At 62.2% G+C, this 115,343-nt stretch carries 102 protein-coding genes and 2 pseudogenes (2 of these 104 running past the window's edge); 40 read left to right on the top strand and 64 right to left on the bottom strand.

Annotation, left to right across the window (positions count from 1 at the left end; all coding sequences use genetic code 11):
* Together AC0WRY_RS20030 and AC0WRY_RS20035 are read right to left on the bottom strand one after the other, a co-directional pair.
* Positions 1-50: the start of a glutathione S-transferase family protein gene (locus AC0WRY_RS20030; RefSeq protein WP_194402513.1), read on the bottom strand. The gene continues 655 nt to the left of window position 1, outside the view; only the first 50 of its 705 coding nucleotides appear in the window; its start codon is at positions 48-50; its stop codon lies off the left edge, out of view.
* A gap of 83 nt (positions 51-133) precedes the next feature.
* Entirely contained in the window at positions 134-334 is a 201-nt protein-coding gene (locus AC0WRY_RS20035; protein WP_194408505.1) for a hypothetical protein, read from the bottom strand.
* Between the two features lie 143 nt (positions 335-477).
* On the opposite strand from AC0WRY_RS20035, the gene AC0WRY_RS20040 reads away from it, so the two are divergent.
* On the top strand, positions 478-690 hold the full coding sequence (locus AC0WRY_RS20040) for a hypothetical protein (protein WP_194402514.1): 213 nt from the start codon (positions 478-480) through the stop codon (positions 688-690).
* 5 nt (positions 691-695) lie between these two features.
* Here the strand turns inward: AC0WRY_RS20040 and AC0WRY_RS20045 are convergent, their stop codons facing one another.
* The gene (locus AC0WRY_RS20045) at positions 696-1,361 is read right to left on the bottom strand and encodes a DUF429 domain-containing protein (RefSeq protein ID WP_194402515.1); all 666 of its coding nucleotides are present in this window, start codon (positions 1,359-1,361) and stop codon (positions 696-698) included.
* A gap of 1,211 nt (positions 1,362-2,572) precedes the next feature.
* Here AC0WRY_RS20045 and AC0WRY_RS20050 point away from each other — a divergent pair.
* Entirely contained in the window at positions 2,573-3,898 is a 1,326-nt protein-coding gene (locus AC0WRY_RS20050; RefSeq protein WP_194402516.1) for a TROVE domain-containing protein, read from the top strand.
* Positions 3,899-4,012: 114 nt separating this feature from the next.
* The gene (locus tag AC0WRY_RS20055) at positions 4,013-5,353 is read left to right on the top strand and encodes an RtcB family protein (protein ID WP_194402517.1); all 1,341 of its coding nucleotides are present in this window, start codon (positions 4,013-4,015) and stop codon (positions 5,351-5,353) included.
* Positions 5,354-5,395: 42 nt separating this feature from the next.
* On the opposite strand, the gene AC0WRY_RS20060 is transcribed toward AC0WRY_RS20055, so the two are convergent.
* The 8 genes from AC0WRY_RS20060 to AC0WRY_RS20095 all read right to left on the bottom strand — a co-directional run bounded on the left by AC0WRY_RS20060 (position 5,396) and on the right by AC0WRY_RS20095 (position 11,836).
* Positions 5,396-5,740, bottom strand: coding sequence for a carboxymuconolactone decarboxylase family protein (locus AC0WRY_RS20060; protein ID WP_194402518.1), 345 nt, complete (start codon positions 5,738-5,740; stop codon positions 5,396-5,398).
* A gap of 3 nt (positions 5,741-5,743) precedes the next feature.
* Positions 5,744-6,265 (bottom strand): RNA polymerase sigma factor, encoded by a 522-nt coding sequence (locus tag AC0WRY_RS20065; RefSeq protein WP_491120609.1) that lies wholly within the window; start codon positions 6,263-6,265, stop codon positions 5,744-5,746.
* Entirely contained in the window at positions 6,262-6,471 is a 210-nt protein-coding gene (locus AC0WRY_RS20070; protein WP_194402520.1) for a YgaP family membrane protein, read from the bottom strand. The genes AC0WRY_RS20065 and AC0WRY_RS20070 overlap by 4 nt, the downstream gene beginning before the upstream one ends.
* Positions 6,472-6,567: 96 nt before the next feature.
* On the bottom strand, positions 6,568-7,752 hold the full coding sequence (locus tag AC0WRY_RS20075; protein WP_491120613.1) for a serine hydrolase domain-containing protein: 1,185 nt from the start codon (positions 7,750-7,752) through the stop codon (positions 6,568-6,570).
* A 72-nt stretch (positions 7,753-7,824) separates the two neighbouring features.
* Entirely contained in the window at positions 7,825-8,517 is a 693-nt protein-coding gene (locus tag AC0WRY_RS20080; protein ID WP_491120615.1) for a GNAT family N-acetyltransferase, read from the bottom strand.
* Between the two features lie 4 nt (positions 8,518-8,521).
* Complete coding sequence (locus tag AC0WRY_RS20085; protein ID WP_018646107.1) at positions 8,522-8,869, bottom strand: Lin0512 family protein; 348 nt, start codon at positions 8,867-8,869, stop codon at positions 8,522-8,524.
* Positions 8,870-8,974: 105 nt separating this feature from the next.
* Positions 8,975-10,639, bottom strand: coding sequence for an acetolactate synthase large subunit (locus AC0WRY_RS20090; RefSeq protein WP_194402523.1), 1,665 nt, complete (start codon positions 10,637-10,639; stop codon positions 8,975-8,977).
* Positions 10,640-10,939: 300 nt separating this feature from the next.
* Complete coding sequence (locus AC0WRY_RS20095; protein WP_491120618.1) at positions 10,940-11,836, bottom strand: LysR family transcriptional regulator; 897 nt, start codon at positions 11,834-11,836, stop codon at positions 10,940-10,942.
* Positions 11,837-11,942: 106 nt separating this feature from the next.
* On the opposite strand from AC0WRY_RS20095, the gene AC0WRY_RS20100 reads away from it, so the two are divergent.
* From AC0WRY_RS20100 to AC0WRY_RS20145, 10 genes are read left to right on the top strand one after another with little or no spacing between them, the layout of a single operon-like run.
* Positions 11,943-12,683, top strand: coding sequence for an SDR family oxidoreductase (locus AC0WRY_RS20100; RefSeq protein WP_194402525.1), 741 nt, complete (start codon positions 11,943-11,945; stop codon positions 12,681-12,683).
* A gap of 31 nt (positions 12,684-12,714) precedes the next feature.
* The gene (locus AC0WRY_RS20105) at positions 12,715-12,951 is read left to right on the top strand and encodes a tautomerase family protein (RefSeq protein ID WP_194402526.1); all 237 of its coding nucleotides are present in this window, start codon (positions 12,715-12,717) and stop codon (positions 12,949-12,951) included.
* A gap of 59 nt (positions 12,952-13,010) precedes the next feature.
* Complete coding sequence (locus AC0WRY_RS20110; RefSeq protein ID WP_194402527.1) at positions 13,011-13,427, top strand: MmcQ/YjbR family DNA-binding protein; 417 nt, start codon at positions 13,011-13,013, stop codon at positions 13,425-13,427.
* A 55-nt stretch (positions 13,428-13,482) separates the two neighbouring features.
* Entirely contained in the window at positions 13,483-14,871 is a 1,389-nt protein-coding gene (locus AC0WRY_RS20115) for an SWIM zinc finger family protein (protein ID WP_194402528.1), read from the top strand.
* On the top strand, positions 14,864-16,294 hold the full coding sequence (locus AC0WRY_RS20120) for a DUF5691 domain-containing protein (RefSeq protein WP_491120621.1): 1,431 nt from the start codon (positions 14,864-14,866) through the stop codon (positions 16,292-16,294). Before AC0WRY_RS20115 ends, AC0WRY_RS20120 begins: the two co-directional genes overlap by 8 nt.
* Positions 16,291-17,367 carry an ATP-binding protein gene (locus AC0WRY_RS20125; protein ID WP_194402530.1) on the top strand — a complete coding sequence of 359 codons (1,077 nt, stop codon included), beginning with the start codon at positions 16,291-16,293 and terminating at the stop codon, positions 17,365-17,367. Before AC0WRY_RS20120 ends, AC0WRY_RS20125 begins: the two co-directional genes overlap by 4 nt.
* A gap of 14 nt (positions 17,368-17,381) precedes the next feature.
* Positions 17,382-19,607, top strand: coding sequence for a DUF5682 family protein (locus tag AC0WRY_RS20130; protein WP_491120623.1), 2,226 nt, complete (start codon positions 17,382-17,384; stop codon positions 19,605-19,607).
* Positions 19,604-20,785 carry a VWA domain-containing protein gene (locus tag AC0WRY_RS20135; RefSeq protein WP_194402532.1) on the top strand — a complete coding sequence of 394 codons (1,182 nt, stop codon included), beginning with the start codon at positions 19,604-19,606 and terminating at the stop codon, positions 20,783-20,785. Before AC0WRY_RS20130 ends, AC0WRY_RS20135 begins: the two co-directional genes overlap by 4 nt.
* 56 nt (positions 20,786-20,841) lie before the next feature.
* Positions 20,842-21,714 (top strand): bifunctional helix-turn-helix transcriptional regulator/GNAT family N-acetyltransferase, encoded by an 873-nt coding sequence (locus AC0WRY_RS20140; RefSeq protein WP_194402533.1) that lies wholly within the window; start codon positions 20,842-20,844, stop codon positions 21,712-21,714.
* Positions 21,715-21,772: 58 nt separating this feature from the next.
* Complete coding sequence (locus AC0WRY_RS20145; protein WP_194402534.1) at positions 21,773-22,159, top strand: ester cyclase; 387 nt, start codon at positions 21,773-21,775, stop codon at positions 22,157-22,159.
* A 22-nt stretch (positions 22,160-22,181) separates the two neighbouring features.
* Here the strand turns inward: AC0WRY_RS20145 and AC0WRY_RS20150 are convergent, their stop codons facing one another.
* Both AC0WRY_RS20150 and AC0WRY_RS20155 read right to left on the bottom strand, forming a co-directional pair.
* A complete protein-coding gene (locus tag AC0WRY_RS20150; RefSeq protein WP_194402535.1) occupies positions 22,182-23,402 on the bottom strand; it encodes an MFS transporter in 1,221 nt (406 codons plus the stop codon).
* 96 nt (positions 23,403-23,498) lie between these two features.
* Positions 23,499-24,854, bottom strand: a complete 1,356-nt coding sequence (locus AC0WRY_RS20155) for a hypothetical protein (RefSeq protein WP_194402536.1) — start codon at positions 24,852-24,854, stop codon at positions 23,499-23,501.
* Between the two features lie 319 nt (positions 24,855-25,173).
* On the opposite strand from AC0WRY_RS20155, the gene AC0WRY_RS20160 reads away from it, so the two are divergent.
* Positions 25,174-25,635 (top strand): cupin domain-containing protein, encoded by a 462-nt coding sequence (locus tag AC0WRY_RS20160; RefSeq protein ID WP_194402537.1) that lies wholly within the window; start codon positions 25,174-25,176, stop codon positions 25,633-25,635.
* 17 nt (positions 25,636-25,652) lie between these two features.
* Here the strand turns inward: AC0WRY_RS20160 and AC0WRY_RS20165 are convergent, their stop codons facing one another.
* Positions 25,653-26,231: a DUF308 domain-containing protein gene (locus AC0WRY_RS20165; RefSeq protein WP_491120627.1), complete on the bottom strand. Its 579-nt coding sequence runs from the start codon at positions 26,229-26,231 to the stop codon at positions 25,653-25,655.
* Positions 26,232-26,317: 86 nt separating this feature from the next.
* Positions 26,318-26,902 carry a TetR/AcrR family transcriptional regulator gene (locus AC0WRY_RS20170; protein WP_491120629.1) on the bottom strand — a complete coding sequence of 195 codons (585 nt, stop codon included), beginning with the start codon at positions 26,900-26,902 and terminating at the stop codon, positions 26,318-26,320.
* A 76-nt stretch (positions 26,903-26,978) separates the two neighbouring features.
* Between AC0WRY_RS20170 and AC0WRY_RS20175 the strand changes: the two genes are divergently transcribed.
* Positions 26,979-27,476: a peptide deformylase gene (locus AC0WRY_RS20175; RefSeq protein WP_491120631.1), complete on the top strand. Its 498-nt coding sequence runs from the start codon at positions 26,979-26,981 to the stop codon at positions 27,474-27,476.
* A gap of 71 nt (positions 27,477-27,547) precedes the next feature.
* On the opposite strand, the gene AC0WRY_RS20180 is transcribed toward AC0WRY_RS20175, so the two are convergent.
* Together AC0WRY_RS20180 and AC0WRY_RS20185 are read right to left on the bottom strand one after the other, a co-directional pair.
* Positions 27,548-27,910, bottom strand: a complete 363-nt coding sequence (locus tag AC0WRY_RS20180; RefSeq protein ID WP_491120633.1) for an ArsR/SmtB family transcription factor — start codon at positions 27,908-27,910, stop codon at positions 27,548-27,550.
* Complete coding sequence (locus AC0WRY_RS20185; RefSeq protein ID WP_194402542.1) at positions 27,910-28,572, bottom strand: SRPBCC family protein; 663 nt, start codon at positions 28,570-28,572, stop codon at positions 27,910-27,912. Before AC0WRY_RS20185 ends, AC0WRY_RS20180 begins: the two co-directional genes overlap by 1 nt.
* A gap of 178 nt (positions 28,573-28,750) precedes the next feature.
* Between AC0WRY_RS20185 and AC0WRY_RS20190 the strand changes: the two are divergent.
* Positions 28,751-29,092 (top strand): annotated as a pseudogene (locus AC0WRY_RS20190) (cupin domain-containing protein); the annotation flags it as partial.
* A gap of 28 nt (positions 29,093-29,120) precedes the next feature.
* Here AC0WRY_RS20190 and AC0WRY_RS20195 read toward each other — a convergent pair.
* The 8 genes from AC0WRY_RS20195 to AC0WRY_RS20230 form a co-directional block, all read right to left on the bottom strand.
* Positions 29,121-30,374: a serine hydrolase domain-containing protein gene (locus tag AC0WRY_RS20195; RefSeq protein WP_491120635.1), complete on the bottom strand. Its 1,254-nt coding sequence runs from the start codon at positions 30,372-30,374 to the stop codon at positions 29,121-29,123.
* A 90-nt stretch (positions 30,375-30,464) separates the two neighbouring features.
* On the bottom strand, positions 30,465-30,803 hold the full coding sequence (locus AC0WRY_RS20200) for a PIN domain-containing protein (RefSeq protein WP_491123491.1): 339 nt from the start codon (positions 30,801-30,803) through the stop codon (positions 30,465-30,467).
* A 37-nt stretch (positions 30,804-30,840) separates the two neighbouring features.
* Positions 30,841-31,218, bottom strand: a complete 378-nt coding sequence (locus AC0WRY_RS20205) for an NUDIX hydrolase (RefSeq protein WP_194402545.1) — start codon at positions 31,216-31,218, stop codon at positions 30,841-30,843.
* 3 nt (positions 31,219-31,221) lie between these two features.
* Positions 31,222-32,061, bottom strand: coding sequence for an endonuclease/exonuclease/phosphatase family protein (locus AC0WRY_RS20210; RefSeq protein WP_491120637.1), 840 nt, complete (start codon positions 32,059-32,061; stop codon positions 31,222-31,224).
* Positions 32,061-32,870, bottom strand: a complete 810-nt coding sequence (locus AC0WRY_RS20215) for a carbohydrate ABC transporter permease (protein ID WP_285806650.1) — start codon at positions 32,868-32,870, stop codon at positions 32,061-32,063. The genes AC0WRY_RS20210 and AC0WRY_RS20215 overlap by 1 nt, the downstream gene beginning before the upstream one ends.
* Positions 32,867-33,787, bottom strand: a complete 921-nt coding sequence (locus tag AC0WRY_RS20220; RefSeq protein ID WP_210347018.1) for a carbohydrate ABC transporter permease — start codon at positions 33,785-33,787, stop codon at positions 32,867-32,869. Before AC0WRY_RS20220 ends, AC0WRY_RS20215 begins: the two co-directional genes overlap by 4 nt.
* Before the next feature lie 57 nt (positions 33,788-33,844).
* Positions 33,845-35,098, bottom strand: coding sequence for an ABC transporter substrate-binding protein (locus tag AC0WRY_RS20225; protein WP_194408332.1), 1,254 nt, complete (start codon positions 35,096-35,098; stop codon positions 33,845-33,847).
* A gap of 63 nt (positions 35,099-35,161) precedes the next feature.
* Entirely contained in the window at positions 35,162-36,181 is a 1,020-nt protein-coding gene (locus tag AC0WRY_RS20230) for an ABC transporter ATP-binding protein (protein ID WP_491123492.1), read from the bottom strand.
* 222 nt (positions 36,182-36,403) lie between these two features.
* Here AC0WRY_RS20230 and AC0WRY_RS20235 point away from each other — a divergent pair, with 222 nt between their 5' ends.
* The 9 genes from AC0WRY_RS20235 (at position 36,404) to AC0WRY_RS20275 (ending at position 46,834) form a co-directional block, all read left to right on the top strand.
* On the top strand, positions 36,404-37,207 hold the full coding sequence (locus AC0WRY_RS20235) for a DeoR/GlpR family DNA-binding transcription regulator (RefSeq protein WP_211417453.1): 804 nt from the start codon (positions 36,404-36,406) through the stop codon (positions 37,205-37,207).
* Positions 37,208-37,391: 184 nt separating this feature from the next.
* The gene (locus AC0WRY_RS20240; RefSeq protein ID WP_491120640.1) at positions 37,392-38,786 is read left to right on the top strand and encodes an ABC transporter substrate-binding protein; all 1,395 of its coding nucleotides are present in this window, start codon (positions 37,392-37,394) and stop codon (positions 38,784-38,786) included.
* A 3-nt stretch (positions 38,787-38,789) separates the two neighbouring features.
* On the top strand, positions 38,790-39,725 hold the full coding sequence (locus AC0WRY_RS20245; protein WP_491120642.1) for a carbohydrate ABC transporter permease: 936 nt from the start codon (positions 38,790-38,792) through the stop codon (positions 39,723-39,725).
* A complete protein-coding gene (locus AC0WRY_RS20250) occupies positions 39,722-40,561 on the top strand; it encodes a carbohydrate ABC transporter permease (protein WP_491120644.1) in 840 nt (279 codons plus the stop codon). The genes AC0WRY_RS20245 and AC0WRY_RS20250 overlap by 4 nt, the downstream gene beginning before the upstream one ends.
* Positions 40,558-41,610, top strand: a complete 1,053-nt coding sequence (locus AC0WRY_RS20255; protein WP_210346974.1) for an ABC transporter ATP-binding protein — start codon at positions 40,558-40,560, stop codon at positions 41,608-41,610. The genes AC0WRY_RS20250 and AC0WRY_RS20255 overlap by 4 nt, the downstream gene beginning before the upstream one ends.
* Positions 41,611-41,614: 4 nt before the next feature.
* Positions 41,615-42,388, top strand: a complete 774-nt coding sequence (locus tag AC0WRY_RS20260) for a GntR family transcriptional regulator (RefSeq protein ID WP_491120646.1) — start codon at positions 41,615-41,617, stop codon at positions 42,386-42,388.
* A gap of 32 nt (positions 42,389-42,420) precedes the next feature.
* The gene (locus tag AC0WRY_RS20265; protein WP_491120648.1) at positions 42,421-44,064 is read left to right on the top strand and encodes an arylsulfatase; all 1,644 of its coding nucleotides are present in this window, start codon (positions 42,421-42,423) and stop codon (positions 44,062-44,064) included.
* A 147-nt stretch (positions 44,065-44,211) separates the two neighbouring features.
* A complete protein-coding gene (locus tag AC0WRY_RS20270) occupies positions 44,212-45,042 on the top strand; it encodes a formylglycine-generating enzyme family protein (protein WP_491120650.1) in 831 nt (276 codons plus the stop codon).
* A gap of 1 nt (position 45,043) precedes the next feature.
* Positions 45,044-46,834 (top strand): chloride channel protein, encoded by a 1,791-nt coding sequence (locus AC0WRY_RS20275; protein ID WP_491120652.1) that lies wholly within the window; start codon positions 45,044-45,046, stop codon positions 46,832-46,834.
* A gap of 5 nt (positions 46,835-46,839) precedes the next feature.
* On the opposite strand, the gene AC0WRY_RS20280 is transcribed toward AC0WRY_RS20275, so the two are convergent.
* From AC0WRY_RS20280 to AC0WRY_RS20290, 3 genes are read right to left on the bottom strand one after another with little or no spacing between them, the layout of a single operon-like run.
* A complete protein-coding gene (locus AC0WRY_RS20280; protein ID WP_491120654.1) occupies positions 46,840-47,562 on the bottom strand; it encodes a GntR family transcriptional regulator in 723 nt (240 codons plus the stop codon).
* Between the two features lie 28 nt (positions 47,563-47,590).
* Entirely contained in the window at positions 47,591-49,186 is a 1,596-nt protein-coding gene (locus tag AC0WRY_RS20285) for a GMC family oxidoreductase (protein ID WP_491120656.1), read from the bottom strand.
* A complete protein-coding gene (locus tag AC0WRY_RS20290) occupies positions 49,186-50,313 on the bottom strand; it encodes a mandelate racemase/muconate lactonizing enzyme family protein (protein WP_491120658.1) in 1,128 nt (375 codons plus the stop codon). The genes AC0WRY_RS20285 and AC0WRY_RS20290 overlap by 1 nt, the downstream gene beginning before the upstream one ends.
* A gap of 106 nt (positions 50,314-50,419) precedes the next feature.
* Between AC0WRY_RS20290 and AC0WRY_RS20295 the strand changes: the two genes are divergently transcribed.
* The 3 genes from AC0WRY_RS20295 to AC0WRY_RS20305 are packed head-to-tail and all read left to right on the top strand — an operon-like array spanning position 50,420 to position 53,012.
* A complete protein-coding gene (locus tag AC0WRY_RS20295) occupies positions 50,420-51,190 on the top strand; it encodes an ABC transporter permease (RefSeq protein WP_194402558.1) in 771 nt (256 codons plus the stop codon).
* The gene (locus tag AC0WRY_RS20300) at positions 51,187-51,996 is read left to right on the top strand and encodes an ABC transporter ATP-binding protein (RefSeq protein WP_194402559.1); all 810 of its coding nucleotides are present in this window, start codon (positions 51,187-51,189) and stop codon (positions 51,994-51,996) included. The genes AC0WRY_RS20295 and AC0WRY_RS20300 overlap by 4 nt, the downstream gene beginning before the upstream one ends.
* Positions 51,997-52,016: 20 nt before the next feature.
* A complete protein-coding gene (locus tag AC0WRY_RS20305) occupies positions 52,017-53,012 on the top strand; it encodes an ABC transporter substrate-binding protein (RefSeq protein ID WP_211417466.1) in 996 nt (331 codons plus the stop codon).
* A gap of 1,004 nt (positions 53,013-54,016) precedes the next feature.
* Here AC0WRY_RS20305 and AC0WRY_RS20310 read toward each other — a convergent pair.
* A pseudogene (locus tag AC0WRY_RS20310) lies at positions 54,017-54,328 on the bottom strand (hypothetical protein); the annotation flags it as partial.
* 256 nt (positions 54,329-54,584) lie between these two features.
* Here AC0WRY_RS20310 and AC0WRY_RS20315 point away from each other — a divergent pair.
* Entirely contained in the window at positions 54,585-54,836 is a 252-nt protein-coding gene (locus AC0WRY_RS20315; protein WP_491120661.1) for a hypothetical protein, read from the top strand.
* Between the two features lie 28 nt (positions 54,837-54,864).
* Here the strand turns inward: AC0WRY_RS20315 and AC0WRY_RS20320 are convergent, their stop codons facing one another.
* The gene (locus tag AC0WRY_RS20320) at positions 54,865-55,551 is read right to left on the bottom strand and encodes a LuxR C-terminal-related transcriptional regulator (protein WP_491120663.1); all 687 of its coding nucleotides are present in this window, start codon (positions 55,549-55,551) and stop codon (positions 54,865-54,867) included.
* Positions 55,552-56,410: 859 nt separating this feature from the next.
* On the opposite strand from AC0WRY_RS20320, the gene AC0WRY_RS20325 reads away from it, so the two are divergent.
* The gene (locus AC0WRY_RS20325) at positions 56,411-56,755 is read left to right on the top strand and encodes an H-NS histone family protein (protein ID WP_194402563.1); all 345 of its coding nucleotides are present in this window, start codon (positions 56,411-56,413) and stop codon (positions 56,753-56,755) included.
* A 56-nt stretch (positions 56,756-56,811) separates the two neighbouring features.
* Here AC0WRY_RS20325 and AC0WRY_RS20330 read toward each other — a convergent pair whose 3' ends face one another.
* Positions 56,812-57,033, bottom strand: coding sequence for a hypothetical protein (locus AC0WRY_RS20330; protein ID WP_211417470.1), 222 nt, complete (start codon positions 57,031-57,033; stop codon positions 56,812-56,814).
* 277 nt (positions 57,034-57,310) lie between these two features.
* On the opposite strand from AC0WRY_RS20330, the gene AC0WRY_RS20335 reads away from it, so the two are divergent.
* Genes AC0WRY_RS20335 through AC0WRY_RS20345 form a run of 3 tightly spaced genes read left to right on the top strand, consistent with a single transcriptional unit; the run spans position 57,311 to position 60,255 of the window.
* On the top strand, positions 57,311-58,150 hold the full coding sequence (locus AC0WRY_RS20335; RefSeq protein WP_246776274.1) for a 2OG-Fe(II) oxygenase: 840 nt from the start codon (positions 57,311-57,313) through the stop codon (positions 58,148-58,150).
* 55 nt (positions 58,151-58,205) lie between these two features.
* Positions 58,206-59,252 (top strand): hypothetical protein, encoded by a 1,047-nt coding sequence (locus tag AC0WRY_RS20340; RefSeq protein ID WP_246776275.1) that lies wholly within the window; start codon positions 58,206-58,208, stop codon positions 59,250-59,252.
* A gap of 1 nt (position 59,253) precedes the next feature.
* Positions 59,254-60,255, top strand: a complete 1,002-nt coding sequence (locus tag AC0WRY_RS20345; RefSeq protein ID WP_194402565.1) for a methionyl-tRNA formyltransferase — start codon at positions 59,254-59,256, stop codon at positions 60,253-60,255.
* A 48-nt stretch (positions 60,256-60,303) separates the two neighbouring features.
* Here the strand turns inward: AC0WRY_RS20345 and AC0WRY_RS20350 are convergent, their stop codons facing one another.
* From AC0WRY_RS20350 to AC0WRY_RS20395, 10 genes are all read right to left on the bottom strand, one after another.
* Positions 60,304-60,918: a transglutaminase-like cysteine peptidase gene (locus AC0WRY_RS20350; RefSeq protein WP_194402566.1), complete on the bottom strand. Its 615-nt coding sequence runs from the start codon at positions 60,916-60,918 to the stop codon at positions 60,304-60,306.
* Positions 60,919-61,735: 817 nt separating this feature from the next.
* Positions 61,736-63,049: an HlyD family type I secretion periplasmic adaptor subunit gene (locus AC0WRY_RS20355; RefSeq protein WP_194402567.1), complete on the bottom strand. Its 1,314-nt coding sequence runs from the start codon at positions 63,047-63,049 to the stop codon at positions 61,736-61,738.
* Positions 63,046-64,749 (bottom strand): type I secretion system permease/ATPase, encoded by a 1,704-nt coding sequence (locus AC0WRY_RS20360; RefSeq protein WP_194402568.1) that lies wholly within the window; start codon positions 64,747-64,749, stop codon positions 63,046-63,048. Before AC0WRY_RS20360 ends, AC0WRY_RS20355 begins: the two co-directional genes overlap by 4 nt.
* A 326-nt stretch (positions 64,750-65,075) precedes the next feature.
* Positions 65,076-67,529 carry an Ig-like domain-containing protein gene (locus AC0WRY_RS20365; RefSeq protein ID WP_491120670.1) on the bottom strand — a complete coding sequence of 818 codons (2,454 nt, stop codon included), beginning with the start codon at positions 67,527-67,529 and terminating at the stop codon, positions 65,076-65,078.
* A gap of 754 nt (positions 67,530-68,283) precedes the next feature.
* Positions 68,284-69,051 (bottom strand): class I SAM-dependent methyltransferase, encoded by a 768-nt coding sequence (locus AC0WRY_RS20370; RefSeq protein WP_491120672.1) that lies wholly within the window; start codon positions 69,049-69,051, stop codon positions 68,284-68,286.
* Positions 69,044-70,333, bottom strand: a complete 1,290-nt coding sequence (locus tag AC0WRY_RS20375) for an O-antigen ligase family protein (protein ID WP_491120674.1) — start codon at positions 70,331-70,333, stop codon at positions 69,044-69,046. The genes AC0WRY_RS20370 and AC0WRY_RS20375 overlap by 8 nt, the downstream gene beginning before the upstream one ends.
* A gap of 79 nt (positions 70,334-70,412) precedes the next feature.
* Positions 70,413-71,372, bottom strand: coding sequence for a right-handed parallel beta-helix repeat-containing protein (locus tag AC0WRY_RS20380; protein ID WP_491120676.1), 960 nt, complete (start codon positions 71,370-71,372; stop codon positions 70,413-70,415).
* 31 nt (positions 71,373-71,403) lie between these two features.
* Positions 71,404-72,408, bottom strand: coding sequence for a glycosyltransferase family 2 protein (locus AC0WRY_RS20385; RefSeq protein WP_211419298.1), 1,005 nt, complete (start codon positions 72,406-72,408; stop codon positions 71,404-71,406).
* A gap of 68 nt (positions 72,409-72,476) precedes the next feature.
* The gene (locus AC0WRY_RS20390; RefSeq protein ID WP_491120678.1) at positions 72,477-73,646 is read right to left on the bottom strand and encodes an acyltransferase family protein; all 1,170 of its coding nucleotides are present in this window, start codon (positions 73,644-73,646) and stop codon (positions 72,477-72,479) included.
* Positions 73,647-73,705: 59 nt separating this feature from the next.
* On the bottom strand, positions 73,706-75,265 hold the full coding sequence (locus AC0WRY_RS20395; RefSeq protein WP_491120680.1) for a class I SAM-dependent methyltransferase: 1,560 nt from the start codon (positions 75,263-75,265) through the stop codon (positions 73,706-73,708).
* A 139-nt stretch (positions 75,266-75,404) separates the two neighbouring features.
* Between AC0WRY_RS20395 and AC0WRY_RS20400 the strand changes: the two genes are divergently transcribed.
* Entirely contained in the window at positions 75,405-76,724 is a 1,320-nt protein-coding gene (locus tag AC0WRY_RS20400) for a glycosyltransferase family 4 protein (RefSeq protein WP_491120682.1), read from the top strand.
* A 20-nt stretch (positions 76,725-76,744) separates the two neighbouring features.
* Here AC0WRY_RS20400 and AC0WRY_RS20405 read toward each other — a convergent pair whose 3' ends face one another.
* From AC0WRY_RS20405 to AC0WRY_RS20445, 9 genes are all read right to left on the bottom strand, one after another.
* Positions 76,745-77,941 carry a DegT/DnrJ/EryC1/StrS family aminotransferase gene (locus AC0WRY_RS20405; RefSeq protein ID WP_491120684.1) on the bottom strand — a complete coding sequence of 399 codons (1,197 nt, stop codon included), beginning with the start codon at positions 77,939-77,941 and terminating at the stop codon, positions 76,745-76,747.
* A complete protein-coding gene (locus AC0WRY_RS20410) occupies positions 77,881-78,882 on the bottom strand; it encodes an NAD-dependent epimerase/dehydratase family protein (RefSeq protein ID WP_194402577.1) in 1,002 nt (333 codons plus the stop codon). The genes AC0WRY_RS20405 and AC0WRY_RS20410 overlap by 61 nt, the downstream gene beginning before the upstream one ends.
* The gene (locus AC0WRY_RS20415) at positions 78,879-80,057 is read right to left on the bottom strand and encodes a DegT/DnrJ/EryC1/StrS family aminotransferase (protein WP_194408338.1); all 1,179 of its coding nucleotides are present in this window, start codon (positions 80,055-80,057) and stop codon (positions 78,879-78,881) included. Before AC0WRY_RS20415 ends, AC0WRY_RS20410 begins: the two co-directional genes overlap by 4 nt.
* 90 nt (positions 80,058-80,147) lie before the next feature.
* Positions 80,148-80,672 carry an acyltransferase gene (locus tag AC0WRY_RS20420; protein ID WP_194402578.1) on the bottom strand — a complete coding sequence of 175 codons (525 nt, stop codon included), beginning with the start codon at positions 80,670-80,672 and terminating at the stop codon, positions 80,148-80,150.
* A gap of 31 nt (positions 80,673-80,703) precedes the next feature.
* A complete protein-coding gene (locus AC0WRY_RS20425) occupies positions 80,704-82,170 on the bottom strand; it encodes an oligosaccharide flippase family protein (protein WP_491120686.1) in 1,467 nt (488 codons plus the stop codon).
* A gap of 55 nt (positions 82,171-82,225) precedes the next feature.
* Positions 82,226-83,287, bottom strand: coding sequence for a Gfo/Idh/MocA family protein (locus AC0WRY_RS20430; RefSeq protein WP_194402580.1), 1,062 nt, complete (start codon positions 83,285-83,287; stop codon positions 82,226-82,228).
* A gap of 69 nt (positions 83,288-83,356) precedes the next feature.
* Positions 83,357-84,619, bottom strand: coding sequence for a UDP-N-acetyl-D-mannosamine dehydrogenase (gene wecC / locus AC0WRY_RS20435; protein ID WP_194402581.1), 1,263 nt, complete (start codon positions 84,617-84,619; stop codon positions 83,357-83,359).
* Entirely contained in the window at positions 84,612-85,736 is a 1,125-nt protein-coding gene (gene wecB, locus AC0WRY_RS20440; protein WP_194402582.1) for a non-hydrolyzing UDP-N-acetylglucosamine 2-epimerase, read from the bottom strand. Before wecB ends, wecC begins: the two co-directional genes overlap by 8 nt.
* A gap of 3 nt (positions 85,737-85,739) precedes the next feature.
* Complete coding sequence (locus AC0WRY_RS20445) at positions 85,740-86,531, bottom strand: WecB/TagA/CpsF family glycosyltransferase (RefSeq protein ID WP_194402583.1); 792 nt, start codon at positions 86,529-86,531, stop codon at positions 85,740-85,742.
* Positions 86,532-86,707: 176 nt separating this feature from the next.
* On the opposite strand from AC0WRY_RS20445, the gene AC0WRY_RS20450 reads away from it, so the two are divergent.
* Positions 86,708-87,595, top strand: coding sequence for a glycosyltransferase family 2 protein (locus tag AC0WRY_RS20450; RefSeq protein ID WP_491120689.1), 888 nt, complete (start codon positions 86,708-86,710; stop codon positions 87,593-87,595).
* 20 nt (positions 87,596-87,615) lie between these two features.
* On the opposite strand, the gene AC0WRY_RS20455 is transcribed toward AC0WRY_RS20450, so the two are convergent.
* The 10 genes from AC0WRY_RS20455 to rfbC form a co-directional block, all read right to left on the bottom strand.
* On the bottom strand, positions 87,616-88,812 hold the full coding sequence (locus AC0WRY_RS20455) for a hypothetical protein (protein ID WP_246776278.1): 1,197 nt from the start codon (positions 88,810-88,812) through the stop codon (positions 87,616-87,618).
* 25 nt (positions 88,813-88,837) lie between these two features.
* Positions 88,838-90,265, bottom strand: a complete 1,428-nt coding sequence (locus AC0WRY_RS20460) for an HlyD family type I secretion periplasmic adaptor subunit (protein ID WP_194402585.1) — start codon at positions 90,263-90,265, stop codon at positions 88,838-88,840.
* Positions 90,262-92,466, bottom strand: coding sequence for a peptidase domain-containing ABC transporter (locus AC0WRY_RS20465; protein WP_491120692.1), 2,205 nt, complete (start codon positions 92,464-92,466; stop codon positions 90,262-90,264). The genes AC0WRY_RS20460 and AC0WRY_RS20465 overlap by 4 nt, the downstream gene beginning before the upstream one ends.
* Positions 92,444-92,779 carry a hypothetical protein gene (locus tag AC0WRY_RS20470; RefSeq protein WP_194402587.1) on the bottom strand — a complete coding sequence of 112 codons (336 nt, stop codon included), beginning with the start codon at positions 92,777-92,779 and terminating at the stop codon, positions 92,444-92,446. Before AC0WRY_RS20470 ends, AC0WRY_RS20465 begins: the two co-directional genes overlap by 23 nt.
* A 12-nt stretch (positions 92,780-92,791) precedes the next feature.
* Positions 92,792-93,640 (bottom strand): class I SAM-dependent methyltransferase, encoded by an 849-nt coding sequence (locus AC0WRY_RS20475; RefSeq protein ID WP_194402588.1) that lies wholly within the window; start codon positions 93,638-93,640, stop codon positions 92,792-92,794.
* A 92-nt stretch (positions 93,641-93,732) separates the two neighbouring features.
* Positions 93,733-100,083: a DUF4082 domain-containing protein gene (locus AC0WRY_RS20480; protein ID WP_491120695.1), complete on the bottom strand. Its 6,351-nt coding sequence runs from the start codon at positions 100,081-100,083 to the stop codon at positions 93,733-93,735.
* A gap of 339 nt (positions 100,084-100,422) precedes the next feature.
* Positions 100,423-101,325 (bottom strand): glucose-1-phosphate thymidylyltransferase RfbA, encoded by a 903-nt coding sequence (gene rfbA / locus AC0WRY_RS20485; RefSeq protein ID WP_491120697.1) that lies wholly within the window; start codon positions 101,323-101,325, stop codon positions 100,423-100,425.
* The gene (gene rfbD, locus AC0WRY_RS20490) at positions 101,234-102,223 is read right to left on the bottom strand and encodes a dTDP-4-dehydrorhamnose reductase (RefSeq protein ID WP_491120699.1); all 990 of its coding nucleotides are present in this window, start codon (positions 102,221-102,223) and stop codon (positions 101,234-101,236) included. Before rfbD ends, rfbA begins: the two co-directional genes overlap by 92 nt.
* Before the next feature lie 8 nt (positions 102,224-102,231).
* Complete coding sequence (gene rfbB / locus AC0WRY_RS20495) at positions 102,232-103,290, bottom strand: dTDP-glucose 4,6-dehydratase (RefSeq protein WP_491120701.1); 1,059 nt, start codon at positions 103,288-103,290, stop codon at positions 102,232-102,234.
* A gap of 10 nt (positions 103,291-103,300) precedes the next feature.
* Positions 103,301-103,858, bottom strand: coding sequence for a dTDP-4-dehydrorhamnose 3,5-epimerase (rfbC, locus tag AC0WRY_RS20500; protein ID WP_194402593.1), 558 nt, complete (start codon positions 103,856-103,858; stop codon positions 103,301-103,303).
* A gap of 296 nt (positions 103,859-104,154) precedes the next feature.
* On the opposite strand from rfbC, the gene AC0WRY_RS20505 reads away from it, so the two are divergent.
* The 3 genes from AC0WRY_RS20505 (at position 104,155) to AC0WRY_RS20515 (ending at position 110,251) form a co-directional block, all read left to right on the top strand.
* A complete protein-coding gene (locus AC0WRY_RS20505; RefSeq protein WP_491120703.1) occupies positions 104,155-106,488 on the top strand; it encodes a Wzz/FepE/Etk N-terminal domain-containing protein in 2,334 nt (777 codons plus the stop codon).
* 69 nt (positions 106,489-106,557) lie between these two features.
* Entirely contained in the window at positions 106,558-108,645 is a 2,088-nt protein-coding gene (locus tag AC0WRY_RS20510) for a hypothetical protein (protein WP_491120705.1), read from the top strand.
* A gap of 139 nt (positions 108,646-108,784) precedes the next feature.
* Positions 108,785-110,251: an exopolysaccharide biosynthesis polyprenyl glycosylphosphotransferase gene (locus tag AC0WRY_RS20515; protein ID WP_194402596.1), complete on the top strand. Its 1,467-nt coding sequence runs from the start codon at positions 108,785-108,787 to the stop codon at positions 110,249-110,251.
* 49 nt (positions 110,252-110,300) lie between these two features.
* Here AC0WRY_RS20515 and AC0WRY_RS20520 read toward each other — a convergent pair whose 3' ends face one another.
* Positions 110,301-110,669, bottom strand: coding sequence for an H-NS histone family protein (locus AC0WRY_RS20520; RefSeq protein ID WP_194402597.1), 369 nt, complete (start codon positions 110,667-110,669; stop codon positions 110,301-110,303).
* 708 nt (positions 110,670-111,377) lie between these two features.
* Between AC0WRY_RS20520 and AC0WRY_RS20525 the strand changes: the two genes are divergently transcribed.
* Entirely contained in the window at positions 111,378-111,761 is a 384-nt protein-coding gene (locus AC0WRY_RS20525; RefSeq protein ID WP_194402598.1) for an H-NS histone family protein, read from the top strand.
* A gap of 91 nt (positions 111,762-111,852) precedes the next feature.
* Here AC0WRY_RS20525 and AC0WRY_RS20530 read toward each other — a convergent pair whose 3' ends face one another.
* The 3 genes from AC0WRY_RS20530 to AC0WRY_RS20540 all read right to left on the bottom strand — a co-directional run bounded on the left by AC0WRY_RS20530 (position 111,853) and on the right by AC0WRY_RS20540 (position 114,452).
* Positions 111,853-112,878, bottom strand: coding sequence for a nucleotidyltransferase family protein (locus AC0WRY_RS20530; protein WP_491120708.1), 1,026 nt, complete (start codon positions 112,876-112,878; stop codon positions 111,853-111,855).
* A 37-nt stretch (positions 112,879-112,915) separates the two neighbouring features.
* Complete coding sequence (locus tag AC0WRY_RS20535; protein WP_491120710.1) at positions 112,916-114,031, bottom strand: serine/threonine protein kinase; 1,116 nt, start codon at positions 114,029-114,031, stop codon at positions 112,916-112,918.
* A 178-nt stretch (positions 114,032-114,209) separates the two neighbouring features.
* Complete coding sequence (locus AC0WRY_RS20540; protein ID WP_194402601.1) at positions 114,210-114,452, bottom strand: hypothetical protein; 243 nt, start codon at positions 114,450-114,452, stop codon at positions 114,210-114,212.
* A 676-nt stretch (positions 114,453-115,128) separates the two neighbouring features.
* Here AC0WRY_RS20540 and AC0WRY_RS20545 point away from each other — a divergent pair.
* On the top strand, positions 115,129-115,343 hold the 5' portion of the coding sequence (locus AC0WRY_RS20545; RefSeq protein WP_194402602.1) for a hypothetical protein. The gene runs 1 nt beyond the window's last position; 215 of the gene's 216 nt are visible here — the first part of the coding sequence; the start codon lies at positions 115,129-115,131; the stop codon is cut by the window's right edge — 2 of its three bases fall inside, at positions 115,342-115,343.

Consider the following 115,343-nt stretch of genomic DNA (forward strand, 5'->3'; position numbering starts at 1 on the left):
TGCTTGGCCGGCCAGCGCTTGGTGATGGGAAAGGCGGACAGATCAGACATCGGCACTCCGGCTGCGTTCGTGAGATGCCGCCTAATCTAGGCGGGCCGGCGAACGACGCAAGGCCGACACATCGACTGGACAATCAGTCAGAAAGATTGCGTGGAAGGACGTTGGACCACAAGGGCCTTGAGGCGGCTGGAGGCGTCAGCGTTGCGATCTTGACGACCGGGGTGATGGTTTCGTGCTGCAATCGGTACTGGATGAACCATTGACCGGTGATCAGCAGCGCGGCCGTGAAGACAACCGCGAGCGTCGCGGTCGCCCATTGACAGACGTCGTACATAGCCTTTGTCCCTCAACTCCTTTTGCCTAAACGCCCGCTCACGGGGCCGTGTTCCCAACTTGCATGAATATTTTGCCGGTTTTTCCCGACCCCGCCAGAACCTTAATTCAGAGACCATCGAGCACTTGGCGCGTTGTAACGGGATGAACATCGAAAAGCGCGCCTTGCTCGACCACGCCCAACGCTGTCGCCGCGTCGCGGACGATCTCGCCCACCGCGAAGCCGCAGGACGGCTGCGCGCGATGGCCGAGGCGTATGAAGCGAGAGCGGCAAGACTGGACGACGGGGATGAGTACTCGAAGCCGGACCATCGCGGTCATGGCCATCTTGCCGGTGCAGGCGATCGGCAGAATTGAGCGATTCAATAGTTGATCTCCATCCGCAGTCCGCGCGGATCGATCTCCTCGCCGCCGACACGCTGCGTGCTGTCGCGCGCTGCGACCGCACAGCCACAGGCGTCGATGAGATCGTCACGGCCGATGCCGGTGCTGTGACGAAGCGTCAGCCATCTCTCGATCTTGGTGAAGCCGCGGTCTTCCAGCAGCGCATTGCGCTGCTGGCGGCCCCGCGGCGAGGTCTTCGGTTCAAGCCGCACTCGCCCCGCCAGATTCCAGAAGATCAATTCCGGATGCGCTTCGCCGATCGTTGCCTGCCGCGCCGGCGTCATGATGTCGTCGACCTCCCTGATCTTGTCCCGGATATTCCAGAGCTGCGCCGACACGCCTCTGCCCTTGCCCTCGTGCGTCCAATAGTGGCGATTGGCCGCGGCCATGTCGGGGAATGTCCAGAGGTCGCGGCGCGCACCGAGAAACACCGCTGAACCAATCAGTTCGCGGGCGCGCAGATCGCAAGCGCGATAGCCGCTCGGATTCAATCCGATCGGCATGTCGATCATCGCACGCGCATGCGGCAGCGCGAGCAGGCGCGTCAGGCCCGGCGAATAATCGAAGCCATGATCGCCGCGCTCGTCGATCCAGGCTGCGACCCAGCCGAAGCGAAATCCGTCGAGGCCGAGATAGTTCGGCACGTCATGCGTCCGTCATTTTCAATTTCACCGCGCGCGTCGCTTGACATCCGCAAGTTGCGGGCGTATGTCCCGCGCCCTCGCAAGCACTTCCGTTTGCGACAGACACCATGAACCGAGCGATGCTGAACCGCTACGAAAGAATTGTCCGCATGCCGAATAGCCCAAAGCTGTTCGACCTCGCATGCCCGGCTCATGGGAGCGAACTTGCCTGACCGCAAGATCGACAGTCCACTTCTGGACCCTCCCGAGCCTGCCGCTCCGGAGGGTTTTTTGTTGCCCGCCGCGCGGCCCGATCGAACATCCCGGCAATCGCCGGAACGAGAGACCCGGATCTCGGGGCTAGCGCTGAGAACGCGCGTGCCCAAGCGCGCGGGGCCTGCCGGAGGGAACGAGGCGATGAGCCGGACACCGATGGCAGAGCGAACCCGTAGGGTTCGCAACATGCGGCGCGTCGACAGCGCCGCGATAGAATTTTCTTAAGATTGGTTTGCCGCTGTCATCGCGGCTCAAACGACGCTGGTGGTGAAGATGTCGGATACTTCTTCCACACGGCACAGCGGGCATGCCTCCCGCCTTTGACGCACGCACCGGGATGCGGCCTCGGAAAAGGTTCGCACGCGGCCCGGCGCAGGATCCGTCCGTAAGGACGGCGACTGTGTTGTCGTCACTGAAAGCCGATATCGCCCGTTCCCCAGCGTACCCATCAACGACCGATGCGACAGCATCGGCCTGGCGGTGGTGAAGATGCCTGTTACTTCGTGGTAAAGGCGCGAAAGCGCCGAGCAGGTTCGAGCCCTGCACGCCGAAAGGCGGTTCGCCCGGAAGGGCAGCAACAGCATCGATCGTTCCCCGCCAACCCCATCACGATCCGTGGTGAAGATGTCTGTTACTTCGCCTGCCACGCGAGAGGTCGCGGGTTCGAATCCCGCCCGGTGTTCCATGCACCGGTAGCTCAGAGGATAGAGCGCTTTCCGGCAAGCTCACGCTTGCCGGGTCACAGCATCGCCCGTTCCCGGATCGTGTCCTCTCAACCACCGCCGGTGGTGAAGGGCGCTGTTACTTCGTGAATCACACTGTCGAAGGTTCGACTCCTTCCGGACGAAAGTCCGTAGCTCAGCGGTAGAGCATGTGGAGCCCCTCGCGGGCAGGACAGCCTCGCTTGTTCCCCGGCACCCGCTTCCATGTCCCCATCAACCCAAGAGGAGGCCGTCATGGTCAGGCTCAACAAGATCGTTCGCGCCTTCACGCGGGAGGGCGCACGCGCAATCCGCTTCACGCCCGAGATGGAGCTGAAGCGCGCGCTGATGAACTGCCTCCTGTGGGAGGACCAGTTCTACGAGGACGGCGTCGCGATCGCCGACCGCATCAAGACCCTGGTGCCCAAGGTCGCGCCTGCGCGCGTCGCCCAGCTCGCGATCGAGGCGCGCGAGGTGATGAAGCTGCGGCATGCGCCGCTGCTCGTCATCCGCGAGATGGCGCGCAGCGAAAAGCACCGTGCTCTCGTGGCCGACACGCTCGCTCAGGTGATCCAGCGGCCCGACGAGATGACGGAGCTGCTCGCGATCTACTGGGCGGACGCGCTTGGGCCGATGCAGCAGCGCAAGCGTCAGCCGGTCTCCGCACAGGTCAAGAAGGGTCTTGCCCGCGCGCTGACCAAGTTCGACGCCTACCAGCTCGCCAAGTGGGACCGCGACGGCGCGGTGCGGATCAGGGACGTGCTGTTCCTGGTGCACGCCAAGCCGAAGGACGCCGAGCAGGCAAAGGTCTGGAAGCAGCTCGTCGACGGCGAGCTCGCCTCCCCCGACACCTGGGAGGTCTCGCTCTCGGCTGGCAAGAGCAAGCGCGAGACCTTCGAGCGGCTGATCGACGAGCGAAAGCTCGGCGGCCTGGCGCTGCTGCGCAATCTGCGGCTGATGCAGACTGCGCAGGTCCCGCGCGAGACCATCGCAGGCGCGATCGAGGCGATGCGGACGGATCGTATCCTTCCCTATCGCTTCATCACGGCGGCGCGCTATGCGCCGGACTTCGAGCCCGAGCTCGAGGCTGCGATGCTCAAGTCGGTCAAGGACCATGTGCGGCTGCCCGGCCGGACGCGGCTCCTGATCGACGTGTCGGGCTCGATGTTCGCGACCCTCTCCGCGCAGTCGGAAATGACGCGCGCGGAGGCGGCGTGCGGTCTTGCGATCCTCGCCCGCGAGATCTGCGACGAGGTCGAGATCTTCACCTTCAGCAATGATGTCGTGAAGGTCCCGCCCCGCCGCGGCTTCGCGCTGCGGGACGCGATCATCAACTCGCAGTCCCACGGCGGGACCTATCTCGGCAAGGCCGTGACGGAGATCGACCGCAAGGGCGATCGCCTCATCGTCTTCACCGACGAGCAGAGTCACGACCGGGTGCCGGAGCCCAAGGCGCGCGGCACCATCGTGAACGTGGCCTCGTATCAGCACGGTGTCGGTCACGGCGCCTGGACGCGCGTCAACGGCTTCTCCGAGGCCGTGGTCGCGTGGATCGCAGCGTCGGAGACGGCGTTGCACTGATGCGCGACGACAACGACCCCGGACGCAGGATGCTGCGCCCGGTGTCGGCAAATTCTCTGAAATGATCTGCCCGCACCTTCTATAGTGCGCGCGGAATGACAAGGACCTATGACCATGCGACGACCCGATCCCTACATGGAACGCGCCCGCGAGCTCTGCCTCGCCGCCGGTGTCGATCCCGACTCGCGCGTCGGCGAAGGACGCGGCCAGCCGGCCTGGTGCCTGTACAAGGATGCCGCGCGCAAGGAACATCTGGCCCGCGAGGCCAATGCGACCGCGAGCTCGATCGCCGAGTTCCGGATGCAGGACGCCCGCTTCCAGAATGCGCCGCTGAAGGTGTTCGGCCCGCACGAGGACGCGACGATCGCGCAGATGCGCAACTGCATGGCGGTCGGCAACGTCGTGTCCGGCGTGATCTGCGCCGACGGCCATCTCGGTTACGCCCAGCCGGTCGGCGGGGTCATCGCCTATGAGAAGCAGATCAGCATCTCCGGCGTCGGCTTCGACATCGGCTGCGGCAACATGGCGGCAAAGCTCGACACGCGCTTCGACGACATCGCGGGCCGCGTCCCCACGATCATCCGCGACGTCGCCAAGACGATCTCGTTCGGCGTCGGCCGGGCCAATGCCGAGCGGGCCGAGCACGACCTGTTCGACGACGGCGATGCCTGGCGCGAGAGCGACATGGAGGACTACCGCAAGAAAGCGGTGAGCCAGCTCGGCACGGTCGGATCGGGCAACCATTATGTCGACCTCATGCGCGACGAGGAGGGCTTCGTCTGGATCGGCGTCCACTTCGGAAGCCGCGGTCTCGGGCACACTTCCGCGACGCGCTACCTCAAGGCCGCCGGCGGCAAGGACGGCATGAACGTTCCGCCCGCCGTGGTCGACGAGGACTCAGAGCTCGGCCGCCGCTACATTGCGGCGATGCAGCTCGCCGGGCGTTATGCCTATGCGGGCCGCGAGTGGGTCGTCGAGCGCGTCCGCCAGATCATCGGCGGCTGCGTGACCGAGAGCGTGCACAACCACCACAATTACGCCTGGCGTGAGACCCACGACGGGCGCGATCTGTGGGTGGTGCGCAAGGGCGCGACGCCGGCGTTTCCCGGCCAGAAGGGATTCGTTGGCGGCTCGATGGGCGACGACGCCGTCATCCTCGAAGGCGTCGACAGCCCGGACGCCAAGGCCTCGCTCTATTCGACCGTGCATGGCGCCGGCCGCCTGTTCGGACGACGGGAGGCGAAGCGGCGCTTCTCGCGCGAGCAGATGGGCCAGTGGCTCAACGAGCGCGGCGTGACCTTGATCGGCGCCGACCTCGACGAAAGCCCGATGGCCTATCGCCGCCTGCCGGACGTGCTGGCGCAGCACGCCGGCACCGTGCGCGTGCTGCACACGCTGCGGCCGTTCGCCGTCGCCATGGCCGGTGAAGGTGAGTTCGATCCGTGGAAGGACTGACACAAACAGGGAGTGGGAGGCACCGCCCCCCGCTCCCAAGATCTATTCCGCCTCGTCGCGATGGCGCTCGAATAGACGCTGCGCCAGCAGCGCATGGCCGAGCGTGCCGCCGGCACGGACCGCCGCCGCGATCAGGGCAGCTTCCGCGACCTCCTCCCGCGAGGCGCCGGCCCTCGCCGCCTGCGCTGTATGCACGTCGAGGCAATAGGCGCATTGCGTCGTGAGGGCGACCGCGAGCGAGATCAGCTCGCGGTATTTCGGCGGGATCAATCCGTCCTTGCGCTCGACCGCATGGTTGAACGCCAGGAACGCGTTGGCCTCGACCGGGGCCAGCGCCACGAAGGCCGGAACAGATTTCAGATCGTCAGGGCTTTGATAATTGCTCATGTCTCATCTCGTCAGATATTCGCGCATCAGGGCGCGGGCGCGATGCAGGCGGGCCTTCACGGTCTGCCTGGTCGCACCGAGCGCGGCGGCAATGTCGTCGATCGTCATTTCCTTGACGTCGCGCATCAGCGCAACATCGCGATAATGCGGCGGCAGCGCCTCAAACGCCGCAGCCACGTCGAGTCGCAGATCGGCCTCGGGGCGCGACAGCAGCAGCGCCTCCGCCTCGCTCTCATCGACCGCGAGCACGAGGCCCGCCTTGCGGGCCAATCGAAGACATTCGCGGCGGACCACGCTGAACAGCCAGGCCGAAAACGCCAGCAGCGAGCGGATCGTGCCGACATGCCGGAACAGGATCCACAGCGCCTCCTGCGCCGCGTCCTCGGCATCGGCCGAGCTGCGGCAGGTCGCGCGGGCATAGCGGCGGATGTCCGGCTGCGCCGTCTCGAGCAGGCGCGCGATCGCATCGGGATCGCCGAGCCGAGCGGCCTCGAACAGTTTCGGCGAGATCGCAGCCGCGCTCACGACACGCCCCCTCGCCCGATCCCGGCCATCGCGCACATCGGGCAATAGCCGACGAGCCCCGTCAGTGCGAAGCCGGCGCCGGCCAGCGCAACCAGCCACGCCGTCGCACCCGCCAGATAAATGAATGCCGCGACCGCCACCGCGACGCCCAGGGCGATCCGCACCGCCTGATGCAGGCCGCCGATGTTCTTCCTGTAAAATGCCATTGCGTCCTCCGAGATGAGCCGAGGCTGACTGCCTCGACTACCAAGAGGGCGCGCGCGCCAAAAAGGATTCGCGGCGGGCGACAATTTTTCCGGAGGTCAGCCTCCGGCGGCCTGATAGGCCAGGCGCTTGAATTCGAAGAAGAACGGATTCCAGAACCCCATGTAGCGCTGGGCCATCAGCACGCCTGCGGTATTGGCCTTCGGGCAGATCCACCAATGGGTGCCGGCGAGACCGCCCCACTGGAATTCGCCGGTCGAATTCTCGGGATCGAACGGCGTCGGCGCGAAGGTGACGGCGCCGCCGAGGCCAAAGCCCTTGCCGGGGATCGGGCCGAGATTGGCAAAGCGGATGGTCTGACCTGCCGGCAGCTGGTTCGTCATCATCTGCCGCAACGTCTCCGGCTTCAACAGCGCGTCCGACCCCGGCAGCAGCGCGCGGACCAGCGCGAGCATGTCAGGCAAGGTCGAGACCAGACCGCCGCCGCCCGAGAGCCGCGGGAACGGCCGCCGATAGGCTTGCGGAAACGGCAGATTGTCGGCGCGGGTCAGGCCCGGCTTCATGGGATCGAGCACGTCGGCGCCATTGTAGAGGGCGACCAGCCTGCCCTGCTGCGCTTCCGGAACGTAGAAGCCGGTGTCGGTCATGCCGAGGGGATCGAAGATGCGCGCCTTGAGGAAGGCATCGAGGGATTTGCCCGAGACAACCTCCACGACGCGGCCGAGCACGTCGGTGGCAACAGAATATTCCCAGCCCTCGCCGGGATGATAGGACAGCGGCAGATTGGCGAGGCTGTCGATCATGTCGGAGAGTGGCGTCAGCGGATTGAGCACGCGCGCTTCGTTGTAGCCTTTGAACAGCACCGTGCCGGGATCGAAGATGCCGTAGCTGAGGCCCGCGGTATGGGTCAGGAGGTGGCGGATCGTGATCGGGCTCTTTGCCGGCTCGACATCGGCAAGGCTCGCAGCGCCCTGCTTCAGCACCTTGCGATTGCCGAGCTGCGGCAGGAGTGTCTCGATCGCGTCATCGAGGCCGATGCGCCCTTCCTCGACCAGCAGCATGATCGCGCAAGTCACGAAGATCTTGGTGTTGGAAAACGCGCGGAAGATATGATCGGGCCGAAGCGCGGCGTTCGCCTCGCGGTCGGCAAAGCCGACGCATTGCTGGTCGACCACCTCCCGCCCGCGCAGCACGGCCCAGGATGCGCCCGGAATGATCTCCTGATCGACGTAGCGCTGCATCGCCGTCCGTACGGCGGAAAAATCGGTCGTTCTGGCGTCCATGCGTTTCCCCAATCTTGGTTGGGTTGGATATAGCGGAAATTCGCAGGAAATGAAGGGCGCCCCGTGGAGCGCCTATCCTTCCCGCATAAACGCCGTCACGTAGAGCCGACGCCGGATCCGCATGCCCTGCCGCTGATACAGCGCGATCGCGGAGGTGTTGTTGGAAAACACGTGCAGGAACGGGATTTCGCCGCGCGCCTCGATCCGCCGCGCGACCGCCGCCAGCAGCGCCTGGGCATAGCCGCGCCCACGATAGTCCGGGTGCACGCAGACGGCCGTCATCTCGACGAACTTTCCCGGCTTCATCCGCTCGCCCGTCATTGCGACCAGCTCGCCGCCGGCGCGGATGCCGAGGAACGTCCCGAGCTCATGGGTGCGCAGCGCGAACGGACCCGGCTTCGTCCGCTCCACCAACACCATCATCGCGGGCACGTCGGCCACTCCCAGCGTGACGATCTCGGCATCGCGCAACGGGCTGTCGGCGGGTGAGCCGATCATCTGCTCGCCGGTCTCGGCCAGCACGACCTTGAAGCCGGCGGGCGTATCGACCGGCTCCGGCGTGAACAGCACGGCGACCTGCGTGCCCGACAAGAGATCGCGGAGCCCGGCAAAGCTCGCCGCGGACATATCGACCATGTCGGCAAACGGCGTCATGTCGATGGGATAGCGCAGCGCCCGCGGGCCACCTTCGGCCAGATGCTTCTGGCTCGTCGTCAGCGCGCTCCAGATCGGACGATCCAGCAACGCCTCATCGCTGTCGGACACCGGCCTAATCCTTGTCGAAGCTGACGATGACGGCAGCATTGGCGATGAGGATGGGATCGTTGGCGACCTCCGTGGCTGAGGGGATCTCCAGCCCGCCCTTGACCGCGGTCACGGTCACCGTGCCGTACGGCAGCTCCTTTGCAACCGCTTCCTTGTCGACGGCTTCAGGATTCGGCACGCCGATCGTGACGTCCACGAACATGTCGTTCGCGGTCTTGCCGATCATCCGGAAGAATCCGAGGCTCGAATGCCTGATGGCATCGGACACCGCGCGCTTCGCCGCCTTGGTGGCGTCCCTGCCGTGGACGTCGACGCCCATGCCCATCTCGGTGACACAACGAACGCGGGTCATTTCATATTCCTGTGGTTGGTTGGTGACTGGCAGTTTCGACGATCGGGGAGTCCGTGACAAGTTGTTGCTCTGTATCCCAGACGCCGGGGCACGAGAGCGTCGTCTTCAAGCCTTCGCCTTCTCATGCGCCCGCAACTCGTCCACGAGCACCCGCACGTTCTCCGAATAGTCGATCGGGATGACGACGAGGTGCACGCCGCCCTCCCTGAACGCGGCATCGAGCGTCGGACCAAAACCGTCGATGCTCTCGATCCGATGGCCCTTCGCGCCATAGGCCTGCGCGTACTGGACGAAGTCCGGATTGCCAAAGGTCATGCCGTAATCGGCAAAATGATCGACGGCCTGCTTCCAGCGGATCATGCCGTAGGCGTTGTCCTCCAGCACCAGCACGACCAGATTGAGCTTGAGGCGGACAGCGGTCTCCATCTCCTGGCTGTTCATCATGAAGCCGCCGTCGCCGGCGACCGCGAGCACACGCCGGTCGGGATAAAGCATCGCGGCCATCATCGCCGAGGGCAGGCCGGCGCCCATGGTCGCCAGCGCATTGTCGAGCAGCAGCGTGTTGGCGACGCGGGTGCGGTAGTTGCGCGCGAACCAGATCTTGTACATGCCGTTGTCAAGCGCAACGATGCCGTTTTCCGGGATCACCTGCCTGATGTCGTGCACGATGCGTTGCGGCGTCGGCGGCCAGCGCGCCTCGGTGGCGCGGTCGGCGATGTGCCCCAGGATTTCTTCCCGCAGCGGCAGCAGCGCCGCAGCCTGCGGCAGTTTGCCTTCCAGCCGGTCGGCGAGCAGCTCCAGGCTCGGACCGACGTCGCCGACCACCTCGGCATCGGGGAAATAGACCTGCTCGACGCTGGCCGAGGTGTAGCTGACGTGAATGACCTTCGGCCCCGAGGGGCCCATGATGAAGGGCGGCTTCTCGATCGGATCGTGCCCGATGGCAACGATCAGGTCGGCGGCGTCGATGGCATCGTGGACATAATCGCGCTCGGACAGCGCGGCTGTGCCCATGTAGAGATTGGTGCCGCCGGGCACCGTGCCCTTGCCCATTTGCGTCGTGAAGAACGGAATGCCGGTGCGCCGCACGAAGCTCGCGATGCCGTGGGTCGATCGCGGCCGGCTGGTCGCCGCGCCCATCATCACCAGCGGATGCTTTGCGGCCAGGATCATCTCGGCCGCACGGTCGAGCGCGCCGCGATGGGCGACGGGAATCTCGATCGGATGGACTGGGATCACGGGGACGGCGGGCACTTCGTCGCCGGCGATGTCTTCGGGCAGCTCGAGATGCACCGGCCCGGGCCGCTCCTCCATCGCGACGCGAAACGCATCGCGCACCACGGTCGGAATGCTGGAAGCGCTGACGATCTGCCGCGACAGCTTCGTCAACGGTTTCATGGTCGCGACCACATCCACGATCTGGAAGCGCGCCTGCCGGCTGCTCATGATCGGCTTCTGGCCGGTGATCAGGATCATCGGCATCGCGCCGAGATGCGCATAGGCCGCGCCGGTCGACAGGTTGAGCGCACCGGGGCCGAGCGTCGACAGGCAAACACCGGGCTTGCCGGTCAGCCGCCCATGGGTGGCGGCCATGAAGGCGGCGGCCTGCTCGTGGCGCGTCAGGACCAGCTCGATCCTGGACGTGCGCAGCGATTCCACCACATCGAGATTCTCCTCGCCGGGGACGCCGAAGATGCGATCGACGCCCTCATTCTCCAGCGCCGCGACAAACAGGTCCGACCCTTTGACTTTCCGTTCCTGCCCGCTCATGTCGCCTCCGCTTGCTGCTGGTCCCTGTGGTGAGGGAGCGGAGGCATCGTAGCGGTCTCGAACGGAGTCACAACTCACAAAGAGGCGCGATCGAGGCGCAAATGTTTGTTCCGTCATCTCAGGTGCGAAGCTTGCGATGCCAAGCATCGCAAGCGGAGCCTCGAAGGATGGACGGGCCGAGATGCAGCCGGGCCGTCGCCCTTCGAGGCCTCCGCTTCGCTCCGGCACCGCAGGGTGACGGTCATAGATTGGCGGCAATGCAAGCTCTCGTAGCCCGGACCGCGCTACGCTCGGTCAGGGCTACGAAAGCCTCGCCTCGGCAAAGATGCCTGAGATCCAGTCGAGGAAGATGCGCAGGCGCAGCGCGAGCTGGCGGTTCTGCGGGTAGATCGCCGAGAGCGGCGTGGGCGATGGCGGATGGTCGGCCAGCACCTCGACCAGCGCGCCGCTGGCGAGATCCTCCGCAAACCGATAGCGAGGCGCCTGCGCCAAGCCGAAGCCAAGCCGCGCCAGATCGGCCATGGTGTCGGAATTGTTGACGCGCACCCGGCTCGGCAGCACGATGTGGCGAAGCGCGCCGGCGACGGAAAATTCCAGCGGCAGCACATCGCCAGTGCGCGAGGAGACGAACGCGACCATCTGGTGACCGTCGAGCGCATCAGGCGTTGTGGGCACGCCGTGGCGGGAAAGATATTCCGGGCTCGCCACCGTGATCTCGGCGATGGTGCCGAGCCGGCGCTGGATCATGCCGCTGTCGCCGGGCTCGCCCGACCGGATCACGCAATCGACGCCCTCCCGAACGAGATCGACCAGCCGGTCGCCCTGCCCGATCTGCAATTCGAGCTGCGGATAGCGGGCAAGGAATTCCGGCAGATGCGGCAGAATGAAGGTGCGGGTCAGCAAAGGATGCGCATCGATACGAAGCAGACCGCGCGGCCGCGCATCACGCATCGCGCTTTCGGCGTCCTCGACCTCGGTGAGGATGGCGACGCAGCGGCGATAACAATCCTCGCCGTCGAGCGTTGGAGTGACATGTCGCGTCGTACGTTCCAGCAGGCGTGCGCCGAGGCGCGCTTCGAGGCCGCGCAAGACTTCGCTCGCCGTGGAGCGTGGAAGGCCAAGGTCCGCAGCCGCAGCCGTAAAGCTCCGCCGTTCGACGAGGCGGACGAACAGGCGCATGGCGTCAAATCGGTCCATGGGCGATTGTTCACCATATCCGACAAGTGATGGCAAGTCGGGGCTGATTATCCGGCCAAAGCGATCAGCTATGTCTCGGGTCGAAAGACATCGAGGGAGACCTGCCATGACCCATCAACATCAGCGTGCCGCCATCGTCACGGGCGGCTCCCGCGGCATCGGCGCGGCGATCGTCCGCCGGCTGGTCCGGGACGGAATTGCGGTTGCGATCAACTACGCCAGCGGCCGCAGTGCCGCCGATGCGCTCGTGGCCGAGATCGAGTCCGCGGGCGGACGCGCCATCGCCGTGCAGGCCGATCTTGCCGATCCGGCAACGCCGGCCCGGCTGTTCGATGCCGCCGAGCGCGCCTTCGGCGGCGTCGATGTCCTCGTCAACAATGCCGGTGTGATGGAGCTCGGGCCGCTCGCTGAAATGACCGACGAAGCATTCTCGCGGCAAATGTCGGTCAACCTCGACAGCGTTTTCCGCTCGATGCGCGAAGCGGCGCGGCGGTTGCGCCACGGCGGCCGCATCGTCAGCTTCTCCTCCAGCGTCGTCGGCCTCTATCAGCCCGGTTATGGCGTCTACGCCGCGACCAAGGCGGCGGTCGAAGCCATGACGCATGTCCTCGCCAAGGAGCTCGGCGGCCGGCGCATCACCGTCAATGCCGTCGCGCCCGGACCGGTCGAGACCCGGCTCTTCCTCGAGGGCAAGAGCGAGCAGCAGGTGCGCGCGATCGCCGCCATGAACCCGTTCGGCCGCCTCGGCCAGCCCGACGACATCGCAGGGCTCGTCGCCTTCCTTGCCGCAAGCGACAGCGGATGGGTCAACGGCCAGGTCATCCGCGCCAATGGCGGCGTGATCTGACGCGACACGAATTCAAACCGGAGAGATCATCATGCCTTTCGCCAACATCAAGATTCCCCAAGCAGCGCTGTCGCGGGCCCAGAAGACGGAGATCGTGCATCGGCTCACCGCGCTGTTCGTCGAATATTTCGGCGAAGCGGCCCGACCGCATACGATGGTGCTGATCGAGGAAGTCCCGGACGGCGGCTACGGCCGCGCCGACGAAGTGTTCGTCGTTCCCGAGGCCTGGCGGGCCAGCGACGCCGGCGTCACACCGCCTTCAGGCTGAGGTCCTCTTTCGTTAGCACGCACGTTGCAAGCCGCGCGCGGCGTGCTATCGCTCCTGCAATGACACCCAGGACCTTCGAGACCCGTTGCCTGCGCCTGCCCGCCGTCACCAAGGTGGTGCAGTGGGAGGGCACCTCCGTGTTCAAGGTCGGCGGCAAGATGTTCGCGCTCGGCGGCGGCTTTGCCGCGCGCTCCGGCGGCTACATGTTCAAGACCTCGAACATGGCCTATGCCATGCTGATCGAGCACGGCCTGGCGCGGCCCGCGCCGTATCTGGCGCGCGCCAAATGGGTGCAGCTCGCCAGCAACAACGCCCTGCCCGACGCCGAGCTCTCAACTTATCTGGTGCAGGCCCATGCATTGATCGCGGCGAAGCTGACGCGGAATATCCGCAAGGAACTCGGGCTCGACTCGCCGGACGCCCATCGGCATGACGATCACCGCGTGCAGCACATGGATCGCTCGCGGCGACATTGAGCTTTCATCCGTCCTCGATATACTGCCACTCCTGGATTCGATTTGGGACTGCGACGTGGCGATTGATCTGAAAGCGGTCGAGCAACTCGCCACCGATCAATCCTCGCTCAAGGCCGCCGCCGGCCTTGCCAAGCCCGGCAAATGGTCCGGCGTCGGCGCAAGTGGCGACGGCGCGCTGATCTGGGGTGAGTGCGCGGGCTCCGGCGCCAATCCCTATCGCGTCATGGCCGACCTGCGCGACCTCGGCAACAAGTGCACCTGCCCGTCGCGCAAATTCCCCTGCAAGCACGTGCTCGGCCTGTTGTGGCTGAATGCGGAACAGGTCCTGCCGTTCCCGCCCGCCGACACGCCGGCCTGGGTCAGCGATTGGCTGGGACGCCGGCGCGGCACGCCCGCGGCAAAACCGGCAAACAATGCGCCACAAGGCGGCGAGAAGGATCTGCGTGCCGCGCGCGCCGGCGGACCTGACGTCGCCGAGGACCCGAAGGATGTCGCGCGACGCGAGGCCCAGGCGGCAAAACGCACTGAGGAGACCGAACGCGCCATCCTCGATGCGCTGGACGCGCTCGAGCAATGGATCGGCGATCAGCTCCGCATGGGATTGGCAGGCTTCATCGACGATGCCACAGCCCGCTGCCGGCGGATCGCGGCGCGGCTGGTCGACGGCAAGGCCGCGGTGCTCGCCGGCCGAATCGACGAGCTGCCGTCCCGCCTCCTCGCATTGCCCGCAGGCGATCGGCCGCGCGGCGCCGTCGTCGAGCTCGGCAAGCTGGTCCTGCTCGCGCGCGCCTTCCGTGCCGCGCCGCGCGATGCCGAGACGAGGCGCGCCGTCGCTGCGTCCGAAACGCGCGAGACGGTGCTGGCCGACCCGCGAGCGCCGCGGGTCGATGCGCACTGGGAGGTGCTGGCCGAGCAGGTGCAGACGCGCCGCGACGGTCTTGTGTCGCAGACGGCCTGGCTGCTCAATCTGTCTGCCGCAGGTCCGCGCTTCGCAATGCTGCTCGACTTCTTCCCGGCGAGCGCCGGACGGCGCGGCTCGGTGTTCACGCCCGGCGAGCGTTTTCACGGCGAGCTCGTGTTCTATCCGTCGCAACAGCCGCTTCGTGCTCTGCTCGTCCGGCGCGATGCCGGGGGGGAGCTGCCGCCCTCGGAATGGCCCCTGGCGGATGCAACAATATCCGACGCGTTGACGCGCCCGCTGCTGGCCGAGCCGTGGGCGATCGAGATTCCGTTGCTGCTGCCGCAGGGCCGGATCGCGCGCGACGATGCCGGACATAATTGGTGGCGATCGACCGATGGCATGGCGACACTGCCGATCGCCTCGGAGGTCAGTAGCCTGCTTTGCGGCACTGACCTCACGCGTACCGCTGCGATATGGTCGGGCAACCGGCTCGCGATCCTCGCCGCGCAGACCCCTTGGGGACGGATCGGCGGTCATGACTGAAGTCATCGAGGCCGAGACGATGCTTGATGCCATGGGCGCGGTGCTGACGCGCTGGACGATGGGATCGGCGGCCGCGCCCGCGGCGTCCTTCTGGCGCGCCGAGCTCGGCGACGATCCCACTGAGGCCGAGTTGCGACTGCTCGCTCTGTCAGGCCAGTTTCTCGGCGCCGCGGTGACGATGGAGCCGGGCGCGACACTGCGCGTCCTGCCCGATGTTCCCGCGTTGACCTTGCCGACCCTGCCGGAGCCCCTGCGCCCGCTGGCGCGCCGAATCCTCGCGGCGAAGAAACAGGCGCAGTCCGGGACCGAACTCGTGCACTTTCTCGCAGCGCGCGGCTGGACCATGCATCCCGCCGACTGGATGCCCGCGGCCGCCGACGACGATGCGCCGGATGTCTACGCAACCTGGCGCGACTGGGCCGCGATCGCAGCGGCCGACGGCGCCGCGCGGCGGCAGACGAATGACCGCCTCACCGCCGACAATTGGGAAGACTTCTGGCCGGCCGCGCGCAAGGCGGCTCTGGCCGGCCTCAGGCGCGACGACCCGTCCGCGGCACGCGGGGTGCTCGAGGCAAGGCTCGCCGGCGAGACTGCGGACACGCGTTTGCGCCTGCTGTCGCTGCTGTCGGAGCGGCTGTCCGATGATGACGTCACCTTCCTCGAAGGCATCGCAGCGAACGATCGTGCGCCCAAGGTCAAGGCGCTTGCGACCTCACTGCTCGGGCGGCTCGGCCACGGCCCTGCGAGCGGCGAGGACATCGCCGAGCTTGCGGGCTTTTTCTCGGTGAGAACCAAGGGGCTGCTGCGCCGCTCGCGCGTGGTCCAGGCCGAACCGCCCAAGACGCCGGCGCAATGGCAACGACGCAAGGCACTGTTCGAGGGCGCCGATCTCGCCGCCTTTTCCGGCGCGCTCGGTCTTGCGCCGCAGGAGCTGATCGCCGCTTGGGATTGGAACGTGGACCACGCCGCCGATATGGCCCTGATCAATGTGATCGTCTCGACCGGGACCGATGCGCATGTCACGCAGGCAGCGGACGCCATCAGCCAAGGCGACGCGACCGGCCTCATTGCTGCGCTGGCGCCACGGCTCTCCCCCGCCGAGCGCGCAAGGCATGCCGAAACTGCGCTGCACAGTCACGGCATCAGCTTTGAACTGGCGCAACAGGTCGCAGGTCCGGCGGCACGCCTGGATGATCCGCTCTCCGCACCAGCGGGCAAGACGCTGCTTGCCGCGCTTCAGCGCGACGATGCGAAGCCCTCCGACCAATTCGCAGAGCTCCACGCTCTGGGCCTGATCGCCTCGCGCGATGGCGCGCAACGATCATTGCAACGACTGACCGGCGCAGGCCTGCTGCAGGGCGACCCGCGTCTCGACATGCTGCGGCTCAACGCCGCGTTGGACGACAACGGAGCGAATCCATGAGCGAGAAACTGCGCTTGCCGGCCGAGGACAGCTACGCCGCGGAGCTGAAGGCGCTGGCCGCGGGCGACGGACATCGGCCGCCAGGCTGGACGCTCTCGCCGCGGCAGGTCGTGACCTATCTCATGGGCGGCAAGGCGGCCGACGGAACCGTGATCACGCCGAAATATGTCGGCGACAAGCGGCTGATCGAGACCGCCGTTGCGACGCTCGCGACCGATCGCGCGCTGTTGCTGCTGGGCGTGCCCGGCACGGCCAAGTCCTGGGTGTCCGAGCATCTCGCCGCCGGCATCACCGGCAATTCGACGCTGGTGATCCAGTGCACGGCGGGCACCGACGAGAACCAGATCCGTTACGGCTGGAACTATGCCCAATTGCTCGCGCACGGGCCGAGCCGCGAGGCGCTGGTGCCGACCCCGCTGATGCGTGCGATGGAGAGCGGCAAGCTCTGTCGTTTCGAGGAGCTGACGCGAATGGGCAGCGACGTGCAGGACACGCTGATCACCGTGCTGTCCGAAAAGATGATGCCGATCCCCGAGCTCAACACCGCCATCTATGCCCAGCGCGGCTTCAACATCATCGCGACCGCCAACAACCGCGACAAGGGCGTCAACGAACTGTCCTCCGCGCTCAAGCGCCGCTTCAACGTCGTCGTGCTGCCCCTGCCCGACAGCGCCGAGGAGGAAGTCGCGATCATCGTCAAGCGCGTCGGCGAGATGGCGCATAACCTCGATCTGCCGGCGCCGAAGAACGTCGCCGACGAGGTGGCACGGGTCGTCTCGATCTTCCGCGAGCTGCGCTCGGGCTCGACGGAGGACGGCAAGGTCGCGCTGAAATCGCCCTCGGGCGGACTGTCGACGGCCGAGGCGATCGCGGTGATGATCGGCGGGATCAGCCAGGCGACCTTCTTCAACGACGGCAAGCTGACGCCGGAAACGCTCGCCAGCAACATGATCGGCGCGGTCGTGAAGGATCCGGTGCAGGACACCGCCGTGCTCGGCGAATATCTCGAGACCGTGCTGAAAAAGCGGCGCGGGTTCGAGGGCTACTACGCTTCGCTGACCGATCTGATCTGACGGCACGGCGCGCGATGGCAGGCGAAGTCTCCCTCTTCGGCATCCGGCATCACGGCCCCGGCTCGGCACGGCGGCTCGTGGAAGCGCTCGATGCGCTGAGGCCGGTGGCGGTGCTGATCGAGGGCCCGGCGGATGCCTCCGAGCTGCTACCGATGCTCGCCGATCCCGACATGGTGACGCCGGTGGCCCTGCTCACCTACGCCGAAGACAATCCGGCTAACGCCAGCTTCTTTCCCTTTGCCGACTATTCGCCGGAATACCAGGCCGCGCGTTGGGCGGTGCGTCACGGCGCGGTCCTGCGGTTCATCGATCTGCCGGCATCGGATCGGCTGGGTGCGACCGCCGGCGACATCGCGGAGGAGATCGCGGCAAGGGCCGAGGCCGACCCGGTCAGCCGCGATCCGATCGGCGCGCTCGCGAGCGCCGCCGGCTATGACGACGGCGAGTCCTGGTGGTCCGACGTCATCGAGGAAAATCCCGCGGCAGGACCGATCTTCGCGGCCGTCGCCGACGCGATGACGGCGCTGCGCGCGGACGAGAAATCGCTGCCGGCCCGCGAGGCCGCGCGCGAGGCGCATATGCGCATCGAGATCGCGAAGGCCGCAAAGGACCATGACGGCGCCATCGCAGTCGTCTGCGGCGCCTGGCACGTGCCGGCGCTCGCCGAGCGCCGCAGCCTTGCTGCAGATCGCGAATTGCTGAAGGGCCGGCCGAAGACGAAAATCAAGGCGACCTGGGCGCCCTGGACCGCGCCGCGCCTGGCGCGCGAGAGCGGCTATGGCGCGGGCGTGGTGGCACCGGGGTGGTGCGCTCACGTCTGGGACACACGCGAGCGCGATCGCGCCGCCGAGTGGCTCACCAAGGTGACGCGCGTGCTGCGCGATCGCGGCCACTTCGTCTCGACCGCCTCGGTCATCGAGGCACAGCGTCTGGGCACTGCGCTCGCCGCGCTGCGCGGCCGCCCTGGACCGGGTTTCGCGGAGCTGCGCGAGGCGGCGATCGCCTGCCTCTGCAATGGCGAGCGCGCCATGTGGGACGACATTTCCGCCGAGCTCCTGATCGGCGCCGGCGTCGGCGCGATCCCGGCGGCAACCCCGCTCGCGCCCCTGCTCGAAGATCTTCAGCGCCAGCAGAAGGCGACGCGACTGAAGCCGGAGGCGCTGGAGCGGCCGCTGACGCTCGATCTGCGCAGCGACAGCGGCTTGATGCGCTCGACGCTGCTGCACCGGCTGAACGCGCTCGATGTGCCCTGGGGACGGTTGACGGACGCAGGCCGCAGCCGCGGTACATTCCGCGAGAACTGGCAGTTGCGCTGGGAGCCCGAATTCGCGGTCACACTCGTGGAAAATCTGCTCTACGGCTCGACCATCGCGGAAGCCGCCGGCGGACGACTGAGCGAAGCAATGGGCAAGGAAGCCGAGCTTGGCCCGCTGGCAAAGCTGGTGCGCAACGCCATGATCGCCGACCTGCCGCGCGCCACTGAATTCGGCATCGCCGCACTGGAGACCAAGGCGGCGCTCACGAGCGACGGACAATCGCTGCTGGACGCGCTGCCGCCGATGGCCGACATCCTGCGCTACGGCGAGGCGCGTGCCGGAACGGTCGAGCATCTGGCGGCGCTGATGCCGCGCATCGTGGTGCAGGCCGCGCTCGCTCTGCCCTATGCAGCGCGCAATCTGGACACGGCTGCGGCGGCCAGGCTGCGCGGCGCGCTGCTCGCCGCCGACGCCGCGATCCAGCTCGCCCAGATCGAGACAAGCGTGGTGGCCGGCTGGCGCGATGCGCTGGCCGCGCTGCTCAACGACAACCAGGCCACCCGGCTGATCGCCGGCACGGCGGCGCGGCTGCTCTACGAGGCCGAGCTTTTGACCGCCGATCACGCGGCGGACCTGCTGACGCGGATGCTCTCGCCCGGCACGCCGGTCGCGGAAGCCGCCGGCTTCTTCGAGGGTTTTTTCGAAGGCGCCGGCCAGCGGCTGATCCACGACGCGACGCTTCGTGGCGCGGTCGATGCCTGGTTGATGACGCTGGACGAGGAGGCCTTCACTGCGAGCCTGCCGCTGTTCCGCCGCGTGTTCTCGGCGCTGGACCGTAGCGAACGCAGGCGATTGATGGACGCGCTGTTCGCGCGCCGCGCCGATACCGCCAGGGGGTATCGGCTGCTCGCCGGTGCAAACGAGATCTGGCCCGCACATCAGGCGCGCGTGCTCGAACTCCTCACACAGAGAGCTGCCCGATGAGCGAGGCCGATGAGCGCAGCCGCCGCTGGACACTGGCCCTCGGCGTCGACACCGAGGGCGCCGAGAACGGCCCTGCTCTGTCCGCAAGTGATCGCCGCATGTCGGAAGCGCTGACGGCGCTCTACGGCGACGGCGACGAGGCGCCGAAAAAGGGGCGCGGCGGCCTCGGAGGCTCGGCACCACGCGTCGCCAAATGGCTCGGCGACATCAGGGAGTTCTTCCCTGCCCCTGTGGTGCAGGTGATCCAGAAAGATGCCTTCGAGCGCAAGGGTCTGCGCCAGATGCTGCTCGAGCCTGAATTCCTTGCTACCGTCGAAGCGGATGTGAGCCTGATCGCCGATCTGGTCGCGCTGCGGGGCGTGATGCCGGAGAAGACCAAGGACACCGCCCGTGTCGTGATCGCCAAGGTGGTGGCCGAGCTGATGGAGCGGCTCGAGCGGCGCACCGCGGACGCGGTCCGCGGCGCCTTGAACCGATCGCTTCGTACCAATCGCCCGCGCTTTGCCGACATCGATTGGCCGCGCACCATCAAGGCCAATCTGCGCCATTACCAGGCCGAGCACCGGACCGTGGTGCCCGAACGCCTCATCGGCTTCCTACGCCAGCAGCGTCGTATCGTCGATCTCGACGAGGTGATCCTGTGCGTCGACCAGTCGGGATCGATGGCAACCTCGGTGGTCTATGCCTCAATCTTCGCGGCGGTGATGGCGTCGCTTCCGGTGGTCGCGACCAAGCTCGTCTGTTTCGACACCGCCATCGTCGACCTAACCGAAGAACTTGCCGATCCCGTCGAGGTGCTGTTCGGCGTCCAGCTCGGCGGCGGCACCGACATCAACCGCGCCGTCGCCTATTGCGAGGAGCGCATCGAACGGCCGGCGAAAGCGCATCTGATCCTGATCACCGACCTTTACGAAGGCGGCAACGCGAACGAGCTGGTCGACCGGCTGGCGCGACTGGCAACGCGCGGGATCAACGTGATCGTGCTGCTGGCGCTGACCGACACCGGTCACCCCTCCTACGATCCCGTGCTGTCGGCGAAGGTCGCCAATCTCGGCATTCCCGTCTTCGCCTGCACGCCGGACCAGTTCCCGGATCTGATGGCAACCGCGCTGAAACGCGAGGACGTCGCCGGTTGGGCCGCCGACCAGGATATCAAGCTGATCCGGCCGGAATCCTAGAGGCGAACAGCCGGCGGAATTGACGTTGACACGATCTCTGACTAAAGTCAGATATCATGTTGGACCAGATTTCTCGCGTTCGCCGCTTCAACCGCGCCGTGACTTCCGCGGTCGGCGCGCTCGACACCTCCTTTCTGGGCCGCGGCCGGCCGCTCGGCGCGGCACGCGTGCTCAATGCGATCGGACATGGACGCTCGGACGTCGCCGAAATCCGCGACTATCTCGGTCTCGATTCCGGATTGATGAGCCGCCTCTTGCGCAGCCTGGAGGACGAGGGGCTGATCGAGACCGAAGCGCATCAGGACGATGCGCGCCGGCGCGTCGCGACATTGACGCGTTCAGGCCGGCGCGAGTTCGCGGCTTATGAGGCGCTGTCGAACGCGCAGGCCGAAGGCTTCCTCGCGCAGCATTCGCAACGCGAGGCGCTGCTGGAGGCGATGGATTTGATCGCCTCCACCCTGACGCGCGAGCGGATCGCGCTGGACGAGATGGATCCGCAAAGCGACGAAGCGCGCTACTGCCTCGGCGAGTACTATGCCGAGCTCGGCCGCCGCTTCAGCCAGGGTTTTGACGTTTCTCTTTCGAGAGATCCTGATGCCAAGGACATGCGCCGCCCGCGCGGCAGCTTCATCGTCGCGATGTCGGACACACTGCCGATCGGCTGCGTCGGCTTGAAGGGAACCGATCACGGCTATGCCGAGATCAAGCGTCTGTGGGTCGCCCCCGCCGCGCGCGGCTTGCGGCTCGGCCGGCGGATGATGGATGCGATCGAGAGTGCCGCACGCGAGCTCGGCATCACGCTGCTGCGGCTCGACACCAACAGCGCCCTGCCCGAGGCCGGCCAACTCTACCGCACGACGGGCTGGCGCGAGATCCCCCGGTTCAACGACGATCCCTATCCCGACCTGTTCTTCGAAAAGCGCCTCTGAGCGGGACCAGTTCGCGATGTCTGCGCGTTAGGGTCAAAGCCGCAAGGAGAGCTTCGACATGACAAAAGACGACCTCGCCGAGACCTACCGCGCTTATATCGCCTGCCTGAACCGGCAGGATTGGCCGGCCCTCAGCCGGTTCGTGCATGACGATGTCGTCCACAACGCCCGGCCGCTCGGCCTGTCCGGCTATCGCGCGATGCTGGAGCGGGACTTTCGCGAGATCCCGGATCTGCATTTCGACATCGAACTGCTGGCATCCGATCCGCCCACCATCGCCGCGCGACTGAAGTTCGATTGCCGGCCGGTCGGGACGTTCATGGGGCTTGCCGTGAACGGCAAGCGCGTGACCTTCTGCGAGAATGTGTTCTACGAATTCGAGAGCGGCAAGATCCGGCAAGTCGGGTCGGTGATCGACAAGGCCGCGATCGAGGCGCAGCTCTGATGCTGCGCCTCGATGGCCGTCCTCACGCCGCGGCCGGCGCCGCCTGCCCTTGCGGCTTCGCGAACGGCCTGAATGTCATTGCCATCAGGAAGGCACCCAAGCCCATCGCCCAGGAGGCGATGTAGAGCCAGGCATAGCTGGAGAAGGCGTCGTAGATCAGGCCGCCGGCGAGCGGTCCGGTGGCCATGCCGAGGCTGCCGGCCATCGCGGTGCCGCCGATCACCGTGCCCATCATCCGAAGCGGAAAGTTCTCGCGGATGATCACCGCGTAGAGCGGCATGGTGCCGGCATAGATGAAGCCGAACACCGCGCCGACCGCGTAGAAGGTCGCAAGCTGGTGCGCGAAGACGTAGGCCAGCGCGCCGAACGCCTGCAGCAACAAGCCGGACACCAGCACGCGCTTGGCGCCGAACCGGTCGCCCATCAGGCCGAAGGCGATGCGGCCGCCGAGGCCGGCAAAGCCCTCGATGCTGTAGATCGTCACCGCCGCGATCAACGGGATGCCGCAGCTCACGGCATAGCTGACGGTGTGGATGATCGGGCCGGAATGCGTGGCACAACAGAAGAAATTGGTCGCGAGCAGGACCAGGAATTGCGGCGAGCGCAGCGCCTCGCTGGTCGACATCTCAGCTTGCCCGGCGCCCTCGCTTGTCGGTGCGGCCACGGCCTGCGCGAGCGCGGGCGGACGGCGCACCAGGAACGAGACCGGGATCATGATGGCGCCGACCACCAGCGCCACGATCTGCATCGAGGTCCGCCAATCGTGGCCGGAGACGAGCCAGGCCGCGAACGGCGCCATCGTCATTGGCGCCATGCCCATGCCGGCCGACACCAGCGACACCGCGAGGCTGCGATGGGTCTCGAACCAGCCGGTAACGGTCGCCATCATCGGCGCGAAGATCGCCGCACACGATGCGCCGGTTAGAAGGCCGAACACGAACTGGAACGCCAGCAGCGAGGTCGCATGGCTCGCGGCGAACAGGCTGAGCGTCAGCACGGTCGATCCCGTCAGCACCACCGGCAGCGGTCCGAAGCGGTCCGACAGCGTGCCCCAGGCCATGCTGGTGAACGCCATCGCCAGAAAGCCGATCGTCATCGCGCTGGAGATGCCTGTCACCGACCAGCCGGTGTCCTTGGCGATCGGCTGCAGGAACACCGGCAGCGAAAACATGCCGCCGATCGCGACGCAGCCGAGCAAGCCGCCGGCGGCGACGATCACCCAGCGATAGGGGGATTGGGTCATCTTTCTTGTCTCCCGTGAGATCTGTCTTTCGTGGAAGACGAACGGGAACCACCACGACCGACAGGCGCCGTCACCCAGGAGAAAGATTTTTTACTGTCACCCCGCCCCCTGGTTCTTCGCAACAAGATCGATCAGCGCCTTCAGGCTGGCAAAGACCGGCGACGTCAACGCCGGCGCCAGGATGGCGAGGATGCTGCCAACTGTTGCCGACGTTGCGAACTGGAGTTTATCCGTCTCCTTGGAACCGGCAACCGGCGCGTTCGCAGGATCACCCCGATAGCGCTGCACGTCCCAATACCAGCCGGCCAAAGCGGGAACTGCCGCCGCGAGCAAGGCGATTGTCCCGGTTATGCCCAGATGGCCGGTCAGCGCATCTGCCAGCGGCTTCAAAGCCTCAGCTTGCGACTTGACGAGCAATGCGAGCGGCCCGTCCATCACCAGCTTGCTCGCCACGGTCGCCACCACGAGGATCGCAGAGCTGAGCACGATCATCCACTGCAGATCTGTTTTCCGCTCTTGCAAGGACTCAATTGTGGGCTTGTCCTCGGGGCTCGACGACACCGCGAACGCCAGCAGAGCGATGCCCACCGCCCAAAGTCCAACGAATGTGTTGGCGTCGATGATGCATTTAAGGGCCGAGCTGATCTGGAACGGCTTGGCACTCACGTAGTACGCATCGACCAGCGTCTTGAAGATCTCATTTTTCGCGTCGGCTTTGTCCAGCAGAAATTCGAGGAACGTCCGCCCTGCGTTGGCGTAAGCGGTGGGCCAAAAGGTGCCAAACATTGCCAGAGCACCAAAGCCGACAAGACCGGCGACCAGCAGCGTGCGGCTGCGGCGCGCGATGATGATACTGCCCAGCAACAATGTCGCCGCGCTCACGAGGTAGAGCACTCCGCTGACCGCGGCATAGTTGTACCGAGCCGTCAAAGCATCGGCGATCTGTTTTGACTGGGCAATTGTCCGGTCGGAGACCTGGCCTTGCGCCGCCCTCTTAACCTCGTCTGCGGCAATCTTTTCTTGCATATCTGCTGTCGCGACGTCATCGCTCGCCTTGTCGATCGCATCTGGGGGGCTGCCCGGCGTGGCCTTCAGTCGCTGCAAGGTGGCTTGCTTGCGGGCAAGCGCTGATTGCTTTTCCTTAAGGGTGTCGTTCTTCTTGATTGTCGTGTCCGTGTCGGCATTGAGATCCGGGAGCACGAAATCGACGATCGGCTTTTTATCCACGGGCATCAGACGGTCGGCAACCATGTTTGGGGCACCGTAACCCAGCAACAACGGTCCGACCACACAGCAGGCCGCCAGGGCGTAGGCAGCTGGAGAGCTCTTGATCCGCTTCAATAATTCCGAAATCCCTGTCCCGACCTTCTCCTTGGTCTCCCAGGTGCCGCTCTCCTCCTTGGGCCGGGACCCTCCAGACGTGGCCGTGCCAGCAGACCTAGTGTCGCTCATGCTGCCCCCAAAATGATTTGCGATCACAAATGAAAGAAATCGACAGCGTTAGATCAGCACAACCAGAGGTTATGTCAAGCAAGGTCGAATGCTTGCGACGAACTGGCTCAGGGGAACGCGCTCGATCGCACCGGCTGCATCGACCTAGGACAAGAAGCGCGACTTGCGCGGCCAAGGCGCGGTTTGACACGTCGGGCACGACACCGGCATGATGTCATCATCCCGCCAATCGGACCGCATCTGCCCGGACGTCCGCCGAGTATGACGTAGACCGCCGCGTCCGTGCGTCTTCCACCGCTGGCTTTCGAACGGAACGCTCATGCCAAAGATCGACATCGCAGCCGTGCCGGCCCGCAAGGGCTCCGGCTATCCGGCCCCCTTCAACGCGCCCTGCGCCGAACGCATCCGCAAGCGGCTCGGCGATGCCGGCGGTCTCGAGGATTTCGGCGTCAACCTGATGCGCCTTCCGCCGGGCGGCTGGTCGAGCCAGCGGCACTGGCATTCGCTCGAGGACGAGTTCGTCTACATCCTCGAAGGTGAAGTGACGCTGATCGAGGATGGCGGCGAAACCCTGCTGCGCACGGGCGATTGCGCCGCTTTCCCGAAAGGCAGCGGCAACGGCCATCACATGATCAACCGGTCGGACGCCACTGCGGTCTATCTCGAAGTCGGCTCGCGTTCGCAGGACGACCTCATCACCTGCTCCGACATCGACATGATGAGCCCGGCCTCCGACGGCCGGTTCCTGCACAAGGACGGCACGCCGTATCCGGACCCATGAACGTCCGCGGCCACACCTCACGCGGCCGCGTCACGCCGCCACGTGCTGACCGTGAGCCAGACGGCCGAGACCAGGAAGTAGAGCGCCCCGACCGCGGCATAGCCCGCGACGTTCGCGATCGACGGAGCCGCAGGCATCGTGGCCTGAAAGATGAAGAAGCCGCCTGCCAGGGCCGATTGGCCGCCGCTGAGCGCCATGGCCCATTGCGCGCCGAAACGCTTCCAGCGCCGCACGGCCGTGCCGAGCTGAAGCAGTCCGGACAGGATCGCCCAGGCCCCGAAGATCCCGAGCACCCAGTTCATGCTGACCCGCAAGGCCAACACGACCGCGATGGTGGTCGCAAGGCTGACCAACACGTTCAGGGCCTGCGTGCGATTCTGGTTCAAGCCGCCGCTGCAGAGCGCGTCGAGATAATTGGCCGCGGCGTCCCATGCCGGATACGCGACCAGCAGCGTTGCAGCGATCACCGCCGACGGCGGTGCGATCGTGAAGGCCGCTATGACCCAGGCGAGGGAGAACGCGGCGCGAAGGAAATAGTACTGCTTCAGCCATTGCGCATGGTCGGCGACGTCGGGAGTCATCTGGCGATCTTTCATCGTTCTTTCTTTACCTACTAGTTGGTAGATTAGGTACCAGGGGGTTGGCACGGAGTAGCCGCGCGCGCCGTGCCACGTCTTGTCCGTCAATGCTCGGTGGACAGCCGGTCCAGCAGCGGCCGTGTGATGGTCCCGAACGTCCTGGGGTCGTCATAGGCGCGCGCCGACAGCATCGCACCGTGAACAGTGGCCATGAATCCTTCAGCCTCGACCTTCGCAGAGCTGGACAGATGCAGCCGTCCCTTTCGCTTGCCCCGCTCCAGCACCGATGTCAGCCACGACGCCAGCACACGGAAATGCGCACGGACTTCCAGCGCGACCTCTTCTGGGAGGATCGGAAGCTCGCTGGCAAGCAGCGCACAGACGCAGAAGGGCGCGGTCGAATCCGTGATGCAGGCCTCCCAATAGGCGACATAGTTTTCGAGCTGGTCGCGAGGGTCCTGGATGTTGCGCTCGATTGCCGCCAATCCGGCTTGGGCCTCCTGGCGATAGCGCGACACCAGGGTGCGGACCAGATCGACCTTGCTGGCGAAATGATGATGGATGCTCGGCTTGCGGATGCCGACCACGTCAGCGATGTCGGCATAGCTGAAGCCATTGTAGCCGCCCGCGATGATCAGCGAGCGTGCGCAGGCCAGGATGTCGTCAGCGGTCGTGGAGACGTGGCTCATGCAATTTAGCTACCTTCCAGTTGGTAGGGCGTCAAGGAGGGATGCTTCACCGATGCGTGAGTGGTAGGAGCCTCCCATGACCATCCGCCCCATTATCCGCTACCCCGACCGCCGGCTCGCGATGCCGGCTCGCCCCGTCACCGCGTTCGACGACAGCTTGCGCGAACTTGCCGCCGACCTGGTGGAGACCATGCGCGCCGCGCCCGGCATCGGCATCACCGCGCCGCATATCGGGGTGCCCTTGCGTGTCGTCGTACTCGAGCTCGACGCCGGCGAAGGTCCCCTCACCTACGTCAATCCCGTCATTGAATGGGCCTCGCCCGAGATGATCATCCACCGCGAGGGCAGCGTCTCGATGCCTGGCATCAACGACGAGGTGCAGCGCCACGCGCGCGTGCGGATCGGCTACCAGGATCTCGACGGCACCATGCAAAGCGAGGAGTCGGAGGGCTTGCGCGCCGTGTGTCATCAGCACGAGATCGACCAGCTCGACGGCATGTTCTGGATCCAGCGGCTGTCGCGGCTGAAGCGGGAGCGGCTGGTGAAGAAATTCGAGAAGCTGATGCGATCGTAGGGCGGATTAGCGAAACGTAATTCGCCATTCTTGGCAGGTCGTAGCAGGAGAATGCACCCTCCGCATCGCACTCACGCCCGCTTTCCGCCCCGCTTGGTGACCGGCGCGTTGCGGCGCTCGCGTTTGCCGCGCGCGATCTCGGTCGCCAGCGCGTCCAGCTTGGGCTCCCAGAAATTCCGGAACTGGCCGATCCAGTCGTCCACCGCGCGAAGTCCCGCGACGTCGACCGAATAGAGGCGCCTTTGCGCTTCTGCCCGGACGATGGCAAAGCCGCTCTCGCGCAGCACCTTGAGGTGCTGCGAGACGGCCGCCTGACTGATGCCGAACTCGGCCCCGATGATGTCGACGACCTCGCCGGACGCCATTTCATCCCGCGCCAGCAGCTCGAGGATGCGGCGGCGCACGGGATCGGCGAGGACCTCGAAGATGTGCATCAGCTTCCTGTGCCGGGATGTGCGATGTCGGGCGGCATCTCGCCGCGATAGAACGCGATGGTGCGGTCCGAGCGCTGCTTCGCCTCGTCGGGAGCGACCCCGCTTGCGACGTGCGCCGCCCGCCAGAATTCGCCGCTGGTCGTCATGAAGTCCTTGCCCTCCGGCGAGCCCATCCACGCCTCGGCCGTCGCATGGTCGACCGTTGCCCCGCTCGCAAGATATCGCTCGAGCCCCGCGAGCGCGAGATCCCAGCCGATCCCCACTGCACCCGGGCCGAACTGATTCCAATGATCCTCGATGATCGCGGTGTGCTCGAGCGTCAAACGCGCCTGGTGTCGCTCCGCCGCCAGCCTGACGTCGATCCAGCTGATCGCGCCGCCGAATTCCCACGTCGCCGCAAAATGGGTCGGCGGCGCGCACCCCGTGATGGTGCCGCCCGCATTGCCCTTGAGCTGGTAGCGTCCGCCGAGCTGGAGCTCGCCCTCCACCGGCAGGAACCAGCGCGGAATGCGCTCTTTGCTGGTCACGGCGTCCCAGAGATCGTCGACGCTGGTGTCGTAGAGACGCGTCAGCGTCACGGCACTCGCGGGTTTGCCGTCCTTCTCGAAGCTGCGCACCGAGCGCGTGACAAGGCCCAGAACTCTGGCGACGTCGATCTCCATGGCATGCCTCCCTATCGTTTCCTTCAAGGAGGAATATCGAGCTACACTAATATAAGTCAATACTTATATTAAGACGCTGCGCTGCGTCAAACCGTCTCGCGCGGCGATGCGAACCAAGTACGGGCTGAAACGTCTATCCGTCTCACCCCGCCATCGCTGGACCAGACGGAAGGCTTTCATGAAAGTTCGCAAATTCGCCATCACCGACGCTTCGTTCGAACGCTCGCCGCGGCAGGACGGCGACATCTTCGCCGGCAATGTGATCGACCAGCGCCACGGCGGCCCGATCACCATCGGCTTCGGCCGCTACGCGCCGAACCAGAGCCTGGAGGAAAAGCTTGCCGTCGACGACGTCATGCTGGTCCTGGAAGGCAAGCTCTCGGTCGCGAGTAGCGGCAGCACCGTCACCGCGGGTCCCGGCGAGATCGTCTACATGCCGAAAGGCGAGACGGTCACGATCCGCTCGCACGAGCAAGGCGCCGTCACCGCTTACGTCACCTATCCGCATTGGCAGGAGGCGTGTCGGCTGGCGTGGCCGCTGACAGCCGCTACCCGCCCGCCATCAGCGCCTTGGCCAGCGCCATGTAGGCTGGCAGCGTCACGGGATCGTTGGCGGCGTTGCCCGCGACGGGGTGCGAGGCGTAGCGCGCAATCACCATCTCCGCCTTGGGATCGACATAGATGCCCTGTCCGTAGACGCCCCGCGCCATGTAGGCGCCGTGCGCGTTGTGCGTAACCCACCATTGATTGCGGTAGGAGGCGCCGGGCAGCGTGGTGTAGCCGGCCGGCTTGAATTTTTCGGGGTCGCCGCCGCGCGCGATGTCCTCGACCACTTGCGACGGCACGATCTGGCGGCCGTTGAAGCGGCCGTGGTTGCGCATGGTCTCGCCGAACCGGGCAAGATCGCGCAGCGTCGTGGAAAGACCGCCGCCGCCGCTCTCGGTGCCGATGCGGTCGACGTGATAATGCGCGTCCTCCTCCGCACCCATCGGCTGCCAGATCCGCTCGGACAACAGGTCCGCCAGCGTCAGGCCGCTGACTCGGCGGCAGATCCAGGCCAGCACGTCGGTGTTGACGGTCTTGTAGGCAAACGCCTTGCCGTGCTCGCCCTGCTTTGTCTGCGCGATGAGGAAATCGAAAATGTTGGTCGGCCCATCATAGCCCGGCGGGATCGGCGCCATGCCGTTGGCGCGGCGGAGCGCCCACACGTCCGAATTCTTGTCGGTATAGACCTCGGTGTAGGCGAGCCCCGTGGTCATATCCATGACCTCGTGCACCCGCGCATCGCCAAACGCGCTGGCCTTCAGCTCCGGCACATAGTCCGTGACCGGCACCTGCGGATCGATCCTGCCCTCCGCGACCAGCATGCCGGCGAGCACGCCGGTGAACGACTTCGTCACGGACATCGCGATATGCGGCTTGTGCGGCTTCAACGCGCCGAAATAGCGCTCATAGATCAACCTGCCCCGATGCAGCACCGCGATGCCGTCGGTGTAGGTCTCCTCCAGCATCTGCGCGAAGGTCATCGGACGGCCGTCCATCGTGGTGGAAGCGACCGCGCCGATGCCCTGCTCCGCGCGCGGTAGAGGTGATGCAGGCGCTGCGCCGCGCCAGACATTCACGGTGGGCACGAGTTGGCGGATGTTGCTCCAAGCCCAGCGCAGTTCGGGGAAATCGCGGAACGAGCCGTCCTGGAAGGTGATGAGGCGGTCGGGCGCCGGCGGGAAGCCGCGCATATAGCCGAGGGTTTCGGGGTCGGTGGCGGTGGAGGTGGCGGAAGGCTGGGTGGGCGCGGCGGACATCAAGCTGGACTCCGGAAGAGCGATGCCGACGTCCTATCACGAGCGCGCGGCCCGCACATCCGATGGAAGCGCCGAGCACCTGCGCAACAATCAGGAGGGCGGTAACTTACTGAAGGGATCGAGCGCCGGCACCCCTAGTGGTCGAAAATGCCTCATATTGCGGGAGAGGATCGCAAGGGAATGCCGCCATGCCGTCGCAGCGATGATGATATCGGCAAACCCCGGCGTATGTCCTTGCCCGCGAGCCCGGTCCGATAGCTGCCCGGCGAGCCGCGCGACCGCTGTGTCGAACGCCAAGATTCGGTCGCCATAGAGATGCACGACGGCATCCAGCCATAGGGCCAAGTCTTTGCTTCTGCGCGTAGCCTTCTCGCGCCGAAGCTTTGGTACTCCGTCTTCGATCTCTGCAATCGTCACGGCGATGCCCACCAACGGCTGTTTCTGACCCAAGGGAGACCTATGAGAACTATTTCGGAAACAGCTTGTCGCGAATGTAGCGCGAGGTTGGAGTCAATTTCAGCCCGCGCGGCTTGCGCCATTCCGCCCGGTCGAGCTCCTTCTTGTCGCCGATCTTCAGGGGACCCGAGGCCTTTTTGCTCAGGAAGATCGCATCGCTCATCCTTCGGCCGGACCTGCGGTTCTTGCCGTTGACTTCCTTCCACAGCTTCAACTCACCAAGTCTGAGCTGGGGCAGCTCCTCCATGATCTCGCGATGGAGGCACTTTCTCTCGCTCTCGCCGGCCCGCCTGCGGCCGCCCGGAAACATCCAGCGCTTGTCGCGCCGCCGCCTGACCAGGAGCACCCTGCCCTTCCTCGCGACCACAAGCTTTGATGATTTCGCCATGCTCTAGTCCGCCAGCTCGATCCCGAGAGGTTGGTGGTCCGAAGCTTCTGTTTCCGCGTTGGCCTCGATGCTGCGCACGCGACTGACCAGATCCTCCGTGACGAAGATGAAGTCGCGACAGTCCGGCCCGTCGGCCCATTGCGCCCGATCAAAGATCCCGCATGTCGGCGCCCGCGGGCGACCCGGACGATTGGCGGTCCACGCATCCCGATAATTCAAGCCGGGCCTGCTGGCGCGGTCGATCAGGGCGTGCTGGGGATCGGCGACGTCGAAATTGAAATCGCCGCACATCAGGCTCGACGCCGCGACGGTCTGGCTCCCATATGGCTCATCGTGCCGGGAGCTGGCCTGCCTGGGACTCCCCGACGCGTCTTGTTGCAGATCCAGCAGCCGCGTGATCTGCGCGTGACGCTGATCGGCCGAATGAAACTCGAGATGCGTGTTGACGATGCGAACCGCGCCAAACGAGGCCTGAACCGTCACCTCCAGGGCGTGGCGGCGCATGCTGCGCACACCACCTGCGCCCGGAAATGGCAGGAGGTGATTGGCGATCTGCAACACCGGCAATCGCGACAGCGTCATGTTGCCAAATCGGTGGAGGCTGCCCGCGCGATCCATCGTCTCGATCGCCGGCCGGAAGATCGCGGAGTAGCCGGGCAGCAAGGCTGCGAGCTGGGCGCTCTGATCCGCGCCATCGCCAAATCTCGAAAAATTGGCGCTCACTTCCTGGAAGCAGAACACGTCCGCATCGAGCGTCTGCCTGGCGACGGCGACGATTCTCGCCAGATCGGTGACGCCGTCGCACCCCTTGCCGCACTGTATGTTCCAGGTGAGAAGCCGCATTAACGGATACCTGCACGCATGAATGACTGAACAAACTGGCGCTGGAACAACAGGAATGCAATCAGCAACGGCGCCATCGTCATGACGGTCGCGGCTGTGATCACCGACCAGTCCACGCCAGTTTCAGGCGCGCCGAACACGGCGAGACCCACCGTGAGCGGCCGCGCTTCCACCGAATTCGTCACGATCAGCGGCCACAGGAAGTTGTTCCAGTGATAGCTGACGGAGACGAGGCCGAAGGCGACATAAGTGGGGCGTGCCAACGGCACATAGACCCGCCAAAGGATCACCAGCGGGCCTGCTCCCTCGACCCGGGCGGCTTCGACCAGCTCCTGAGGCACGCTCTTGAAAGTCTGCCGCAACAGGAAGATACCAAAGGCGCTCGCCAGATAGGGCAGCGCGATGGCAGGGATCGTATCGAGCAATCCCAGCCTGGCGATCGCGCGGTAGTTCTCGACGATGAGGACGTCGGGCATGATCATGAGTTGGAGCAGCACGAGCGCGAACGCAATGCCGCTTCCCTTGAACTTGAAGCGCGCAAAGGCATAGGCGGCCAGCGTCGACAGGATCAGCTGGCCGACCAGGACGAACGTCACCAGCACGATCGTGTTCAGATAGTACCGGGCGAACGGCGCCTGCTTCCAGGCCCGTGCGAAATTCTCCAGCGTCCAGGGCGCGGACAGGCTGAACGAGGTGGCGTAGGCCGCCGGATGCAGCGCGCTCCAGAAGGCATAGGCCAGCGGGGCGAGCCAGATCAAAGCCAGGAGCCATGCCGCGACGGCCTCTACGGGGTGTGTCCGGCCTCTCATTGGTAGTGGATCCTGCGATCGAGATAGCCAAACTTGAGCAGAGCAATCCCGCTCAGGAGCATCAGAAGCACGACCGTCAGCGTTGCCGCGTAGGAAGAATCCTGGAACGTGAAGGCGACCTCATAGATGTAATAGAGCAGCAGCGTGCTGGCATTGTTCGGACCGCCCTTGGTCATGATGACCAGATGGTCCACCAGCTTGAACGAGTTGATGACGGCATTGATGGCCACGAACAGCGTGGTCGGCATCAACAGCGGGAACGTGATGCGGCGGAACGTGTACCACCGGCTCGCGCCCTCGATGGAGGCGGCTTCTTCGAGGTCCGGCGAGAGCTGTTGCAGCGCCGCCAGATAGAAGATCATGAAGAAGCCGGCTTCCTTCCAGATCACCATCACGATCAGGCAGCCCATCACCGTCGAGGGATCGCCGAGCCAGTTCCAGCCGCCGAGGCCGAACAGCCCGCGCAGCTGATCGAGCGCGCCGTAATCCGGCGTGTAGAAGAACAGCCAGATGTTGGCGACTGCGATCATCGGCAGCACCGTCGGTGTGAAGTACGCCAGCCGAAGAAAGCCGCGGCCGCGCATGTTGCGATTGACCCAGACTGCCATGATCAGGGCGAGCGCGATCGACGTCGGGATCGTGCCGAGCGCGAACCAGAAATTGTTGACCAGCGCCTTCCAGAAGATCGGATCGGCCGCCATGGCCCGGTAGCTGTCCGTCCCGACGAAGACCTCGCTGCCGTTCCGCTTGGTGATGAATAGCGAATGCCGGATCGTCGCCAGGATCGGCCAGTGCGTGAAGGCAACCAGCAGCACCGCCGCCGGCAACAGCAGCAGCCACGCATTCACGGCATTCCACCACGCCTGCGACCGGGCGCGGCGTTCGGGGATTGGCGATGAGGCGGCGAGATCGGTCATAATGGAGCCGGCGGGATGGCGGCGAACCGCAACCCCACCACGTCCCTTGCTTTGCGACTACTTGGCGGCGCGCAGCACGCGGTCGGACTGCGCCTGCGCGGCGGCCAGCGCTTCCTGCGGCTTCTGCGAGCCCGTGACCGCGGCCTGCACGGCATCATTCACGAACTTGTAGATGCGACCGTTTTCGTGGACTGACAGCTCCGGCACGGCATGCTCGAGCTGATCGCGCGCGACGGTCGCCTGCGGGAAGCCCTTGGCGTAGTCTTCCATCGCCTTGGTCTTGTAGGCGGCCGGCGACACCGCGACGTAGCCGGTCTTCATGCTCCATTCCGCCGCACGCTCGGGCGCCGTCATCCACTGGATGAACTTGACGGCGGCCTTCTGCTGCTCGGCCGAAGCGTTCTTGAAGATGTAGAAGCTGCCGCCACCGGTCGGCGATCCCCGCCGCTCCTTGGCGGGCAGCATGGCTACGCCGAACTGGAATTTTGCGGCGTCCTTGACGGCCGTGAGGTTACCCGTCGTGTGCCACATCATTGCCGTCTTGCCTTCGAGGAAGTCGGTGCGGAGCGTCGCCCAGTCGATGCTGCCGGTCGGCATGACGTTGTGCTTGCGCGACAGGTCGACCCAGTAGTCGAGCGCGCCGACCGTCTTCGGCGCGGTGAGGTACACCTCGGTGCCGGCCTCGTTCATCATCTTCTGGCCGTTCTCGATGGCGAGCGCCTGCAGCATCCAGTAACCGTAGCCGGTCGTCGGGATCTCGACGCCCCAGCGCGTCGTGTTGGCGCCCTCCTTCTTGACTAGCTTCTTCGACATCTCGACCATTTCGTCCCAGGACGCCGGCGCCTTCTCGGGATCGAGGCCGGCTTCCTTGAAGGCGTCCTTGTTCCAGTACAGCACGATGGTCGAACGCTGGAACGGGATGCTCCAGGTCTTGCCGTCCACCTGGCCGTTGGCCATGAACGCGGGATAAAATTCCTTGAACCAGGCCTTGTCGCCGACGAGGTCGTCAAACGGCACGATCGCGTTCTCGTCCATCAACGTGAACACGTCGGTCGACAACAGCACCGACAGTTGCGGCGGCTGCCCGCCCTTCATGGCGGTCATCGCCTTGGTCATCGTGTCCGTGTAGTTGCCGGCATAGACTGCCGTCACCTTGACGTCCGGATTGTCCTTCTCGAAGCGCGAGACCATGTCGTCGATGATCTTGGTGACGGGGCCGCCGACCGCGACCGGATAATACATGGTCAGATCCACCGCGGCAGCGGGACGTGCCCCCATCGAGAGCACGGCAAGTGCGGCTGCCATTAACATCGTTCGTCGCGCAAACATCTCTCTCTCCCTCTGTAATCCGCCGAGCGCCTGAAGCCACCGCTGCTATCCAGCAGAGGTCGCCAGCCGGCCCTCCCTGGCAGAAGTTTCCAATCGGCATTCCGTAGCCAGATCGAACCGATGCTCGTGACCGGCCTCCCAGGCCAGCCGGACATCCTCGCCGGGCTGAACCTTGCTGAACCCGTCGAGCCGCACCGAGATCGGCTGACCGTCGATGTCGCACAGCACGATGCTGTCGGCTCCGAGATGCTCGACGGCCTTGACCCGAGCGGCATGATCGCCACCGGGCACGATGCGAATGTGCTCCGGCCGGATGCCGATCAGATGATCGCCCTGACGCACCAGGTTCATCGGCGGGGTGCCGATGAAACGCGCCGTAAACGCCGTCGCCGGCCTGTTGTAGAGCTCTTCCGGCGAGCCGTTCTGCTCGATCCGGCCATCGCGCATCAGGACGACGCGGTCCGCCATCGTCATGGCTTCGGTCTGATCGTGGGTCACGTAGACCATCGTCATGCCAAGGCGCTGCTGCAACGCGCGGATTTCCGTTCGCATCTCGTGCCGCAGCTTGGCGTCCAGGTTGGACAGCGGCTCGTCCATGAGACAGACCCGCGCCTCGGCGATGATGGCGCGTCCCAGCGCGACGCGCTGGCGCTGCCCTCCCGACAATTGCGACGGCTTGCGATCAAGCAGATGCGCGAGACCAACGATGTCGGCGACGCGACGAAGCCGGGCGTCGCGTTCGGCGCGCGACACCCGCCGCACGCGCAGGCCGAAAATGATGTTCTCGGCCACGCTCAAATGCGGGAACAGCGCATAGGACTGGAAGACCATGGAGATCTTCCGGTCCGCCGGCGAGAGGCGGGTCACGTCCACGCCGCCGATGGCGATCGTGCCGGCATCGGCCTCCTCGAGCCCGGCGATCAGCCGCAACGTGGTCGACTTGCCGCAGCCGGACGGCCCCAGCAGCACCAGCAGCGAGCCCTCGTCCGCCGTCAGACTGATGTCATCGACGGCGCGCATCGCGCCCCACGACTTGGAGACATGATTCAGCGTAATCGCCGACATGGCCGGTTTGCTCTCAGCATGATGCAGCGACGCTGATGGCGGCTCGCTCCAACGGAGCAGCACAGTGCCGGTCAAAGACCAGTACATGCGTCCTCCCTCGAGCCACGCGCATTCATCGGCGTAGCAACTATTATGTTCATATGAACATAGTGTGACACCATATGAAACAGAAAATTGCGTCTTGGCCGTTCGAATGATACTTTTGTCGCGAACGGAGGGCTCATGGCCAGGAGCGCCACGACACGTCAGGTCCACATACTGGAGATCGTGCGCGAGCAAGGCTTCGCTTCCATCGAGCAGCTTGCGGCGCGTTTCGAGGTGACCCAGCAGACCATCCGCCGCCTTGTGAATGCGCTCTGCGACCAGGGATTGCTTCGGCGCGTGCATGGTGGGGTCAGCCTCCCCGTCCAGAATCAGAACCTCGCCTACAGCAGCAGACACAGGCTGAACGCCGAAGCCAAGCGGCGGATCGCGCATGCGACCGCCAAACTCATTCCCGACGGGACCTCGCTGATGATCGGGCTCGGCACGACGCCCGAATATGTCGCGCAGGCACTTTCCCGTCGACGGGATCTGCGGGTGATCACCAACAGCCTGAACGTGGCCGCAGCCTTCTCGCATAATCCGGACGTGGAGATCACTATCGCCGGCGGCACGCTGAGGCCGCTCGACCGCGACATCATTGGCGAGGCCGCCGTGCATTTCTTCTCGGGATTTCGCGCCGACTTCGGAATCTTCGGCGTCGGCGGCGTCGATGCGGACGGCTCGCTGCTCGACTTCCATGTCGATGAAGTCAAGGCACGCCAATCCATCGCCGCCAATTCACGAACGTCCGTGCTCGTGGCCGACATCACCAAATTCGGGCGCAATGCAACGGTTCGCGGCGGCCACCTCGACGATTGCCACCATCTCGTTATCGACGACCGATTGCCGGCAGCGTTCGAACTGAGCGCACAGCGATATAGCGGCCAGATCCATACGGCCGGCGACGCTCGCGCAGATTTCGAACTCCTCGGCGACATCTAGCCGGCAACTGCATCTCATCGCTGCTCGGCCCGATCGCGCCTCCAGGAGGCGAGGTCCGCAGTCGTTCCACGCTTCGAGCCAAACGGCCGGAGGACACCCAATTTGTCGCGGTTGACTTGTTATAACATTTGGGCAAATGTCCTAACTAACCGGAAATATAAATCCGGATTTTCGGGAGGACCGCATGCCGCCATTCACGCCGACGCGACGAACGCTACTCAAGACCGGAACCGCAGCCGCCGCTTTCGCGACGCTTGGTCCGGCCTTTCTCCGGCAAGCTGCCGCACAGGACGCCGACCTTGCGCCTTACAAATCCGCCCAGATCGACTGGCAGCAGGTGTCCGGCGAGACCATCACGGTCGCCGTGATCCCGGCGAGCTATTTCGAAAACCTCATTGCACTGGCGCCGCAGTTCAAGGCGCTCACCGGCATCGACGTTCGCTTCGAGAAGATTCCGCCGGCGCAGATCCGACAGAAGAGCGTCATCGACCTGACCTCCAAGACCGGCACCTACGCGACCCACGCCGCCGATCCCATGTATTACGCGCTCTATGCCGCGAACAAATGGGTCGAGCCGCTCGACACTTATCTCGCCGACAAATCGCTGACCGACCCGGCCTGGTTCAAGCTCGACGACATCATTCCGGCCTGGCGCAGCGCCAACGGCATCGACGGCAAGCTCTATGGCGTGCCCTATGACGGCGAAGTCACCATTCAGGTCTATCGCAAGGACCTCTATGACGCGAAGGGCCTGAAGCCGGCCGACACGCTAGAGGCCTACACGTCCAATGCCGCGGCGTTGAACACACCGAACGATCGCGTCTGGGGCGCAGCGTTGCGCGGCGTCGCCGGTGCTGGCCAGAACATGTACATCTATCCGTCGATCTTCCGCGAGTTCGGCGGCGACTGGATGAAGGGCGGCAAGCTCACCGTCAATGGCCCCGAGGCCGAGGCGGCGCTCGCCTGGTACGTCGACATCATGAAGAAGTACGCGCCGACCGCGGCGGCGAACTGGAACTGGCCCGATATCGCCGACGCCTTCTCGCAAGGCACCGTCGCCAGCTACATCGACGCACACTCATCGGCTTCGGTCATCAACAATCCCGAAAAATCCAAGGTGATTGGCAAGGTCGCCTATGCGCGCTGGCCCAAGGGCCCCTCGGGCAAGCGCACAACGTCGATCTGGAACTGGGGCTTCCCGATCAATTCCGCACTGCCGGAGAAGAAGCGCAAGGCGACCTGGCTGTTCATCCAATGGGCCGCGAGCGCTGAGACCCAGGCGCGCACCGCGCACAAGTTCGCCGGTCCCACCAAACGCTCGGGCGTCAACCGCACCTCGGTGTGGAAGGATCCCGACTACATCAAGCTGATGAACGGCTTTGGCGAGAACTTCGTCGAGGCTACGATGGGGGCCCTGCAGGACGACACCGACGTCGACTGGCGTCCGCGCGTGCCGCAATGGCCGGCGATCGGTGACACCATGGCGACCGCGATCCAGTCGGCCCTCTCCGGCCAGGTCACGATCAAGGCCGCGCTGGACGATGCGCAGCGCCGCATCGAACCGATGATGCGCGGCTGAGCCATGGCGACGACAGCGGTGACATCGGCCGGGATCGCGAGCGAGGCGCCTCGCAGCGATTTCGGCCACGTCCTGGCGCAGCGCGAGCGCCGGTTCGCAGCAGCCCTGCTCGCACCGGCGTTTCTTGCGCTGCTCGCCACGACGACGTTTCCGCTGCTCTTCCTGGTCTATACCAGTGCGTTCCGGATGGATCTGGCGATGCCGTTCACCAACGGCTTCGTCGGATTCGAGAACTACCAGATGCTGCTCTCCGACGAGCGCTTCTGGACCTCGCTGCTGGTGAGCCTCGTCTATACCGGCTCGACCGTCGCGCTGCAGGTCATCATTGGCCTCGCGCTCGCCTTGCTGGTCATGGACATGAAGCGTGGCCAGGGCTGGTTCAGGGTCATCGCCATCCTTCCCGTGGTGCTGTCGCCGGCCGTGGTCGGAATGATCTGGCGCACCTTCATGCTGGCGCCGGAATTCGGCATCGTGGACTTCCTCGCCATCAATGCCGGTCTCGGCAGCAAGAACTGGCTCGGCGATCCCACGCTCGCGATGGTCTCGGTGATCGCGATCCACACCTGGCAGTGGACGCCGTTCGCGTTCATGGTGCTGCTGGCATCGCTCGCCTCGCTGCCCGAAGACATCTACGAGGCGGCGCAGCTCGACCGCGCCTCCGCCTGGCAACGTTTTCGCCGCATCACCCTGCCATTGCTGCGCCCGGCGATCGTCATGGTCATCATCATGCGGACCATGGTGGCGCTGACCGCGTTCGCGGCGATCTTCACCGTCACCGCCGGCGGCCCCGGCACGGCGACCGAGATCCTCAATCTCTATGCCTACCGGAAATCCTTCACCGAGCTGTCGATCGGTTACGGCTCGGCGCTCGCGGTCGCGCTCCTGGTCGTGACCATCATCATCTCCGGCATCCTGTTCGCGATGCGGAGGGCGAAATGACCGCCAAGCGCCTCCGCATCATAGCCCTGCTCGCGATCTCCACGGTCTTCCTGCTCGCCTGGGCGTTTCCGATCGTCTGGAGCGTGCTGAACTCGCTCAAGACCGATTCCGACGTACTGGCCTATCCGCCCAAGCTGGTGTTCGCGCCGACGCTGGACGCCTATCGCGACGTGCTGTTCGGCTCGGGATCGATCCTGCCGAACCTGCTCTCCAGCGTCATCATCTCGGTCGGCACCACCGTGGTCACCATGCTGATGGCCGTGCCCGCGGCCTATGCGCTGGCGCGCCTGCGCTTTCGCGGCAAGAAGTTCGCGGGCTTCTACGTGCTGGCCACGCAGATGCTGCCGCCGGTCGGCATCATCATCCCCTACTTCCTGGTGCTGCGGAACATCGGCTGGATCGACACCTATCAGGGCATCATCCTGATCTATCTGTCGTTCTCCCTGCCCTTCGCGATCTGGCTGCTGGTCTCCTATTTCGAAGACATTCCTTTCGAGATGGAGGAAGCTGCCTATCTCGACGGCGCCAGCCGATTGAAGACGCTGTGGCGGATCATCATTCCGCAGGTCCGGGGCGGCATCGCCGTGACGATCGTGTTCGTGTTCCTCAATGCGTGGAACGAATTCCTGTTCGCCGTCGTGCTCAGCGGCAACACGGTGCGTCCGGTCACGGTCGCCATGTTCAATTTCGTCTCCGTCGAGCAGACGCTGTGGGCCAAACTCGCCGCGGTCTCGGTTCTCGCCATGCTGCCTGTCGTCGTCCTCGGCGTGGTCGCGCAGAAGCATATCGTGAAGGGCCTGACGGTCGGTGCAGTCAAGGGCGGAGGACGCCGATGAGCGGCCAGGGTCAGGTCAGTTTTCGCAACATCGTCAAGATGCACGGCGAGTTCGCCGCTCTGAAGGGCGTCAATTTCGACATCAAGCCGGGCGAGTTCTTCGCGCTGCTCGGCCCGTCCGGCTCGGGCAAGAGCACGACGCTGCGCATCCTCGCAGGTCTGGATGCACCGACCGCCGGCCGCGTGCTGATCGACGACAAGGACGTCACCTCGACCGATGCGCGGGACCGCGACATCGCCATGGTATTCCAGAGCTACGCGCTCTACCCGCACATGACGGTGGCCGAGAACATCGCCTTCCCGCTGGAGATGGCCAAGCTGCCGAAGGCCGAGATCACGCCCGCAGTGAAGGACGCGGCGCGCAAGGTGAAGATCGACCATTTGCTCGACCGCAAGCCGGGCCAGCTCTCGGGCGGCCAGCAGCAGCGTTGCGCGCTGGCCCGCGCTATCGTGCGCAAGGCTCGCCTGTTCCTGCTGGACGAACCGCTCTCGAACCTCGATGCAAAGCTGCGGCTGGAAACCCGCGCCGAGTTGAAGAAGTTGCAGCGCTCGCTCGGCGTCACCGCGGTCTACGTCACCCACGATCAGGAAGAGGCCATGACCCTTGCGGACCGGATGGCGGTGTTCATGTCGGGCGAAATCCAGCAGGTCGGCACGCCCGCGGAGGTGTTCGCCCGCCCGAACTCGATCGACATTGCCGGCTTCATCGGCAATCCCCCGATGAACCTCGTCCCTGCCCTCTACGTGGATGGCGACGTCATCATCGCAGGCCATCGTCTCAAGACGACGGCCACGACCGCGGGTGAGCGCGACGTGGTGGTCGGACTTCGGCCCGGCGCCCTCCGCATGACGGAGGGGGGCCTCGGCGCGCGCGTCGACCTGATCGAGGATCTCGGCGATACCGCCGTGCTCGACCTCGACTGCGCCGGCACCATGATCCGCATGCGCGTCGCCGACGGCAACATTCCCGGCGAGGGCGACACGATCTCGATCACGGCCCGACCGCAAGACATTCATCTGTTCGATCCAGCAACGCGCATGCGGCTCTGACACCATGGCTATTCAAACACGCAAGAAGAAGGCCGCGCCGCTCGGCAGCGATGTCGTTGCGGAAGGCTCAATGCCCCTGCATATCCAGATCCGTGAATCCATTCGCAGCCAGGTGCGCGACGGCAAGTTGATCGACGAGACCGGCCGCCTGATGACCGAGGCCGAACTCGGCCGCCATTTCGGCGTCAGCCGCATCACCATCCGCAACGCCATAGCCCCCCTCGTGAACGAAGGCATGTTCGACCGCTCGCGCGGCCGCGGCACCTTCCTGCGCTCGAACCAGCCCGAGAACTGGGTCGGCCACCTCATGGGCTTTTCGGAAACCATCCGCGATGCCGGCTACCAGGCCGGCGCCACGATCCTGCAGCAGGGCATGACCAACCGGCACGACGCCGCCGTTCGCGAGCAGCTGCGCGAGCGCGCCGTCTGGCAGCTCCGGCGCTTGCGGCTCGCGGACGACACGCCGATTGCCATCGAGCACGCCTTCTATCCCCCGGATATCGGTCTCGAGCTCGAGAAGCGCGATCTGGTCTCGATCATCATGTACCGCGTCTTCGAGGACGAGCTTGGCCTCGCCATCAAGGACGCCCAGCAGACCATCAGCGCCGACCTCGCCGACGCCGGCAGCGCCAAGCTGCTGGGGGTCAAGGTCGGCTCGCCCCTGCTCTCCATCGAGCGCGTCACCTTCGGCAAGGACGGACGGGCGCTCGAGCTGCTGCGCGCCGTGTACTTGCCGAAATATTTCCGCCTCAGCATCAGCCTGACGCGCCGCCACTAGCAACGACACACGTCGAGAACGAGGACACAAACATGCCGAATGGCGCAAAGACCCCCGATAGCCCCAACATCCTGCTCATCCTCAACGACGACATGGGCTTTTCGGACATCGGCTGTTACGGCGGCGAAATCCAGACGCCGAACCTCGACCGCCTCGCGGCGAATGGCTTGCGCTATTCGCAGTTCTACAACACCGCACGCTGCAGCCCGTCGCGCGCCTCGCTGCTCACCGGCCTGCATCCGCACCAGACCGGCATCGGCATCCTCACCTACAGCAACGGCCCGGAAGGCTATGCCGGCAATCTGAACAAGAGCTGCGTGACAATCGCCGAAGCCCTGAAGAGCAGAAACTACACGTCCTACCTCAGCGGCAAATGGCACATCGCCAGCAGTCTGACGGAGCCGACCGACGCATGGCCTATGCAGCGCGGCTTCGACCACTTCTACGGCACCATCATCGGCGCCGGATCGTTTTACCATCCCAACACGCTCACCCGCGGCAACGACAATATCGAGCACGAGGCGGTGAAGGATCCCTCGTTCTTCTACACCGATGCGATCAGCGATCAGGCTGCCGCCTTCATCCGCCAGCACAAGGTGCAGAGGCCCGACGCGCCATTCTTCCAGTACGTCGCCTATACGGCGCCGCATTGGCCGCTTCATGCCCATGACGAGGACATCGCCAAGTACAAGGGCCGCTTCGATGCGGGCTGGGACAGGCTGCGCGAGGAGCGCCTCAAGCGCCTGGTCGACGACGGCATTATCCATCCGAACTGGCGCCTGACCGATCGCGATCCGACCCAACCGCCGTGGACCGACGCGGAGCAGCGCGAATGGACGCTGCGCTGCATGGAGGTCTACGCGGCCCAGATTGACCGCATGGACCAGGGCATCGGCCGCATCCTGAAGGCGCTGGACGAGACCGGCCAGATGGACAACACGCTGATCATCTTCCTCTCCGACAACGGCGCCTGCGCCGAGGACATTCCGGAAGGCGTCACGGCAAAGGAGCTGGTCGACCAGCTCATGATCGCGCAGGCGAAGACGCGCGACGGCAGACCGGTGCGCTTCGGCAATGACCCGACCCTGATGCCCGGCGCCGAGGACACCTACCAGAGCTACGGCACCGCCTGGGCCAACCTCTCCAACACGCCGTTCCGTCTCTACAAGCACTGGATCCACGAAGGCGGCATCGCAACCCCGTTCATCGTGCACTGGCCGCGCGGCATTTCCGAGAAAGGCGGCCTGCGGCACAATCCGAGCCAGCTCACCGACGTGATGGCGACCATCCTCGACGTCACCGGCGCCACCTATCCCAAGGAGTATAACGGCAACGCCATCCTGCCCTGCGAAGGCGAGAGCCTAGTGCCGTCATTCGCCTCGGCATATGGCAACCGGGGCCCGCTGTTCTGGGAGCACGAGGGCAACGCCGCCGTTCGCGTCGGCAAGTGGAAGCTGGTGCGGAAGTATCCCGGCCCCTGGGAGCTCTACGACATGGAGACGGACCGCACCGAGATGAACGATCTCGCCGCGCAGCATCCGGATCGCGTCCGCGAGATGACGGCGCAGTATCAGCAATGGGCCAATCGCTGCGGCGTGATCCCGCGCGAGAAGATTCTGGAGTTGATGAAGGCGGAAGGCGGCACAGCCTTCTGGGAGGAAGAGAAGCAGAAATAGGGCATGACCGGGGATCGCTCACACTGTTGCACTCGGCGCGCCGCCGGCAGCGGGCCGGCGACGGGCGAGGATGCGCAAGCGGCGATCACTCCCAGTTCAACTCCGATCCTGCGCCGCTGGAGCTCACTGATCGGCGGAACCTTCCACATGGGATCCGCCGGCATCGGCTTCGTCGAGGACGGCGAAGGCCCGGTACGGCTGGTGACGTTGTCGCCGTTTGCCATTGCCTGCCACGCCGTGAGCAATCTGCAATTCGGCGACTTCGTCCGGGCCACGGGCTACACGACGGATGCCGAACGCTACGGCTGGAGCTTTGTCTTCGACGGGCTGTTGCCGGAAGAGACACGTGCGGCCCGCACGACGCGCGTTCAGGAAACGCCATGGTGGGTCCCGGTGACGCGCGCCTATTGGGCGCAGCCGGAAGGACCTGCGAGCAGCATTCTGGACAGGCTCGATCATCCCGTCGTCCACGTCTCCTGGAACGACGCACAGGCCTATTGCCGATGGTCCGGCACGCGCATGCCGACCGAGGCGGAATGGGAGATGGCCGCGCGCGGCGGGCTGGACCGGGCCACCTACCCCTGGGGCGACGAGCTGAAGCCCGGCGGCGAGCATCGCTGCAATATCTGGCAGGGCAACTTTCCCGACCGCAACACCCTGGATGATGGCTATTTCGGTACGGCGCCGGTTCACAGTTTCGTGCCCAACGGATATGGCCTGCACAATGTCGCCGGAAACGTCTGGGAATGGTGCGAAGACTATTTTTCGCCGAACTATCACCGCCTCACGCCATCGCGAGATCCCTTGAACCGCGAGCCTGCTCCCAACCGGTCGATGCGCGGCGGATCCTTCCTCTGCCACGAATCCTACTGCAATCGCTACCGCGTCGCGGCGCGAAGTTCCAACACGCCCGACTCCGCGTCCAGCAATATCGGCTTCCGCGTCGTGCGCACCGAACCGCTGCGGGATCCGGCCTAGGATGGCGCCGGCATCACATCCTGCGAAGCCGGCCGCGGCTCCCGGCATCCGCCTGCTGCCGTTGTTCCTGCGCAACTTCGTGCGCAATCGCGAGACCGGCCTTGTGCTGGTCGCGATCGTCGTCGGACTGCTCAGTGGCGTGCTGGTGGCTGCGATCTCGAGCCTCAGCCAGGTTTCTCACGCCCTGCTGTTCGACATTCCTTTCGATGCACATCTCAGCGCCACCGGCGTGATCTCCTGGCAGCGCACGCTCCTGGTCCCGATGCTGGGCGGCCTGGTGCTCGCGCTGATCGGACTGTATTTTGCCCGGCGCGTGAAGGGACAGCAGCTCGCCGACGCAATCGAGGCCAATGCGCTCTATGGTGGCCGGGTGTCCTTTCGCGGCAGCCTGCTGATCTCGATCCAGACGCTGCTGTCCAACGGGTTCGGCGGATCGGTCGGTCTGGAGGCCGGCTATACCCAGATTTGCTCGATGTTCGGCTCCCATGTCGGCCAGCGCCTGGCTGCCCGTCGCAACGACATGCGGCTGCTGGTGGCCTGCGGCGCCGCGGGGGCGATCAGCGCCGCATTTTCCGCACCGCTCGCGGGCGCCTTCTACGCCTTCGAGGTCGTGCTCGGCGCCTATACGTCCGCCGGTCTCGTGCCGGTCATCGCCAGCGCCGTCACCGCATGGCTCGTCGCGCGGCAATTGACGCACCAGTCCTTCCTGATGGTGCCTGGATTTCCTTCGCCGGTTTCCGTCGAAATGATCGGGCAGACGGTGCTGATCGGCACCATCTGCGCTTTCGTCAGCATCCTCGTGATGCTCGCCGTCGCATTCTCCGAACGCTGCTTTCAGCGCATCACGGTGTTCAAGGGCTTCCTGCGCCCAATTCTCGGCGGCCTCCTCCTCGGCGGCCTCGCCTTGCTGACGCCCACTGTGCTCGGCGCCGGTCACGGCGCGATGCAGATCCTGCTGGTCAGCAATCCGACCTGGCTTCTGCTCACGACCACAATCTTGTTCAAGATCCTCGCCTCCGCCATCTCGCTCGGCTCCGGCTTCCGCGGCGGCCTGTTCTTCGCCTCGCTGTTCCTGGGCGCGCTGATCGGGCAGCTCTACAGCATCGTGCTGACCGGCCCTCTTCCCACGCTGGCGCTTCAACCCGGCACGGCCGCCATCGCGGCGCTCGCCGCACTCGGGACGGGCGTCCTTGGCGCGCCGTTCAGCATGGTGTGTCTTGCGCTTGAGATCACCGGCGATTTCTCCGTCACCGTTGGAGCGGTGGTCGCGTCGTCGGTCTGCGCGCTGATCGTGCGCGAGCTATTCGGGTACAGCTTCGCCACATGGCGCTTCCATCTGCGCGGCGAGGTGATCCGCGGCCCGCAGGACATCGGCTGGGTACGGCAGATGAGCGCGGCTTCGCTGATGCGCACCGACTTCGAGAACGCGCTGACGACAATGCCGATCGGCGAGGCGCAAAAGCTGTTCTCGCCGGCACAGGTTCGCCAGATCGTGCTCCGCGATCCCAGCGGCATCTATGCGGGCATCGTGCCCGCCGCGACGCTTCATTCCGTCGCCAACCAGGACGACGAGCAGCTGGGGTCACTGGCCCAGCAACAGGATGAGTGCCTGCTCCCGACGACGCCGGTGCGCGAGATCCTGAAGGCCTTTGAACGCAGCGAGGCCGATGTGCTCGCGGTCGTCGATCGCACCGATCATCGCGCGACGATCGGCACCTTAAGCGAATCCCACGTCCTGCGCACCTACGGCGAGGAGCTTGAGCGCCGAAACCAGGAATTGTTCTCGCGTTGAGAGGGCTAGGGCCGCAGATCCATGTCGATCCGCACGAAGTCGCCGCGATAGGTGACTTCGCCGAGATAGATCACGGTGCGGTCCGCGGTCGTGAAGATTCGGCGGACTTCTGCCACCGGCGAATTCAGCGGCACGCGCAGCAGCCGCGCCGCTTCGATGTCCGCGGCACCTATCGTCAGCGTCTGGCGCGCGCTGGCGATGGCGGGATCCCTGAGATCGTTCAGGATCGGAATCACGGTCTCGTTGCGAAAACGCTTCGGTGACCTGCGGAAGATCTTCTCGTCGAGATAGATGGAAATGACGCAATACGGCTGCTTCTCCCGCGAATGCAGCCGACGCATGAAGACATATTTTTCGGCCGGCTTGCCGTCTCCGGGAAGCAGCGGCGCATTGGTGCGGCTTTCCGAGATATTGATGATCTCGGGCGAAGTGTCGCGATACATGTCGGCGAGATCGGACAGCGTGGTCTCGACCTTGAGCCAGCGATCCTGCCGCACAGTCCCCGTGACGAAGGTGCCGCGGCCCTGCTGCGCCTCGATTACGCCGTCGCGCGCGAGGAGCTCCACCGCCTGCCTGATCGTAACGCGCGACACGCCGAACTCGGCCGCGAGCTCCTCATTGGCCGGCAGGCGAAAGCCCTGAGTCCAGACGCCGCGCGCGATGCGCTGCCGGCAGATGTCGGCGATCTGTGCGTATTTGGGGACGTGGCTGTCGGAACTCAATTCCATCTCGTCCTCCGGAATTCCGGTCGCGCGATCAAGCCATGACCATCGCTGCACCGCGTTCGCCAATCATGAGGCTCGTCGCATTCGTATTGGCCGAGGTAATTTGCGGCATCACCGAGGCATCGATCACCCGCAGCCGCTCGACGCCGCGCACACGCAGCTGCGGATCAAGCACGGCCTGCGCGTCGCGGCCCATGCGACAGGTCCCGACACAGTGAAATACCGTGCCTCCCGTGTTGCGCGCAAAGTCCCACAGCCCGGCATCATCCCTGGCCGCCTCGCCCGGCACCACCTCGACATCCCAGAGCGGGCGAAACGCCTTCTGCCGATAGATCTCGCGCAGAATCTTCAGGCCCGCAACAATGGTCTTGCGGTCGATCTCCTCGGCGAAATAGTTCGGCACGATGCGCGGCTGCTCGAACGGATCGGTCGAACTGACCGCAAGCCGTCCGCGCGACTTTCCGTGGCACTGCCAGACCGAGGCGGTGAAGCCGGAATAACTGTGCAGAGGCTCGCCGGGCTTGTCGACCGAGAGCGGCATCACGTTGAACTGCACGTCCGGCCGTCCGCCGACGGAATATTCGGTGCAAGCTGCGCCGCCGACCTGCCCCGCCCCTACCGTCAATGGACCGCTGCCCGCCAGCATCCATTGCAGCCCCATCTTCGTTAGCTCGACGGGATTGCGGACTTGATCGTTGAGCGAAATTTGCTCTTTCAGGCGAACGATCAGCCGGGCCTGATAATGATCCTGAAGATTGGCGCCGACGTCAGGGGAATCGGCGACGACGGAAATGCCGAGCTTGCGCAGCAGGTCGGCCGGACCAACGCCGGACAACTGGAGGATCTGCGGCGACTGCAGTGCGCCGCCCGACAGGATGATCTCTCGATCAGCCGCTGCGCTGTGGACCTGCCCTTTGCTGATCCACTCGACGCCGGTCGCGACGCGACCGTTGAAAATGACCCTGCTGACCTGCGCCTGGGTAATGATGGTGAGGTTCGGACGACCGGCGACGGGACGCAGAAACGCAGAGGCCGAACTGGTCCGCCAGTGCCGCCCGATGCCGAGCTGGTAGGTGCCAACGCCGAGCGTCGTAGCGCCGTTGAAGTCGGGATTGCGCGGCAAGCCGAACTGCACGCCGGCCTCGACCCAGGCCTTCGATGCCGGATTATCGTTGCGGAGATCGGAGACTTCGAACTCGCCGAGCCCCCCGTGAAACTGGCTCTCGCCGCCTCGGTAGCGTTCGTAGCGCCGAAAATACGGCAGGAGCTCGCGATAGCTCCAGCCGTCGGCACCGAGGCGTTCCCAATCGTCAAAATCCTCATGCTGGCCCCGAATGAAGATCAGACCGTTGATCGACGAGGAACCACCCAGCACGCGGCCGCGCGGCCAGACGATGGCGCGACCGCCACTCCCTTCCGAAGGCTCGGTCCTGAACAGGCGCGAGAACCGCTCGTTGTAGATGGTCCGGTAGTAGCCGACCGGAAGCTTCAGCCAGAAATTCCGATCCGATCCGCCGGCCTCCAGCAGCAGCACGCGGCAGGCCGGATCCGCAGACAATCGGTTCGCGACCACGCAGCCGGCCGAGCCCGCGCCGACGATGATGTAGTCATAACCGCGTGCTGGCATCAGATCGTCCGGTAATTTTCGATTGAGGCAAGATCGGGCGTGATGCCGAGGCCCGCTTCGTCGCCGAGCTCGATCATGCCGTCGCGGACATCGAGCACCGGACCGCAGAACCGGTCACGTAGCGGGTTTTCATTGCAGTCGACTTCGAGCAATCCGTCGCCGCCGACGCCGGCGAGAAGATGCGCAGATGCCAGAAGACCGATGCCGGCGCCGAGATAATGCGGGCAGAACATCTTTCCCGACTTGAGGATATCGCGCGCGATGCCCGCGCAAGCCGACAGCCCGCCCCATTTGGCGAGGTCCGGCTGGACGACACCGAGCACCGGCTCACGCAGCACCTCGGCAAAGCCGGCATGGCTCGCGATGTTCTCGCCGGCCGCGAGCGGAAAGCGGATGGCCTCGCGCAATTGCGCCCATTCCTGGCGGTGGCGATCGGCGCGAAGCGGTTCCTCGAGCCAGGCGAGCGCGAAGTGCTCGAGTTGCGGTGCAAGCTCCAGCGCCTGCGCCAGGCTCCAGCCCTGATTGACGTCGGCAGCGAGCAGACCTTCACCCACGAGGCGGCGCAACGCGGCGAGATTGGCGCGGTCGCCTGCCGGATCGAAGCCGATCTTCAGCTTCAGCGCGCGGTATCCGCGGGCCAGAGCCGCTTCCGCCGTCCGCTCGGACCCGACCGGATTGATGCCGCTGGCGTAGACCCTGATCGTACGCCTCGTCCCGCCGAGCAGCTTCCACAGCGCGACGTTCCGGCGGCGCGCGTAGAGATCCCAGACGGCCAGATCGATGCCGGCGATCGATTGCGCAAACGGCCCGGCCTCTCCTGATTGCAGCGCGAGCACCGACGTTCCCTGCGTCAGGTGTTCGAACGCGTCGGACGGCTCACGCGCGTTGAACCCGACGAGGGCCGGTGCCAGCACCTCGTTGACGAGCCGCACACGATGTTCGGCCCCCGGTGCTGGAAAATTGCACCACACTTCACCCCAACCGATATTGCCATCGCCGTCCTCGACGCGGACGAACACGGCGGGCCGATCTTTCATCCGCCCGAAGGACGTGATGACCGGCATGGTCAGCGGGTAGCGATAGCCAAAGGCCTGGACGCTTCGGAGGGTGAAAGGCGGCGATGTCATGCGGGAATGCCTGCAACGCCTACGACCAAAGGCGCCACTTGTATGGTCATCCTATTTATAATATGACCTCTGAAAACATCAACCGCAATCTGGGTGGACGCGTCGAATGAACGGAGCCGGCCTGAGACGCCTCGGTCTCGGATTGATACCGTGGATCGGTGCAATCCTGCTCTGGTACGCCGTGCGCTGGAGTGGCTTCGTCAACGTCTCGCTGATCCCCGCGCCGCACCAGGTCGCCGCCAAATTCTTCGAGCTTCTGACCAAGGAAGGTCTGTTGATCGACATCTTTGCTTCGACTCGGCGCGTCTTTCTCGGCGTCGCGCTCGGCATCCTCGTGGCCGTGCCGGTCGGATTTCTGCTGGGCTGGTATCGCCCCGCCCGCACCTTCGCAGACCCCATGATCAACTTCTTTCGCGCACTGCCGCCGATCGCGCTGATCCCGCTGGTGATCGTCTATTTTGGCGTCGACGAGCTCGCAAAGCTCGTCATCCTGTTCTACGCCTCCTTCTTCTCCGGCGTGATCGTGATGTATGAGGGCGTGTCGCAGATCACCCCGCTCTACATCCGCGTGGCGCAGACGCTCGGAGCCAACCAGGCGGAGATCTTTCGCAAGGTCATCATTCCCCTCACCGTCCCGCACATTCTCACGGCGCTGCGCGTGGCATTGGGCGTGGCCTGGGCGACGCTGGTCGCATCCGAGCTGATCGCGGCGCAGCGCGGGCTCGGCGCCATGATCCAGAATGCCTCGACCTACTTCCTGCTCGACGTCATCTATGTCGGCATCATCTGCATCGGCCTGATCGCGCTGATCATGGATTTGATCCTGCGCAAGATCACCGCGCGGCTGTTGGTCTGGCAGGATCGGGCCATCGCATGAAAAAGCGCGCGCAGTTCGACAAGGTGTCGCTGTCCTTCGAGACGCCGAAGGGCCGCCTCTTAGTCGTCGAGGACGTCAGCTACGACATCAACGACGGCGACTTCATCGCGGTGATCGGGCCGTCCGGCTGCGGCAAGACCACGATGATGAGCATGCTCGCCGGCTTCCAGAAGCCGACGACCGGCAAGGTCCTGTTCGACGGCCGCCCCGTCGCCGGTCCCGGCCCCGAGCGCGGCGTCATCTTTCAGGAATATGGCGTCTTCCCCTGGTTGACGGTGAAGCAGAACATCGCTTTCGGCCTGACGCTCAAAGCCAACCATGTCGCGACCGCCGAGCGCGACGCGATCTGCGATCACTATCTCGGCCTGATGGGCCTGTCTGACTTCGCCAATTCCTATCCGAAACATCTGTCCGGCGGTATGCGGCAGCGGCTGGCGATCGCGCGGGCCTATGCCGTGAAACCGCAATTTCTGCTGATGGACGAACCATTCGGGGCGCTCGACGCCCAAACCCGATCCAACATGCAGAACCTGCTGCTCAAGGTGCTGGAGACCGAAGGCAAGACCGTCATGCTGATTACCCATTCTGTTGAGGAAGCGATCTACCTCGCTTCCCGCATCGTGGTGGTGACGGCGCGGCCGGCGCGGATCAAGGAGATCATCGACGTTCCCTTCGCTTACCCGCGCGATGAATCGATCCAGGAACGTCCGGAATTCGCTGAGCTACGCAGTCATATCAGGCAGCTGGTCATGGACGAATATCGCGCCCAGCAGGCGCAGATGCGTCCGGTCTCATTCTCGGAATAACAAGTAACGGAGGACACATCATGGATCGGCGGCAATTTCTGACCACGACGGCAGGCCTGGCACTCGGCACGTTCACGGCAGCAGCCCCCGCAATCGCCCAGGCAAAAACTAAGGTTCGCGTTGGCTATCTCCACACCGTCGCCGTCGACGGCCAGATCTGGACCGGCATGGACCGCGGCTCCTTCGAAAAGCAGGGCCTCGATCTCGAACTGCGACAGTTCAACACCGGCCTCGAAATCTTCCAGGCGCTGATTGGTGGCAGCCTCGACGTGCTGGCAACTGGCGCTGTCCTCTCGAACTTCCCGGCCCGCGGCCAAGGCAAGGTATTTCTGATCAACGACATCGAGGTGGCGACGGCGCAGCTCTGGGTTCGCGGCGATCAGGGCATCAAGTCGTTCGCGGATTTGAAGGGCAAGCGCATCGCAACCGCGACCGGCACGACGGCGCACGTGTTCCTCGACACCGCGCTCCGGGCCAACAAGGTCGATCCAAAGGAGGTCGAGCTCGTCAACCAGACGATGCCGGCGGCCGTTACTGCCTTCATCTCCGGCGCCGTGCCTGCCGTGGCGCTCTGGGTACCGTTCAACGTCACGGTCCGCGACAAGGTCCCGGGCGCGACCATGCTTGCCGATGCGTCAGCCTATTATCCCAAGGCGGCTATTATCGGCGGCTGGGCTGCGGCGAACGACTATTACGAACCCAACAAGGAGACCCTCGCCAAGCTGATCCGCGGCTGGGCGGATGCCAACGACTACATCGTCGCGAACAGCAACGAGGCGATGGAGAAGCTGCAGAAGGGTCATTACAGCCAGACGCCATTGTCAGATATCAACGAGTCCTTCAAGGCCCAGAAGATGTTTACGTCCAAGGACTGGAAGCGGATGTACTCGGACGGGACCGTCACCAACTGGCTGCAGCAGTCGACGGACTTCTTCATGGCCAATGCGGGCATCAAGGACTTCACGCCGGCGAGCAAATACTTCGATCCGAGCCTGTATTTGAAGACGATCGCCTAGATACCAAGGCACCGAGAGACTCGGAGTTCGCGCCGGACACGTCACCTGTGCGGCGCGCTCCAGTTGTCTTCACTCGGCCGATGATTTGCTGACGTACCAAGCATGTGTTGAGCACCGAAGGGAACACCCGTCCCTTCCGCACGCTCGACTACGCTGCTGCACTCCCCTGTTCAGATCGGCGTAGATTGCCGCTCCAAACAGGCTAAGCTGGTCTCATGGGTCAACTGGTCGCAGTCTTTTGGAGGGCGAGACGTTCCCAAGGCTACGCCAAGCTCCGCGATAGCTGGCATCAAGCCCCTCATTCATTCGCCTTGCGGCGCTCGTTACAACAACCGGACTTATTGAGACCAAGTAGCACAGGCACGAGCTTTGCCTCTGCGAAGCTACGACGACCGCTCGCAGTCCGGGCTGGACTACGCGACCTGCCCGCCTTCCGCAGCTCGCGCTGGCGATTTTCCTCCCGACTCACCCATTCTCTGAGCTCCTCAAGCTCCGCGAGTTCGGTGACAAGCGCTTCGAGACGATGTCGAAGCAGAGCCCGGGGATCGCCGGCTTGAACGGGGCTATTCATGACGCGCCTCCTGATCGAGCTCTTAGAACTCGACCACTTTAGGGAGTCGGGAAAAATATGCAATCCTATTCGCACTAACAGTTGGCATGTTGCGCTCGTAAAAACTGCGGCGGTGCATCAAGAGGCCGCTTTGCTGTCGGGTACGCTTGCGGCCAACGTCCGGCGCGCCGGCGCCAAGGGCCCAGCATTGCCTCGCCGCCCAGCCGCCCACCGGTGGTGCGCATCGTCGACAAGGCTCCTACCGGCCCGATTGGGTTACACTGGAAATCCGAGTACTGGCTCCGGGGCAGTCCGCCTTGCGCCTTTCCTCATTCTCTTCGTCGGCGCAATCGACCCCACCATCAGCGGCTGGAATTCCGGAGCTGCCGCCAGTTGCGAAAGGTCCTTTGCCTCCACCACCGGATCCGCCGCCACCACCGGATCCGCCACCATTGCGAGATATCCCTCCGGCGCGAGACGATCCAGTAGAGGGACCGCCCGGCGCTCCGCCACCACCTCCCGATGACCCGCCGCTGGAACTCCCCGGCCCCGCCGCGGATGGCCGACCATTATCGAAGACCGACGGCCCCCGGTCGTTCTGCGTCACTCCACGCAATCCGCCCGAACTTGCAATGGCTCTGGAAGTCAGAGATGTGGATAGAAGCAGGGTCATCACTGGGGGTGTCACGGCCGCAAATTTTCCGCAGGTCCTCAAAAACGCCCGCCGGTCGTCGTTTTCGTTGCCGTCCCGGGTCACGCTACGCACTCCTCGATTTAAATATTTCAACCCACGTTATTATAAATTAAATACCTTTTCAACCAGGATTTTCTTTACCCGAATGGCGCTGCCGAACGTGCGCCGCCGTAGGATCGCCGGCAATTTTCGGGCTCGCCGCCTCCACTTTCCGACGCACCCTGTCGCTCCCTCGCGATTTTGAGCTACCCTCGCGATTTAATATCGCCATGATCATTTTAATGCGATTAAACACAGATGCGATATTTGACTATGTTGGATCATTGCGATGCCACTGCACTTCCATCGGTCCCTGGGCGACATGGAGATCTGGAGCGCGAGCAGCGACGGCTTCTCGTTCGTCATCAGCTTCGGAAGCCCCGGAGGTCCCGGCTTTCACGGCCGCACCGGCTATTTGGGGAGCTGGCGCCCGCTCTACGAGAACCAAGCCGCAATCAAGATTGGCGGCTCGCCGTTGCGAACGCTAGCCGAGGCCGAAGGGGCCTGCCGCACCGCAATTGGGCATCTGGCACCGCGATAAGCCCGCCGCTTTACGCAGGGCGCTCCCCTTAGTCCTCGACCGGATTCTGCTGCAACAGAGCACGAGGATTGAGCTCACCCGACGGTGCGTGCGGCCCGCTCCGCGAAATCGCCAATGCCGCGAGCAGTGTACGGTTGCTCACATCCAGCTTCTGGAAAATGTGATGGAGGTGGACCTTGATCGTCCCGTCGACAAGATTCAGCCGACGCCCAATCGCTTTATTCGATAGACCCTCCGACACGAGCCGCACGATCTGACGCTCCCGACTCGTGAGTAGCGTCAGAGCCTGATCACCGGCGCGGGGCTCCTCGCTGGCCCGCTCGGCGCTCGGCGCGACAGCCGCTTGGTTCTGCGTAGCCTCCCGCAGGGTCGCGACCAGCATCTCCGGATCCGCGTCCTTCGGAAGGACGATGCAGGCGCCGTCCAGGGCAAGCCTTTGTAAGTCACGATCGCTCGTGGTAGCGGCGAAGAAGATGATCGGCAGGCCCGGGCTCAAAGCGCTTGCGGGAGCGAGGATCTGCTGCGGACTGACGTCGGGCAGTGCAGCGTCGACAAGCGCGATGTCCGGCAGAAGAAATCGGATGGCCTCGATGCAGCTCGCACCATCGCTGCAAGACGCGACAACCGTGAAATCACGGTGCATCGCAAGAACGCTCTTGATGCCTTGCAAGACGATCGGATGTCGATCCGCAATGACAATTCTGATGCGGCGCATGTTGCCCCTGCCTATTGCTGATAACCCCCCGTGCAGACGTTTATTCCAACGCTCTGTTCGCGAGGATAGCCAGTCCGCTCGACCGTAACGCCGCGCCGTCAGGTCTCGGCCTGCCCGGCAACATCTATGGCGCCACAGTAACTTGCGCAGCGAATGCGTGCAGCACCGTAAGAATGCGGTGCTTTCTGCAAAACTTCAGCCCGTAAATCCCGCACGTAAGGACCGCGCCTTAGACAACTTGGGGCAGAATGGACCAGGAAATTCTCTCAGAACATGTCGTCCGTGCGCCAGTTGGTCGCCTGGCATTATTGTCAACATTCAATTAACTTCGTTGGCGTCGTTATTACGAATGATATATTGGGGCCTTCACGATTCAAATCTAACATTCGACGAAGTTTTAGCGAAAGCGAGGCCTTCGAAGGCCCCGCTTCTGAAAGGGAGAAAAGTAATACTATTCATCAAAGCAAAGCTGGGCAAGTAATTGCGAAAATGGCCGCTGCGTCTTTTCACGGCTCGTCGGTCGCAGGGGCATCGTCAGCAATGAGTAGGTGTTCACATGTATTCTTCGGCTATTTTGCGTCAAACTCATCAAGCCCTGATCATTCGATTCACTGAATTGCAGAACCTACGTAGTCGCGTGTCGATGGCCGAGCAGCGGTTGCTCGCGCCCAGGCGGCGCCCCCAGGTGCGGGCGCTTGGAAGGCGATTGCGCATTCGACGGCACGGGCCCGGCCGGTAACTCCAACCGCCCAAGTTGAAATCGGCACAGGCGCGCGCGAGTGGATCGCGCTTGCCGGACCCCCGCTGGACCTGATAATCCCCCTCTGTTTCGGTTCGGGGGCATTGGGGGACGGCTTCCATGGAGAACGACGACTGGGCGTCCATGACCACAGCCGAGCTGTGGCGACTTTACGACGAGGTCACGACTGTTCTTGGCCGCAGGATGACCGCGGAGAAAGCCAAACTCGAAGAACGGCTTCGCAGGATTGAGGGGACGGCCGCTGCGGCCCAGAACGAGGAACGTTCTCGCCGCCCCTACCCCCCAGTGTTGCCGAAATACCAGAACCCGAAAGATCCCTCGGAAACTTGGTCGGGTCGCGGTAAGCAGCCCCGATGGCTGAAGGCTCAGCTTCGAGCCGGTAAGAAGCTGCATGATCTCCTGATCGATCGGTCGTCCGCACAAAGGCGCCGCCGGACCGGTTGAGCCCGGCCGCGCTGCGGCAGCCTACGCACCCACGGCTGCCCGTTGCACCGCAGAATCTACCGGTCGTGATCTTCTTTCCCGTTGGGGCTGCCGTCACCGCCGCCATTGCCGAAGCCATTGTTGCCCCGCACAATGCGACCGCCTGAACTGGCTATCGCAGCCGAGGTCAGCGAGGTGGAGAGCAACAGCGTGACGGCTGGCGGGGTCACGGCGGCAAACTTGCCGCAGCTCTTCAGGAATTCACGACGATCGTCGCCTTCTGCATCGAGATGGGTCATAAGCTCGTCCTACTCCAATCCCAGCCCCATTCAAGATAAACCGCGGCTCACCAGCGGGCAAATTAAATATGCAAATTTTTGATGATTTAATTTCGGCCAATCCCATTTGCGCCGGGATCCAACGGCAACTCGGATGACACCCCTGTTGCGCCTGAACTCAGACTCCGATGTATTTACTTTTGACATTTAATTTTTGATGATTTAATATTACATTTAATCTGGGAGGGGGCGACAGCCCGGGGGATAGCGTCCCCAGGCACAGTGGGAGTCTGCGGAATTGCATGTTGATTTCCAGCTTCACTCGCTGAGCGGCCTCTTTGCCCGCGTCGATTCTCTGCGCGACGAATATGTAGTCGCCAAACCTTGGCCCCACATAGTCGTCAACGACGCCTTTCCCGAGAGGCTGTTGGACATGGTCGCGGCCGAATGCACCGCCCTCCAAGAGGCGCGTCTGATTACCACGAATACTGATTGCTTGGTGAAGCAGGAGATATCGGATGGATTGGGGCCGGCCACCCAGCATCTGCTGAACCTGGTGGACAGTCCCCGCTTCCGAGAATTGATTTCGGCGGTCACGGGCGTTCGCGATCTTCTTTGCGATCCGACACACAAATTTGCGGGAGTACATCGAACGCCTCCGGGAGGCTTTACGAAGATTCACCGCGATTTCGAAGTTCACCCGACGACCGGGCTGTTCCACCGGGTCAATTTGCTCGTCTATCTCAATCGGGATTGGCCCGAAGCTTACGGCGGTAGCCTCGAATTGTGGCCTGCGGATATGTCCGCGCTTGGATGCCGCATCTTCCCGCGGTTCAACACCATGATCCTCTGGGAGACGCACGGCGCCACCCTCCACGGCCTTCCGGATCCGGTCACCTGCCCGCCTGGTCGAATGCGCCTTTCAGTCGCATCCTATTACTACACGACGACGCGCCGCGTCGCCGCGTCGGGCGAACGCCGCGTCCGGTATTGGGCCGCGCGACCAGGTGAGGATCAAGTGATCGAGCGAATGTGTTGGCAGGATCACCTTCGTACGCTCATACCCGACCCACTCTACAACGTGCTCCGGGCAGCGCGCGATCGGATATCCGGAGTGCGCCGGTCGAAAGAACCATGAAGCTGGCCTCTTTCAGCGGCAACAGCAGGATCGATCAATGACCGGGAATCGAACAATGGCCGTGCAGTTGCGACCTGGCGATGCGGAAACGGGGGTTCTTCGCAGGCCGGGCTTCTCGCCTGTTCGACTGCGAACGCTGATGAAGCTCGCCCTCGCCGACACCGGGCTGGATATGTCGGGAATGACTGTGCTGACCGAAGCCGCGACCGGCGCGTATGCCGTGACCCCGGTGCTTGCTGCAATGGCCGGAGCCAAGCACGTCTACGCGTTCACGAAATCTGGCCGCCATGGGACCGTGTCCGACGCCAAGCGGGAGACTTTGGAGCTCGCAGCCCCACTGGGCGTCGCTGATCGCATCGAGATTCTGGGCACGATAAGTCCTGAGGTACTCCACAGCGTCGACATCTTAACCAACAGTGGCCACCTTCGTCCTCTTACAGCCGAGTTGATCGCACAACTGCGGGATGACGCCGTGATTGCCTTGATGTTCGAGGCTTGGGAATTTCGTCATGAGGACCTCGATATCGAAGCGTGCGCACGGCGCAAGATCCCGGTGGTCGGCGTCAACGAGCGGCACCCCGCTGTCGATGTCTTCTCGTTCCTGGGCCCGCTCGCCGTGAAGCAGTTGCACGACTGTGGTCTGGCGGTCCTCGGCAACAGAATCGGCCTGCTCTGCGACAATGACTTCCTTGCCCCGGTGCAGAACGGGCTTCAACGCCTCGGCGCGAACGTCGAGGCGTTCAACAGCGTTGCGGCGGTCCATCCCGGCGCGTGGGACGCCTTCGTAGTCGCGTTGCGGCCCGCGGACTCGCCGCGCGTCGGCCAGGGAGAGGCTGCGCATCTGGCTGCATGCGCACCTGCCGGCGCGATTGTGGTGCAGTTCTGGGGCGACATCGATCGAGCGGCGCTGCAAGCCAATGGTCTCGCGGTCTGGCCCACGCAATCTGTCGGACAGGGCCACATGGGCATTCTTCTGTCCGAGATCGGTCCCGAGCCGATCGTACGATTGCAAACGGGCGGCTTGCGCGCGGCCGAATGGGTTCGCCGCGGCGGTGCCTTGACGCGAGATGGATTCGCCCAGCTCGTACCATGGCAGGGGTGACATGACAGAGCGGCTCCAGCCCGACGTCGTACTCCTCGCGGACGGACCGACCGGCTTCACGGCGCTTCGCTCATTGGCGGCGCGGTGCCGCGTAGTGCAGATCTTCCGAAAACCGAACCAGCCCGAGGCGGGCGCGCTAAGGTCATTTGCGAACAATCGCGACATCCCGATCGCGGAGCTGCAGGAACTGGCACAACTTCGGAAAGTGATCGCGGACGCGCGCCCGGCGGCCGTTGTGATTTCTTCGTTCGATAGGATCATCCCGCCGCACATTCTCGCATTGTGCCGCTTCGTCAACGTCCACTATTCACTTTTGCCGCACTATCGCGGTCGCGCCAACGTCAACTGGGCGATCATCAATGGCGAGACGACTGCCGGCATCAGCATTCATCTCGTCTTCCCGGAGCTCGACGGCGGCAATCTGCTGTTTCAGCAGGCTATCCCGATCGGTCCGGATGACACGGTCACCGCGCTCTACGAGCGCCTCAACGCGATTCAGGAACGTGAACTCGGCGGAGTCGTGGTACGAGCGATCACCGGTTACCAGGGCACGTCTCAAAATACCGACCATGCCTCCTATGGCTGCGCCCGTGTTCCGGAAGATGGAGAGATAGACTGGCGGCAACCTACCGATACCATCGACCGGCTGATCCGCGGCTTAACGCCGCCATTTCCTGGTGCCTTCACCCATCTTGGCGGCCATCGGCTCATTATTGCCAACGCTTCACCTCGGGTTGACGCGCCCTGCTATATCGGCCGCGTACCAGGCCGGATCGTCGGGCGGTCGCCTACCGATGGCTGGGTGGATGTGTTGACTGGCGACGGCGTGCTGCGCCTGTTCAGCGTCCTTTCTCCCAATTCCGAGCGGCCGTGTGCTGCCGCTTCCGTCATCGGATCGACGCGAGCGACCCTCGGGCTGTCACGTCTAGACCTTCTCCACCGGATCGTCGCGCTTGAAGATAGGCTCGCTTCGCTGGAGCAGCTCAAATGCGCTCCCGAGTAAGCACAACCGTTCGGGCCAGGGAAGGCTCAGAGCATTAGCGCTCCGGTCTCATACCCCTTCCCGTCCAACGGTGGCCCACAGCCCGTCACGGCCCGGGCTCTGCACGCGAACCCAGCGATAGGACGTCCGCGACCACGGCTTGATCTGTGACGTGAGATTGTCGAGGACGAGATCGCCGCTTCTGGTGCGCACGAGAAGCACCAGATGATGTTCACCGGAACCGACGACGACTTCGCCTAATAGGAGGACGCGCGAGGGCCAGCCGCGCCGAAGCAATTCGTGGCGCTTGCTCACCGCGTAATCGTTGCAATCGCCACGCGCGGGGTGGATAGTCCATGCCTCGCCCGAAAGACCAAGCTCGTTGCGGACCGGTTCTATCGCCAGATTGACGGTACGATTGATCTCCCGCAGGTCTGCCCATCGCTTCTCGGTCAACCGGATCGGGCCGCCTCGAAAGGAGCGTCGCGGGCGACATTCGGCCTGATAGCGCAGGCAAAACACCGTGTAAGTAAGGGGCGGCAGAGCCGGGCGCCCCAGCTCGATGTGCGCAGAATCCGTCTGGGGAACTCCTGGCATAACCAGCAAAGCCGCTCGCGACCACTGAACGCCTCCGATGACGATTGCTATGGCCGCTGCGATGACCGGGCCCGAGGTTCGCTGCATCTGCCGATCCCCCTCCGTGCGTCAAACCGTGTCGGTCCAGCCAGCGCAAACGACCGACCCACACAATTTCCATTTAATACATTATATTCCATTATATTTAAATCGCAATAAATATTAAATTCGCCTCTCATACGACACGCAACTGTGGCGCCGCTTCAACTGACACGCGGAAAAAGGGGAACGACACCGCTTCGATCGGGGCTGTATATTCGGTTGCATAGTGTTGAAGCGGCGCGCGGCAAAGGGCTCGCCCCGCACAGCGGCGCAATAATTGTTAGCCACCAATTTAATTTAATCGTTGATTTGAATAATTACCGGGGTCAAACCATCAAACGGGCGATCTCGGGCGGGACCAGTCACATGCCGGTCGAACTACTCGTCATTCTTGGAGCTGAAGCTTCGCTACTGGGCTTCGTAGCCACAATGAGGCTGCATGCCAGGCGAATGGACGTCCTGAGCGGACGATCATTCGAGCGCCCCATCGTCTCGCGGGGAGAGAAACGACATCCAGCGCGGTCGCTCCGTCGAAAGATCCGCGATTTACCGCGGTTCACTGGGAGGCAGACGATCTCATTACGCTCGTTCCACCGGATTTTCTACAGCGCGCCGATAGCCAAAATGCTGCTACGGCTCCTTCAAACCAGAGTGCCATCGCCGGTCCGGTTTCAGACGCGCGCGCGTCGGGCCGGCGCGCCCGTCCTCGGTGCTTGCGACCGCCCGGCCGCGCCTTCTTCGGCTGGTCGCAACACCGACGCGCAGGGAAAACACGCCGGTCCCCGATCCATGCAGTCGAGCGCTACTGCCATCTTGCACCAACTCAGCGCTCCTTGAACGCCCTCCCGGCCTGATCCTGCAGCGGCTTCAGCAGGTATGAAAGCGCGGTCCGGCCTGCCGTCTTGATGAAGACCTCGACTGGCATGCCGGGCAGCAACTTTGCGGCCCCGAGCTCCGCGAGCGCTTCCGGCTTCAGCAGGACGCGGCCTGTGTAGTAACTCGTGCCGGCACGCTGATCCTGCGTGATGTCTGCCGAGACCATGCTGACCTCGCCATCAATTTCGGGCGTGGTCTTCTGGTTGAAGGCTGCGAAGCGCATTGTCGCAGTCTGCCCCACATAGACCTGGTCGATATCCTTCGGTGCGATCTTGACCTCGACCGCAAGCGAGTCCGCATCGGGGACGATCAGCATGATTTGCTCGCCAGGAGATATCACCCCTCCGACCGTATGGACGCTGAGCTCATGGACGCGGCCGGATTGCGGCGCCCTGATATCGACGCGATTCAACTGGTCGACCGCCGCTGTCTTGCGCTCGCCCAGCTCGGAGAGTTTCGAGCGCGTTTCGATCAGGTCCTTGCCGACCTCCGTTCGGAGGTCTTGGTCGATCTGAATGATCTGGAGTCCGATTTCGGAGATCTTGCCCTTCGACTGAGCGATCATTCCTGCGAGCTGGCTGCGCTCGCCTTCGATGCGGGCGGAGTCGCGCTCGAGGGAATTGAGCCGCGTGATCGGCACCAGATTCTTCTGCCAGAGGCTGCGCACACCCTCAAGCTCCTGGCGGATGAATTCGACTTCCTTCTGCTTGGCCTCGGTCTGACCCGTATAGCCCTTGATTTCGTTTTCCAGCTGCGCGCCTTTCTCCTGCAGTTGCGCTTTTTGGCCGCTCCTCGCCTGACGGCGAAGGTCGAACAGCTTCCGCTCCGCGGTGATCGCACGGCTCGCCTCGGAGTTGCTCTCCCTGGCCCGATCGAGCAGCAATTTTGGAAACACGACCTGCTCGGCACCATCGCGCTCGGCCTCGAGGCGCGCCTGCCGCGCCAGCAGCTCATCGATGCTATTGGTGACGATCGTCGCATTTGCGAGCGTCTGCGTCTCGTCGAGACGGATCAAAATGTCGCCCGCCTTGACCCGATCGCCCTGGCGCACGCGCAACTCTCCCACGATTCCGCCGGTGGCGTGCTGAACCTTCTTGACGCTCGAATCCACCACGACGACGCCTTGAGCGATCACCGCGCCCGCCAATTGGCTTGTGGTTGCCCAACCGCCGATCCCAAAAGTGACCAGACCCAACATGATCATACCGACGATCATGTAACGCTGGATCGATTGCATCGCCGGCGCCACCATGCCGCTCATCGGCTGCCTCCTTGAGCTTCCGCCACCACCTTGAGCGGCACGGGATTCCGCAAGACCTTCTTAAGGACCTCCTCTCTCTTTCCGAAGGACTGAACCCTGCCCTCCCCAAGGCACAAGACATGGTCTACGGCTTCAAGCGCCTTTGGTCGATGGGCGACAACGACGACTATCCCGCCGCGGCGGCGCACCTTTAGGATCGCCTCGGTCAGCGCCTCTTCGCCCTCGGCATCGAGATTTGACGAGGGCTCATCGAGCACGACCAGGAACGGCTCGCCGTAGAAGGCACGTGCGAGCCCGATACGCTGCCGCTGCCCAGCCGACAGCGCCAATCCCCCCTCGCCGATTTTCGTGCCGTACCCATCCGGAAGCGAAAGGATCAGATCGTGCGCACCCGCGGCATGCGCGGCCTCCAGCACTGCGGCGGCCGTGGCCTGCGGATCGAACCGCGCAATGTTCATCGCAATGCTGCCGTCGAACAATTCGACATCCTGGGGAAGGTAACCAATGTGCTTGCCGAGGGCGTCCGAAGACCAGTGCTCCAGTGCGGCGTTGTCCAGCCGTATCCGGCCTCGAATGCACGGCCATACACCCACCAGCGCTCGGACGAGTGTCGATTTTCCGGATCCGCTCGGTCCAATGATTCCGACAGCCTGCCCGCTCCGCAGTTGGAACGACACTTCATTGACGGTGGGCCTCTCCGAGTTCGGCGCGCCAATAGAGAGATGCTCGACGGTGAGAGCTTGAACAGGAGGAGGCAGTGCCAGCCGTTCTTCCTCGGTAGGCAGAAGCTTCAGCAAAGCATCGAGCCGTTGTCCCGACTGCCGCGCGGCGACGAACCCTTTCCAGTTCGCAATGGCCAGTTCGACGGGCGCCAAGGCCCGCGCGCTGAGGATCGACCCGGCAATGATGATGCCGGCCGTCGATTCCTGGTTGATGACAAGGACTGCGCCAACGGCAAGAACCAGCGATTGCAGGATCGCCCGGAAGATCTTGGAGGCGCCTCCGAGGCTGTTTGCGACATCGCTGGCGCGCTCATGGGCTGCGAGATACTTCGCGTTGACATCCCGCCACCGCAGCGCCGCCTGCTGCCGCATGCCCATGGCTTGCAGAACTTCGGCATTTCGTCGGCCCTCGAGCGCCAATGCCGTTCGCGAAACTGCGAGACGCGAGGATGCTCTTGCCGGCCCCCGCGTCCGAGTCTCCGTGAGCATCGTGATGCCGACGAGCACCAGCGCGCCGGTCAACGCGGTGACGCCGATCCAAAAGTGAAAAAGAAAGCAAACGCCGAGATAGATCGGCATCCAGGGCAGATCGAAGAGCGCCGTCGGCCCGCCGCTCGACAGGAAGCTGCGGACCTGATCAAGATCCCGCACCGGCTGCAAGCCGTCGCCATCGGCCCTGGTCTTCAAAGGCAGGCGAACAAGCGCATCGAATATGCGAATGCCGAGCCGTTCATCAAAATACCGGCCGACCCGCGCGCTGATCCTGCTCCTGACGAAGTCCAGCCCACCCTGAAACAGGTAAAGGACCGTAGCCAGAACCATCAAGGCGACCAAAGTCGGTATGCTGCGCCCGGGCAGCACGCGATCATAGACTTGCAGCATGAAGAACGAGCCGGTGAGCATGAGGAGATTGCTCATGCCGCTGAAGGCCGCGAGCGCCCAGAATATCCTGCGGCAAGACCGCAGGAATGCGGACATCTCTGACTGCGGCTCCTCATAGCTCTCCATCGGCCGGAAACGACCGACGAATATCCGTTTCCGAAGGGCTTCAACGAAGCGCCTTGCCCAGCCGACGAGCCGCGACGTCGGGGGTTCGGCCTCATTCGCCAGCCGGCGCCCGGCCGACCACAGTCCTGACAAATGCATAATTGGGATTCGATAAAGATTCGCGGGCGGGGGAATTATCCCCCGCCGTCCAGTATCAGTCATGACACCTGCCCTTTAGTCATGCCTATGCGGGGGATCCCCTGAGAGATCCCCCAAGGCAATTGTTGAGTACCAATTTTTGTCTGACGAGCCGTCCCCTACGCGAAGTGGAAGTCGTGGCTGTTCAGCTTGTCGAGCTGCGTGTTCTTCAGCGTGAGGGTGTCGCTCCCCGTCGCGATGACGACGTCGTGGCCTGACTGGGCCGCGTGGGAGAGAACGCTCGCAAAGCTGTCGAACACGCTTTTGCTGAACTCGATCGTGTCGTGAGCAGGTCCGCGGGCAGCGAAGTCCTTGATGACGTCCTGGCCGAAGTTCGACGCAAACTGGAACGTATCCGCTCCCGCTTTGCCAACCATGACATCGTTGCCGGTGGTGCCAGTCAGCGTGTCGCTGCGGCCCGAGCCGATCATCGCCGCGCCCGAGCTGGTTCCGACCACGTGGTCTGTGGTGTCGACCTGCTCCGCGGTAAAGGCGTGGGACTTACCCGACAGGTCGGAGGTCTGGAAGCTCCACTTGCCGTCGGCGTCCGTCGTGGACGAACCGACCGAGGTCGTGCCGTCATACAGCTTGATCTCGCTGTTGGGATCGGCCGTGCCCTTGATCGTCGCGGTGTGATCCGAGTGCTGGCGTACATTGGTGACTTCCACCGTCGGGGTGCCGCCACCGCTGTGCGAGCCGATCGGCGGATCGATCGGCTGCGACAAGGCGCTGGTGTTGCCGGCTGCGTCGGTCGCTGTCGCGGTGAAGGTGTGTGACCCGTGCTTGAGATTCGGTGTCGTCACGCTCCAGTCACCGTCACTTGCAACGGTCGTCGTGCCAAGCAGGGTCGCGCCCTCGTAGAGCTTGATCAAGCTGCCGGCTTCCGCCGTCCCGGAAACCGTGGCGCGGTTATGCGTGGTCGGATCGCTCAACAGCACCGGGGCATCGGGGGCAGCGGTATCCACCGTCACGTCCAGCGCAGTCGATGCCTTGCTGGTGACGCCAGAGACCGTGTCGGTCGCAGTGAAGCTGTGCTTGCCGTCCGGCAGCGCGGCGGTGGTGTAGTGCCACGCTCCATTCGCATCCGCCGTGGCCGTGCCGAGCTGGGTGGCGCCGTCGAGCACCTTGACCGTGCTGTTGGCAACCGCAGTCCCGGCCAGGGTCAGCGTCTTGTCGCTCGTGATGTGATCACCGGCAGTGCCGGTATCGTTTGAGAACGAGGCGATTTTCGGCGCGGCGGGCGCTGTGGTGCCCGTGCCCGATGTGCCCGAGCCGGTGGAGCCCGTCGTCCCAGAACCAATGACCGCATCCACGGCCGTCGACGCAGCACTGACGTTGCCGGCAACGTCGGTCGCTTTCGCCGTCAGGGCGTGCGAACCGGCCGACAACGCAGACGTCGTGACGCTCCACGCACCGCTCGAGTTGGTTGTCGCCGTCCCGATCTGGGTCGTTCCGTCAAACACCTTGATCGCGCTGTTCGCTTCGGCAGCCCCCGACAGAACGACTTGGTTGGCAGCGTTGACGGTGTCGCTCGCGATCGTCGGTGCAGCTGGCGCCTTGGTGTCGACGGTGACCGCCACCGCAGCCGATGCCGCGCTGGTTTGACCCGACGAATTGGTCGCGGTCGCCGTCAGCGTGTGCTTAGCATCGGTCAAGACCTTGGTGATATAGTCCCAGCTTCCGGCCGAAGTCGCGGTCGCCGTACCGATCTGCGTCGAACCGTCATAGACTTTCACGGTGCTGCCAGCCGCGGCGGTGCCGTGCAGAGTGATCTGATTGGCGTCCGTGATGCCGTCGCCAGTCTTGCCCGTATCGGGTGACCAGGATGCGATGCCCGGCGCTGCCGGGACTTCGGGCGTTGCGGGGGGCATTGTCGGTGAGGTCGTTGTACCGCTATTTGCCGACGTATTGAGCGTCGACGCCAGCTGCGCGCCGTCCGTGTAATTCCCGGTGAACACCGAATTGTTCCCGCGGATCAACGCGTCGCCGTACTGCGCGCCACCAACGTGATTGTTGGTGAACGACACACCGGTGATCGAGGCGGTGCCCAGATTGGAGTCCGCGTATACAGTGTAGGCGCCACCAGTTAGCAGATTGTTGGTGACTGTGACATTCGAGACCGGCCCGAAGCCGTTGTCGATCATGACCGCCGAGGTCCACCCCCACTGGTTGATGATCGAATTGCCGGTGATCTGAATGTTGGAGAGGCCTCCATCGATCTGGATGCCGTCATAGTGAGGCGACCCGCCTGCCTGGAGATCGTGGATGTAGTTGCCCTGGATGACGGAGTTGCTCCCGGGAACGATGCCATTCTCCACGTTGAAGATGTTATTTCCGATGAACGTGCCGCTCCCCATGATGCCCTGATTGCCCGTGCCATCCGGTGCCCGGCCGGTACCATCGATGGTGCAATTCTGGACGACTGCGCCCGTGACTCCGGAATCGATGGTCACCCCGGCCCATCCGCCCGACGTGATCTTGCAGTTCTCAAGCGTCACGTTGTCTGCCTTGATGTAGACGCTTCCGGTGATGTTGAGTCCCGAAACCACCGCTCCTGCCTGCGTAATCACCACGTCTCCCGAAGGAGTGAGCGTTACCCCCGCAGGCACGCCGGTGTTCGTTGCGTCAGGCCATGCATTCGTTGTGGTAGCCAAAATTGCCTCTCCGTCTTTTGTGTATTATTCCCCGTTAATCGCCGTCAGCATTTATTGCGGATCTACACTCGCGATTTAATCGCGATCGAAATACGCCGACGACGTGCTTGCGCGGCGTTAATGGTCGTCAGCAGAAGGCCTTTTTTTGACAAGACCACGGCTCCGCCAAGGTCATTTCGCCGCAAACACCGCCAGATTCTTGTTTTCGGAAATGCGGTGCAAAAATCTACGCCACGGGAATCAAAAGCGATTTCGTTTTAGCGGCGATCAGATTGGCGTAAAATACCCCCGTCGTGCACTTCACAGAAAAATCGCTCCAGCTAGCGACCGAGACGACGAGCACGATTGACGAGCAGGCGCGAAGACCAATTTCATCGACCGCCGCGCATTAAATAAACCAACGATGTAAATAAACGTGTTAGCGCATTATTAAATGGAGCGCGCGAATCGTCGATGCAGCACGATACTCCGCACATGGTCGTCGTGATTGGCGACGCCCAAGATGACGCAGTGAATGAACTTCAATGATGGGGTGTGATCGCTTCGACTTCGCTCGAGCGCAGAACAGGAGAAGGAGTCGCCTCAAATAACGGCTCGGACGAGAGTCGGCGGCAAGAGCTGCCGCCCAACCCCGGATTGTTTTCGCCGGCGACCATCAAAGGGCTACCGGCGTCTAAGCCCTCCGGCACAGAAATACTTTCTCACCCCGGATAAGCCCATATTGCGCAACTTGCGGCTCGACCGCGGTATATTCATCAACGACGAAGCCCGCGCGTTCCAGGCGGCGCCGGAAATCACGACCGAAGAAGCGGACGTGATCATGCTGATTGAAGTACAAGATCCGATCCTCAACTGTTCTCTGCCTCGACCGATCCTCAAACGTCTCCTGCCAACCTTCAATGAGCGGGATCATCGCGACCAAGGTGCCCCCCTTGCGCAGGATCCGGAATAGCTCGGGGATGGCCAGGCGATCGTTCACGTGCTCCAGGATGTGGCAGCAGATGATCAGATCGAACCTGTTATCCTCGAGATCGATCTTTTCGATGTTGATGTCGAGATCAGCGCCCCTACCGCCGAATTCACAGGTGAGATAGCTGCGCGGCTTCCTCGCCTCTATATACCTCGTCACTCCCGTTTCAGGCGCGAAGTGAAGAATATCCTTTCCCTTAAACAAGTTCTGCTCGGCGTCGCAGAGCGCCAACAACCGGTGCCGCTCGTGTGACAGACAGTTCGGACAGAGCGAATCGAAGTTGATCCCCAATGCCAGCGGATTTGCGTATGCAAAGAAGCGGCCGCGATACCCGCATACCGGACAAGATCTCTCAAATCGTCCGAACAGGAAGCGGATCGTCCGTAGCCCGCTGCGCAATGACCAGACATAGGGGCGCAACCGTCCCTTGATGCTCCCGGTCGACGATGGCGCCACGTCAAAATTACTCATCTTGAACTCCCAACATCTGCCATTCCCTGAGCGAAGCACGCACTCCGATACAGACGCCCCAGAACGTCCACATGTAGTTCCAGAAATGCACCGTCAAACCTGTGAACAGGAAGACCATGCAGGCGATTGTAAAGCCCCTTTGAATCTCGGTCGAACGAAGTCCGGGCACAGGCAGCATCGCGGCGAGATTTAGGACGATAAGGAGGATGGTGACCGGTACGCCGTAATGCAGACTCGTGACGAGCCACACGCTGTCGACGGTTCGATCGAGCAGATAATACCCGAACGTCACGAACCCCGCTCCGGTCAAGGGCGACTGCCACACCTGCGCAGAGACTGCGTCCCAGATCATGAGGCGATAGAATCCAGTCTGAGGCTCCAGGGTTGCGTGGGACAGCAGCCAGCTGAGAGGGTTGTTTGTCACAGAAGTGACGGCAACCAGGAACATGCCCGCCCCGGCCCAAAGGAGATGCCATCGCCAGGGGATGCGACACAACAGCCGATCGTAGGCGTAGCTCGACGTGACGAGCACCATTCCCATGACGGCGGCCGAAGATAGCGACAGCACTCCGCCGAAGAAGCATAGACACGCCCACGACAGACGCTTGATGGGGCTCGTCGTCGAGAACAGCACGATGGCCGCAGCCAGCGAACAGAACACGCCATAGAGAATTGGATGGTCGAATGTCGCTATTGCGCGCCGCAGACCCGCTCGCACTCCATCTACACTCGACGTGCCGTCGTCCACGATGGCATCAGGCTGCGGCATGAGTGTCGCCACCATCTCGCGAACGACCCAATGCCCCGTCAACACGTCCGCTACTGCAACGCATATCGCAATCGCCGTGAATGCCTTGACCAGACGAATGAACTGCTGGACCGCCGGCGGCTCCAGAACGAAGGCTCGCGCGACAAAATAAGCCCCGACAAAGTCGAGGGCCTCTGCAACAGCGGAAAACGCCGATTGAGGTCCGGCGGCATAGGCGGCCGCTCCCACCATGGCGAGCGCAAGCGTCCCCGCCAACCCGTCCGACAGCAGGAGCCGCCGAGTGGGCTGCAATAACTGCGCAAGCGCCGGCATCAGCAGGAGTATGAGGGCTATCCTGGTCGGCGTTAGCTTTGCGCCCGCAATCAGCACCTGCAGCCCCGATGGCAAGACGATGCCCATGAGAAGGAGTGGGACGGCCCAACTGATGTGTTGGGGAAAGGTCGACCGGACCCCCGCCCCCGTCGCGCGCATTCGCGCGTGCCCCGCAAGGAAGGCATCGCTGGGATAGCTCATGAGGCGATCTCCCCGAAGGGGCTGACGCAGCCCATCAGGTCCGGCAGGCCCTGCGGTTGGCCAGCCACATGCGGGCGCTTCATCTGATCGCCTCCTGCCCCGCGACTTTGCCAACGTTCAGATTGCGGACCAGGTGCCAGCCGTCAGTCGCATTCCGGAGATAGGTGGGGCGATTTCTGCGAAACAAGGTTGGCCCATACTGTCCGGACCCGATGTGATTGTCAGTGATCGAAACACTCGATATCGGATTGTCGTTGAACTTCCCGTCCGAATAGATCGTATAGCTGCCGCCGGCGAGTAGATTGCCTTCGATCACAATATTGGAGACCGGGCCAAACTCATTGTCGATCATGATGGCGCCAGCCGCGCCATGCGAATTGATGATCGTGTTGTGCCGGATGACCGTGTCCGAGATGCCGCCATCGATCTGGATACCGTCGTAGTGTGGTGCCCCGCCGGCATTGAGATCGTGAATGAAATTGCCTTCGATCAGATTGTCCTTTCCGGTCAGCACGATTCCATTCTCAACATTGAAGATATTGTTACGTTGGAACGTGCCCTGTCCCATGATGCCCTGGTTTCCATTGCCATCGGGACCGGCACCTAGACCGTCGATCGAGCAATCCCTGACGACAATTCCTGTCCGATGCGGATCGATCTTGATGACGGCCCACGCTTTGGCCGAGATGCGGGACGTCTCGATCGTCACGTTGTCGGCGTTGACCGTTACGCCACCCTGAATGTCCAGTCCCGAAATTGTCGTGCCGGCCACCGCAATCGTGAGCGGACCCGATGGCTTCAGCTTGAGATCACGAGGCGGCCCCGTGTTGCTTGCGTCCGGCCATTCTGAGGCGAATGCCGGCTTTGACGGGTTATTCGGTTCAGCTACCACACCGGCCGGGATTTGGAGCGCTGCGACCGCAGCGGCTACACGGGCAGCGTAGAGCGCAATTTCGCTCCTAGCACGCTTGCGTCCAAACGCATGCTCTCCGGCTCCTCGCCAGCTCCGCCAAGGTCCCGCTACGCTATTGAATCTCATCGTTCTTCTCACCTGCCGCAGTCCCACGCCCTCATGCCGGTTCGGCTCTCTGTACCTCGTAACCGCCAACCCACTCTCGCCGACGCCTCCAGACGGCTTCCCAGTACACCGCATTCTCCTGCCATTCCGCATTGCGCGCCAACGCGGCTGCCATGCTGTAGCCGTACCAGCGTGTGAGCGGCACGATCAGGTGCAACGCCTGCCCAATCGTCCGCGCGGGCCAGCCAAAGTGGCGGTTGATCAGGGTAATTCTCCCCTTGAACACCTTCACTCTCTTGTCGACGGGCACGACGTCCGATGCTCCGCCATAGTGGACAATGGTCGCCTCAGGCGTGATCGCAGGCCGCGCACCGAGCGATCGTGCGCGATGGCAAAGGTCCGCTTCCTCTCCATACATGAAAAAGGTGGGGTCGAACCCGCCTAGCCTCTCCCACAGCGGCCGGTCGATCAGCAGAAAACACCCCGTAACGATGTCGACATGCCGCGAGGTATCTCGGTCCCAACCGCCATAGGCCTCGGAATTGAGAATCGGATTGCGACGACCGAAGTAGGTAAGCCCCAGCGCGAAGCACAACAAATTCCACAGACTGATTCTTCGAAAGCACGAGGTGCGATTGAGGCTGCCATCCGGAAAGACAGTGCGGCCGCCCCAGACGTGAAAGGAAGCGTTCGCGTCGGCGAACTCCAAAAGACGATCGATCGCGCAATCGAGAATGATGGTGTCAGGATTGAGGAGGAGCAATCGTCGGCCCCGCGCCTGTTTTGCAGCCAGATTGTTGGCGCGCGCAAAGCCGACATTACTGTCTAGTGCAATGAGCTTGACCTCTGGAAATTGGCGGGCAATTGCGGCGGCCGACTGGTCGGAAGAGTTGTTGTCGACGACGATCACCTCATAGCTCACCGTCACCGTCTCCGCGGCGATCGATGCCAAACAGTCGAGCGTCATCTCGCGGGTATTATAGCTCACGACAATGATGGAAAGATCCAGCTGCCGATCCAACCCCTGACGTTCGTCATCATGGTATGCGTTGCACATAGCAGCTTCGCTCCTCTCGCCGCTCGTCGCGCTATCGCCTCGACCTGAGATCCGGTGCTGGTGTCATTTCACTCCGCTGCGCCGGCCCCGATTGTTCCTGTCAGACTGTTACTCTGCTCATGACGGCCCGCGGCTGGCTCACTCTCAACGCCTCGTCCGCTGCCTGTGCGTGCAATGTGCGATGACACCCAACGCGAAACCGACGCCTTTTGCTTCAGCGCCGGCGCTTCGACAAATCGCCAGGAGGCATACGCCAGAATGAGAGTTACCGATCCCGCTAGCAAGGCCAGCGGCCAGCCGGCTGCGAGATCAAATACCGTCAGGAATGCCAATATGACCGGTGAATGGATCAGGTATACCCCGTAGGACAAATCGTGCTTTAGTGGCACCCGGCTGGTGACCTCGGAGAGCCCGAGATAGACTACGACGTACGGTACACACAGCGGCAGCGCCACCGCACCCATCCCGCTCGCAAGACCAATCAACGCGAATCCCGAGGCGACTGCGGCTCCGATTCCGGAGAGCGGGATAGTCTGACGGTAGAGGTAGAGGTTCGTACCAGCGATAAAGTAGACGAAGAGGCCGATGAAATCCAAGAGCCGTTGCGGACAGGCGGCACGCAGCGATGGCGAGAGCGCCAGCCCAACATAGGCGAGATAGACCAGAGCGAAACTGATCACCGTCAGCACACGTTGGCGGAGAAAGCCGGCCACGCTCAGCGCCGCCAGCACCGCATATGACCAGACTTCGACATTGAGCGTCCATAGCGGTCCATTGACCTGCACCTCCTGTCCATGCCGCATCACGCCGGGCAGGTAGTGAGACATCAGGGTAAGAACGTTCTTCAGATACAGGTAGAGCTCGGCGCTACCGAAGTATTCAGCCAGGGAATAAGTCGTCAGGGCTGGCCCAAGCACGAACATGGACGTGATGACGACGACGAACAGTGCAGGCAGGATGCGCAACGCCCTATTTACGCCGAACCGGACGAGATCGCCGGATCGGGCCAGGCCAGGCGCCAGCAGGAAGCCGCTGACGCAAAAGAAGATGATGACTGCAAATAAACCAAGCTGGATGAACCCACCGCTGAACCGATAAAGGACGTCGTTCACTCCCCACCAAGCATGATGACCAACCACCACGAGTGCGGCCGCAAGTCGAATTTGATCAAAGCCGGGCCCTCGGGCCGAAAGGACGGCCAGCCGATCACCGATCGTCGTCGCCCTGACCGGAATCATCGATCTCTCGTTTCGTGATCTGCTGTCATTTTATCGGATACATTCAATGTTAAGCTGCACTAAATCGGTCCATTTTGGCCGAAATGCTGACCCTCCACCTCGGCCTTCTGATCCTGGAGGCCAGCAAATACGGCCGTCTCGTCGTCATTTGGTATCCCGCCCGAGGCGGTGACGACGATCGAAGCCGCAAGGCCAAGCGAAACGAATTCCGGTGCGAAGGTACTCAGCCTAGAGGTCATGCCGAACAATCCATCGTCACGATCCGCTGGAATTCCGAACATCTTCTCAATTCGCAACCCCGCGTCGGTGCACCACCTCGCCAGCCGGCGCGCCGAAGCAAAATGAGCGCCGGCAGCGTCGTATCTGCCGCGCCGCCCGGATTGGAGACCCGCTCCGAGATAAGAACGAATGCCCCTGGGGGACATCGTATTGGGCATCTGGATCACTGCTATCGACTGCTCGTGCATGAACGTCTGCAGCTTCCGAAGCAGCTTTCGTGGATCCGGAGCCAGATGCAACAGGTTGAGGCAGAGGATGCAATCGAAGGCGCCGCGATTGGAATCGATGCTATCCAGATCGGCGTAGATCATCTCAATCCCGTCCCTGGCGGGCCCAGCCGCAATGACCGGATCCAGAGGGATCGCCGCGACATGCAGACCTCGCGCTTGCAGCCGCCTTTCTGTTCTGCCAGAGCCACAACCGAGTGAAAGAACGCTGCGCGCCGATACCGGCACGAGGGAGATCAACTCCTCGGATTCGGGTTCGTAATAGTTCTTGGAAAAACTAGCGCGGCGAAGGCGCGTCTCCGTTGGAAGCAGCGAGTAAGGTAGGCGACGGCCGTGCGCGATCTCCAGCAGAATCTCCTTCTGCATGCCAAGTTCGTCCAGTCCAACCCCCATCCGGCCGACATACCGGTTGGTGAGGTGATGGACCGTGAAATCGTCCAGGTGCGAGATTGGCACCAGCTTCTTCAGACCACATTGGGTGTATGGATCCGTGGCGGCCGAACAGGCGAGATCATACCTCCCCTGATGCGGAGCTACGTCGAAGCCGCCCGAACGCAGCGCCTTGCCCAGCTGCTCCCGGGTGAGAGCAAAGCAAGCGGCGTGCTCGTTGGTAAAATGCGCCAGAATATAGTCGCCACGCCATCTGACCGATGAGGGATCCCAGTGAAAGTGAGCGTGGATGTCAGGGTAGTTGCGCTGGCCGTCTTCAGCGAATTCGACCCGCAGAAATCCGGCTACTTCGTCTTCAGGCAGAATCGACGTTACATCCAGCCAGGCACGGATGTTCTTCTCTGTGATCAGAATATCGTCTTCAGAATAGATGAACAGATCGTACTGGTTATGACGTTCCACGAAGAGCTTCTTGTGTGCGAACGGCAGGGACCATGGGTCCTTGGTTGGCATGCCAACAATGCATTCCGCCCCGGCCGTCGGGCCCTTGTCGATGTTAGACAACACCACGATATCAATGGCGCAAGACATCGACCTGTACTCTCTAATGATCCGCTCGAGGTAGCGGTCATTCGACGTTCCATGGCTTGCAATCGCGACCAGCACGCGGACCGCGGTACCGCTGGTTGGGCTCGTCATGTGCTGGGCAGCATGTTCGTTCATTGCGCCGGGATCTCGGTGGAGGCGTCCAGCCATTTTCCAATTTAATATAAGCTCAGAGTATATAATAAAATTGGATCGGTCGAGATTATTGTGATTTAATTTTGGATTATTATCGCGCGACGCTCGGAGAACCTCTCGCATGAAGGTGCTGGTCTATCCGCATTCCATGGAACTGGGTGGATCGCAGCTCAACGCAGTCCAGCTTGCCGAGGCGGTTCGAGACCTGGGCCATCAGGTCACTGTGGCGTCGGAGACCGGGCCTCTTATGGACAGGGTAAGAGAGACGGGCCTCGAACACATTGAAATTCCCCGGCATCGAGCCCGCCCCTCGCCGCGTGTCAGCCAGATGCTCCGCAACATCGTTAACGAAGGCGGAGTGGACGTGGTGCACGGTCACGAATGGCCCCCTATAGTCGAGGCCTTTCTGAACGTTGGACTATCGACGCGAACTGCCGTGGTGGGAACGGTCATGTCGATGTCCGTTCCCTCTTTCCTACCTCGCAGTGTTCCCCTGACCGTGGGCACGGAGATGATCCGCCGCGCTGCCGTCGCTGCAGGACATCAAGATGTCACCCTGCTCGAGCCGCCAGTGGATACGAAATCTGACCATCCCCTCCTCGATGGCACGAGTTTTCGCGTCGCTCAGAATTTCGGACCTGACGAGATCGTCATTGCGATGGTCTGCCGGCTGGTGCCGAACCTGAAACTGGAGGGCCTGCTCTCGGCGTGTGATGCCGTCGGAGCAATGGGCCTCGATGGTCGTACGGTGCGGTTATTGATCATAGGTGATGGACCGGCCCGCCCGACCGTCGAAGCGCGGGCGGCCAGAATAAATGCGCTACTCGGCCGGACCGCCGTCATATTGGTGGGCGAGATGTCCGATCCCCGGCCCGGCTATGCTGCCGCGGATGTCATTATCGGCCAAGGTGGTTCGGCGCTGCGCGGCATGGCTTTTGGCAAGCCGCTAGTGGTCATTGGCGAGGACGGGTTCAGTGAGCTGTTAACGCCCGAGAGTGCGCCGAAGTTCCTGCAGCAGGGTTGGTATGGGCTGGGAAGAGGCTCGCGTGGTGCCGGCCCCGATGCACTTCGGTCGGCTCTTGAGGTCGTTCTCGTCTCAACGTCCCTTCGGCAGGAGCTTGGCAGTTTCGGCCGACGACTGGTGGAGAATCGCTTCAGCCTAGCACACGCGGCGAGGACGATAGAGCAAACCTATCTGCGCGCACTGCGCGGCAAGAGTGCGCGCGGGCGCCGACTGACAGATGCCGGTCGATGTGCTGCCAGCCTTGCCCGCTATAAGATACAACGAAAATATCAACGTTGGATGGGTTTGGCTTCCGCGGAGGACGATAATGATCGGGCGCGAATCTCCCAGGTGCTGTCCGCAGGAGCGGTCACCCCTTGTTCAGTCAGAGTCGCGCCGGATCCGGCAAGTGAGGTATCCCGGCAAACCGATTCCTGACCGGCCGCAATGGTCCAGATTCAACGGGCAAGTTCATTCTTGACCGCGTCGGCGATACGCTCCTGGTCCGCTGAGCCCATCTGCGCATAAAGTGGGAGCAGGATCGCGTGATCCTGAGCAAGCTCGGATTGTCGTAGATCATGGCACGGCTTCACCTCCGCGTAGGGCGGCTCGCGATGCGAGCACATGATGCCCCTCCGCGTAGCGATGCCCTGATCGAGCAGCGATTGCATCGTTGCCCGCTGATCCAATCGATCGGGCAAGCGTACACAGTAGCTCTGCCAATTCGAACGCGCCCACTCCGGTTCGAACGGCAACCGCAGCCCCTCTATATTCCCAATCAATTGATCGTAACGCGATGCCAGCGCGCGCCGGCGCGCAATCAGCTGCGGAAGCCGCTCCAGCTGCTTGCGCCCGATCGCGGCCTGCATATCCGTCATTCGATAGTTGTAGCCGACGAGGACGTACTCTTCGAAAATGACACGCTGCGAGCCGTGACGCACGATATCCGGGACGCTCATCCCGTGTTGACGTAGCAGCCTGAACTTGCGATCGAGCTCGGGATCGGACGTGGTGAGCATTCCCCCCTCACCTGTTGTGATCACCTTTCGTGGATGAAAGGAGAAGCAGGCAATGTCTCCATGCGGCTTGCCGATCGCTTCCCATTGCCCGTTCATGCAGATCTGCGATCCCGCGGCACAGGCCGCATCCTCGATCAGGGCGATCCCGTGGCGACGCGCCACGGCCACGAGCGCGGCCATGTCGCACGGCATGCCCATCTGATGGACCGCGATGATCGCGCGTGTGCGCTCGGTGATCGCTTCTGCCAGCCGATCGCAATCCAAGTTGTATGTCTCGGGCTCGATGTCGACAAAGACGGGGGTGGCGCCCTGATATCGGATCACGTTCGCCGTTGCTATGAAGGAATGGCTGACCGTGATCACCTCATCCCCCCTGCCGACGCCCAGCGCGGCCAACGCGAGCTGCAGGGCGGTCGTGCAATTCGCAACCGCGCAGGCGTGCTGAGCCCCGACAAGTGCGGCGAACTCCTCCTCAAACGCAGCTACCTGCGGACCTTGCGAGACCCAGCCCGACAGCACGACCGCGCGCGCGGCATCGGCCTCTTCGTCCGCGAGCAGCGGCATAGCGATCGGGATCACGATGCCGCTGCCTGCCGCTGACGGTCCGAAGCGACATCGCGTTCTGATCGCCACCATTTCACGAGGTCGGCGAGCCCCTGCTCGAGCGAGACCGTGGCGCGGAACCCCAGCAGACGCTCCGCTTTTCCCGTCGATGCCAGCCGTCGCGGCACCGGATTGACCGAGCGCTCAGGTGCGAATTCGGGTGTCAGGCCGCGGCGTCCCATCACCGACGCAAGCACCGTAGCCAATTCTGTCAGGCTGGTTTCAGTACCACTTCCGACGTTGAAGACCTCATCGCTAATCTTCGCCCGGGCGGCTAGGATGTTGGCGCGCGCGACATCGCGGACGTGAACGAAATCCATAGTCTGACAGCCGTCACCAAAGATAACGGGAGGTAATCCAGCCTCCAGCCGCTCCATCCAGCGGATCAAGACCTCGGTATACCGTCCGTGGATATCCATCCGGCTGCCATAGACGTTGAAATACCGGAATGCCACGTAATCAAGGCCGCAAACGTCATTGAAGGCGCGTAGCAAGCCTTCGTTGAAGGCCTTGGCTGCTCCATAGAGAGTCCGGTTGTTGTACGGATTCTGCCGCTCGGTTGTCGGAAACTCCTCTGCCATGCCATAGACGGATGCAGAGGACGCTGCGATGATCTTTTCGATGTCGTGCTTGATGCACAGCTCAAGGAGATCATAGGTGGCGTCAACCATGACCTCCTTGGCCAGGCGCGGCTCCGCCGCGCAATGCGTGATGCGCAGCGCGGCCTGGTGAAACACGATATCAGCAGCCTTCACCAAGGCTTCCATCAACTTGCGATCGCGTATGTCGCCATGAACCAGTCTCACCGGCCCGCGTCCGAGCGCGCGCCGGAGATTTTCCGGTCGGCCTCTTACCATATTGTCGAGGGCAACGATCTCAATACACCCCTCATCGCAGAGCAGATCAACGATGTGGGAGCCGATGAATCCTGCTCCGCCGGTGACGAGAACACGCTTCCCCTTAAGCTCAATCAAGACGCCCTCCTGTTGCAGGAACTCGTTAAGACGTTTTGTGAATGCAACGATCGGTCGCTGACGGCCTGGGTGGGTCGCAACGCTCCGGCGTTCCTCAAAGTGGAAACAACTGCGACCGCCCCGTCCGGCAGCAACTCCGGATAGATGGGAAGGGAGAGAAATTCGTTCGCAAGATTCTCAGTTACCGGCAGATCGCCAGCTCGACAACCGAGTTCCGCATAGGCTTTTTGCAGATGCACTGGGATGGGATAGTGAATCCCTGCGCCGATGCCGGCGTCCCGCAATATGGCCAGCGCTTCGTCGCGCCGTTGCAGTCTGACGGAATAGACATGATACACGTGGCGGGCGTGCCGGGGCGGCTGAGGACGCGCGAATGGGAGCTCAGACAGCAGTTCGTTGTATCGTTCTGCCAGCGAGCGGCGGGCCTCGGTCCAGCGCTCGATGTAGTCCAGCTTGACATTCAGTACCGCGCTCTGGATCTCATCCATGCGATAATTGTATCCGGCAATGACGTGGTCGTACTTCGCCTCCTGTCCCCAGTCCCGCAGCAGTGACACGCGGCGAGCGAATTCAGGCTGATCAGTTACAACCGCCCCACCCTCGCCGAAGGCCCCGAGATTCTTACCAGGATAAAAGCTGAAGCACCCCAGATCCCCGATCGAACCAGCACGCCGCCCCCGGTATTCGGCGCCGTGTGCCTGCGCGGCGTCCTCTATGACGACCAGACCATAACGCCGCGCGATCGACATTATGGAATCCATCTCGGCCATCAGCCCATGGAGATGAACCGGCAGGATGGCCTTGGTTCGCGGTGTTATCGCAGCCTCGATCAGACCAGGATCCATCGTCCACGTGACCGGGTCAACGTCGACAAAGACGGGTTTGGCGCCGCTGTAGAGAATGGCCGCGGTGGTTGCCACGAAGGTCATGGAGACCGTGATCACTTCATCACCCGGTCCAACGCCCGCCGCCAGCAGGGCAAGATGGAGCGCCGACGTCCCACTATTGACCGCAAGGCAATGCGAGGTCCGGCAATATTCCGCAAAGCGGCGCTCGAAGGCCGTCACCTCCGGACCGAGCACGAAGTGTCCGCTGCTGACCACTCTGGCCACCGCGGCATCGATGTCCGGTTTGATTTGACGATATTGGGCTTTCAGATCCAGGAACGGTATCAAATTGAACACCTTGGATTTGGCTAGCAATATTTAATGCTAGCTCGCATTATAATATTAAATCAAGACTTATTTTAAGAAACTAAACAGCATTTAATTTGTCGCTTTAGAGGCCTCGCTGCCGAAGGCACGATCTGCCGGAGCTCTATTTTCGGCTGCAGACATGATTCGAGCCGGAATCCCCGCAACAGTGGCACCCGCGGGGACGTCCTTCGTCACGACCGAACCCGCGCCAATTAGCGCCCGCGCACCGATTGTCACTCCACATAAGATGGTAGCGTTGGAACCGATGGAAGCCCCCCTACCGACGTGAGTGCGCTGCAACGTCCAGTCCGAGGCTTGTTGAGGACGACCATCCACCGCCGTCGCCCTCGGATGCTTGTCATTTGTAAACATCACGCCATGGCCGATGAATACCTCGTCCTCGATCGTTACGCCCTCGCAGATGAAGCTGTGCGAGGATACCTTGCATCGCGCACCTATCTTCGCTCCCGCCTGAACCTCGACGAACGTTCCGATCCTGCTCTCGTCACCAACAGTGCAGCCATACAGATTGACCAGCTCCGGATGAAGAATGCGAACATCGCGACCAAGTACAACGTCGTCTTTGATGGGCATGTCCGAACTCCGAATGATTTGGCCGAAGCCGCTATGGCGCCGTCCGCGAAGGCCATAGCCCCGGCGCCCTTCTCGCTAGGCCGGTTGCGGCATAGCGAAACTGATGCAAAAGGGGGTGCCCGGTCACCGTTAGCCCCAGCCACCAACAAAGCAGGGCGACGACAAAGGCCAATCCCAGGCCCGCAAGCGACGAAAGTCTTTGCATGTCCGTCAGTGCGGCACAGATCGATACGCCACCAATCACGAGAGCCGTTACAGCTCCGCTTCTGAAGAGGCTGCGTACCATTTCGCCGGGCCGAATACGAAGGTGCCGCCCAAGAAAATGAAACGCCACCGCAGCTTGAAACGGCAACGTCACTAGCGCGGACGCCGCAACGGCGTGTACGCCCAGAAATGATGCGCCGAAGATGACCAGAAGCGAGGGGGGCAACGAAATCAGGGATGAGATCAGCGCATCCTGCACCCTTCCGAGCGCAACAAACACCGGGTAGGTCAGGCAGGCGGCAAAAAGTGCGAGGTTGCCAATGCAGAGCAGCTGCACGAGCGGAACGATCTCCAGCCAGTTCGGACCGAGCCAGATCAGAATGATTGGCCGGGCCATGACCGCCATAAACGCCAAGAACGGCCACTGCACAGCAGAGAGCATCTGAATGGCTTCCAGATAGCCGGCCTTGAGATCGCCCCCTGCTTTATGTCGCGCGACAACCGCGGGCATCACGACCGGACTTATGACTTGCGTGACCAGCTTGTCGAATATTTGCGTCGATGCAGTTGCTCGGCTGTAAAGTCCGACGGCCGTGAAGTCGAGCACTCTCGCCAGAAACAGCTGCGGTGCCAAGCCATAGAACACGTTTACAACACTCACCGCGCCCGAGTAGAGGCCGAAGCCGACGATCTCCCGGCAGTCTACCAAGGACGGACGCATTGCGCCAAAGTCGTTCCGCAAGATGAGCAACATCACGGCCAGCACGGCGTTGCCGGCCACCGCTCCCCAGAGCGGGGCCATGTAGCTGAATTGGGCCATCGCGAGACCGACCGAAACGACCGCAATCGTCGCACCTGCCACGAAGTTGCAGATTGCGAGTGTCCCAAATTGCATCTCGCGACGGAACAAGGCGGCCATGGTTCCAGAAAATGGCAGCAATAGAAAGTTAAGGGCGGAAATTTCGATACCGTAGCGGAGGCGGTCCAGCTCGAAGAGACGTGAGATGGGCTGCGCAAACACGAATAGAACGAAGGCGGTGGCCACCGAGATCATGAGGGTAATCGTGAACGTGGTCTGCACGCTTGCCCGCGATAACTCGCGCTTCTGAATCAAATAGCTTGCGCCTGCAAACTCCTGGAAGCAGGCGGCAATGATGGATGTGATCGCGTTCACCACGGCATAGATGCCAAACTCCTCGGGCGATAGCAAACGGGCCAGCACGGCCGTCGCGAAAAAGACCACCAGCAGGCCGGTGTAACGGTCGAGCGCGGAAAACAGGATCGAGCGCTGCACGGACCTCGTTGCACTGTCTGCCATGTCGACTGGGCCCGCTAGGTCGCCGCACGTCTCATGCTATCGCTCTTGGGCGCTGCCAGATCCCATAGGGCTCTCGCAGCAATACCGGCGCCCCCTGTTTTGCGATCGAGCACGATGCCGCTTCCAGGACTTCGATCACGCGGAGCCCGGAGATACCACTGGAAATCGGCTGACCGCCTGTGCGCACGCAATCCACAAAATGCTCCACCTCCGTCTGCAGTGCTTCCGTTGGCGCAATATGCGGAGCCCACATGTCGCCGGCGCGGTACCCGATCCGGAATTGATGCGCATCCTCGGGAGGACCATCGAGTGTGATGCCCTTGTCATAGACCTTGATCTTCTCGGTCGGCTCGAGATCATCGTAGACAATCATCTTTCTGCTGCCGCCGATGAACGTTTGGCGCACCTTAACGGGTGAGAGCCAATTGACGCTGACGTGAGCGACGCACGCGTCGGCAAAGAACAGAGTGATGTGCGCCATGTTCTCTGGCGAGCCGACGACGTGGCACGAACCGGTTGCCGAGACGGCGATCGGTTCCTTATCGAGGATATGGTGGATAATCGAGATATCGTGCACCGCCAGATCCCAGATCACATTTACGTCCTTCTGAAACAGCCCGAGACTCGCGCGCGTGCTGTCGTAGTAATAGATGTCGCCGAGTTCCCGGCTCAGCAGGAGCTCTCGGATCCTCTGGACCGCGGGCGTATAGAGAAAGGTGTGATCGACCATGAGCGTCAATCCGCGCCGGTCCGCCTCCTCGATCAAGCGCGTGACGAGCTCAGCGCTCGTCGCAAGCGGCTTTTCGACCAGCACATGCTTTCCGGCTCTCAACGCCGCGAGCGCCAGCTCGTAGTGGGTATGCACCGGCGTTGCGATAGCGATGGCATCGATGCTGGTGTCCTTTAGCAGATCATCGTAGCGACTGGTCGTTTCCACCGCCGGGTAAAGCTGCTTTACGGCGCCGAGCCTTCCTGGGCTCAGGTCGCTCACGCTGACGACGCGGGTGGCGGGATTGAGCGAGAAATTGCGAACGATATTGGGACCCCAATAACCGTAGCCCACTACGCCGATTCCCAGTTGACTGTCTCGCATGCTAACCTCGATGCACCCAGAGAATACGCTTCAATCCTTCCGCCACGGACGATCAGACCAAGTCGGTCGCTACGTCCGTGCCGGCATGTCCTGCCATATGCCCCGCGTGTCTATGACGTCGAGATGTCGACGCTCTGACAGGGGTACCATCTTAAACTCGTCGTGATCGACGAGGAGAACTGCGATTTCGCAGCTGCGCAGCGCTTCATCGATGTTCACAAAGGCGACACGATGATCGGCCAACTGTGGCGGCAGACGGCGAAGATTCGGCTCAACGACCTTGACTCGTTCACCGTACTTTGCCGCGAGATGCGTGGCTATTTCCATGGCGGGACTTTCGCGCAAATCGTCGACATTGGCCTTGAAGGTCAATCCACAACAGGCGATGTTTGCATAGGGGTGATCGTCGATCAGCGCCTCGGTACGTTCGATGATCTTCTGCGTCTTGGTGTTGTTGACTTCGCGGCTGGTTCGCATCACCCGGGCGAGATCTGGCGCGGAGTCGATGATGAACCAGGGATCGACCGCAATGCAGTGCCCGCCCACTCCCGGTCCTGGCCGCAAGACGTTGACGCGGGGGTGGCGGTTCGCGATATCGATCACTTCCCAGACATTGATGTCGAACCTGTCGCAGATCAGCGAGAGTTCGTTCGCAAAGGCTATGTTGGTATCGCGGAAGGCGTTTTCCGTCAGCTTGACCAACTCGGCTGTGCGCGCCGTCGTCCCGACGCAGGCCCCGCGAACGAACATCTTGTAGAAGCGTTGAGCAAGACGCGTACAAGTTGGCGTGATGCCCCCAATGCATCTGTCATTGTTGATGAGCTCGGTGAGGATCCGCCCCGGTAACACGCGTTCCGGGCAGTAGGCGACGTAAATCGCCCCGTCTTCCTTGCCGTTGACTCCGATGTGCAAATCGGGCCTGCGGTCAATGATCCGCTTCGCGATCGCCTCGGTGGTCCCGATCGGCGACGTCGATTCGAGAATGACGAGATTACCTGGCGCAAGAATATCGACGATTTGGTCGACCGCCGCATGCACGCTCGACAAGTCCGGACGGTTCTCGCGATCGATCGGCGTCGGCACCGCAACGATGAAGACGTCGGCCGCCTGCGGCTTGGTGGATGTCGTCAGGGCCCCGCTCGACACGACCTTGGAAACGAGACCGTCGAGATCGGGCTCGGCGATGTGAATTCTTCCGGAGGCAACCGTATCGACGATGCGCTCATTGGTGTCGATCCCGACCACCTGCATTCCTCGGCTTGCAATGAGGGCCGCCGTCGGTAGCCCGATATAACCGAGTCCAACGACATTGATCTTCTGGAACTCAGGCATTGAGAAGCACCTTCACGATACGCTCGCTCGCGTGCCCGTCACCGAATGGGTTGTGCGAACGAGCCATGGCCGCATAAGTCTCGTCGTCGTCGAGCAAGCGAAATGTCTCGGCAACGATTTTGTCGTAGTTCGCACCGACGAGACGCGCCGTTCCGGCTTCCACCCCCTCAGGGCGCTCGGTCGTATCCCGCATCACCAGGACTGGTTTCCCGAAAGTGGGGGCTTCCTCCTGGACGCCGCCTGAATCCGTCAAGACCAGATGCGACAACGAGAGAAGGCTCACGAAATCCGTGTATTCCTGGGGGGAAATGAGAACGACCCTCGGGTGATCCGACAACCGGGACGCAAACAGGTCGCGGACATTCGGATTCGGATGCACGGGGAGCACCACAGCAACGTCTTCCCTGCGCAGGATGGTTTCCAAGGCGTTGACGATGTTGATGACGCCGCCGCCGAAATTCTCCCGCCGGTGGCAAGTCACCAGGATGATACGCCGGTTGCCGTGGCGCTTCTTGATGCTGTCCCAGCGGCCCGAGAGCCCCGGATCGGATTCGACCATGGCCTTTGCGAGGATGAGGGCGTCCACCACCGTGTTTCCGGTGACGTGGATTCGATCGTCCGAGACGTTTTCGGAGCGAAGCGCGCGCGCCGCGCGCTCTGTTGGGGCAAAGTGCTGATCGGCGATTGAGCCGACAATCTTGCGGTTCACCTCCTCCGGCCAGGGAGAATAGATGTCCCCACTGCGCAGTCCGGCCTCGATGTGAGAAACCGGTATCCGGTGGTAATAGGACGCAAGTGCGCCAGCCATGGCAGTCGCTGTGTCGCCTTGGACGATAACCCTGGTAGGCTTCACCTTCTCGAGGAGCTCACCGACTTCCGCGAGCAGCCGTGAGGTTAGATGATCCAGCGACTGATTGGCCGTCATGACGTTCAGATCAAAATCCGGAACCACTTTGGCGAGCTTGAGAACCTGGTCAAGCAACTGTCGATGCTGTGCCGTCGCGCAGATCGTCAAGGAAATGTCCTTGCGATTCTCGGCCTTGAGCCGGTTGATGACCGGAAAGAGCTTGATCGCTTCGGGCCGAGTCCCCAGGAGGACAAAGAAATGCTTGTGCACGTCTCACCCTCCGATCCGGCTCGGGCCCCGAGGGGCGGAGCTCGGCCCAAGCGTATGCTGAACCGCCTGCTTGACGAGCGCCTGCGCCAGGATGCCCGCAAACAGCGTGTTCGTCGTGGCATATCGCCACCACATCCGCCCGGGTTCTTGATAGACTCGGTACAGCCATTCGAGGCCCAGCCTCTGAATCGGTGCAGGCGCGCGTCGAACGGTACCTGCAAGAACATCGAACGCGCCGCCCACACCCATGATGAAGGGTACGCCGAGACCATCACGGTGAGCCGCCAGGAAGCGCTCCTTCCGCGGTGTCGGCATGCCGATGAAGAGACAATCGGCCCCGCTGGACCGAATGTCCCGAACGACATCGCTCTCCTGCTCGGGTTTGAAGTAGCCGTCATGCCAGCCCGCGAAGGCGAGTGAGGGATGCTTCTCGCGCGCGCGCTGCATTGCCAGATGCAGCACGGCCTGGGTGGCCCCCAGGAAATAAGGCTTAAAGCCTTCCCGCGCACATACTGCGAGCAATTCGACCAGGAGATCGACGCCAGCGACTCGCGACCTCGCCGGAAGCCCCACTGCCCGAGCGCCCCAGAGAATCCCCATGCCGTCTATGCCGACAATGTCACTGTTGGCGACATCGGCCGCGAGCACGGGATCGGTTCGCATCTTGACGAATTTGGCGACGTTCAGCGCAACATGCTGCACTCGGCGGCGGCTGCGCATGGCGCTGCACGCCAACTCTAGGGTCTCCGCCATTGTCAGCAGGTCGATGGGGCACGTCAGGAACGATGCACGCATTTGAATCGACCTCCAAAATGCAACTTGGTTTAAGTTCTATTTAAGAATATAATAACGATAATAAATAGCAAATATTTAAATGCAAGGATTAAATGTGCGCATCCAATTGACCGTTTGAGCGCCACCGCGCCGGCGGATACGCAATGGGCCGACGGAGATTAAATAGGTGAGATGAAATGATTTCGGTAATTATTCCCCACCTCAACCAGCCGGAGGCTCTGGAAGCCTGCTTGCAGAGCCTCGATGCACAGACCCTGTCCCGGGACCTGTTCGAAGTCATCGTGGTGGACAACGGCTCAGCAATGCCCCCGGTGGACGTCGTTGCCGGCCATCCCGATGCGAGGTTGATGTACGAACCGCATCCCGGTCCCGGTCCGGCGCGAAACGCAGGCGCGGCCTATGCGCGAGGTGATATTCTCGCCTTCATGGATGCGGACTGCAGGGCTCATCCGGGCTGGCTGACCGCGATACACGACGCCTTCCAGCAAGTCAGGCCGGCGACGATCCTTGGCGGAGAGGTCCGCATCTGGTCCGCCGTCGAAGGATCTTTCACCGCGATCGAAGCCTACGAAAGCGTTTTCGGCTTTCGCAATCGATTGTACGTCACCAAGCACGGCTACTCGGTCACGGCAAATCTCGCGGTCCGCCGCGGCGACTTCGCGAGGGTCGGACCTTTCCCCGGCATTCAGTTCGCGGAAGACATGCAATGGGGACAAATGGCCCTCCGTGCCGGCTGCGAATTTCGCTACGTCCCTGGGATGGTCGTGTTCCATCCCGCGCGGCGCTCGCTTCGGGAGCTGTATGCAAAGTGGGACCGGCAAATCACGCACTACCGCAACATGGCACAGGGCGCGCGCGGCTGGCAGCTACGCTGGTTTGCCACGGCCCTACTCGTCCTCGTATCCCCCGCGGCCGGCGCGTTCACCGTTATGACGAGCCGGCGCCTTCATGGGATACGCGCCCGCCTCAAGGCGATCGCCGTTCTCTGCGCGGTTCGAAGCCATCGCACGGCCAAGATGCTGGCCTTGCTTCGGAAAGAGGGCGCGGTCGTCTGGAATCGCTGACTGATTCGGCTTCCGTTGCGCTACGACTGGTCACCGGGCAGGCGCGATGGCTGTTCGAAAGCGGCGTTGTGGCTAAGACCCCGCAAATCGGCACGCCGACCGAATGACCACAAGATCCAGCCGAGTTCGTAGCTGCGGCATTCGAGTCGAATTGTCACGTCGGCACTGTCGACCAACGCCTTCCCGTTTTCGAGCCAAGTGTTTCTGAGCGCGCGCAATATCCGCGGAGCCCTGGTCTTCAGTTCATGCTCGCGAACCTGCGAGCGGATTGTCAGGCTGAGTTCCGGCACGAGCATGGACCTGCACAACTGGTTGTGGCCAAGCACCCAGTTGAATCCTTTCACCAAGGCATCCCGCGCTCCCCGTCGTCCGAAGCGCTCGGCCCACTCCAGCAGCGCCGGAGCCATTCCATACTGATGGACCGAATAGACCTCGTAAAAGTCGAGAACGCGGCCACTCACCGCATCGAAGAACCACGGCCACTCACCCTGAGGTCCCTGAAGCGCGATCAAATTGCCCACGCAGGCGTCGGCCATGACGAGTGCGGATACGTCCCCGGTGAATTCTCCGTACTGATAGCAGGCGATCGAAAGATAGGTCTGCGTCGCAAATGATGCAAAGCGGCGACGGAAGCCCGACGGCGCATCGAAAAACAATCCGGACTGGCTACGGAAACGCTCCTTCAGGAAACGATAGAGCCGGCCGGCGAAGCCCAGCCACTCCCTCTCGCCTGCCCTGGCCTGCGCGATGACTCCCGTGAGCAGCATGCCGAGGTCCTGGGCTCGAAACGCTGACCATTGCGACTCATCCGAAAGAATGGCTTTCAGCTCGAACCTGACCTGCTCCGGGATGGGAAGGTGGAGCTCGGCGGCGGCCCACAACGCCATACCGAACGCATACTTGCGGACAGGAAGGGCGGTCAGACTCACGGCATTCCGTTGAAAGATCTCTGAGAGATCGATGTCAGCCGGAAGTTCCGCGACCCGCGACATCCCGAGCAAGACATTGAGGGTGTAGAACACGTCGCTATGTGCCATCGATTCGTTCGGCGACGCCCGCCCGTCGAGGTGATAAATATGCGACCAACGGCGCTCTCTCGGCAACCAACAGCGTTCCAGCCCCCTGAGCGCATAGTTCACCAGAGGCGAGTTTGGCGACAGTTCCTTCGCTGCAACGGGCAACACGAGCTTCACACTAGAATTCGGGCTGATCATCATCGATGTGTACCATGGTAAATCCGGCTCAGTACTCCCGGATGCTTTCATCCAAGCCGCGAAGCAGGGGATAGAGGAAATATGAAATCACCCTGCGTTGTCCGACCTTCATCTCGGCGGTGACCGCCATACCGGGCATCAACCGAACCCTTTCGGACGGCAGCCGAAGGTGCGTGTCCCGCAGATCGATCAGTACGCGGTAATAGGGAGCTGACGAACGGCGCGCACCTTCGGCCTTCGCGTCTGGCGAGAATGAGTCCCGGCTAATGACGCCGACCTCGCCAGCCGCAGTGCCGTACTTCTGGAATGGAAATGCCTCGAACTTGACCCGCACGGTCTGCCCGACCGTGACCTGCCCGATATCCCTGCCCTCGACGTTGACCTCTGCGCGAAGCGTCTCGTCTCGCGGGACCAGCACAAACAACGTCTCGGCCTCGCGGACCACCGAACCTACCGTCCGATTGGCAATGTCGAGTACCACCGCATCCGCCGGTGCATGCAGCACGATCAGCTGTCGACGGAGCTCCGCCTTTTTGAGCTCTTCGGCGGTGCCATCGCGCTTTGGCAACGCCTCGACAAGTTCCTGATATGCAGCTCGACGAAACTCGGCGGCGAACACCTTCTGGTCTGCACGGGCCTTGTCCAGACGATGCCTGTTGTCGACGATGCTGCCACGAACCCGCGCCAGGCTGCTTTCGACGTCCAACCGCGCATCGCGTGACAGGAGGAAGTTCAGTCTTGAACCGACCTCCTTGGCCATCAACGCGTTTCGCATGGCTTCGATGGACTGCATCGTGTCCAGCCGCTCGGCCAGGACTCCTTCCTCGTTCTGAGCCGTTTTTAGATTGGCCTGTGCCGACGCAATCTGCGCGTCATAGTTCTGGATCTGAAGGTCGTAAGTCGCCCTCCTCTGGAGAAATACCCTTCTCTGCAGAGCCTGGTCGTCGTTCGCCGTCGCCTCCGCTCCGTACTCAGTGCCGTCCAACTCGGCCCGCAGCCGATCGATGGTGGCGTCGAGACCCGCTAGGCGCCCGCGCAGTTGGGCAAGATCGGCCTGAGAGAACGTTGGGTCGAGGACCGCAAGCACGTCGCCGCGATTGACGAAATCGCCAGCCTTGACCGGAATCTCCCGAATGACCGACGTTTCCAGCGGCTGTACAACCAGGTTTGGATTCGTCGTGATCAACTTACCCTGCGCAGTCACAATCATGTCGACGCGAGATACGCAGGCGAATGTGATCGCCGCAGCGATCAGAGCGACGACACAATAGAGCGTGACCCGTCCCAGACGCGGTGGCGTCAATTGCTCGATCTCGGCTGCGTCCGACTGAAATTGCCCGACAACGCGAGACCAAGTCGGCGTAGAGCTCAAGAACCGGCGTCTCGCCCGTCGATCGGACGGAGGCCCGGATCTGCGCAAGGCTGTTTCAGACCTGGTCTTTTCAGCCGCGGTCATGCCACCTGTCTCGTCTGCTGGTTCCAGAGATGCCGGTAGAAGGTGCATTTCGACAGCAGCGCGTCATGATGATCCACATCGACGATCCGTCCACGGTCGATCACCAGAATCTGGCTTGCGTCCGACAGCATCGAAAGCCGGTGGGATACGATGATGACGGTTCGCCCCTCCGCGATACGCCGCAGATTGCGCCGAATGATCATCTCGCTCTCGGAATCCAACGCGCTCGTGGCTTCATCGAGAATGAGGATACGCGGGTTGACGATCAGAGCCCGCGCGATCGCAAGCCGCTGCTTCTGCCCGCCGGACAGGTTTGATGCCTCTTCCTCGAGCACGGTATCGAACCCCCTCGGCAGCCGCTCGATGAACTCGTCGGCGCCGGCTAGCTGGGCCGCGTGGACGATCTCCTCGAACGTGGCGTCGCGCCTCACGCAGGCGATATTTTCTCGCACGGTGCCCCGGAACAGGAAATTGTCCTGGAGCACGAGCCCGAGATTCCGCCGCAGATGGGCGAGGTCGATCTCCCGCGAATCGTGACCGTCAATGCGCACCATTCCTTGCTGCACCGGATACATTCCCGCGATGAGCCGCGTCAGGGTCGTCTTGCCCGAACCGCTCCGGCCGACAATTCCGAAGATTGAGCCGGGGGGAATCGAGAACGAAACGTCGTCCAGCGCGGGCGTTCCCTCGCCGTATCGAAACGTGACGTTTTCAAACCCGATGTGCCCGGCGAAGTCGGGCCGCAAGCCGTCGCGACGGCCGTCTCGTTCCAGCTCACTATTCATCACCTCGCCGAGCATCTTAACGGCCAGCGCAATCTCTTGATATTCGTGCACCATGGTCACCATCTGCACCAGCGGTCCCGAAACGCGTCCCGCCAGCATGTTGAAGGCGACGAGTGCGCCGATCGTCATCTCGCCGCTGAAGACGTCGAGCGCGCCGAGGGCCACGATGCCGAGCGTCATCATCTTCTCAAGGAAGCCGGTCAGGGCCTGGGCGCCTGCCGAGATCTTTTCGACGCCGAATCGCATCGAGACCGATTGCGCACAGCGATCGTCCCACGACCTGTTCTGGCTTGGCTCCATGGCCAGCGACTTCACGGTGCGCATTCCGTGCACGGTCTCGACCATCAAGGCCTGCCGACTGGCCTCGGCCTGATACAGTTGGTAGAGCCGCCGCCGGAACGGCGCCATCAAGATGGCAATCACACTGGCACTAGCGGCCGTGAAGGCTAGAACAACGCATGTCAGTTTGATGCTGTAGAGCGCGAGGATCGGCAGGATGACCACCAGCGACAACGCGTCCAAGGCGGTCAGAAACAGTCGGCCGGTCAGGAACTCGCGGATTCGCCCGGCCTGCTGCATGTGCTTCACCAAGACGCCGGCCGAGATGCGCTCGAAGAAGCTTATCGGGAGTCCCAAGAGATGCCGAAACGTCCTGGTCGCGACCCGGATGTCGATCTTGTTCGTGGCATAGAGCAGCAGATAGCGTCGCAAGAAGCTGAAGACGGCGTCGAAGCAGAGCGCAAGGATCGCGCCGACCGAGAGAACGTAGAGTGTCGTGAGGCTCTCGTGGACAAGAACCTTGTCGATGACGAGCTGAAAGAAGATCGGAAGCGCCAGCCCCAGCGCATAGAGGAACACCGCAGCAATTGCGACGTCGAAAAAGAGCCGCCACTCCCGCAGCATTTCGGGTATGAACCAGCGCAGCCCAAAGGGCCTCTGGCCCCGCGGCGAAGCGACCTCGCGCTTGAACAGAACGACCTTTCCGGACCAATTGGCGCAAAAGCGATCCGTATCGACGAGCAGGTGCTCGCCGTTCCGCTCGGCCAGTGGATCGAACACCGTTACCGCCTCGCATTCCGGCCCGGCTCCGACCACAACAACCCAATTCAGATTCGAGAGCTGAACAAGAGCCGGATAGGCTTCGCCGAGCTGGCATATGGCCTTCCAATCGAGCTGCGCCGTGCAGGCGCGAAGGCCCGCGTCATGAGCCATGCGCAGCAGGAGATCGGTCGAGATGCCGCTTTCGTCGACCGCATAGGCGTGCCGCAACCGATCGGGCGGCAGATCGATTCCGTGATGGGAAGCGACCCTTGATAGGCATTCAAGGGCGGTTTGAGCAACCCGACCCGGCCCGTCCTCCGACGACGGCGGTTCTGGTTCAAGCCTCTCGATTTCAACGGAAGTTGGCTGAAACATTGGAAGATCGTGAATTGTCCGAAACTGACGAAGCAGGCTCGACCCGCGCGCTCGCCTGCGGTGCGGCGACCGGCGTCCTCGGGCGAGAGCGCTGGACGACGCCGGCGTCGACCAGCCCCTGGAGCGCGTTCTGCATCACCTCCACAGAGTTCGCGAACGAATCCGCGGAAAAGATCAGCCTTTGCCGAAAGACCTTCTTGGGCGCGTTGTTGGCATCACGCTCCGTGGGCGAGAGACTGACCAGGTCCACCCGCACGATCGACCCGCCAATTGTGACCTCGTCAATCCCGTCTGTGTAGAGCTCTGTATGCATCGGTCCTCTCCTTTACGTCGGTTGAGATGAATGGCTTGCTCTGCGCGTGTCATTGGGGCGCATTGCTATGACGCAAAGGCAATGATGCAGATGAATGCCTTCGGAGCGATTTGATGGAATACGGGCGGCGTTGTAGGAGGCGTCCGGACGAAACGGCTCCAGGATCTGGAGGCCCGCCTCGGCGTACATGCGGCGAATGGCTCCCTCTTCGTAGGCGATTGACGCTTCCGGCTGATCGTCGTCTTTCACGCGATACTCTCCGTGATCGAACTTCCAGCTATGCTCCACGCTGCCCGTCGTCTGGGTCAGTTCGAGGGTGCGCTTGTTATAGACCAGCCAGGTCGCCACCAGCCGGCCGCCGGGCCTTAGAACCCGCGAGGTCTGCTCCAGGTAATTGCAGGCTCCGCCGGGCAAGATATGCGTGAAGATTGACCCGGCGTAAGCGAAATCAAACCGCTCATCTTGGTAAGGAAAACAATATCGATCCACCGATATCTGCTCGTTCGGGCTCCATCGCGTTGCGACCCTCGCGAGCTGGAATTGGAAGTTGGGCCGCCGAGTGCTGATCTTGCTACGACACCAATCAACCAGCTCTTCCTTGATATCGAAGCCATCGTAGCTTCCCCTCCCGTTCAGATAGCGGGAGAGCGGGATAGCCAAGCGGCCAACGCCACACGCAATGTCGAGAACGCGATGCGACGGCCGCAGGCCGGCCATCTCAACGAAAAACTCCAATTGGTCACGTCCGGTATCGTGAAAATCAAACCATGTCGGCGAGATCCAGCCGCGCAGGCGCCGCGGCGGCAGTCCGGCCACGGCATAAGAGAGCCGGTCGTACGCGGCACGCAGCACATTCCGCACGGGTTGCGGTGTCACACGTCGCGCGAGCGTAACGGGCGACGCGATCGTTCGTGATAGGCTCGACATGATCTCCCTTTCTTGTCTATGCAGCTCTATGCAGCGAGCTGCGGCCTGAAGAGTACGTCGACCGCATAGCTGGTCGCGCCGAAGCTGTTGGTCGGAAACAGGCTGCCGGATCCATACGCGTAGACTCCGTTGCCTCCGCTCGACGACGATGACGGAGCCGTTAGTGGTCCGTTCGTCACCGCATTGGCAAACAGATTTGGATCGTCCGAATAGTTGCCCGCAGTGTGGTAGGAGGCGACATAGGTCGTCCCTGCCGTGATCGTAACCGGTGTCGCGAAGTTCACCTGCTGCCAGCCGCTCGCCGTCTCGTTGGTGAACGTGGCAGTGGCCAGCAGGGCCCCTGTGGTGGTCCAGAGATCGGCGACATGCTGACCCGTGTTGGATGGCCCCTTGTAGAAGCGCAGGCCTACAATGTCGCCCGACACGGACGCCTGGAACTTCATGCCAAGCTCGACCGAATTCGGATCATTAACCGTCACGACGCTGGGCGTTGGATTGGAGCTGAACAGGCTTACGGTGGTTGCCGACGGCGCATGAACGGTCACGCTCGCACTAGCGCTTGCTGAGCCGCCCCTCCCGTCGGAAACGGCGTAGTTGAATGATGCCGGCCCGGTATACCCGTCGGCGGGAGTGAACGTCACCGTGTTGTTCTGGGCACTGAAACTGACGGTGCCGCTGACAGCCCCGCTGACGCCCGTGATTGTCAGCGCGTCCCCATTCGGATCGGTATCGTTTGCGAGAAGGGCCGACCCGGAAATACTGAGCGGCACGTTTTGGGTGGCGTTGAAGCCACTGTCGTTATTGGCGACCGGAGGCTGGTTCGTGCCGCCAGCGGCATTGCTGAACAAGACATCGACCCAATAATTGGTCGCCCCGAACGTGCTGGTCGGAAACATATTTCCCGTTCCGTAGGTGTAGACACCATTGGTGCTCGCGAAGGCCGTGAGCGGGCCACTCGTTCGCGCGGTGGTGAAATAGTTCGGCGTATCGGCGTAGTGGCTGTTGCTGTGGAAGCTCGCGACGTAGGTGGCTCCGGCCGCGATCGATACCGGGCTACTGAATGTGAGGGTCTGCCAGCCGCTGCTGCTCTCGTTGGAGAAGGTCGCGCTGGCGAGCAGCGTTCCCGTACTGCTCCACAGTGATCCGGTGTGAGTGCCTGTGTCGTTCGGACTCTTGTAGTACTTGATGCCGGTAATCGTGCCGGCAGCCGAGGACGTAAATCGGACACCAAGATTGACCTGAGATGTGTCGGACGTCGACAGCACCGAAGGCGTATCGGAAGCGGAGAACAAGCTGATGGAGGTCGCGCCCACCGCGATATTGAACGTTTCGCTCACCGTGAGACCACCGAGATCCGTCGCGACGGTCTTCAGGCTGAGCGTGCCGATGTCGGCTGAGGTCGGCGTGCCACTGAAAGTCCGTGTCGAGCCGTCGAAAGCCAACCAGGCAGGAAGCGCCGAGCCGTCGGCGGCAGTTGCCGTGTAGGTGAGTGTGTCGCCGGTATCGACGTCGGTGAAGGTGCCGGCCGGCAGCGTCAGCGAGAACGCCGAGCCCACCGTTGCGGTCTGGCTGCCGGTCTGGATCGCAAGTACCGGCGCATCATTTGCGCCATGAATGGTGATCGTGAGCGTTGTCGACGATGTCGCGCCGGCGGCATCACGCATTGTATAACTGAAGACGTCCGACAGCGTGGTGGACGCAAGCCGCAGGGCCTGCACGGCCGCATCCGTCTCATTGACCGTGTAGGTGAAGGCGCCTGACGCGTTGAGCACGAGACTTCCATGAGCGCCGTTCAGAGCGGCGCCGAGCGTGCCGGGGGTCGAACCGAAGCTGACCGCAGTCACGGTCTTGGTGTCGCCGGCATCTGGATCAGTGTCGTTGGTCAGCACGTTTCCCGCGGCGGACGCCCCCGCGGTGCTGTTGTTGACACCGCCTTTCTCGGTCGCGTCGCCCGCGTCGGCAATCGCTGTCGGCGGCGTGTTCGGGGTCGTCGTTACGGTGATATTGAACGTTTCGCTTGCAGCAAGGCTACCGAGATCGGTCGCGGTCGTCTTCACGCTTAGCGTACCAACATCGGCCGACGATGGAGTACCGCTGAAAGTCCGGGTTGATGGGGCAAAGGTGAGCCAGGCAGGAAGTGCGGAGCCGCTGGCTGTCGTCGCTGCGTAGGTGAGCGAATCGCCGGAATCGACGTCGGTGAAGGTGCCGGCCGACAGCGTCAGCGAGAACGCCGAACCCACCGTTGCGGTTTGGCTGCCGGTCTGGATCGCAAGTACCGGCGCATCATTTGCTCCATGAATGGTGATCGTGAGCGTTGTCGAGGATGTCGCGCCGGCGGCATCACGCATTGTATAATTGAAGACGTCCGACAGCGTGGTGGACGCAAGCCGCAGGGCCTGCACGGCCGCATCCGTCTCATTGACTGTATAGGTGAAGGCGCCTGACGCGTTGAGCACGAGACTTCCATGAGCGCCGTTCAGAGCGGCGCCGAGCGTGCCGGAGGTCGAACCGAAGCTGACCGCAGTCACGGTCTTGGTGTCGCCGGCATCTGGATCAGTGTCGTTGGTCAGCACGTTTCCCGCGGCGGACGACCCCCCGGTGCTGTTGTTGACACCGCCTTTCTCGGTCGCGTCGCCCGCGTCGGCAACCGCTGTCGGCGGCGTGTTGGTACTCGCGGATCCGTTGAAAATCACGTCGACATAATAATTCGTTGCTTTGAAGACGTTCGATGGAAATATGGCTCCGGCTCCGTAACTATACACGCCATTTCCCGTGGCGGCAGCGCTCAGCTGGCCATTGGAGATCGAGGTGGTGAAATAGTTCTGAGTGTCTGAATAATTGCCGTTGGTGTGATAGGAAGCGACATACGTCGTGCCCGCGGTAATGGATATCGGGCTCGAGAAATTAACCTGCTGCCAACCGCTAGCGGTCTCACTCGCGAAGGTCGCGGTGCCGAGCAGCGTTCCGGTCGAACTCCAGAGATGCGCGACGTGGGTACCTGTGTTGAGCGAGCCCTTGTAGAAGCGCAGCCCCGTTATAGTTCCGTTGGCCGATGCGCTGAACTTGAGGCCCACCTCGACCGAGCTTGTGTCGCCGGAGTTGGCAACGCTTGGCGTGTCATTGGTGCCGAACAGGCTCTGGGCGGATAGCGGATAGTTGACATTGAGGAAGACCTGGCCCGTTCCGCTGGCGCCCGAGGCGTCCGTGATCGTATACGCGAATTGCGCCGCTCCCGCGTAATTAACGGCTGGATTGAATGTCACCGTCTGGGTTTGGACATTGTAACTTACGGAGCCGTTAGCCGGATTACTTACGCCACTGATCGAAAAGGACAGACCGGCCGGATCTGTATCGTTGGCGAGCAGTTCCGATGCCGCGATATTCAGCACACCGTTCTGCGTGACCTTGAAGCCGCTATCGTTGTTGGCCTGCGGCAGCTGGCTGGTATCCTTGAAGACAACATCGACCCAGTAATTGTCAGCATCCGTCATCGAGATATTGGAGGGGAAGAGCGGTCCCGGGCCATAAGCGTAGACGCCGTTCAGGCCGCCACCTGTCGCGGTCAATGAGCCGCTGGTGTGACCTGGATTGTCGAAATAGAAATCGGTCGTGGAATAGTGGCCGGTGTTGGTATGATAGGAGGCGATGTAGGTCACCCCGGCCTGTATATGGACCGGCGTCGTGAAGTTGACTTGTTGCCAGCCGCTTGCGGTTTCGTTGGTGAATGTTGCGCTGGCGAGCAGCGTCCCGGTCGACGTCCAGAGATCGCCGAGATGCGTCCCCGTGTTTTGAGTGCTCTTATAGAAGCGGATGCCTGTGATATCGCCGGAGGCTGCTGAAACGAACTTGAGCCCCAACTCCACGGCGGCGCTGTCCGGAGTGTTGACGACCGCCGGAGTGTCCGTGGGACTGAAGATCGTCAAATTCGAAGATGGCGTTACCGTGTAAGCAACGCCCGTGCCTGGGACTTCTAGGTTTAAACTGTCGTCGACGGCCCTGCTCTGGATCTTCAACTGTCCCGGCGCGCCTGCGGCAAACGTATAGGTCCAGGTGACATTGGACGCTCCCACGGTGCTGTTGGCCGGATGCCAGGTGCTGCCGCCGTCGGATGATACTTCAACACCACCGATGACCCCACCGGCGTCGCTTGCCGCTCCAGTCACGGTGATAGACTGGCCCTCCACAACGCTTGTGGCGGAGAGATTGGTAATCGTGGAGGTCGGATTCGTGTGGTCGGTCGATTGGGTGGCAATCACCAGGCTGGCCTGCAGCGTCGCAGGCTGAACGCCCATGTCAGCGAACAGGTTGACCATGGCCTGTTGGACATTCCGATCAGTCGGCGTTAGTGGGGCTATGTTGTACTGGTCATGGTCCGATGCAAGACCCCAGGACCAGAACACGGTGCCCGCGCCGAAAACAAGGGCACCACTCACGGGATCCCGAAACTCTACGAGACCGTGGGTGGCTGTACCGTTGCCCGTGGTATTGCCGTAATCGAGCAAGTACTTCGTGGTTTGCAGCGTGGTCGAGGAGACACTCACCAGACCGGCCGGGCGAAACCCATTATCCGGTGATGCGTCCCATTCATAGCCGAGCAGGTTCGGCGTCAGAGACGCAGTCTGGCCTTGCGCGGTCCCAGCAATCGGCGCGTTGCGCCAAAGCCTCAACTGCGTCATTCCATACGGGATCCTGATCGTGCCGTAGGAATCTCCGTCGACCTGGAAGACCGTTCCGGTCAGTGCGTTAGAGGGGATACCCGACATGCCTCCGGTCGACGCAAAGCGGGCGTCCATAAACGTTCCTGTCGCAGTCCCTGTCGGGTCGATCAATTGGTTGGCATGGGTGTCCTTGTACGAGATCAAAGTCCGATTGGCCGTGTGACTGGCATCAATGCTGGCTGACAGCCTGGTCTGCCAATACACTTCGTTGCCGCTCAGAAAAGTCAGATTGACGCCGGCATGGCCGGCCGCTTGGACGTTGGCGAACTGGCTGTCGGTCCAGTACTCGTCGTGACCCACATCCATATAGATTTGATGATTGAGCAGCAGCGATCCGTTTGTGGCCGCATCGATGCCCGAAATGTAAGAAACGTCGTATCCGTTCTGCTCGAGCCAATAGATTGCCGGATATTCGGCCGAAAATACCATGTCGTTGGAAGAGCTCGAGAGTCCGCCGTCGCGCGTGGTAATGGGACGATTGTAGCTCACGGCGTAGGCGGAGCCGTTCACGCCAGGTCCGTTGCCGCTGTAGAGATTGGCTCCGCCCCAAGGGTTATAGGCCTGCCAGGTCTGATCGGCGGTCTGAAACACGATCGCGCTTTGTGACGCATCATTGCGGACCACGAATGGAATTTGGAACACCTGTGTTCCGTCGATGACGTTGGCGATGTACACGCCAGAGACCGCGTCGGCCGGCACGTTCCAGGAGTCGGTCACGCTCCAATTGCCGGCATCGACCAGGCCGGTCGAGCTGTCTTTCAACGGCGCCGGTTGCACGACGGAGGTTGCAGCTTGATGCTGCACCGTCGTGATCAGCCTGGCGCCGTTGCCTCCGTAGTAACCAAGCCGGTAGACATCGATGTGATAGTTCGGCGTGCCCGTCTGGTTGTTGATCTTGAATTGGACGGACCCGCCGACATTAGTGCTTATCGCCGTCGTGAACCCTTGGATTTTGGTCGAATTTGCGCCAACATCAATCTGCCAGATGTTCGGCGATGTGCCTTGCTTCTGATTTTCCAGAACGATCGGGTTCGTAACTGGATCTGCAACGGCTGTGCCGCCCTGCCCATCACTTGCAAAGGTCCAGTTCGAGTCCTGGCCGGAGAACAGCAGGGTGACGTTGCCAGCTCCATTGCTGAAATCGACCGTGCTGATGTTTGAGCTCCGGTCGTAATGGACGGATGCTGACATCGTCGACGTGAAGGCGAGATCCCTGAGGTCTATCAGATTACCGGCTGAAAGCGGCCGATCCGGCGACGAACTTCCGATCAGGCCATGGAATTGGGCAGAGCGATCGAGAACCAAGGTGCCGACGTCCGTCTCGAAGGAGACGGTTATTCCAGAGAATGAACCGTTGACGAGTTGCCCGGAGACCGCCCCTCTGATCTCGAGAACTGATCTGTCGGCAATCGTGAAGTGTCCCGCTCCCCGAACCTCGCCTTTGAAGTCCGCTGCAACACTCCTTTCCCCGCTGGACCGTTCGAGCTTTATGCTGCCATTGTTGACAGTGTCACCTTCAACTACAAAGGAAGACTCTCGTCCGAGCGCAATAGCCGCGCCCGCATCAACTGTCAGGCTGCCGACATCAACATTGAGCCTGGTTGTGACGACATAAGATCCCGGGGCGTCGATGAAGGCGCCGGACACGGCGTCCGGCATGCCGCGGCTCCAGTTCGCAGCGACGTTCCAATAGCCGCCGCTCGAACTGATCCAATGCGTCGCATCGGCCCTGGAACGTGAAGGCCCAATCGCTCCCCGCAGATCGGACACCTGCCGGGCGGCTAAACCGCCGCTCCCGGACGCATTCCAGGGCGGCACTCCCGGCGAGAGCAAATCACTCTCGCTGAAATCACTCTCTCCCCAGAGGAGAGGCCTTGCTCGATAAAAAAAGCTCGCCTTTTGATATAGCATGGCCAGCCTACCAATCTCTCAAGGAATGCATCTAAATTAAATATGCAGCGCCAGTCAATTATTTAAAATAAAAATCACTAATTTAAATCAAGCGTCGGCTGCGACGTCGGTAGACATCCCGGGCAAGCGCAGGAGTTCGTTCAGATACTTGCCGTATCCGCTCTTCTCCAGTGGCTGAATCAGTCCGCGAAGCTGATCTTGACTGATGAATCCCTGGCGAAAGGCGACCTCCTCAACGCAAGCCACCTTCATGCCTTGCCGCTTTTCCAGCGTCTGGACGAACGTCCCTGCATCGATAAGCGACTCGACAGTGCCCGTATCCAACCATGCGAATCCCCTTCCCATGCGCTCGACGTGGAGAGCGCCGGCCGCGAGATAGCGCATTTGCAGATCGGTGATCTCGAGTTCTCCCCGGGGGGACGGTTCGACACTGCGGGCATACCGCACAACCCGGTTGTCGAAAAAATACAGACCGGTGACGGCCCAGTTCGATGTCGGCTTTCTCGGCTTCTCGTCGATTCGTAGTGGGCGGCCGGCGTCGTCAAACGTAACAACGCCGTACCGTTCAGGATCGCGCACGTGATACGCGAACACGGTTGCGCCTTCCTCGCGGGCCGCGGCTTTCACGAGCAGTTCGCGCAAACCGCCGCCGAAAAAGATGTTGTCCCCGAGTACCATCGCGACGCGATCAGTTCCGATGAAATCGGCGCCTACAATGAACGCTTCAGCAAGCCCGCCCGGGCGCGGTTGTTCGGCATAGCTGAGCCGGATTCCCCACTGGCTTCCGTTCCCGAGCAATCGCTCGAACTGGGGTCGGTCCGCCGGGGTCGTGATGATCAGGATCTCGCGGATGCCTGCCAGCATCAGTGTCGACAGCGGATAGTAGATCATCGGCTTGTCATAGATGGGCAGCAGCTGCTTGCTGACCACACGTGTGATCGGGTAGAGCCGTGTTCCGCTGCCGCCAGCCAGGACGATTCCCTTCAGCATCGGTGTCTGCTCCTTCGACAAGTTGGTCGAGACAGGTTTCGAGAGATTGGCGCCAGCAGGGTAATCGAATTCCAAACACGCGTTCTGCTTTGGATGACTCCAGGCGCGAGTTTACAGGCCTGCGCGCAGCGCTCGGATACTGCGCTGTCGTGATCGCTTCCAGCGTCGGCGGTCGCCGTCCCCGACGGGATAAACCATCGAAGATTGCCTCGGCAAAGCCGTGCCAGCTCGTTGTTCCCTGGCCGGCCACATGGAAGATGCCCGCCGCTGTGCGGCGGTCATCGGTGAGCGACCGCTGTGCAATTTTCAGCAGCGCTGCGGCCAGATCCGCGGCCGACGTTGGGCTTCCGGATTGGTCGCAAACGACCCTTACGATCGGGCGCGTTTCGGCCAGCCGCAACATTGTCCGAACGAAGTTGCTGCCTATCGAGCTGTAGATCCACGACGACCTGACGACGGTCGCCAGGGGATGCGCCGCCAATACGGCCGCCTCGCCGGCCAGCTTTGATGCACCGTATGTGTTCAGCGGCGCCGGCACGTCGGCCTCGTCATAAGCCTCGCGCTTGGCACCGTCGAAGACGTAATCGGTGGACAAGTGCAAAAATGGAAGGTTCCTCTGCCATGCAACATCCGCCAGCGCAGCCGCGCCGTCGCGATTGATGCTGAAGGCCTTTCCGACCTCGGACTCCGCGAGGTCTACAGCCGTGTAGGCCGCGGCATTAATGATCATGCAGGGGGCGATCGAGGCGACCGTTCTGTCGATCCCGTCCCGGACCTCAAGGTCGAGCTCCTCGCGCCCGAGGGCCACCGCAGACAGACCGCGAAGAGCAGCGGCATCACGAAGGCAGCTGCCCAATTGGCCATTTCGACCAGCAATCAGAATCGGTCGTTCGATCATTGGCAGCCTCAGTGTTGGGTGGCTGGAAGGCCAAGACGCGAGCCGTCGTAAACCATGCTGCGAGCCCGCGCCCACCAGGCGCCGCTGGCCAGATACCATTCCACCGTCTCGGCGAGACCTTGTTCGAAGCTTCGGGTCGGCCGCCAGCCCAGCTCGCTGCGAGCTTTGGACGCATCGATCGCGTAACGTGCGTCGTGTCCCGGACGATCCGGCACGAACGAAATCAACGATCGCCTCGCTGCTGGCCCGGGACGCAATCGATCAAGCGTTTCACAAATCTGGGTGACGACTTCCAGGTTGGAGCGTTCGCTGTCGCCGCCGAAATTATACTTCTCTCCGGCCCTGCCGTCGCTTAGCAGCCTGATCAGGCCTGCTGCGTGGTCCTCGACATGAAGCCAATCCCGCACGTTGCTTCCGTCGCCGTAGACAGGCAACGACTTGTATTCAATCGCATTGAGAATCGTCAGCGGAATGAGCTTTTCCGGGAATTGGAATGGTCCGTAGTTGTTCGAACAGTTCGACACGATCACCGGCAAGCCATAGGTCTTGTACCAGGCGAGCGCGAGGTGGTCCGAGGCCGCTTTGCTCGCTGAATAGGGAGAACTCGGCCGATAAGGGGTATCTTCCCGGAAGCAGTCGGCCGGCCCCAATGAACCGTACACCTCGTCCGTCGACACGTGTATGAACCTGAACTGTCTCTTCCGCTGACTCGACAGCCCGTCGTAATATCGCCTGGCTGCCTCCAGTAGATTGTAAGTGCCGACAATGTTGGTACTGATGAACGTTGCCGAGCCGGTAATCGACCGATCGACATGGCTTTCGGCCGCCAAATGGATAACCGCGCTCGGCTCCCATTTGTGGAATAAGCGAGTGACCGCCTCCTGATCGCAGATGTCGTGCTGTTCAAATCGATAGCGGCTGGTACCGTCGATGGAGGCCAATGAGGCCAAATTGGCTGCGTAGGTCAACTTGTCGACATTGACGACCGAGGCCTCAGCTTCCAAGGCCAATTGGCGGCAGACCGCGGACCCGATAAATCCCGCCCCACCCGTCACCAGAACACGCATGAGACGTCCTCTACTCAAACACGGGAGTAAGCTGACCGAAGGTGGGAAGCGCTCGATCCTTCGGCGAAAGCTGTGCCTCTGTGGCCTTCACCGGCCACTCAATTGCCAATTCGGGATCGGCCCAGTAGACGCCGCCATCGTGCTCCGGCGAGTAGACTTCATCGACTTTATAAAGGACGGTGGTTTGAGGCTCGAGCGTACAGAAGCCGTGAGCGAACCCTTTCGGAACGAGCAACTGCTCGTCACTCTCGCTATCCAACTTGACCGAGACGTGCTTGCCGAACGTCGGCGACCGACGCCGCAGATCGAGCACCACATCAAGGATCGCTCCTCTCAACACGCGAACGAGCTTGGCCTGCGCGAAGGGAGGCCGCTGGAAGTGCAATCCGCGAACCGTGCCGACGCGCTCGGAGCATGACTGATTGTCCTGGATAAAGTCTTGGGAAATCCCATTTTCGACAAACGCAGAGCGACGGAACGTTTCGCAGAAATAGCCCCGCGTATCGGAAAAACGCTTTAATCGGACGACCTTTACGTCCGGAATCGCCAAACTTCGCACTTCCAGCATGACCGCACGCTCCGATACGCAGCGCTATCGCTCGGACGATCGGCCTGATCTCCTAATGTCCTGAACCGAGCGCCTTCGCCAACCAGTTCCGCTTCGCTCCGTTCGCGGTAGACATCGGTTCAATCGGCCGTCGCACCCTTCCTCATCCCAATTAATTATTCCCACAATTAATGCCGCAGCTATATTTAATTGGCAATACAAATTTTATCCTATATATTATTTTAAATGTGACAGTGGCCCAATATCCGCCGCGGGATTGCTCCCGCGCGATTGCCGACAGCCGAGAGAAATGTCCGATGCTGCAGACCAATACGCTCCAGAACGATGGGTCACGTCTCCCTCCCCCCATTCAAATGCAGCTGAACCGACAGAGCACAGGAGGCATCGGCGAGCTCATTAAATTCGCGCTGGTATTTATACGGCGGCAATACCTCGTCATCATTTTCGTCACTGTCCTCGCAGGTGCCGCTAGCCTCGTTTACCTGAGACTGGTCTCGCCGGCCTATACGGCGCAGGTACAGGTCCTGTTCGAAAATCCAAGGGCGCAGTTCCTTCAGAAACAATCGCTTCTTTCCGAACCGCTCCTCGACGTTACCCAGATCGAGACGCAACTGCAGATCATCAAATCGCAGGCGACTGCTGCAACCGTGATCAAGCAGTTGAAATTGGCCGATCACCAAGACTTTAGGGAGGGACGGTCGCTGCAGTCCTGGTTGATGGGGTGGCTTCAACGATGGCGGCCAGATCCGTCAGAAGGTGCGCCACCTGCCCCGCGGGAGCAGCCCTCGGAAGCAACGATTGCAAGCTTTCTGGATCGCCTGTCTGCAGGTCGAGTTGGCTATAGTCACGTCATTGAAATCGCATTCACCGCGAGTGATCCAGCGCTGGCGGCAGAGATCGCGAACGCTATTGCGAGAGCCTACATCAATGATCAGCTCGAGGCGAAATTTGAAGCCACGCGAACTGCAACGAGTTGGCTGCAGGAACGGCTGCGGAGCCTCGGAGAGGAGGCGCTGACCGCCGAACGTGGAGTCGAGGCTTACAAATCTCAAAATAACATCGTATCGCCCGGGGGAAAGCCGATCGACGAGCAGCAGATCACAGAACTCAACACCCGGCTGGCTACCGCTCGCGCGCAGAGTTCAGAAGCCGCGGCCAAGCTGTCGCGCTACGAAGCTCTTCTCGGCGTCGACCCGGCAAAACCATCCTCGATCGGCAATCTGGACGCCATCGGCTCCGACGCGATGAACAGTCCAATCATTACATCGCTACGCCAGCAGTATCTCGAACTCGCCAGGCGTGAGGCCGAATTGTCCGCCCGCGTCGGCCGAGATCATCTCGCGGTGGTCAACGTTCGAAACAGGCTGCGCGAATTTCGCGTTTCCATTCTGGACGAGGTTAAGCGACTTTCCGAGATCAGCCGCAGCGAAGCCGAACTTGCAAAGCAGCGGCAGCAGGAGATCGAAAAGCGTCTTTCCGTGGCCATTGCGCAGTCGCGCCTCACGAACTCGGCGGAGCTGACAATAAGAGATTTGGAAAGTCGGGCGAAGAGTCTGCGGGCCCTCTACGACACATTCCTTCAGCAATATATGGGCTCGGCGCAGCAGGAGACCTTCCCGATCTCAGAAACCCGCATCATCTTCCCCGCTTCTGCCGCTCAAACCAAGAGCAAACCGAAAGCGAAGGTCGTGCTGAGCTTCGGTCTTCTGGGAGGGCTCGCGCTGGGACTGCTCCTAGGTTTCGTGCGAGACGTCATGGATCGCGTTTTCCGCACGTCTTCACAGCTAGAAGCAGCGCTGGACCTGCCTTGCCTATCCCTCGTGCCGATCCAGAGCTTGCCCAGGCAGCAAAGGTCGGCAGCTCGGCCGCAGCAGGCACAGGAAGCCCCGAACCAACGCATACTTCCGAGCGCTCCGGACATTCATCGCGCCGTCGTGAGCATGCCTCTCTCGCGGTACACTGAGGCGATCCGATCAATCAAGATCGCGATCGACCATAGCCCGGCGAAGACTCCCAACCAGGTGATTGGCGTGACTTCGGCCCTTCCAAATGAGGGCAAGACCACGATTGCCGCTTCCGTGGCACAACTTATCGGGCACAGCGGAAAGAAAGTGATCATCGTCGACTGCGATCTTCGGAATCCCTCGCTCTCGGCTCGGCTCGTCCCAAAGGCCGTGGATGGCATTATTGAAGTCTTGAAAGGGACTCGTTCACTCGAAGAGGCGGTATGGCGGGATCCGAACACGACTCTTGCCGTTCTTCCGGCCGTTCAGCGTGGGTCCGTACTTCACTCAAGCGAACTCTTGTGCGACGGCTCGATCTGCAGGCTGTTTGATCGTCTGCGACAAAGCTATGACTATATCATTGTCGATCTTCCGCCGCTGAGCCCGCTTGTCGACGTACGGGTCACCGCTCCTCTGATCGATTGCTACGTTCTCGTCGTCGAGTGGGGACGCACGAAGATCGACGTCGTGCAGCATGCACTGCACACCGCCCCGACGATCTCGGACTCGCTGATCGGCGCAGTACTGAACAAGACTGACATCAAGGCGATGGCCCGATACGACGCCCACCGAAGCGATTATTACGATGACAGTCACTACGTTCGATATGGTCTTTCGAGCTCCTGAGCGGCCTTTCGCCATGCATCATGAGCCTGCCGGTCCAAGCGTTGACTCAAGCCCGAGGGGTGACGTTGTATGCTGGACAAGTTTCTGATTGTGGCACTCTTGGTGTCCGTCGCCGCGGCTTTTGCAACACCCGAATTTCCGCAAGCGCAAGTTCTTTGTCCTGCTCTTCTCGCGATCGCGGTGCTGGCAGCCGCAGTTTTCACCTCATCCTTCGCAATCGCGCGCCTGGTACGACGGTTACGACTGTTTCTGCTCGTCATTCTCGTTGTACCGGCGGTCTACATGACTGTTCAACTCGTTCCAATTCCGATCCACGGGGCCGGCAATCCGATATGGGCCGCTGCATCGGCTGCATTGAATGCCCCCCCTTCTGAACGGCTCACGGTGGACATCGATGCAACCGTGCAAGCATTCTTGCAATACATTGCTGCTGTCGCCCTCGCGCTCATCGCGGCCATCGTCGCGCTGGATAAACAGCGCGCGTGGCAACTCCTCACCATGCTAGTCTCGGTCTCAGCGATCGTCAGTGCGTACTTGCTAATGCGACAGATGATGGGAGCTGACGGTCTCTCGCCCGTCGGCACTCCCGTACCCGTCGTGACCGACGCAGCACCCTCGGTGCTGGGCTTGGTGATGTCGGCAGCGATGGCGGCCCGCGCGTTCGAGGAATGCCGCCAGGCCAAGCAACTCTCGTTTCAGCTGGCGGCGCCCTTATCGTTCGCAATGCTGGCAACGTTTCTCTGCCTGTCGGCGATCCTTGCCAGGGCAGACGGAACGGGAACTGCTATAGCTGCACTGCTTGGAGCGGGAATCGTTTTCGCCGCGTTCGCGATCCAGAACTGGTTCTATGGGGTTTGGGGAATGGCGAGCGTGTTTGCCACGGCCGCAATTCTCTTTTTGGCGGCCTTCACCCTGCTGCCGGTGAGGCCGAATACCGATCTCGCGATCGCCCTATCCGCGCAGCACCCGGCGGCGACTGAACGGATGCTGCAAGATGCCGGCCAAGTTGGGTCCGGTGCAGGAACGTACGTGGCGCTGCTGCCGATCCACCGCGATATCGGAGGGCCTTCATCGCGAGAGCGGCCGACCGCTGCCGCCGTCATCGCCATCGAAATGGGCCGCCCTTTCCTGTATGGGCTGTTGATAGTTGCGGTACTTGCCGCCTCGGCTTTGCTTAGATGTTCCCTGCAGCGAAGGCGGGACTACGCTTACGCCGCTATTGGTTCTGGTGCTGCGGCTGCGCTAGCCATGCTGGCCTTGGTCGAGGACGGCATTCTCGAGTTCGGCACATCGCTGTTGGCGGCGGCCGCGTTAGGGTTGGCAGTTGCCCAAAGCCAGCGTGATACGGCTACTGCGGCCTTGTCGCCGCAATCAACGCGCTCCGTAAGGGAGCCGGATAGCTCGGATCCGGCATCTAAGCCAGCCCGCCAACATGGCAATGTATCCATGCGTATTGGATTGGGCTCTGTCGCTGTCGCCCTGTGCGCGCAAACGGTCTGGCTATACGCTCACCCGCGGTATCCGAGCGGATTGCCGCTTGAAGCGCCTTCCGTCAACCAAGCGGCACGCCAGGCGTCCGTAGGGGCGCCGCGTTCGGGCTCACTGCGCGGGGACGGCGATTTGCATCCGAGGACACCTGTTCTTGAACCGTTGCCCATCGCCAACGAAGCCGCAGCGTCAAAGCCGGAGATCGGAGCCGATCCGGCTGCGCCGACTGCATTGGCACGGGCACTGCAGTACTCACCGCTACGAGGTGATCTTTGGCTCAAGCTAGCGGCGCTCTCGAGGGAGCAGAGATCGGCGGAATACGACGTCGCAGCTCTACTGAAACTGTCGTACTACACAGCGCCAAGCGATTTGGCCTTACTTCCGCTACGGCTGACTGTCGCTCTCGGCGAGGTCTCGACGGCAAACGAGCCGGAACTGCGTGAACTCGTGCAACGTGACATCAAGATTGCCCTGACCAAACAGCCCAATCTCCGCCCCGCTCTTGTTGCCGCCTATCAGTCGGCGTCCGCGGAAGGAAAGAGCATGGTGAACAATCTGATTGCGGAGCGGGATTCAGCCGCTCTTCAAGGGAAGGAAATCCGGGCTCCTGCGCCCGGAACGGTCGTCTCTCCACCGAACAGTGCACCGGGCCGCGGCACCGGTCGGTAACTCCCGAGGTATTTTGCTCGATCCGATAATCCGCACGGGTCGAACCTCACCAAGCGCGGCCAATATTTAAGTTCAATATTTTCACTTGAAAAATTCAATAAATTAATAATAGATTAAATGCTGGTCAGAGTACCTCGTCATGAACTTCGTGAACCGACACCTCCCCGATCAAATCGATACGGCTCATGTCAGTCTCGAACCGCCAATATCCTCGCATAAATGGCCCCTGCGGTATGACCGGATCGAACACGTTGCGCTCTGTGCCGATATCGCGACGATTTTGCTCGCGAGCGTTATCTCCACGGTCTTGTACCGGTTCCAGAGCGTACAGACCGGGGCAGACCACGGCAACGCATTTGGCTTGGCGCTGATTAGCGCGGCTTGCGTGGCTTCCCTCCTGAAGGCTCAAGGCCTCTATCGGCCGATTGAGCTCCTTGTGCTCAAGAACCAGGTTCGGGCCGTCTGTGTCACTTGGGCGTCATTGTTGCTCTTGATCTGGGCCGCATATGGCTTTGCAATTCCCCCAGGTGCCTCTCAGAAACCAGGCCCGCTGTTCGCCATCCTCGGCTTGGCCTTGCTTGTGGCAGAGCGATGGGGGGTCAGGGCAGTGCTGATAAGGGGTCTGAGCGAAAGAAAGTTCGCCAGCACCAATATCGTTCTAATCAGCGACCAACCGCTCTCCAAAAACGCCGGCCTGCCGGAGACCTTGTCTATGCACGGATATTGCGTCAGAGCACGGTTCAGCCTGCCGCCGATCGGCTTCGGGCCCGCCGGTCGTAAACGGTTCGCCTCTCGCGTAATCGACTATATTCACAACATCCCGCTCGACCAGGTGGTGGTCGAGGCCTCTCCAGAGCGATGGCCCGAGCTGCGAGCACTTGTGGCCGACCTCCGGGTTTTGCCCTTCCCGATCATGTTCGTGCCCGTCGGCACAACATCCGAATTGCTTCGACATCCGACACGGAATCTTGGAAGTGCCGTTTGCGTCGAGTTGCAGCGGGGTCCCCTCACCTCCCTCGAGTGCGCATCCAAGCGAATGATTGATGTTGTCGGCGCAGGGCTCGCGCTGGCGATGGCTGCACCACTGCTGGTACTGGCTGCAATCGCAATCAAGCTGGACTCTCCGGGCCCGGTGTTCTTCCGACAGCAACGCTGCGGTTTCAATGGTCGGACATTCCTGATCCGGAAGTTTCGGACCATGCATGTTCTCGAGGACGGCAACGTGATCACTCAGGCCGTCCCTCTCGATCGACGGGTCACCCGCGTGGGCAAGTTGCTGCGCCGGTCGAGCTTCGATGAACTGCCGCAACTGCTAAATGTTCTCGAGGGCAGCATGTCGCTGGTGGGCCCGCGTCCCCACGCCTTGGCCCACGACGGACAGTTTGACAAGCTCGTGCGAAACTACGCCTTTCGCCGCAGGGTCAGGCCTGGGCTGACCGGATGGGCCCAGGTTCACGGTTGCCGCGGGGCAACGCCCACGGCGTCGATGATCGAAGCACGCGTCCAATACGATCTCTGGTACATCGATAATTGGAGTCTTCGGCTGGATCTTGCAATCCTGTTGCGAACTCCTGTGGAAGTATTACGGGGGCGCAACGCCTATTAGCTCCAACCTCGACCAAAGGCGCCTGCGCCAGTCCCCTGGTGCAGCTGCTTCACGCCCGCTGCCGAAGTTTCGGAGCCGCTTCCCCGATGCGAAACTCCTCGATTCGACGACCGGATTTCACCGCAGCAACCAGCCAACGAGGTCGCTTGCCACGCCCCGACCAAGTTTCGGACGTCTGCGGGTTACGGTATTTCGGCAGCACGCGCGGATATTTGCGCCTCGGCTTGCCCGTGGAAGAGATGCCCGGCCTGCCGCTTTCGGCTAACATAGCCATCCCGCCGCCGAGAACCGCCAAGCGCTTCTCCAGTTCCTGCTTTTCCGCTTTGATCCGGTCCGACAAAATGCCGCTAATTTCCTCATGAAGGGACCATAGATCATCGAGGGACATCGCTTCTAGTTCGAGCTTCTTGGTCGACATGTTAGCATCCTGTAGTTGCGCCCATTTAATATGTCCCAGCAGAGTAATCAAGCACCCAATGTCGGGCCTTAGCGAAAAATATTCGGAACTCAACAGCATTTTTATGCTCCACATAACTGCGTCGCCGGTTCCAATCAAGACTGAAAAATGCATTATTCGCTGAATTCAATAGCGGCCCGCACATAACACGCGCCCTACGTGCGCCGGCGCCGCGATTCAATCTGATTATGATTGATTAGAGCGTCGCGAGGTCGATCTTCCGCGCCGCCGCCCTCGTGAGGAACATGACTGCGGGAGGCCGCATCCCGGCATTCGTCCTGAAATGCGGATGTCAGCCCGCTGCAGCCGCGAGGTTATGATTGCGATATCTCTCAGCGCGAGCTTTCGCAGCTGGATTTGGAGCTGCAGATCCTTGAGGTCGGTCAACGGTTCCGCAGGCGCGATAAACTGCCTGATCGCAACTCGAAGACGTACCAACGGGCAGCCGATAATATCCAATGTTTCTCTTCGAGAGCGCAGCAAGCCTTCCTCGCCCACTAATAAAACAAAAATAATCCTCGCAATATACATTTAATAATATATTATTTATTTATTATTACGTCAATTGAAAGACCGCCCCTGATTCCCAGTCTTTTGTTCGCCACGCGAAAAACCTCTATTCGGCGTCAGATACGACTGTTGGGCAGGTTGGTCGGTGACGAGAATGCTATGCGCCGGCAAGATCTCGAAGCCATGGATTTTGAGGAACTTTGGCTCCTCCACGAGGAGCTCACGAAGATTCTTGCTGAAAAGATAACAGCCGAAAAGCGCGAGTTGGAAAAGCGCCTGGCGCAGCTCAATCAGCCGGACCAGTTCGGCGAGGCGGAGGGCGAGGCGACAGAGATGGGCCCAGGCCAGTCCCCTCGCCGCAAATACCCAAAGGTCGTGCCGAAATACTTCAACCCCCTCAAGCCGACAGAGACTTGGTCTGGGCGAGGCAAACAGCCGCGCTGGCTGGTCGCAGCGCTTCAATCAGGACACACGCTCGAGGAGTTCAGGATTCGCGAGAACGGCGAAGCGTCCAACCGGAATGCTGGTAGTCGCGAGCATTGATGGCTTCATCGACGCAGACACCTGCGGGGGCGCGAATCGTCTGCGAACGGATGGGAGTTACCGGTCGCTCGGCTCGCAGCACGCTTGCGGCCTACACCTTCCCTGTGCGCACGGCGACGGCCGCCTTCAACAAAAACTGCAAGGTGTCCACCTTCGGGAGAGACCACGATCTACGCGGATGGGCGGCGGCTTGCCACCCGCCATTTGCCGCGTTCCGGTAGTTTCCGAGATCCAGCGCCGTCATCGCGAGGAACAGCAAACGCGTGGACGGAAAACGTGCCTGCATCAACTGTCGCATGAACTGCAGGCGGGGAATCAGGCGGGAGCGCATCGTCTGCGGAATATCGACGCCAAGCAGCCCGGCAAGAGCGACCAGTTGGGTTTCAACCGCATTCTTCATCAATTCGCCCGAGACTAGCGAGGCAAGCTTCTCCCAATCAAGGCCTTCGGTGGAATCGTTTAGATCTCGCAATTCAACAAGATGCCGCAGGTCGAGGTCGCCGAGCCAATAACCGTAGTCTTGAAATTGATCATGGATGATCAGCATGAGCGCTCGATAGACAGGCGTGGGGATATACACGCGCCCGCTTCCCAGCGGCGCGATGACGCAATGGTTCAGCGCCTGCCCTATGCTTTGGTAGAGGTACGCGGGACCCGGAGCGGCCTGCTGCAGGTCGATGGTCCCGACATCCTGTGACCGGTTCAGCTCGACGTGCCATCTCTGGCTTTCGGCGGGGGTCTGGTAATCAATATCGTAGCCAATTGCACATAGAGCGGCAATTGCCATTCTGGCCTCGTCCGGCATGACGATGATGTCCAGGTCCGACATTATCCGAACGCCTCGGCGCTCCCGGGGTGCGGTCGCCAGTGTCGATGTGCCCTTGAGCATGATCGGGGTAATTCCCAAGCGGTTCATCGCAACGACGGCTTCTTCCAGCTGAGCGAGGAGGCGATTATTGCGCAGCTCGTTTCGGCGGTGGATATTGCGGATATATGCGCAGACGTCCTCCGGCAGCATCGATGCATATTTGCCCACAAAGTCGATGAGCGCCGGCGTCGTCAGAGTCCGATTTGCGAGCCCGATTACGGACGTCCACTCCACGTCGACGGGCGGCATACCTCGCAAGCAATTGCAGAGGTTCGAGAGCGCGCTGCTATGCCTCACCATCGCACAATTCCATAAGCAAGCGCCGAGCTTCCACCGACTCGCAGTAGGTGAGTTGAAATGATCGCGCGCCTGCGACAATCCGCTTCAAAGCGAAAAAGCCGGCTTGCGATAGCCTTCCGTCAGCGGCAAATGCGTCTTCGATAAGCCGCTTCATCGCATCCAACTGGTCTATCGCGGTCAGTTCTTCCGGACCGCCCGCGACCCGTTTCAAGAAGACGATCCAGCTCGCGGAAACGCATTGGTTCTGCGCATTTGGAATGGGGACGTACCGCACCCGAACCCCGTCGGAGCGGCGGTGCGTCGCGTCATACTTGTCGCCATGCAGCCGGGAGAGCAAGTCCCACGACCCCTCCTTGACTGTGAGCGCAAAGGGAATTCCGCAGATGGTTCCGTCAGCTCCAACCAGCGCAACATCATCGCCAGCGTAGCTAAAGCCGGCGTCCACGAGCTGCAGTGTCAGGGTCGACTTTCCAGCTCCCGGCTGACCGCACAACAGCAGGCCCGCATCGTTTCTCACGAGAGTAGCTGCATGAAGGGAAAAGACCCAGCGATCGCTTCGAATAAGCCGCTCGCTGATGTGCGCCTTGATCGTCGGCGCCAATGCTTCGACTTCACATCTGGAAATTCTCGAATCCTCTCCGCGGAAGAACACTTGCTCGTCCAGCATCGTTGCCTCGACCACCAGGTCGTTGTCGCCCGCGCCCTTGTCCGCGACGCAGAATACCGAAAGCAGCCGTCTCAAGAGGTCTCGATTTGCAGTCCGGACGCCTATTTTGTGCCGACCCAGGATCACTGAGAAGGAACAGTCAATCGGCACTTGCCAGTCCGCTTGGAGTAGCGCTTGATCGGCCCAGACATTTACAACCTGGCGGGTGAACTGGCGTGACGCATCCTCGTCAATGCCTAGCGCCCCAAGCCCCTGATAGACATCTTCCAGAGAGGCACCTTGCGCCAGCTTGCACCAGATGAATGCCGCTACCTGGTCCAGCTCGAAGATCTTCTGCCCGGCTTCGCTGAAGAGCATTGATCGACCATCCAGCAGCACGAACATTGCATCTGGAGCCGGTCTCAACACCATCTCTGCCGACGATTTTTTCAGCACGGCTCCAGCCAATGTACGAAGGTTCGTCTCGCCCGACGAAGGCCAACGCTATGTCGCGGCCGCGACAGAGGGAGGTCTCGACTACGAGTTTCGATCTAACCCGGCCTGCGGCGCTGCAATTCCCGTTCAGCGGAGCACAAACCCGATCGGGCTCGTTTCGAAATGACAATCCGGCCCGTCATGCCGCCAGCTGCCCGTCCTCGCCTCCCTCCTGTGGCGCAACGTTCAAAAGCAGCTCGTCAAAAAAGCACTCTCTCGCGGTCAACCGATGAGCTTCCAAAAGGTAACGATAAGCTTCGCGATCGGCTCTCCGTTCTTTCAGAATGCGCTCCTTCTCGCCGATGCTGGCCAACTCCGCGCGCATCTGGGCCAACAGCGGTGCGTGCGAGACGAGGCAATTATTGTGATTTAATTCCCACATCGTTTCCTCCAGCCGAATGAAACTTTAATAAGCCAGAGATTACGTGATCGGCAGGATTTAACAACGCCATTTATACAATTAACCGTAAATCACAATTTGTTTCATACTTGAACCTGATGCGGCCGCGGAACACCGCTCGCAACCGCTGCAACTGCCTTCGCAAATACGAAGCGGCTGCAGCCTTACCGCGTATCCCGCTTACATATTTGATTGTGGCGCGCTTCGCTTAGGCTCGCGTGAAAAGTATATCCACGAGAGTCGCAAATCGCACCGACAATGCGCTTTTCTATTTACAAATTAAATTTCAGCAGTGAATATTCAGAAGCTGCGCGAATGGGAGCCGAACTTGGTGACTGTCAAAAATGATAGTAGTTGCGCTGCCGGCGGGGCATTTCGCTCGAAGCCCGAAGAATTAAGCCCTTATATTTGTTTGCGGCTTACCCGCGACTTTACGTTGAATCTGGAACATCATTCAGAACTGCCGAGCCAAAGCCCGGCGGTATCCCACAATTCACGAAAGTAGGAATCCGGTCGGTTGGAGAAGCGCCGTCACGAGCAAGCTGCCCTTTGCTCGACAGCGACCCAGGTGCGATGCCCCCCAAGTGAACCCGCATCGACGAGAGCGCACTCCAGCCGATCGGCCCCCTTATTCGACCACACATCCAGGGAGGTTGGCGTGGGTATGATTATGGTCAAGTGTCCGCAATCCGGCCGCGCGATTCCTACCGGCCTCAAATCCGATCGTGAGACTTTCCTGCGAAGCATCGTGTTTTTCGGCAATACGCTTTGTCCCGTCTGTCAGGCCAATCACAACTGGTTTGCCCGCGAGGCCTGGGTCGAGGAGCCGGTCATCAGAACGATAGAGGTCGCTCGTACGGCGCCGACGTACTG

Source organism: Bradyrhizobium sp. T-12 (genome assembly GCF_058314695.1).

Bases quoted from the DNA above. Each gene is read 5' to 3' on its own strand.
- AC0WRY_RS20035 (WP_194408505.1), bottom strand. From the start codon at position 334: ATGTACGACGTCTGTCAATGGGCGACCGCGACGCTCGCGGTTGTCTTC.
- AC0WRY_RS20040 (WP_194402514.1), top strand. From the start codon at position 478: ATGAACATCGAAAAGCGCGCCTTGCTCGACCACGCCCAACGCTGTCGC.
- AC0WRY_RS20050 (WP_194402516.1), top strand. From the start codon at position 2,573: ATGGTCAGGCTCAACAAGATCGTTCGCGCCTTCACGCGGGAGGGCGCA.
- AC0WRY_RS20055 (WP_194402517.1), top strand. From the start codon at position 4,013: ATGCGACGACCCGATCCCTACATGGAACGCGCCCGCGAGCTCTGCCTC.
- AC0WRY_RS20060 (WP_194402518.1), bottom strand. From the start codon at position 5,740: ATGAGCAATTATCAAAGCCCTGACGATCTGAAATCTGTTCCGGCCTTC.
- AC0WRY_RS20070 (WP_194402520.1), bottom strand. From the start codon at position 6,471: ATGGCATTTTACAGGAAGAACATCGGCGGCCTGCATCAGGCGGTGCGG.
- AC0WRY_RS20075 (WP_491120613.1), bottom strand. From the start codon at position 7,752: ATGGACGCCAGAACGACCGATTTTTCCGCCGTACGGACGGCGATGCAG.
- AC0WRY_RS20085 (WP_018646107.1), bottom strand. From the start codon at position 8,869: ATGACCCGCGTTCGTTGTGTCACCGAGATGGGCATGGGCGTCGACGTC.
- AC0WRY_RS20090 (WP_194402523.1), bottom strand. From the start codon at position 10,639: ATGAGCGGGCAGGAACGGAAAGTCAAAGGGTCGGACCTGTTTGTCGCG.
- AC0WRY_RS20095 (WP_491120618.1), bottom strand. From the start codon at position 11,836: ATGGACCGATTTGACGCCATGCGCCTGTTCGTCCGCCTCGTCGAACGG.
- AC0WRY_RS20100 (WP_194402525.1), top strand. From the start codon at position 11,943: ATGACCCATCAACATCAGCGTGCCGCCATCGTCACGGGCGGCTCCCGC.
- AC0WRY_RS20105 (WP_194402526.1), top strand. From the start codon at position 12,715: ATGCCTTTCGCCAACATCAAGATTCCCCAAGCAGCGCTGTCGCGGGCC.
- AC0WRY_RS20110 (WP_194402527.1), top strand. From the start codon at position 13,011: ATGACACCCAGGACCTTCGAGACCCGTTGCCTGCGCCTGCCCGCCGTC.
- AC0WRY_RS20120 (WP_491120621.1), top strand. From the start codon at position 14,864: ATGACTGAAGTCATCGAGGCCGAGACGATGCTTGATGCCATGGGCGCG.
- AC0WRY_RS20125 (WP_194402530.1), top strand. From the start codon at position 16,291: ATGAGCGAGAAACTGCGCTTGCCGGCCGAGGACAGCTACGCCGCGGAG.
- AC0WRY_RS20130 (WP_491120623.1), top strand. From the start codon at position 17,382: ATGGCAGGCGAAGTCTCCCTCTTCGGCATCCGGCATCACGGCCCCGGC.
- AC0WRY_RS20135 (WP_194402532.1), top strand. From the start codon at position 19,604: ATGAGCGAGGCCGATGAGCGCAGCCGCCGCTGGACACTGGCCCTCGGC.
- AC0WRY_RS20140 (WP_194402533.1), top strand. From the start codon at position 20,842: ATGTTGGACCAGATTTCTCGCGTTCGCCGCTTCAACCGCGCCGTGACT.
- AC0WRY_RS20145 (WP_194402534.1), top strand. From the start codon at position 21,773: ATGACAAAAGACGACCTCGCCGAGACCTACCGCGCTTATATCGCCTGC.
- AC0WRY_RS20150 (WP_194402535.1), bottom strand. From the start codon at position 23,402: ATGACCCAATCCCCCTATCGCTGGGTGATCGTCGCCGCCGGCGGCTTG.
- AC0WRY_RS20155 (WP_194402536.1), bottom strand. From the start codon at position 24,854: ATGAGCGACACTAGGTCTGCTGGCACGGCCACGTCTGGAGGGTCCCGG.
- AC0WRY_RS20160 (WP_194402537.1), top strand. From the start codon at position 25,174: ATGCCAAAGATCGACATCGCAGCCGTGCCGGCCCGCAAGGGCTCCGGC.
- AC0WRY_RS20165 (WP_491120627.1), bottom strand. From the start codon at position 26,231: ATGAAAGATCGCCAGATGACTCCCGACGTCGCCGACCATGCGCAATGG.
- AC0WRY_RS20170 (WP_491120629.1), bottom strand. From the start codon at position 26,902: ATGAGCCACGTCTCCACGACCGCTGACGACATCCTGGCCTGCGCACGC.
- AC0WRY_RS20175 (WP_491120631.1), top strand. From the start codon at position 26,979: ATGACCATCCGCCCCATTATCCGCTACCCCGACCGCCGGCTCGCGATG.
- AC0WRY_RS20180 (WP_491120633.1), bottom strand. From the start codon at position 27,910: ATGCACATCTTCGAGGTCCTCGCCGATCCCGTGCGCCGCCGCATCCTC.
- AC0WRY_RS20185 (WP_194402542.1), bottom strand. From the start codon at position 28,572: ATGGAGATCGACGTCGCCAGAGTTCTGGGCCTTGTCACGCGCTCGGTG.
- AC0WRY_RS20195 (WP_491120635.1), bottom strand. From the start codon at position 30,374: ATGTCCGCCGCGCCCACCCAGCCTTCCGCCACCTCCACCGCCACCGAC.
- AC0WRY_RS20205 (WP_194402545.1), bottom strand. From the start codon at position 31,218: ATGGCGAAATCATCAAAGCTTGTGGTCGCGAGGAAGGGCAGGGTGCTC.
- AC0WRY_RS20210 (WP_491120637.1), bottom strand. From the start codon at position 32,061: ATGCGGCTTCTCACCTGGAACATACAGTGCGGCAAGGGGTGCGACGGC.
- AC0WRY_RS20215 (WP_285806650.1), bottom strand. From the start codon at position 32,870: ATGAGAGGCCGGACACACCCCGTAGAGGCCGTCGCGGCATGGCTCCTG.
- AC0WRY_RS20220 (WP_210347018.1), bottom strand. From the start codon at position 33,787: ATGACCGATCTCGCCGCCTCATCGCCAATCCCCGAACGCCGCGCCCGG.
- AC0WRY_RS20225 (WP_194408332.1), bottom strand. From the start codon at position 35,098: ATGTTAATGGCAGCCGCACTTGCCGTGCTCTCGATGGGGGCACGTCCC.
- AC0WRY_RS20230 (WP_491123492.1), bottom strand. From the start codon at position 36,181: ATGTCGGCGATTACGCTGAATCATGTCTCCAAGTCGTGGGGCGCGATG.
- AC0WRY_RS20235 (WP_211417453.1), top strand. From the start codon at position 36,404: ATGGCCAGGAGCGCCACGACACGTCAGGTCCACATACTGGAGATCGTG.
- AC0WRY_RS20240 (WP_491120640.1), top strand. From the start codon at position 37,392: ATGCCGCCATTCACGCCGACGCGACGAACGCTACTCAAGACCGGAACC.
- AC0WRY_RS20245 (WP_491120642.1), top strand. From the start codon at position 38,790: ATGGCGACGACAGCGGTGACATCGGCCGGGATCGCGAGCGAGGCGCCT.
- AC0WRY_RS20250 (WP_491120644.1), top strand. From the start codon at position 39,722: ATGACCGCCAAGCGCCTCCGCATCATAGCCCTGCTCGCGATCTCCACG.
- AC0WRY_RS20255 (WP_210346974.1), top strand. From the start codon at position 40,558: ATGAGCGGCCAGGGTCAGGTCAGTTTTCGCAACATCGTCAAGATGCAC.
- AC0WRY_RS20260 (WP_491120646.1), top strand. From the start codon at position 41,615: ATGGCTATTCAAACACGCAAGAAGAAGGCCGCGCCGCTCGGCAGCGAT.
- AC0WRY_RS20265 (WP_491120648.1), top strand. From the start codon at position 42,421: ATGCCGAATGGCGCAAAGACCCCCGATAGCCCCAACATCCTGCTCATC.
- AC0WRY_RS20270 (WP_491120650.1), top strand. From the start codon at position 44,212: ATGGGATCCGCCGGCATCGGCTTCGTCGAGGACGGCGAAGGCCCGGTA.
- AC0WRY_RS20275 (WP_491120652.1), top strand. From the start codon at position 45,044: ATGGCGCCGGCATCACATCCTGCGAAGCCGGCCGCGGCTCCCGGCATC.
- AC0WRY_RS20280 (WP_491120654.1), bottom strand. From the start codon at position 47,562: ATGGAATTGAGTTCCGACAGCCACGTCCCCAAATACGCACAGATCGCC.
- AC0WRY_RS20285 (WP_491120656.1), bottom strand. From the start codon at position 49,186: ATGCCAGCACGCGGTTATGACTACATCATCGTCGGCGCGGGCTCGGCC.
- AC0WRY_RS20290 (WP_491120658.1), bottom strand. From the start codon at position 50,313: ATGACATCGCCGCCTTTCACCCTCCGAAGCGTCCAGGCCTTTGGCTAT.
- AC0WRY_RS20295 (WP_194402558.1), top strand. From the start codon at position 50,420: ATGAACGGAGCCGGCCTGAGACGCCTCGGTCTCGGATTGATACCGTGG.
- AC0WRY_RS20300 (WP_194402559.1), top strand. From the start codon at position 51,187: ATGAAAAAGCGCGCGCAGTTCGACAAGGTGTCGCTGTCCTTCGAGACG.
- AC0WRY_RS20305 (WP_211417466.1), top strand. From the start codon at position 52,017: ATGGATCGGCGGCAATTTCTGACCACGACGGCAGGCCTGGCACTCGGC.
- AC0WRY_RS20315 (WP_491120661.1), top strand. From the start codon at position 54,585: ATGCCACTGCACTTCCATCGGTCCCTGGGCGACATGGAGATCTGGAGC.
- AC0WRY_RS20320 (WP_491120663.1), bottom strand. From the start codon at position 55,551: ATGCGCCGCATCAGAATTGTCATTGCGGATCGACATCCGATCGTCTTG.
- AC0WRY_RS20325 (WP_194402563.1), top strand. From the start codon at position 56,411: ATGGAGAACGACGACTGGGCGTCCATGACCACAGCCGAGCTGTGGCGA.
- AC0WRY_RS20330 (WP_211417470.1), bottom strand. From the start codon at position 57,033: ATGACCCATCTCGATGCAGAAGGCGACGATCGTCGTGAATTCCTGAAG.
- AC0WRY_RS20340 (WP_246776275.1), top strand. From the start codon at position 58,206: ATGGCCGTGCAGTTGCGACCTGGCGATGCGGAAACGGGGGTTCTTCGC.
- AC0WRY_RS20345 (WP_194402565.1), top strand. From the start codon at position 59,254: ATGACAGAGCGGCTCCAGCCCGACGTCGTACTCCTCGCGGACGGACCG.
- AC0WRY_RS20350 (WP_194402566.1), bottom strand. From the start codon at position 60,918: ATGCAGCGAACCTCGGGCCCGGTCATCGCAGCGGCCATAGCAATCGTC.
- AC0WRY_RS20355 (WP_194402567.1), bottom strand. From the start codon at position 63,049: ATGAGCGGCATGGTGGCGCCGGCGATGCAATCGATCCAGCGTTACATG.
- AC0WRY_RS20360 (WP_194402568.1), bottom strand. From the start codon at position 64,749: ATGTCCGCATTCCTGCGGTCTTGCCGCAGGATATTCTGGGCGCTCGCG.
- AC0WRY_RS20370 (WP_491120672.1), bottom strand. From the start codon at position 69,051: ATGAGTAATTTTGACGTGGCGCCATCGTCGACCGGGAGCATCAAGGGA.
- AC0WRY_RS20375 (WP_491120674.1), bottom strand. From the start codon at position 70,333: ATGAGCTATCCCAGCGATGCCTTCCTTGCGGGGCACGCGCGAATGCGC.
- AC0WRY_RS20380 (WP_491120676.1), bottom strand. From the start codon at position 71,372: ATGAGATTCAATAGCGTAGCGGGACCTTGGCGGAGCTGGCGAGGAGCC.
- AC0WRY_RS20385 (WP_211419298.1), bottom strand. From the start codon at position 72,408: ATGTGCAACGCATACCATGATGACGAACGTCAGGGGTTGGATCGGCAG.
- AC0WRY_RS20390 (WP_491120678.1), bottom strand. From the start codon at position 73,646: ATGATTCCGGTCAGGGCGACGACGATCGGTGATCGGCTGGCCGTCCTT.
- AC0WRY_RS20395 (WP_491120680.1), bottom strand. From the start codon at position 75,265: ATGAACGAACATGCTGCCCAGCACATGACGAGCCCAACCAGCGGTACC.
- AC0WRY_RS20400 (WP_491120682.1), top strand. From the start codon at position 75,405: ATGAAGGTGCTGGTCTATCCGCATTCCATGGAACTGGGTGGATCGCAG.
- AC0WRY_RS20405 (WP_491120684.1), bottom strand. From the start codon at position 77,941: ATGGTGGCGATCAGAACGCGATGTCGCTTCGGACCGTCAGCGGCAGGC.
- AC0WRY_RS20420 (WP_194402578.1), bottom strand. From the start codon at position 80,672: ATGCCCATCAAAGACGACGTTGTACTTGGTCGCGATGTTCGCATTCTT.
- AC0WRY_RS20430 (WP_194402580.1), bottom strand. From the start codon at position 83,287: ATGCGAGACAGTCAACTGGGAATCGGCGTAGTGGGCTACGGTTATTGG.
- wecC (WP_194402581.1), bottom strand. From the start codon at position 84,619: ATGCCTGAGTTCCAGAAGATCAATGTCGTTGGACTCGGTTATATCGGG.
- AC0WRY_RS20445 (WP_194402583.1), bottom strand. From the start codon at position 86,531: ATGCGTGCATCGTTCCTGACGTGCCCCATCGACCTGCTGACAATGGCG.
- AC0WRY_RS20450 (WP_491120689.1), top strand. From the start codon at position 86,708: ATGATTTCGGTAATTATTCCCCACCTCAACCAGCCGGAGGCTCTGGAA.
- AC0WRY_RS20455 (WP_246776278.1), bottom strand. From the start codon at position 88,812: ATGATGATCAGCCCGAATTCTAGTGTGAAGCTCGTGTTGCCCGTTGCA.
- AC0WRY_RS20460 (WP_194402585.1), bottom strand. From the start codon at position 90,265: ATGACCGCGGCTGAAAAGACCAGGTCTGAAACAGCCTTGCGCAGATCC.
- AC0WRY_RS20465 (WP_491120692.1), bottom strand. From the start codon at position 92,466: ATGTTTCAGCCAACTTCCGTTGAAATCGAGAGGCTTGAACCAGAACCG.
- AC0WRY_RS20470 (WP_194402587.1), bottom strand. From the start codon at position 92,779: ATGCATACAGAGCTCTACACAGACGGGATTGACGAGGTCACAATTGGC.
- AC0WRY_RS20480 (WP_491120695.1), bottom strand. From the start codon at position 100,083: ATGCCGGACGCCGTGTCCGGCGCCTTCATCGACGCCCCGGGATCTTAT.
- rfbA (WP_491120697.1), bottom strand. From the start codon at position 101,325: ATGCTGAAGGGAATCGTCCTGGCTGGCGGCAGCGGAACACGGCTCTAC.
- rfbD (WP_491120699.1), bottom strand. From the start codon at position 102,223: ATGATCGAACGACCGATTCTGATTGCTGGTCGAAATGGCCAATTGGGC.
- rfbB (WP_491120701.1), bottom strand. From the start codon at position 103,290: ATGCGTGTTCTGGTGACGGGTGGGGCGGGATTTATCGGGTCCGCGGTC.
- rfbC (WP_194402593.1), bottom strand. From the start codon at position 103,858: ATGCTGGAAGTGCGAAGTTTGGCGATTCCGGACGTAAAGGTCGTCCGA.
- AC0WRY_RS20505 (WP_491120703.1), top strand. From the start codon at position 104,155: ATGCTGCAGACCAATACGCTCCAGAACGATGGGTCACGTCTCCCTCCC.
- AC0WRY_RS20510 (WP_491120705.1), top strand. From the start codon at position 106,558: ATGCTGGACAAGTTTCTGATTGTGGCACTCTTGGTGTCCGTCGCCGCG.
- AC0WRY_RS20515 (WP_194402596.1), top strand. From the start codon at position 108,785: ATGAACTTCGTGAACCGACACCTCCCCGATCAAATCGATACGGCTCAT.
- AC0WRY_RS20520 (WP_194402597.1), bottom strand. From the start codon at position 110,669: ATGTCGACCAAGAAGCTCGAACTAGAAGCGATGTCCCTCGATGATCTA.
- AC0WRY_RS20525 (WP_194402598.1), top strand. From the start codon at position 111,378: ATGCGCCGGCAAGATCTCGAAGCCATGGATTTTGAGGAACTTTGGCTC.
- AC0WRY_RS20530 (WP_491120708.1), bottom strand. From the start codon at position 112,878: ATGCCGCCCGTCGACGTGGAGTGGACGTCCGTAATCGGGCTCGCAAAT.
- AC0WRY_RS20540 (WP_194402601.1), bottom strand. From the start codon at position 114,452: ATGTGGGAATTAAATCACAATAATTGCCTCGTCTCGCACGCACCGCTG.